We start from the raw sequence: 115,343 nt of genomic DNA, 5'->3' as shown, positions 1-115,343 counted from the left end.
ACGGCCAATCAAAGATTGGCCGTTTTTATTGATAAAGCTTGCGGGTTAATGCAACAGGCTTATTGAGGTTGCATTTGCGCTTTCGCTGCTTCCACTTTAGAGAAGTCTAAACCGAGTTCCAAAACGGCTTCTTTAATCAACCCAGGGTTTTGCATAACCATTGCCATTAGCTGTTGTAGCTTTTCCGCTGGAATACCTAATTGACCAATAATGCTCATAGCCATCATTGGGTTTTGAGTTAATGCTTGGAACACTTCACTGATTTTTTCATCACTGACGCTATGTTCTTTTAATAGGGCAATAATTGGATTCATTGCAAGACCTTGTGTTAATGGATACGAATTATCTGACTATTTTACCATTGATATCGTTATTTTGCAGAGTGGAAAACTTGCTAAATGATTTCATTAACTTATGAATGAATTTCCCCCCATTATGGCTACAGGTGTAGAGCGTAGTAGTAAAAAGCCAGCATCAATTGCGCTGGCTTTTTGTTGACCAAGTTGGGTTCAGCCTTAATATTGCATTATTTATAAATGTAATCGGTTGCGATCTCACCATTTGGAGTATGGGCATCTCCCATATAAAGAATGTCAGGGCGCGACTTTTCTCGGTCAGTCAGTGCAAGTCCATCTTGAATGATATTTGCGTCGCAATAATCGACGCCATAAAAGCCTTCAAAAGCTGACTGATCGCCAATTTCAGTTGCTGATAGCTGAGAGAGCGCTAGGATCGGTGCTGCTGGAAAGGTGAAATACCAGCGTGATCCCGAGACATTACGCTCAATATCAGCACGAGAGATATCGGTGGTGCTTTTACCTGTTTGCAGGGCTAAATATTCACGGTTTGATTCACTTAAAAAGTAAGTCGCAACATTACCAACTTCAGCCACAGGCTCATCATAGATGGTTTGACGTAAAATAATGTCACCACTGACTGTTAAGTTGTTGATTCGGCCACGTGTTAAGTCACGACAACTACTTTTACAGGCAAATGAGCCTTTGCCGACAAGTAATGCTGAACCACTGTCGATAGCTTCGATGTTCTCTACACTAATGTCTTTCATTATCTTACTGTGTGGCTTTAACCACACTCCGGTAAACCCGTTAGTGACTTTAATATTTGAAATTTTGATTTTATTGGCTGAACTAAAGTAAGGGCCTGAGCGGTTAAAGTTGTCTTTGTTAGTGCCATTACCTGCCTCAACTCGAACACCAATACCATTAAAGGCTTCAATATTATCAATTTCAATCCAATCACCACCGTATACCTGCACTACGCCATAACCCGTATGAGCATTAACTGACTTAATATTTTTAATTGAGCCTTTAATCGGTGTGCGGGCATAAGTTGGGTTACGTTGAATCGCAAACATATCAGGGACGATATTGCCTTCATCATCAATAAAGTCGCCATTTTCATTAGTAGGAACTGGAATATTAACTGGGTTCATTGGTCTGTTTAAGCTGGGTGAACCTTCAGGATTTTTTACATAGCGATTTTGAAGATAAAGTGGCGCTGAGCCAAATCGATACGTGAATGAGCCATCTTTGTAGTCGGCATCGGCAAACATTTGCACAGATACTGATTCAGTATGATTATCTTCAATGGTGACATTCGACACTGAAAAGTTTTCGACATAAAATAATCCAAATGGAATAGCACGAGTTAAGTTGACTAGCCCACCTCCATTTCCGCCCTGCATTTCGCCATAGTTAAATGGCATATTGGTTTTAGCATCGACAGTAAAGTTTCGAGTCGGATCCGTTGATGTGACTTGAACGTTCACCGTGCGTTCAGCTGATAGCTTACTTGGACCAACACTGCGACCAAATGAGAATAAAAATTGGCGATTTGGTCGGTTATTTGGGTTGCCAGTAGGGTAGGTATCTTCTTTAATGCCACGCATTTCAAGTATGACTTCAGGCTCGACTTCAATACGGACATTCGATGGTACGACGATGTGCGCCAAGCTGTAGCGGTTATTCGTCCCTTTTTGAGACGCCCGTAGAATAACAACACCGCCATCGTCTTCTTTAGCCGCAAACCTAAGGGCTTTTTTTAGTCTACTGGTGTCATTGACTGTGTCATCAAAACTGTCTGATGCATAGAGGACTTCGGGTTCATCATCAAAGACTTTATTTTCGAAGAAGCCAATATCTTCTCCCGTATACCCCGTTAAGTCAGTATCTGTTGGAAGGTCGGCTTCAGCAACCTCAGGTATACCTTGGCAAAAGGCACGTTCGTATTTGCAATGTCGGTGACCATTATGTTCTTGGTGTTTATGGCCATGTGATTTATCTTTTCGCCATTTATGGGCGAACTGATCACTGTGGTGCTCAGTTCGCTGAGGGCGATGTCGCTCAGCGTATTTTGCGCTATTTTGCGTAAGTTTTGATGATGATTTTATCTCTGAATGGTTGTGCTCAGTGCCAGCAAAAGCCCCCAATGGCATGAGTGTGAGTAAACTTATTATGGTGAGCTTTTTATAGGTCTCGTTGACACTACTTTGGTTATTTTTCATTTTCATATCCCTATTATTTCGAATATATCAGCGGAGCTTCTCCCCATCATTCCGCTTGAAGGCACCTAATGTGCGTTAAAAAGTGTATATAAAAACAACAATAAATCAACAAACATAGTATGAATATATTTTTAATATGTTCGAGTAAGGGTGAAAAAAACCGGCATTGGGTTATGAATGCCGGCTTTTTAAGTTTCTAATATATTGAAAAAAATGATTATTATTGATTAAAGAATCGTTGGGTTAATTTGTACTAGATGAGTCATCGCGTCTAGAAGCCACTTGGATTAAGAGGAAGATAAACCCCATAGACACATGTGCGCCCCAGAATATGGCATCATTTAATTCGAGCTTAATGTACTCAGAGTGTTCTGCATTGGCTTCAGCCCATGTACTACTGAGACCACCAATAACCAAAACCAACACCAATAAGCTTAAAATGTTGCTGTTAGATCCCCAAAGCCACCATGAAACAAGTTCTAGCAATATGACTAGCGCGGTAGCGATTAAGGTAAATGGCTTTTTTTGTAAATATCTTTCTGGTAAAAACACGTTCGAAAATAATAAAAATAGCACCATGAATACGGCATATTTTATAAAATCTATTATGATTTCAGTGCTTAGTGATTGTAAGAAGTAACAGAGAAAAGCGCCTGAACCTAATAAAATGAGATTAAAACCTGTAAAAATGTAAATAGGTTGCCCTTTATCTAGCATGAGTACGCCACATATACTGGATACAAAAAAAAGGCCCAATATCGGCCAAAATCCAAGGGTGTCTATCCATAGCGAAGGGATATAACTGATTGCCATATATTGGGTTAATCCACCCCAAAATATCAGTAAACAGATAATTATATTGAATTGTAATTTGCTAATTTCAGGATCGAAGAGTAATAAACTTTTAACTGGATCAATTTTTTGCATGTTGCACCATTGTTATTTTTATTCTTAATTATCAATAATTAACTAAATTATGGTAGCTGTTTTCATTGATGGATATCAATGAAAGTAGGTTGAAAAGTCAGCGGTTAATGACGGTTAATGACGGTCGAGACGTTTTATTTTTATCTTCCTCAGGTTTAAGCTTTATTTAATTGTTAAGCATGACAATGGATTTATGCTGATGTAACAAGGGTGATGGTTGTCCCGTTCTCTCGGTGTTAATTCGATTAACATTTATTACTAGCTGTACTGACTGGCATGACGATAAAATGCGAGTAATGAAGAAAATAACAATAAATAAATCAAGGAGTCCTCTCGTGAAGAAAGTTGGGATAGTGCTTATGTGCTTGTTGATGCCTGCAGCGTCAATCGCCGCAGAGCCAACAAAATCAGCGCATTCAGTGCAAAATCAAGCAGAACAAAATACAAAGTTATCAGTTGATGTGCTTTGGCAATTAAGCCGAATTGGCAATCCAATTATTTCGCCTAATGGTGAGTACATTATTGCCCCTGTTACTCAATATGATGTGCCTGAAGACAAAGGCGCCACTCAGTTGTGGCTATTTGATAAAGACGGTAAAGGTCAACGCGCGCTGACTGCTGAAGGGCAACGTGCAAGTGAGGCGACGTTTTCTCCTGACGGTAAAACACTCGCGTTTATCAGTAAGCGTAATAAAGATGATGCTGGCCAAGTGTATTTACTCCCATTGGACAAAGCGGGCGAAGCACAGCGCTTAACTAATGTGCCAGGTGGCGTTAAAGGCCTTAAATGGGTTGGCGAAAATGTCTACTTCATTAGCCGTATCTTCCCTGGTAAAAATTGGGATGAAATGGCAACTCAGTTAAAAGCGAATAAAGACAATAAAGTTTCTGCGCATCAGTGGAATGCATTACCTTTTTCAAGCTTTGATCACTGGATTGAAGAAGACAGACAAGCGCATGTATTTCGTATTCCGGCAAAGGGTGGTGAAGTAGAAGCGATCACTCAACCACTGAATAAGCAACTGCCACGTTCATCACAAAGCAGTGGCAACTACGATATTTCGCCTGACGAACAGTTCATTGCGTTTAACAGTAATGGTTGGGACAATCAGGTTGATCCAAAAGTTGATATTTTCATGGCGAAAATTGGCAGCGGTAAAGTGGTTAACTTAACGCCTAAGAACGAAGCGCCAGATTCAAACCCTACCTTTAGCCCAGATGGTAAAACGTTAGCGTTTACCCGCCAGCTTATCCATGGTTTTTACGCTGATACAGCAAACCTTGTGTTATTGGATGTGAAAAAGCGTACTGAACGTGTGATCACAACTGACTGGGATCGCTCTGTTGCCCGCTTTAGCTGGACGGCTGATAACAAAGGTTTTTATGCGGCTATTGATGATGCTGCCACTCGCCGCATTTTCCACATCAATGTCAGTAATGGCAAGGTAAAACCGATTACCAAGCAAACCAACTTCGGTGCACCTGCTATTGCGAATGACGGCACGATAGTGGCTGCAAATGATAGCTTTTTATACCCAGCTCGCTTAGTTAAAATTAATCCTAGCAATGGCAAAACCACGCGTTTAGATAGTTTTAATGATGACATTCTAGCGAATGTAGATATGGGTACATATGAGTCAGTGACCTATAAAGGCTATAACGACGAAGATGTGCAAATGTGGGTACATTACCCGCCAGGGTTTGATAAAAGTAAAAAATACCCACTAATGATGTTGATTCATGGTGGTCCTCACAGCGCGATTTCTGATGGTTTTCATTATCGCTGGAATGCACAAACATTTGCCTCTTGGGGCTATGTCACAGCATGGCCTAACTTCCATGGCTCAAATAGTTTTGGCCAAGACTACACTGATAGCATTAACCCAGACTGGAAAAACAAGTCGCTGGAAGATGTATTTAAAGCAACGGATTGGTTTAAAGCAAAAGATTGGATTGATAACGAACGTTTAGTTGCTGGTGGCGCAAGCTACGGTGGCTACTTATCATCGATTATTTTAGGTCAAAAAGATCAGCCATTTAATGCATTGTTCATTCATGCTGCGGTTTACAACATGTACTCGCAAATGGCAGCCGATTTCTCGGTGCATAGTACACGCTTTGGTGACTACTGGGATAATCCTGAGATTTATAAATCAATCTCTCCGCATTACGGTGCTGAAAACTTTAATACTCCAACCTTAGTGGTTCATGGCCAATTAGATTACCGTGTACCAGTAGGTCAAGGTTTTGAGTTATTCCGTACGCTTCAAACCAAAGGTATTGAGTCGCGAATGATCTACTTCCCAGACGAAAACCACTGGATCATGAAGCCGAATAACTCAATTTACTGGTATAACGAAGTTGAAAAATGGATGAATCAGCATGCAGAGCCAGGTGCTAAGTAATGCTTAATTTATCGAGTTCATTCACTATTCAATAGCGTGGTGAGTGATATCTCAGTCAATCAAAAATGCCGCAATCAGTAGATTGCGGCATTTTTATAACTTGGAAATAGAATAACGACAACGCCTTATTTAAGGCGATAAAAGTGTCAGTAAAGATTATGCTCCGTCGAGATACTTATCGACAGTAAGCTGCACAGTATTAGGAAGAATAGGTTTAGTGAGGTATTCGTCTGCGCCAATTTTAAGCGCTAACTTTTGATCTGATTCTTCAGTAAGTGAGCTGATAACCACGACAGGGACATGCTGCGTCAGTTCATGCTCTTTCATGTATTTAATCACTTGATAGCCATTCACATCAGGCATGGTGATATCCACAAACACAAGATCTGGTTTCATTGAAGAGAGTACTTCAATCGCACCGTCACCAGAGTTGGCAGTTAATACCAGATAATCATCACCAAGAAGCGCCAGTATCATACTGGTACAGATTGGATCGTCGTCTATCACAAGTATTTTCGCTTTATCCATTGGTGCCTCTTTCTAGTATTATGATATCGCTGCCGATATATTCATCATTGTATGTAAAACAATATTAATTGCTAGGGCTAATTAAGCATAGAACATAAGCTAACTTGATGAAAGCACTACTATTCAGGCTGTTTATATTGACGATATTTTTCAATGACGCCATTTCTATCTAGGCCACGTTTTACATTTTTACACAGTTTAGCAAAGCGACTAATATCGCCAAGCAGTGGTGTGTTGCCATGTTCAATTGCCGCTTCCCAATAGCTGATTTCGCTATCAACCAATTCGAGTAACTTTTTCGGGCAACCTTGGCAATTCCCTTCAGGGCCACATACAAAGGTGTCGGGCTCAGTTAATGGAAACGTGGCTTTCACCTGAGTCATTATCTGTTGCATTGCAGTGATGCGATCAGGTTTCTTGTTCATTAGCCTTAATACTCAGTAGGAATAAAGCCTTACATGTCATGCTTAATACTATTATTAGTCCAATGGGAGCAGGATTTAGTTCAATTAAATCTATGCTGAATAAGGCGAATATAAGTGATACTCTTTGGCGATATCAGCGCGTTGCAATATTCAGTATAACAATAATAATCTTTCTGGAAGCCAGTCTACTATGCCTCAATTTACAATAGTCTCAACCATTTTAATCATCGTTTTATTGTGGCTGAGTCCCTCGCAATCATTTGCAGCTGACCGCTTTTACGCGAATCAAGCATTACAGCAACAAGCGCCGCAAGCTTTTGCACTTCAGCCTCAAAGTGATGCCTTCCTTGCACCAGCTTATGCGTTAACAATATCCCATGCGGACCGCTTAGTTGGGTTAATTAACCAAGATAAAAATGTGACTGAAGCAATAGCAAATTGGTCGGATTTAACCATAGATGAGCAAATACCTTGGCTTAAAAAGGTATTTGCTTTAGCGGTGCAAAGCTTTGGCACCCAAACTCCACTATTAATTATTGATAACCATAGCTATCCGAACAAAATGGTGTATTTTGATTTCGATGTGGAAAAAGGCGGTAGTGGCATTGTTTACCTCAACCCTGAGAAACTCGCAGAGGAAGACCCTTATGCCTCACTGGCATTTTTAGTTCATGAAACTCGTCATTCATATCAATTTCAGCAAGCTTTATCCGGTGAGAACGATCCCATTTCTCAGGGGTATCTAGCGGCATTCAACGCTCAAAAGCAATTAAAGGGCTTTGGGTTTAGTGATTTTTTAACGCTACTGAACGAATATGAAGCCTTTCAATTTGGTAATTATGTGATTGGTCAATTAACCGATTGGCAAGTTGATATGTTGAATATGGGGACATTTGCGAGTCAATTTAATCGCCAAGGCCTGCTAAAAATTGATTTACAAGCATTGTCACTCAATACGAGTGAGCAAACCTTGTTGGAGCAATATAACGCGTTGGCACAAAAGCAATTTAACCTGCGCCAACAGCAATAAAGCTTCTTTATAACGTTACGATATGCGGCTGAACTATGAATCTTAAACAGCTTGAAATCTTTTGTGCAATTGCCGACACCGGTTCTGTTACTGCGGCGGCAAAACAGCTAAACAGTAATCGTACTCAGCTGAGTATGGCGATGAAGGCATTAGAAACGAGCCTTTCAGCTAAATTATTTGTGCGTTCTGGTAACAGTTTAGTCTTGTCTGAGGTGGGCAAGTCAATTTACAAAGACTGCGAAAGTGTCGTCGCAACATGTGAGCGTATTCAGCAGACTTGCGAGCAAACGATCGATAAGTTTCGTTCAGAAATTTGGCTAGCAAGGGATGATTCTTTTCCTGATGAAGTATGGCAAACCTTTATTATAGAACTGAATAACCACTTCACAGCAACCACAGTGAATACAGTATTAGCATCAAGTGGTGATTTAGCTAATCTAGTCAATACTGGGCAAGTGGACTTTGCCTTTGGTGTTGATTTTGAACGAGTGGATGATGCCAATACTGACTATCTGCCCTTGGGGCGAATTCGAATGATGTCAGTGTGTGAGCATACACATCCACTTGCGAGCCTTAAGCGGGTGTCGGACAGCCAATTACGTGAATCACTACAAGCAGTAATGGTTTACTTAAATGACAAAGATAACCCTGAATTACAGCCTTTTTCATTGCGACATATTGGTTTTTCAAGTTTCGAATATATGTTGAATACAATTATGTCCGAAAAAGCATGGGGCGTGTTACCTGAGCCATTGATTAGACCTCATTTGAGAAATCAAAAACTGGCGGTGATAAAACATACCTATGGGTTAACCCACGAAGATTACTGCATGTTTTCAATGCCAGGCAGCGCACAACCTGAAAGTGTCGCTTGGCTGTGCGATCAGATCAGCGATTATCTGTTTAAGTTTTAATGCCTTTCAGCCTTCGAATGTATCACTAACTCACTGAGTGTCATGTTTTTTGACGCTTAATGTGTGCATTAACTTTATGATTTATATCAATTTATATACTTAGTCCTATCTTGGGGTTGTTATTACCAAGAATCACTGTTGAGAAAATAGTCACCAATGACAATAATTACCACAGGTTTTAATTGGTGATAATTCATGTGTGTAAGAGATAAAAATAAAGACAAACAATTACTTAAGTTTTCCGCTGCAGCAGCGTTAGCGTTTGCTGTGTTAGGTGTTGCAGTGGGTGGGTTAAGCGGCTCAGTTGTCATTTTATTTGACGGTGCTTATTCGCTGATGAGTTTATTTCTTACCATGCTTTCATTAGCCGCCTCGAGTTACATGCGTGCTCCCTCAAGATCTCAATTTGCGTTTGGCAAAGCGATCATCGAACCCCTCGTGGTGGCAATTAAAGGTACGGTGATTTTAATGTTGCTGTGCTTTAGCTTATCGTCAGCGATGACAACAATACTAAGTGGTGGTAAAGCCATTGATATGTCTATTGCGGCTGTCTTTGGTTTCATTGGTTTATTAGGGTGTGCTGGTGTTTGGTGGTTTTTAGCTCGCCAAAACGGGCCGCAGCGCTCGGGCTTATTTGCTGCTGAAATAAAACAGTGGAAGATGGATACCATTATCAGTGCAGCAGTTTGTGCAGGCTTTATTATTGCTGTGTTAATGGCATATACACCTTGGCATGCATATGCCGTCTACGCAGACTCTGTCATGATGCTGCTTATCGGTAGTTACTTTATATCGGTGCCATTAACCATGCTCACTGGTGCGTTAAGAGAGCTGCTGATGATGAAGCCGAGCCAAGAGATTTGCTCTCTAGTGCATGAAAGTGTCTCAGAGGCCAACGGTTCTAGCCTACAAGAGCTTGAGATTACAGGTATTGCTAAAGTAGGTCCCGAGTTGATGGTTAACATTAATGTAAACCCGAAGAAGTCGAATCAACTATTACCGGACTTGCAAAAGATCCGTGCATTGATGGATAAAAAATTAGCGACGTTATCATTAGATATTAAGCTCAACTTAGATATTGTGACAGAAGCGAAGTAGCGCGCCGCCATAATGTTGGTGCGACTAACCAATACCCAATTTACTGCAACATCGATGACTCATTTAACACATCACTTCGAATAAACCACTTGGTTAGCCTATGACTTGATTCACTGGTAATGTAAACTGAAACGCTAATTAAGCGATCGCTTATATTGCTAGTTTGATAAGAATCAATTACTAATGAGTGAGTTAAGTGAACAAAAGCCGAGTTTGGCGCTGCTTTTGTCATCTTCAGAACGCTATTTTTTCTAAGTAAGGCTAAAATCAGCTTAACAATGTTGCGCAATTGTTTTAGTTTAAGGTGTTGATAAATTTAATTTTGATGGCACTTTTTTAAAGTGTGTACGTTTTGGGGGATAATTATTTGCATAAAATGTACTACTTATTCTTGCTGAGTGCAGTTTTGCTGTTTCATGCAAAACTGCATGCCACCACTCTTAAATATAATGTCAATGGCTCAAGTAGTTGGGTGCCCTATTATATTACCGAAGACGCGAATAACTCAGGTATATTAGGTGAGTTAGTTCCGCAAATCCTTGCAACGGCTTCAATCGACATCGAGCGCCATGATTTTCCTCCCCAACGTACAAATCAAGCACTTGAAAAAGGGTTATTAGATTTTGATTTTGTGAGTCCAAGTTGGTTTGCTGATGGAGATATGGGAGCGCAATTTGTTCAGTCAGAGCCAGTGCTTCATATTCAAGAAAACATCATAACGCTTAAAGAGAATCAGGAGGCTTGGTCTAACATTGCTAAGATCAAAGGGCAGCCAATAGGCACTGTATTTGGCTATTTGTACCACGATGATGATATTTTTACTCGAGTGGACTTCAGTTCTGAAAAACAATTAATAAAAGCTCTGCATAAAAACAGAGTTGATGCTGCCATTTCGGGAGATTTACCTGCTTTGTATTGGGCGAAAAAGCTCAACCTCCCAATCGCATTAGCTGCTATTCATTCAAAAGGGGTGTTAGTCATGCGCTTAAGGAAAGAGCATCAAGCGTTAATGCCACAAATTAATGCCGCCATTTTAGAGTTAAAAAATGACGGCACCATTCAAGACTTAATTGACAAGTACACCAAAACAGAACTCTATTTGTAGCAGGTACTAATTTGCCAGTTTTACCTGTGAAAACTGCTTTTTCTTTCGTTCAAAATAATGATGTGTCTCTGTCATAATGACATGTCTTAAGCCAATAATTGCAATTAAATTTGGTATGGCCATTAAGCCGTTAACAGTATCGGCAAGCATCCAAATTAAATCTAATTGAATAAATGCACCGACAGCAATCAAGCCTAAGAAGGTTAATTGATACACCTTAATCCCTTGGTCTCCTAGGCGTTTGTGAGTTAGGTAGTACCAACAACGTTCACCGTAGTAATGCCAGCCAAGAATTGTCGTGAAGGCAAAGCACACTAGCGCTATTGTCACAATATATTGACCGACAATGGCTGAGCCTCCCGTTGAAAATGCGGCACTGGTCATTGCAGCACCCGCAGTATCACCATTCCAAACACCCGTAATAATCAGGACTAAACCTGTCATGGTACAAATCAAAATGGTATCAAAAAAGGTCCCCGTCATACTGACAAGACCTTGCTCTACAGGTTCTTTAGTTTTGGCAGCAGCAGCGGCAATTGGGGCACTACCTAAGCCAGATTCATTTGAAAAAACACCTCGGGCAATACCTATTTGTATCGCCTGAGCAACAGTCGCACCTAAAAATCCACCTGCAGCTGAAATGGGGGTAAAGGCTGAGTGAACTACTAATTCGAGCGCCGGTATAATTTGCTCTGAAAAGCTAAACAGAATCCAAATACACGCTAAAACATAGCCCAGCGCCATTGTAGGCACCAGCTTTTGAGCGACATTTGCAATACGTTTGACGCCGCCCAATGTGACTGCTGCCACCATTGTTGTCAGTACAATTGCTGTCACCCATGTAGGTACATTGAACGCAATCGTCATGGCATCGCTAATGGCATTCACTTGGGCAAAAGTACCAATGCCAAAAAACGCCACACCAACACCAAATACCGCAAAGATTTTGGCTAGCCATTTTAGGCCAAGCCCTTGTTCAATGTAATACATAGGGCCGCCAGCAATATTACCTTTGGCATCCGTGGTGCGATACTTAACCGCTAGCATGCATTCGGCGTACTTGGTTGCCATGCCAAAAAAGGCGGCTAACCACATCCAAAATAATGCACCTGGGCCACCAATTTTTATCGCAGTAGCTACCCCGACGATATTACCTGTACCTATGGTCGCCGATAGGGCAGTACACAAGGCTGCAAATGATGATAAGTCACCTTTGCCTGTTGCAGGTTTGAATAACAAACTTAAGGCAAAAGGGAGCTGAAATATTTGTAATAGTTTAAGCCGAATAGTGAGATAAAGACCGGTACCAACCAGTAAGCATAGGGTGATTGGGCCCCAAACAATGGCATTGATATCAGCTAATAGCGCGTGAAAGTTCATGGTGTTCCTCGAATATTAAACAACAAAATTAATATGGAGGAGGAAAAGATATGGCTGTTATGTGGTACTGAAGAGGGCAACTGACAGAGCATCCACCCACATAGGTAGATTTTAGGCGCAGCAACAAACGACAGTGACCATAAATGAATACAGTCATCCTCTCCTCTGTCCTTTTGCCTGAGCGTTTCGCGTGACTGATAAGTCAGCCTCACTTTCGCCTTCGGCGCTGTAATGACAATCGCTGACGAATAGCGTTTGTTTACAGTCTCTCCAGAGGCTCGTCCAGTAACAGTCCTCACCACAATGTGGCACCTGAAAGAGTGCTTTACTAGCGGATAATCCACTAACTAAAGTTGCCTCGTCGGTGTGGGGTTAGTCCCCACTCTCCTGCTACCTTCATCCGAACGGATCTTTTTGAAAATGCGTGTTAAATAACAAGCCATTAATCAAAAAGGGCAATTAGCATGCGGGATATCACTGATTGGCTCAAGAGATGCGGATCACAGTTTGATATTGAGGGTGTTTACCTGCAGTTAATTTGCACAGGGGATAGTGAAAGGGGGGTAATAAATAGGCAGGAACAAACTGGCAGTAATAAATAGGCAGTAACAAACAGGCAGTAATAAAAAAGGACAGTAAGTTAACTCACTGCCCATAGCGTTGAACCCGTGTGTTTCAAAGATTAGATTTCGACTTCGTTACCTTTAGGATTAGGACCAAAGCGATTGGTTTCCTCTTGGCTATCAGACACAAAGAAATACAATAATATCAATGCGCCGATAAGCGGTATAAGTGCAATGAGGATCCACCAACCCGATCGATCCGTGTCATGAAGGCGGCGCACAGATACCCCAAGGGCAGGTAAGAATACCGCTAGAGAATAAATGCCACTTAATAAACCATAACCCGTTTCTTGGTTAAGCGTGCCTGTGATGTTATCCACGATACCTAAAAGTATTCCAGCAATAACATTGAATAATACAAAGAACCAATATTCCTTTCTGCGTGCTCGGTCTTTAAAGTTAATGTAATTCTTCAGTACTTTAATATACCAATCCATGATCATTCCTTGTTAGTTAGCTCACTTTATAATCATATAGTTATATCAGTTATACCTTAGAAAATACACATGTGTGCAAGCTGGCTATAGGAGTTATGCAAAACGATTAACGTAAATGCTTTAGCGTATTGATGCTTGTTTTTTGAACTGTTTACGGTTGGCTTACGTATTGCACTTTATGAAGCAAGTTAACTATTGGGTGCAGTACATGGAAAATGTTAATCAATCAGGCAATATCGCGACGATAATTGGTGTGGCAGATGCGACTCATTATTTAGTGGGGCTGACAGATGCCGGAAATAACTTTGTTGGCTTAACGGGTCAAGGTGCTGGCGAATGTGTGCATTCAATTGTAGAAGCGAAAGCGCTGCTTAAAAGCCATGACTATTCTATTGCCAACCTTGAATACCAAACCGCCTATGATGAAATGTGTGGGCTAGAAAATGCAGGCAAATATCAGCAAGTGATTAACCTGTAGTGAGTTAGGCAAGATTGCGAGCTTTGGTATAGCCGTAGCTAAGCCCCTAGCTATAGATATAGCCAAGGTACTAAGCCCGCATCAATTGAGTTAACTAGCAGCAAGCATTAATGCGATTGCGGCCATCAGCTTTAGCGCGATATAGCGCGGTGTCAGCAGCGCACAATAATGCATTTGCCGTTCTAAATTGGCCGTTAATTTCACTAGCATGACCTTGGCTTACACTGACTGTAACTGAGATATCCAAACCGATATCTATATAGGTCAATGCATTAATGTTTTGCTGTATTAACTGTGCAGTTTGCTGCACTTCTTCGGTATTGCAGTTAGGCATCACTAAAGCAAACTCTTCACCGCCATAGCGCGCTGCGGTGCAATCTTCATTAGGTAAGGCGCTTTTAATTGCTTTGGCTATCTTTTGTAAACAACGATCGCCCATGACATGGCCATGGTTATCATTAAATGATTTAAAGTGATCAATATCGATGATTAATACACTGATCGGATCGCCTTGTTCAAGGCAGTTTTTCCAATGATGTTTTAAGTCTGCATCAAATACTCTTCTGTTCGCTAATTCAGTTAAACAATCAGTCGATGCCCATTTATAAAGCTGTTGATATTCGGCTCTAAACTGGCTTAAATCTCGTAAAATGATCCCGAACAATGGCGCTGTCATCGGAAAATGAGTCACTGACATTTCAACATCAATACTTTGTCCGTTAGATAGATTTAATGTGGTTTCAGTGGGCAAATGGTTTAATGGTCTTGGCGCAATTTGCGAGGCAATAATCATAGATTGATATAATGATTTTTGTGGCTCACACAAATAGGACTGCCAGCGTCGACCGAGCAATGAGTTTACTGAACTTTGAGTTGCGCTATTTTCGCCAAGGTGAGATTTAAAAGCTGAAGCGGTATTGTTTGCTGATGGGCTTAATAATAGTGCGGCAGCGTGAGTGTTAGCCATTTGAATATTGCCAAACTCATCGACTACTATCATCGCTTCCATCATATAGTCGACTAAAGTTGATAATGAACTGAGGGCATTTCCACCTAATGGAATGTGATCTGGTTGTTTGGCGAGAGGAATGGTTACAGGATTGACATTATGTTTTGGTGGCTGCTCAATAGCGCCAAAGTGGCCGCCAATGAGCGCATTCATATTCACATGAGAAAACTGATTCAGCTTATTCTCTGCTGTGGAAGTGAGTTGTAACATAACGAGTATCCTTACTAGATTGTTAACATCATCGCAGTAACTGCTTTTTCTAGTTAATACTCTATCGAACTCTGTTAGCTATAACCTTTCGCTAACCTTCTGCATTAAGGTTATGAATTAATTAAACCTTTATGTTTATTACCTGAGGGTCTTTACTGATTAGCATCAAGGTGTTGTCTGTATTTGATAAAATAAATTGAAATGTGGTTTTACCAACCACCTTATCGAGATCCATTAACTGGATAATCTTTCCATCAGAACTCACCGTCACTGCATCAACAATACCATCGAATGGCGTATTGAATGCAGCACTAGTAAATTTCAAGCCTTTATTCGTATTATCATCAAGAATATAAGTAATTGTACTTGCTCCAGACACTTCGACGTTGCCTGTTTCATTACTGTAATCAAAAATAGGTACTTCATTTTTATCTAATGTAACAGTAACTGTTATGAATGTGGCTTTGCCGGTAGTATTTAACATAAGGACTCCAATAGTTAGTGAATGTTCATAAAATTAATGCCAGCATTTTTGACGATGCTAGTAAGGTTCTCATCCTTAGGATCTAACCTAAGGCAATGTAAGGCTTTTAAATAAGGGATTAGTATTTCTGGGCTTTTATTATTTTCGATTAATGGAGCAAGTCTATTTATAGATTGCTCACATGGAGATGGGTCTAATTTGTCGTGTTTAATGATTCCAGCAGTTGTATGTACTAATAACTGGCTTGAAGATAGTAAAGCTTTATAACTGACATCTTTTTGATATGTGATAGAAATTTCATGAAATAAGTCAGTTGCGATTGATGCATATTGATAGCTATCTTCGAACCTTTGTAATAGGTAAAAATGTCTAGCTGATGAGAGATGGTAAATAGCCCATATGTATCTGTTATTATTAGAAAGTTTTAATTGATTGTTTGAACTGAGCATTTCTGCAAGTTCTTCAACATCATGTTTAATTTTGTGATGGGTTTCTTTATCAACTAACTCTAGTAATCGAAATAGGGAGTTAAATCTATATATTTGCCAGTGTTCATTATTTGGGTCTTGGCTTATAGCTTTATTGATAGCGTTTAAACTTAGCTGTATGACATCAAAAGCTTGTTGTTTATGGTTTTGCAATCGAAGTAATTCAGAGTGAATTTTATAGCTAGCGAATAATCTATCTAATGCATAAGGGGTTAATTCTAAATTACTATTTAATAGCTCTGACTGTAGCCGTTTATGTATTTCTATTGCCGTGTGTAAATCTCCTTGTGATATGACCGCATTAGCTTGCCAAGATTGAGTGTCTGCAATATCCGCAACAAGCTGAATATTTTCGGGGTCTTTAGCTAAAGCAAGCTTTTTTAATGCAAGAGAGCGATTAAAAAAATCTAAAGCTGAAATAAAGTTCTGCTCTTCTATGTGTATAGAGCCCAATGAATTATTTGCGTAAGAAAACTCCATAATTGCTTCATTATTATCTGGTGCAATTTCATACATGGTTTGACTGTAAACTAAGTATTGTTCAAACCACGCTTTAGCAGCTTGCCAATCACTTTGATCGTAATCCAATTGTCCTAACCAAAATGCATTAGCGCCTAAAGTTTTGAGTAACTCGAAATGCTCAGGTTGTTCAATCAGTAATGCGGTGAGCTTTTCTCTCGATGCTAAAAGCGCATTTTGGGCTTCGGTGTTTTTACCCCGTGAATAGGCTACTTCACCCATGGCTTCGAGTGTTTGACCGTGTTGAAAACGGGACTCAAAACTCAAGTTGGTATCGTTTGGGTTCGAAGCGTCACTGAAATACTCCAATGCTTTATTACTGATCCCATCAAGTAAGTCCATTCTGCCAATACCGCGCATTTTGTCGGCGAAATCACCGACCATGAACCCCAGCAAATTTTCGGCTGCTTGGCGTTTTTGTAAAGCCATTTGCTCAGCCTCAAAACTGCGAACACTGGCAAGTATTGAGGTGATAGTGAGTAAAAATAGTAATGAGATGGTGAAGGTTTTTTGCCAACGCCTTACTTTTTCATGTTTGCTTGAGGCGTTAATGAGCTCTATTTCTTGAGGCTCTAAATCAAACAGTGGATTATCTTTTAGCAATTGCGCTTCACGCAGCGGTTTACCATCAGCCAGTAAGTAAGCATGATTTTTATTTTCTTGTACCCAACGGCTTGATAAATGGTGCAGCCGGCTTTTAATACGAATGCTTTGATTATGTTCTGATATCCATGATGTGGCACGTGGCCATCGTCTTAGCAGTGCCTCGTGGGCAATGCTAAAGCTGGGTTCGCCATTTTGTAAATTGGATACGAATAAACGGCTGTTGATCATGGCTTGGGTGAGGGTTCGTTCCTCTTTAGTATGCAGCTGCGCCCAGCGGGCTGTTCGACTGGTGATCGAGGTCTCGTCTTCCCGTAAGGTGACAAGTAGCGAAAACACATGGGGTAAACTGGCTTTTTGCTGTGGGGTAAGTTCTGCTATGGCATCTTCGGCATTTTTACCGATAGCCCCCTCAATACCCCCTAGTTTTTGGTAAACGCTGAACAATAGCTGATTGTCTTGGCTACGTTGCAAGTACAGTGCTTGCAACATGTATTGCAACATGGGCAGCGCATCTGGGTTACTGGCAGCTTCGGCACATAAAATTTCATCTAATGGGGTGGCAGTGTCAGGGTCGCTGCTCCACGTTAAGTTGGCTGCTACGGCAGGTAAGCGGATCATTTGCAGTAATTCGCTACGGGTAGGCGGTGATAAGTCAAAATGCGCACCACGGCCTTTTCCGGTCATTAAGCTGGGGTAGCCAACCAGTAATGGGTAAAACTCATTTCGACAAGCACTGAGCACTAACACACAGCCTGAATTAGCAAGCTGCTCCAATATATTTACAAATGCATTGCGCTGCTCTTGGCTGAACAAAGGTGATGACAATAAGACTTCGAGCCTATCGATAAATAGCGCAAAGTGGGTGTGCAATTGTTGGTTCGATTTAATGGCTTGCTTGCATTGCTGAACGATGGCTTGTGGCTCAGTAATGAGTCTGTGGGATAAAGAGTCGGCGCTGTCACCATCAAATACAGGGATATCATTGATTTCCCAGTCGAGCATTATGCCTGCGAGTTCGATGAATAATTTCGATTTAGCCACATCAGCAAAATCGAGGCTACCGTAAGTCGCCACATGAACACCGTTGTAACCAGAACCGACCATTAAGTTGGGAATGATCCCTGCATTAATTAACGATGACTTACCACTGCCGCTAGGGCCCAGTAATAAACAAAAGCCGCGACCAAATTTTACTTGCTGGCTTATCCGCTCTAGTAACACACTGATTTGTTTACTGCGGCCGAAGAAGACTTGTGAATATTGTTCTGAGTAGGCTTGAAGCCCAGGAAATGGAGAACCTGATTGCCATTGTTGTTGCTCGGCTAGGGTTTCATGACCAATAGGAAAATTGACCTCTGCAATGGTGCGATAGCCACGTTTACGTATGGTTTCGATATAACGTGGCGAGGTGGCCTTGTCATCGAAAGCGCGGCGTAATTGGTTAATAATTTTATGAAGTGGATTGTCGCCAATGTCGGAGTCGGGCCAGCAATCGTTGACGATATCATCGCTACTGAGTACTTCGCCGCTGCGCTCGCATAACAAGATCAGCACGTCCATTGCTTTGGGTTCAAGCTGTTTGGTTTTTTTACCGAATTTTAGGCTATTACTGTTGGGGTCAACCTGCCACTCACCAAAGAAAAAAATCTCTTTCTTCATTGTTACATTCCATCGAAAAATCAGCGCGTTGCATCATGCATTCGGTACTAGCTAACCGCGAGTGCGTTTCATTAGCATTTAGTTATATCAATTAATGGGTAGAGATGTAACCACTTAAAGTGTGAATACTTGTGTAAATATCAACCTATAGTCGATGGGGTTAGGTGGTTTTATGTCGTTACTGGCAATAAAAAAGAGGCTAAACCGCTGTGGTAGTGCATTAGTGTTATAAGTGGATTTGCTGGGATGTTAATGACTCAGCGTTTTGTTTCAATGAAATTCAGTGCTTGAGCTGTGAGGGCTTCAGTATAGTGATTAATCTTTTGGTGAATAGGACTCCAGCCTTTAATAAACCGCTGAAAATCAGCCCACGCAATGGCGTATAATGGGCGCCAAGTTTGTATCACTTGATTGCTATCAAGTGTTGGGTGGTGTTTGGAAAGGCTTGTGGTTAATGAAGCAAAATACTCATCTAAATAGGCATTGATTTGGGCTGCGCTTTCTTTGAAGGACAGTACACTACTTAGAAACAACGCCACATCTTTCATGCCGCAACCTTTACCTATGTATTGGAAGTCTACCGCTGCAGCGTGTTGATGGTTTTCGCTAAAGCAGAAGTTTGCCAATTTGGCATCGCCATGAATTAACGTTTGATATTGGCACTCACTTAACGCTTTATCGAGCAAAGACGCTGCATTTTTTAAGCGTAGATCACTGAGTGCTGCAAGCTCGTCTGGGCGAGTACTTAGGTGCCAATAGCCGCCTTGTTGCCATAAATCTTGATATTGCTCATTTTCCCTTGGCAGACTTGAAACCTTGTTGATGAACATGTATCGCCCATGGAAATGACCTAACCATTTTAGGCAGGCTGATATAGCAGTGTTATTGGCGTGCTTTAATACCTGATTAAATCCAAGTGTGTGCAAATCTTCTAGAATAAGTAAGGTTTCGTTACTCGTCTGCTCGACATACAAACAGTGGGGCACTGGGCTGTTTGCATTATCACCGAGGGTGCTTAAATCGAGCTTGTCGGCATTATTATCACGAGATCCCAATGCGCTTAATTCATTGGCGTAGGCTTGGTACCAATTGACTTCAACTTGATAAGATTTGAGCTTACGTTGATGGGATAAGCTGGTATTCCAGCCTTTAGGGTGAACTGAATTTGGCAAACTATCATCAATGTGCGCCTCTTCAATAAGATTATCTTTATTGATACTACCTTCACTAACGCAAGCCTTCGCATATTGAGTTGGCAATTTTATGTGCTTTACAATAACCGATGGGGTATTTGAACCTGATAAATAAACTCTAAATAGCTCACCATAACCGCTCCAAAGTGATTGAATTAGTTCAAGCCTAATTACTTGCTCCGCATTCATTTGACGCTTTATGGTGTCAATGATTGATGGTGCGACTTGAAGGAGATTGGTGTTCATTTGTGTTATTGGCCTTAGCGTAATTGGGCATGCAGAGAAGTTGGCATACGCTAAGAATTGTATGTTTTAGTGCAGCACAATTGAATGAATAAATGCCAGTTTAAGTGAAATAGTTCTCAACTCTTAAGATTTAGCCATTGAGTTTTAAAGTAAATAGCGTAGTTTTAATGAATTGAAACCTGACTGGAGTTGAAGATGAAACCAGGCAAGAATGACAGCAAGTTATTGAAACTTGCGATGGAAATTGGTGAAGGATATGCCAAAAAAAGAGGTTTTAAAGATTTTGGAGTGGGGATTTCACCAAAGGATAAAGTGGAATGTATTTATCGTTTACTGGTACAAGACGGCCTGATCCAAGGATTAGCTGAAGATAAAGATGACGGCCCAAACAGAAAACACAAACTGGTGTTATGGATAAGCAAGCAACTACCGCCAGAGCACCCGTTACTGAATTAATATTGAGGCGATACTCTGCATTGCATCAATATTTAAAAAATCAAAAAGCCAAGCGACTGCTTGGCTTTTGTTGTTTAGCAAGGCCGTAGCATTAAGATTTAGCTTCGATTTCGTTTTCTACTTCTAATTCTTCTGGAGATTTGAGCACATCTTTTGGTTTTGTCACACTGCCAATAGGGGGATATGCCACACTGTCTTTAAATTTATCACGGGTGTCTTCGCTGTAATTAGGGAATGGTAGCTCTTCCTCCTCAATCAGTTGGCGAATCGTTTGTTCTGCCCGTTGCTGCACTTCTAAATCAGCAGGTACGGCATTATTTAACACCACGTTTTGACCTATTGGCGCAATGTGAATATCGAGCTCTTTCATAATATTCAGCAAATGAAAATTTAAGTCTTCGGCAATACCAAAGTATTCATTGATATCCCCAGTATCAATGTAGGCATTTACATTCACGACAAAGGCATCACGTTCGATAGCAAGAAAGCGTGCTCGCTGGGCAACCTCTAACACTCTTGGATGTGATAACAGTAGTTTACGTAGCTCCATCAATAACATTTGCAGCTGTTCTTTAGTGGTATCAAGGCTAATACGTAAATCATGCTTATAGCGACGGCGATCGATTACCGAGAAGTTCTCTAATTCTTGAGAAGAAAAGACCGAGTTTGGAATATGTACCACGGTGCGATCGAGTTTACGAATTCGGGTTGAACGTAAACCGATTTCTTCAACGACACCGAGAGTGGCGCCAAAACGGCAGAAATCTCCGGGTTTAATCGGTCTGGCGGCATATAAGGTTAATGCGCCAAATACGTTTTCTAATGGTTTTTGCGCGGCTAAGGCGATGGCTAAACTGCCGACACCTAAACCTGTTAAAATCGTCGCCATGTTGTAGCCTGAACTTTCAAACCACATCAATGCGATAATGACCACAATGACGATTTTTAAAATGGCTACCATAGGGCGGAGTAGGGCTACACTGTAGCTTTTATCTTGGTCATGTAGTTGTTTTGATTTATAGGCAGAGTAAAGCTCAACCAAGCCAAGAATTAATATGGTGTTGGCCAGATACAGCAAGGTACTGTTATCAAACCATACTCTTGCTCTGACGGATAATCCGAGTGCGAGCGCGGCATATTGCAACAAAGATAAATACAGGAACCAACGCAAACTACGCCCACAAAAGCGGCTTAATCCTGCGATTTTAGGTTCAAAGTGCTTTGCGATACTGATAGCCGCAAGACTGATTAACCCCGTACCAATCCAACCAAAAAGAATGCTTAAACTGAGAATAAGTAATTGCCAGTTTTCCATATGAAAAGCAGAGAATTCAGGTAGGAAGTTAGCAAGTGCTTCTATTTGGGGGCTATATCCGTATTCATCCCATAGTTCTGGTATTTTGGCGACGGTAGCATTAGATATTTTCCAAATCTTACCGCCTTTACCGTCGGGCACATGCTGCATATAAACGGGAACGGGGCCGGTATTCGTTTCTAATACGCCAAGCAAATCTCGGTAACTTGGGAGTTTGTCATTTAAGTGGCCAGTTGGTTGGTCGCTAATTTGTGACAAGTCGATGATGTTCTGTTTGTTCCATAAAATGACCAGTTTACGGAGTAATTCGGGGCCATCTTCTGGGTTAATCCCTTTTGGCAAGTATCGTAAATCAACAAACTCGGCAGCGGCTTGCCAGTCATTTTCTTCTATGGCTTGACCTATGGCGATTAAGGCGGTCAATGGCGTTTCGCCATCTCGAGCCATGATTAAGCCACCTTGGGCTTCGGTGATGGCTTCGCTGCGCTTTTCAGCTTCAGCGACTTTTTTTAGGTTGATATCATCTGCAGCAGTAACAGAAAAGACACTACATTGAATACTGAGCACAAATAAGATTGAGAAAATTTTACGCCAATGGTGTCGTCCCATGAATATGTCCCTAAAAGCCCAGTTACTGTATCAAATATATGCGTTTTAGCGGCAGACTGCTAGGGTGATTTATCATAAGTTTCACAAAGTTAGTTTAAATGGTTTACATTTGCGGTGATAAATTTGTCTGTTACTAAAATTGTTTCGACTTTTTACGTGACGTGAGGCAAAAACCGTATGTTTCTTGGTGAGTTTGTTTGGTTTATAGCAAGGTTTAATTGCTTATTTTTGAAGTATATTAAGATGACATTGATTATAAATCATTAATATGGCTGGTTAAGTTTGATGAGTGTCCTACACTGTTTTTAGTGAAAAATTTAATAAAGATGTGTTCGGCTTATTAAAAGCTTACTTATGTGGCTCGATGACACCTATGGCTCAACAAGGAGGTTGTATGATTAAACAGGGAAGAGATTGCTTAAAGCATGCTAAATCAGCTTATAGGCGTGTAGTAGGGGGAGGGATAATCATTGCCTCGCTTGTTATGCCTAATCTTGTTATAGCAAAAGGTGAAACGGGCCTGTGGAACAATAGTATTGAGCTGTATGGAATGGCGTTGAATATCCGCGGCGATACGACTCTTCTTGATCAAAACCTAGAGGTAAATGTCGACCCTAAGTTTATATTGGATACCCTGGAAATGACCGCCATGGTTCGCTTTGAGAGTATCTATGATAACCAATGGGGATATTACATTGATTATAGTTTCATGAAGCTCAATGGCGAAACGAATAACGTCTTGGATAATACTAATAACTTGGTATTAAAGGGGGATATTGATATTCGCCAAGGGGTACTAGAGGCTAAAGGATTTAAGCGTTATGACTATGGTGATAGCACGTTAGATTATATGGTTGGCTTACGCTGGTGGGATAACGACATCGATATGCAACTGTATCGTAAAGACAATAATGCCATATTCAGTGACATTAACTTTGAAGATGATTGGATTGACTTTGTGGTTGGTGTGCGCTGGATAAAACCGATAAATCAAGATTGGTTATTTTACATTAGTGCTGATGCAGGGATGGGCAGTGATACTGATTTTACTACCGCTATTCAATCTGGCGCACGGTATCAAATCAACTCATGGTCTGATTTGAATTTGGCTTATAAATCCACTTGGGTTGATTACGATAATGAAGATAACTTTGCTTATGATACGGCATCGCAAGGCTTTCTAATCGGTTGGGCAGCTTACTTTTAGCCTTAGCTGACGATTAAGAGTTGAATGTATAAAGGGCGCCCTAATAGAAGTCGTTGGCGCCTTTTTTGTGCCTTCATCCCATTAATTTGCTGGTAGTGGATTACCTTTTAACGAGATTGCGTATCTCAGTAAAGTAAAGCCTTCTTCTTCATATTGTCTGATAAAGGTCATACCTAACTTTTTAATGATGTTGACTGACCCAAGATTCACGTCCACCACTTCGCCGTAGACGATATCTAAATCCATGTGCTGCTTTGCAAACTCAATACAGGCTTGATTTGCCTCAGTGGCATAGCCCTTTCCCCAAAAATCTTGATGTAAACGGTAGCCGATATCGATAGCATTTATTCGCGAGTCATTTTTAAAGCCACAAAAACCAATGACTTGATTTGTGGCTTTATGGACTACAGCCCAACGGGCAAAGCCGAACTTTTTATATTCCGCTAACCATATCTCTTGGATAATATTTTCAGCATCTTTTAGCGTGTTACATAAGCCTGCGTCGCCAGTGTAGCGGGTGACTTCTTCTGAATTAAACTCAAGCACAGCTTTTGCATCGCCAAGATTAAATTCACGAATGATTAGGCGGTCTGTTTCAGTAATTATTGTCATTATGATCCTTATAAATTTTGCTATGCCATTTAATTACAGAATTGACGTTCACATGGCACACCGTCAAAGTCACCATCCATTTGAGTATCAGGACAATGATTAATATAGAAAATCGCTTCTTCACATGAACGCATGTGGCTGCAGTGAGTTTTACCCGCCTCGCAGCTAAACTGCGGTGAAGATTTTGTCGATTGAGTCGGACTGTTATCTATCGTGACAGGCTGAACTAGACTCGATTGACCGGGAGCATTCGTTACATCGTAGTAGGCTTGAATAGCAAATCTGCCAATGGCGATGACAATTAAAATGATAATAATCCGACTCATGGTGCCTGAAGCCGTGGTCGCCTTGTGCATTTTTATCGGGCCTCTCTTTTTAGCAGGTCTGTGTTGAGACGATTTTTGGTTGTTATTAGCTCGGTTGGTTTGTTTTGACTGAACTTTAGTATCCACGCCTATAATATTCACATTGATAGCTTTAACTTTTCCGTCAGCTTGCTGTTTTACAACATATTCAATTTGATCGCCAACAATGGGCTTTCTAGCCATATGTTTAAGGGTGGAAATATGGATAAACACGTCTTTGCCACCCTTATCAGGCTCGATAAACCCGAAGCCTTTACTGCCATTCCAGCGAACTAATCGACCTGTTTCCATCATCACTCGTATTATTTCCCTTTGAAAGGTTTATTGTTTTATACACATTATAAAATTCATTAAGCCTATGCTAGGTTATTAACAGAGCATAATAAATTGTTTTTATCTGCGGCTTAGACATCTAGCTGTTTACAAGGAAGATAACATGAAATTACCAGCACGCTTTGCTGCTATACCCGTATCATTGTCAGTCACACTGGTTTTAGCCACAGCATTAAGCAGCACCTCACTTTATGCTGAAAACTTTGATGCTTCAGTGATGAAGTCTATGCCCAAACTTGAAGCGCTCTATACTCATTTGCATCAATTTCCAGAGTTGTCTTATCAAGAAAAAAACACCAGTGCCAGAATGGCTAAAGAGCTATCAGAGCTTGGTTTTGACGTGACAGATAACTTTGGTGGCTACGGTGTGGTAGGCATTTATAAAAATGGTTCGGGGCCAACGGTTATGATCCGTGCAGATATTGATGGGCTACCAATTGTTGAGCAAACAGGTAAATCTTATGCTTCAAAAGTCACTACGCTTGATGAACATAATAATACCGTTGGGATCATGCATGGTTGCGGTCATGATATCCATATGACCAGCTTTATTGGTGCAGCAGAACAACTGATGAAACATAAATCAGACTGGAAAGGCACATTAATGATGGTAGCTCAGCCCGCAGAAGAAGTCGGTGGTGGAGCAAAAGCCATGCTAAAACAAGGCCTGTTTAGCAAATTTCCCACTCCAGATAGTGTGATTGGTTTACATGTGAGTGCAGGCATTCCCGCAGGTAAAGTAGGGGTAGTAAGCGGTTATGCGCTTGCCAATGTAGATTCTGTAGATATTACTATTAAAGGTAAAGGCGGCCATGGGGCGTATCCTCATCTTACGATCGATCCCGTGGTGATCGCAGCCAGAACAGTATTAGCACTGCAAACCATCCCAAGTCGTGAAGTCTCTCCCCTTGAGCCCAATGTGGTTACTGTTGGCTCAATTCATGGTGGTTCTAAGCACAATATTATCTCTAACGAAGTTAAACTGCAGTTAACACTGCGCTCGTACAATCCTGATGTAAGGGAGCAGCAAATAGCGGCAATTAAACGCATTACCAAAGGGATTGCGTTAAGTGCAGGCTTACCTGAAGAGCTGGCACCTGAAGTGTATGTGCATGACGATGAAACGATTCCATCAACCTATAATGAGCCGCAATTAGCTGCAAAAGTACAAGCCAGTATTGAAACTGAAATTGGTAAAGACAATGTGGTTATCGCGCCGCCGGTCATGGCTGGCGAAGATTTTGGATTGTACGGCCGCACTGAGCAAAATGTGCCGATTACCCTATTTTGGTTGGGGGGTGTAGAGCCCCAAAAGTATCAGGCGAGTCTAGATTCTGGTGAGCCATTACCTTCATTGCATTCGAGCCAATTTGCGCCAGATTATCCACTTACGATTAAAACTGGCGTGCGAGCGATGACCCGCACCGCAATGGATTTATTCAATGGTAAATAGCATTTAAAACAGCGAGCAGATAACTCACGCTGATGATGTCACGCTATAATAGCCGTTATCAAAGGGGTGACGTCACTCCTTATTTAACTTAGGTATGAGCAATATGATTACGTTTACGACTAACTTGGGTGATATTTGCATTGAGCTTGATATGGAAAAAGCGCCAGTCAGTTCTAAGAACTTCTTACAGTATTGTAAAGATGGCTTTTATGAGCACACGATTTTTCATCGCGTGATTAAAGGCTTTATGATCCAAGGTGGCGGATTTACTGCCAAAATGAAAGAAAAGCCAACTCGCGATCCGATCGTTAATGAAGCTAACCGTGGTTTAAGTAATGTATTAGGCACCATTGCAATGGCGAGAACCGATGCGCCGCATTCAGCTACTGGGCAGTTTTTTATTAACGTCGGTGACAATACCTTTTTAGATCATACCGCTACGACCAATAATGGTTGGGGTTATGCAGTGTTTGGCAAAGTGATTGCTGGTATTGAAGTGGTAAAAGAAATTGAAAAGGCAAAGACAGCCACTATTGCAGGGCACGATGATGTTCCTAAAACGCCTATTATCATTGAAAAAGTCACGATTGAAGAGTAAGGCTTGTTTGGCTGAGTGAGCATTGCCTTAGCTTTTTGAACACATGTATCGAAAGCATACGCCCTAGATACATTTTTATTTCAATGTCATTGTGCTAGCGCCGAACGAACAAATATAAAAGGAAGCTCATTTGAGCCTTACACCACAAGATAAGCTGCAGCTTGCTCAAGCAAAACAGTTACTCGATAATCCAGGACTTGCGGCTAAGATGACCGACTTTATTGGTACGCCAATCGAGAAAGGTTTTGCTATGCTGCCGAAAACCGTGAGTGAAGGGATTGGCAAGGTGACACAAGCGGCGTTGATGAAAGCATCAAGTGCAGCGTTATTTACCATGAAAGATGTACCGGGCGAGCAATCATCTGATCGATGGCACAAATTAGGTGTGGCAGTGAGTGGGGGCGTTGGCGGCTTTTTTGGCTTATCAGCATTGGCACTGGAGCTGCCTATTTCAACGACGATTATGCTGCGATCCATTGCTGATGTTGCTCGCAGTGAAGGCGAACAGCTCACCGATGTGCAAACTCAATTAGCTTGTCTTGAAGTTTTTGCACTGGGTGGTGAGTCTAACGACGATGATCAAGCTGAAAAAGGCTACTTTGCGGTGCGAACCGTTATTGCAAATTCACTGGCTGAAGCTGCTGAGTACGTTGCCACAAAAGGAATTAGTAAAGAGGCTGGCCCTGCCATGGTGAAATTAGTGGCAGTGATTGCTGAACGATTTGGGGTACAAGTCACTCAAAAAATGGCAGCGCAGGCAGTACCTGCAATTGGCGCAGCTGGTGGAGCAATCATTAATACTTTGTTTATTGATCATTTCCAAGACATGGCAAGAGGCCATTTTATTGTGCGCCGCCTTGAGCGATCGTATGGTGAGGAGCAAGTGAGATTAGCTTATGACAGTTTACTGATCGAAGGTTAAAACACGTTAAATAGCACTTCAGCATTAACTTCTGTAATGACCAACAGCTTGGAACTCACTCCTTTCTTAAGTCCATAATTAATCGTAACAATTAAACTGTGTGAACTTTCATCAAGACTCGTTATCTTAATAACATAAGCAATCATTAATGTTGACGTTATTACAAAATCAAAGGATACGATTTCAGGATGAATTTATTTAATCGAACCAGTTTGAATACGCTACTGGCAAGTTGCACAGGTCTATTGTTAGCTGCTCACTGTCAATCTATCGCTGCTGAAACCTCGTTTACTCCTCAATTTACCGCTCATCATATTGATGCTGATTTTGAGCTAACTCAAGGCATAGTGAGTGCCAACATTCTTGAGCATCAAGGCAATGAATTAATTGCTGTAGGTGTTGATGATAATCACGAACGTTGGTTAGCTATTTATGGTTTTGAGAATGAGGCATTAGTGCAGCTTGATAAATTAATGCTCTCAAAAGATATATATAGCTTTGATATTAATGAGCTAGAACCAGCTAAGGTCTCAGGTTCTAATCAAGCTGAAGTACTTACTCAACAGCTCTTTTTCGTTACCGATAATGCCTTACTGCAATATTCACCAGCGCAAAACACGCTGTTGGTATCAACGGCTGAATATGATGAGGCATTAGACTCCGTTGATGCTATGCCCACCCAAGGTTCGCTTAAAAAAGTGGCAGATATTCAGTCTATTTCTGTGACGACGCAAGCTGACTATATTTCTCGCGGCAATTTCGTGATTGATATTAACAATGATGATATTGCCGATATTCTTATCAGTGACTTTAGAGAAACAGCTGTGCTATTAGGCCAAGCTGATGGTGGATTTATCCAACAATCTTTACCCCTCCTTCCTGTGGTTGAGCTTAAAAATAATGGGGCAGAATATAGTCATGCCAAGCTGTATCACAGTGATATGAACTTTGATCAGCGCGATGACATCATTAAAGTTGGTGAAGGCTCACTTGAAGTCTATTACCAACAAGAAGATGGGCAGTTTTCTGAAATCGCAGAGTTTATCTCAGTCAGCCAGCCTATTAGTGGTGTTGATTGGTGGAATAAACGTGATGCCTATGGTGAGAATTTAGATCAAAGTGATTTGCTCTACCGCAAAGTTGAGCGCATCGGTGATGTGAATGGCGATGGCATCAGCGATCTGGTGGTGAGATACACTAAAAGCTCAGGCGTACTCGATAGAGTTAATGATTATGAAATTTACTTAGGCATTAACAACAATGGCAAGTTAACCTTCCCTCGAGAAGCAAACACCACCATTAAAGCGGATGGTACGCTAACAGGCTTACGTTTTGAAGATCTTGATAATGATGAAGTTGATGAAGTGATTGTCGCAGGTTTTGATATTGGTTTGTCGCAGATCGTCAGTGCGTTATTGTCTGGCAGTATCGATCAAGATGTACACGTTTTTAAAATGAATGATGCCAGTATGTTTGCAGACAAAGCCAATGTCAGTAAAGAAGTTGAGCTGAGTTTTAGTTTAACCTCGGGCCAAAGTGGTGAGCCTGTTGTTGCTTTAGCGGATATTAATGGTGACGGTTTTAAAGAGTTATTATTGTCAGATGATAATGAAGAACTCGATATTTACTATGGTCAAGCGGGTAGAGAGCCTTTTAAAAAGCGCGCCGAAGAATGGCCGGTAACGATTCCTGTTGAAGGAGCCATGTTATCGGCGGTGGATATTAATGCTGACGGTAAAGATGATTTATTGCTTAAATTTGGCAGGCAAGATCCTGAAAACCTACAGCGCCGCTTTAGTGTGTTAATTGCCAATTAATGGCAATTAATGCCGATTTTTCATTCTAGTTTATAAACTAAATAGCCAGCAGTAATGCTGGCTATTTTTATTGGTCGTTGTTCAAATCTTTATCGATGTAGTGGTGCTTGTTTAAGCTAATGATAAGCCTACTCTTTGCCTGAAACTGGCGTTATATTAGGTTTTGCTGAAAGTGATCAACCTCAAATAAACAGATAAAGATCGTAAAAATCGGTTTTGCTTTTCGATGATGAGCGTAAACTAATCTTAAACATGTAAATTAAATGCATGATTAGGTAATCATCAGGAGAAAGGCAATGTTCTGTATTCAATGTGAGCAAACAGTGAGAACCCCAGCTGGGAATGGTTGTAGTTATTCGCAAGGTATGTGCGGCAAGCTAGCATCGACGTCAGATCTACAAGATCTGCTTATCTATATGTTGCAGGGCGTATCGGCATATGCTGTAAAAGCGCGTGAATTTAATATTATCAATGCTGAAATTGATACCTTTGTGCCTAAAGCATTCTTTGCCACGTTAACTAACGTGAACTTTGATGATGAACGTTTAATGGATTACGCCTATCAGGCACAAGATTACCGTAACGAATTAAAAGCAGCTTACGAGCAAGCGAGCGCCGACAAAGGCGTAGAGCCTGAAGCTGTTATTGCACAAGGTTCACTAAACCTTGCTGCTTCAAAACCTGAAATGTTAGATCAAGCGCCATTAGCACTGCCAAACCGTGGTGACGTCCACGAAGATATCCTTGGTCTTCGTTTATTGTGTTTATACGGTCTTAAAGGGGCAGCTGCTTATATGGAGCATGCGCGCGTATTAGAACAAACCGATGCTGATGTTGCTGGTGAGTTCCATCAAATCATGTCTTTCCTTGGTGAAGATTCAGTTGATGGCGACAAATTATTTGGCACGGCAATGCAAATTGGCCAACTAAACTACCGCGTGATGGCGATGCTTGATGCAGGTGAAACTAGTGCATTTGGTCACCCTGAGCCGACTGAAGTGAACACCAAGTCAGTTAAAGGTAAAGCGATTTTAGTGTCTGGTCATGACATGAAAGATCTTGAGCTTATCTTGCAACAAACTGAAGGCAAGGGCATTAACGTGTTTACTCACGGCGAAATGCTACCGGCTTTAGCTTATCCAGAATTTAAAAAGTATCCGCACCTTGTGGGTAACTACGGTAGTGCATGGCAGAATCAGCAGCGTGAATTCGGCACTTTCCCTGGCGCTGTTGTGATGACATCTAACTGTATTATCGACCCGAACGTGGGTGAGTATTCAGATCGTATTTTCACTCGTAGTATCGTTGGTTGGCCTGGTGTGACTCACGTTGAAGGTGAAGATTTTAGCGAAGTGATTGATAAAGCATTAGAGCTTGAAGGATTCACTTATGATGAAATCCCTCACAAGATCACCATTGGTTTTGCTCGTAATGCCCTAATGGAAGCGGCACCTACAGTGGTTGAGAATGTGAAAAATGGTTCTATTAAGCATTTCTTCTTAATCGGTGGTTGTGACGGTGATAAATCAGAGCGTAGTTACTTTACTGACCTTGCTAAATCAGTGCCTGACGACACCATTATCCTGACACTTGGTTGCGGTAAGTACAAATTCAATAAACTTGAGTTTGGCGACATTAATGGGATTCCTCGCTTATTAGATGTGGGTCAGTGTAACGATGCTTACTCTGCTATTCAGTTAGCATTAGCGCTTAAAGATATCTTTGAATGTGACATCAACGAGCTACCATTAAGCCTTGTTCTATCTTGGTTTGAGCAAAAAGCGATTGTGGTGTTATTAACCCTATTATCGCTTGGTGTTAAAAACATCCGTACCGGTCCGACGCCGCCAGCTTTCTTAACTGAAAACTTAGCTAAAGTGCTAGAAGATCAGTTTGGTTTACGTAATACCACTGATGTTGAATCAGATCTTAAAGCAATGATTAAGGCCGCTTAATCAGCTGTATACGGTGATATAGGCTATCAGCTTGTATCACCGATTTACATCTCTAGTTATTTATCATTGACCTAGTGAAAGGTGCCCTATGAGTTCATCAGGATTTTCATTTTCTGCAGCACTATCTGCGGTGCAATCAACAAAAGACGAGAGCAAAGGCTCAGCTGAAAAAACCAAAACGATATCGGGTTTTTCAATGTCGAATGCACTCGCAAGCACTGCTAAGAAATCGGCTGAATCGCTTAATTCTGATGCAGAATTTTTAGCTGCAGATAATTGGCAACGCGGCGATATAAAGCTTCGCTGTGTAGAAAAGTGGAATGAAACTCATGATGTCGTTAGTTTTCGCTTTCAAGGCTTAACGCCGGTTAAGTTTAATTACAAACCGGGTCAATTTATTACCTTAAAACTCGAAATTGATGGCGAGATGGTTTATCGCAGTTACACCATGTCATCGTCACCTTCACGTCCCTATTCTATAGTGGTCACCATTAAGCGTATTCCAGATGGCAAAGTATCAAACTTTGCCGCTGAGAATATTAATGAAGGTGATGTTATCTCTGCATTAGGGCCTGATGGAGTCTTTAACCTTGTCGATGTGAAGGCAGATAAATATCTATTTTTAAGTGCTGGCAGCGGCATAACACCTATGTACTCAATGTCTCGTTGGTTACTCGATACCAAAGTCGGTAGTGATATTGGCTTTGTGCATAGTGCAAGAAGCGAACAAGACATTATTTTCGCTGATACGTTAAGTACGATGGCGCATAGAAGCTCGAAGTTTAATCTGAATTACCTTTTAGAGTCGGCACCTGAGCTTGTGGATGGGGTTAATCACACTGCTAATGACTGCAGAATGTCAGGCCGCTTCGATATGGCAAAGCTTGCTCAGCTGGTACCAGACTTTATGGAGCGGACTATTTTTGTCTGTGGGCCAGAGCCTTATATGGTGGCGGTAAAGTCACTGGTTGAAGCAAGCGGCTTTAATATGCTCAACTTTCATCAAGAAAGTTTCGGTGGCCCAGCAAAACCTGCAGTTAAGGTAAGTCATGCCAATAGTGACAGTGGGTTTATGTTGAGCATTGCTGATAAATCGATTTCCTTATCGGCTGATGACACCTTACTTGATGGGCTTGAATCTGAAGGGTTACCGATTATTGCAGCTTGCAGAAGTGGTGTTTGCGGGGCATGTAAATGCCAAGTGACATCAGGGACGACCGAGTCGAGCAGTACAATGACGCTGACTCAAGATGAAATAGCAGCGGGTTATGTATTGGCGTGCTCAACTAAAATTACTTCAGATGTGACATTAAAAATGTAGCTCATGATTCACTCGCAATTAAAACAAAAAAGTCAGCAAATGCTGACTTTTTATTTTTTGAGAGTGAGTTTAAATGTTTAAGTTGCCATTTAATAAGGCATAGATTAAAAATCCCACCCAGCTCGCTGCCAGTAATATCCAAGGGAACTTAGGCGATGAGGTCGGCGCTTCAGCGATAAACTCAATTTCACTCGTTTCTTGGCGTGACTTGGCTTTTAAGTCTTGCTTACGTTGTTTATCTCGGCCGCGGGCTTTTGCCTTTTGCTGCTTTTTATATTCCGCAATGCCTTTTTCGATACCTTGAGCAATTAACTTAGTTTGCTCTTTGGTTTGCGATGGTTTTTGCGTGGCTTTGGCCACTTTCATTGCTTCGTTTTGGGTTTCTTGAGAAATCTGCTTCGCCATTATGCCTACAAATACAGTGTTGAATTCTTAAAGACACTATACCGAATCTTGAGTGGGAACTTAAATTGTAGATTAATTATTGTTAAACCATGAGCTATCGCACGAGTGGGCACGCCGCTTTATCGTAAAATGGATTTTTCAATATAAGGAATCGTTAAATGTCTGACTCTATTCACGGTCGTAATGTTATTAAGTTGATGAAAGCGCAAAACACGCCACAACCACATCAGCAATGGCTTGCTCTTATGGCGCAAGAGTTTGGCGAAAATGCTGAGTTTCATACCTGTAGAGCCAGTGATATGAATGCGGCTCAATTAGTTGATTTATTTATCAGTAATGGCCGATTAACTGAAACAGAAGCGGGTTTTGTTATTAACCAATGTGGACATTGTGCTGGTAAAGAGCACGGTGAAGAAGGTCATTCGCACGATTAATTGATGACTGATGAGGCAATGGAGAGCTATTTGGCTTGATGTTTTAGCTTATTGCCTTGACAAATTTACCATAAAAAACGCCACTATTGAGTGGCGTTTTTTTACAGGTGAAGGCTTAGCCAATCACGCTTAGATAGCCTTGCAAAATAATCGCATTAACAATATCTATAAAGAATGCGCCTACAATTGGCACGACCATAAAGGCTTGTGGTGAAGGGCCTGTTCTTGATACTAATGCACCCATATTCATAACCGCAGTTGGGGTTGCGCCCATACCAAAGCCGCAGTGACCGCCAGCCATGACAGCAGCATCGTAATTACTGCCCATTAATCTAAAGGTGACGAAGTAGGCAAATAAAGCCAGGATTATGCCTTGGGTCAGCAAGATAATTAACAGTGGAATCGCTAAATCAAAAATCTCCCATAGCTTTAAATTCATTAATGCCATTGATAAAAATAGCGCTAATGACACGGTGCCGAGGATATCAACACACTCACTATTTATTTTAAACCCACGGGTTAACTCAGTGGCATTGGTGATAACAACACCAAAGAATAGTGCATAAACAAATTCAGGCATTTTCAGCCAAGTAATGTCGTATGCAGTAACAAATTTACCGAACCATTTAGCGCCAGCAACACATAACAGCAGAACAAATAAAACTTCTAAAATCCGTTTAGCAGTTACTCTGTCTTCTTCAAGCTGGTCGTAGGTCACTAAATCTGGGTGATCTTCATGATGATTACCTCCTACACCGTAGGATGAAACCAGCTTGTTTTTATTAATCAATCGCTGGGCAACAGGGCCGCCAATAATACCGCCCATTACCAAGCCAAACGTCGCTGCAGCCATAGCAAACTCAAGGGTGTTCATCCCGTAGTTCTCTTGGAAGGTTTGTGCCCAAGCAGCGCCAGTGCCATGACCTCCTGAAAGGGTGATAGAGCCGGCAATTAAGCCCATTATAGGTTCCAAACCTAATGCTGTAGCCATGGTTACGCCAACACCATTTTGGATAATGATATATAAGGAGGCGATACCTAAAAACAAAAAGACTTTACTACCGCCCTTCATAAGCAATTTGTAACTTGCCGCTAAGCCAACGGTGCTGAAAAACATTAGCATCAAGGTGTTTTGCATCGATAGCGTAAATTGAAGACTGATGTTATTGAAGTGCAGCAAAGTAATAAAGCTGGCAACGATCAATCCGCCCACGATGGGTTCTGGGATATTATATTTTCTAAAAGCGGGTAAATGACGGTTGACCGAATGGCCAATGAATAGGACTAAAATCGCTACAAGAAACGATTCAAGCTCTCCAATAGAATAGACTGTATTCATGAAACTCCTTTGGATAGCAATGAAAAAAGTAACACACTGCTTTAACGCATCACCACATGGTATGCCTTTATATATGACTTAAATTAATTAGTTATGCTGATTATAGATTATGACGGAGCTAAAGATAATGCTATCAAGCTAAATTGATGGGTTATTGCGCTAAAACAGACACAAATTAACATGTAATTAATCTCACGAATGCAGTTGTTAAGTTCAAAGATACAGATGTAGGTGACTTGCTTGTCACTTGTTAACTTTTAAGGACTGGATTTTGCGTTAATTTAAACCCTTGTCATTGATAAAAGGTGATTTGATGAGAGTGACTATTGAGTTTGCTGATGAGCATTAATCTGAGCTGCGGTAACTATCATTGATTTTATTTTGGTGTCAAAGGAGGGGATTAGGATGAAATTCAATGCTAAAAAAATGGAGTAATGACTTTCATCATTACTCCATTTTTATCACTATTATAATGCTTTAGAACGCAATTAAAGCTGCACTCCAAAAATTAAAATAGAAAATTAATCTACTGCAACCATAACATTGCTAGCTTTGATAATGGCATAAGCATTGCCACCAACCACTAAACCTAGTTGCTCACAAGATTTTTTAGTGACAACAGAAGTGATTTCAACACCTGCAGCTAATTCGATAACGATTTCGTTATTAACTGAACCTTCTTCAATAGAAAGAATTTTTCCAACAAGTGAATTACGTGCGCTGATTTTCATATTTTTGAAATCTCTATGTAGTAAGTGAATGTATATCAATGATATATATAATCAATTTATCTTATAAAAAATTGTTTGCAATAAGATAATGCGGCTAATGTTATAAGTTTAGTTAGTATTTTGTGGTTTTGGGGGCTATATCGCAGTTTAGTTTATGAAATTGCACTTTATCTTGCTTATTGTATGTCATTCATTAGTTGTAATTTTCAATGTTTGTTATGCCATTATCTTGTGAGCCTATATAACATTCATTAATTATCAGTGAGTTATAATAATGTAAATAGTCAATAATTTGACTTGTTAACTGCTTGGTGCTGGTGTTAAAATTCGCGTGTTTTTTTAAACTGTAGATACTCTAATGGCAAACTCATTGCAAAATGAGGACGCAAAGTGACAGCACAGTCGGGTCTGTGGGCTGCATTACTGAGTGTTAAAAGATGACAGATAATTTTGTGCAACTTATAACACTAGGATTTTAAATGAAATTGACAACTAAATTAGGGATGCTGTTAGCACTGTCTTGTTCCACGGCCTCTGTAGCTCAAGCTGATGAACTTGAACTGGTATCAGGACAATACTTCTACGGCTATGAAGAGCAGTTTAATCATGGCTCTTGGGGGATCATTGATGATTTAGATTTTTCTGAGTTACAAGAAGAAAACCCTAATTCGTTAAAGAGAGAACTGAAGGCATTGTACTCTGAAGATGAGAAAATGTACTTTGATGTTCAATGGACCCGTAAAACGTTAAAGAAAATGTTCCCTGAGCAATGGGCACAAGTTAAAAACCTAGAAGGTGATGAGCGCCGCGACGCCATTAAGAATATACGTAACCAAGCATGCGATGCCAAAATGGAAGTGGGTTATGCCACAACATATGGTATTGACGGTGAAGGTTATGCTGCTGAATTAGATACGCATGCCTGTGGCGGTGAAACTCAACTTGGAACCGTTAGAATGCGCACTTATGTGCCAACAGTTCCAGGTGCAAAGTATGCCATTTCTGTTAAATATCAAAAGCGTGACTATGATTATGAAGCTCATGGCGCACGAAATGAAGCAAATGCATATCGTGATTTAATTGTACGAGTAGGCTCGGAAAAACATAACTTATCACTTGACGCTGTCGAAGGTGAGTCACTGGATCAAGGCTTTAAAAAAGCTTGGATAACGTTTACAGCTGATCGTTTTTATACGCCTGTGATTTTACGTGACAGTGGTTTTCCAGATAGTTACGGTGTCTTGATCCGTGGTGTGCAAGCATTTAAGACTGAAGACAATGATCGTGAATTAGAATGTGCGGCTTATTATCCTGAATTTAGTCGTGATCTAAAGCGTTGTTTAGTGGGAGACGTTGATCCTAATTTAATGGGCTGTGACTTAACACAAGCAACACTAAATTGGACGAAAGGCGATAAGCTTATTGATGACGAAAGTCGTTCTATTGAAGAAAATATCTTTAGTACTGCTAAAAATACCTTCTTATCTTTGGGTCAAGCAGGAAAGCTTAAGCTGATTTTAAAAGAAAATGGTATTAATGCTAGCTGCCCTATTTCAGGTAAAACCTTACACCTTAACGAGTACACAGGTAATAATGGTACTTATGAAGAGTATGCTGAAAAAGGAGTGATTGCGGTTAAATTATTAGGTTGTATGGACGATAGTTTAAACGGTGTGTCTTTATTGGCAAATCAACATTTCTCTGCTGATCCAGAGAAACCTTTTGAATTACAAACTAACGATAAATTCGAATATAACTTCGCTCCAGAGGTTTATGCTGAATGTCGATTATCAAGAATTACCATTAAAGATAAAACGCATAAAATCCCAGAAACACAACAGGGATATGTAGAGAATAGTGATGGTATCGATTTAAATAAGATGACGCTTTCTAACGAAGATTAATTCGCACGTTGCTTCATTTAATGAACTAAAAGGCTGCCAATTGGCAGCCTTTTTATTAGTTGATTTTTCCATAAGACTCTATTTAAAAGGAGGATTTTTGTTTGTTTGAAATTATTTTTCATCACTTACTATTGGAGGTGTGTATAAAAAGTGTGCTAGGTTAGAATTTGTAAGCATGAGCTTAATGTCAATATCAATGGCTCATTACGCTTATGAAGCAGTGAATATTGCAGAATGAATAATATTAAGGATGATAAGAGGTGTTTATGCTCAGGATGTTGCGATTAACGATAAAAGGAACCGCAGTTGAACCGTTTCGCAAAAATATAGTTGGTTACTTAACGCCATTGTTCTTTGGCGGCATGTTATCTTTTTTATTAGCAGGTTGTAGCACCACCTCGCATTCTTCAGCCAAATTAAATGTAATGCCTCTTCCTGAAAATGGCGCTTATTTTGTTAACGCAATAGATTTGGATATAGCAAAAAATAACTTAGTTCCATCGGTAGAGAGTTTGTCAGCATTACTACCAGATCAAGTCGAAGAGCTTGAAGCCTTTATTGCAAGGCCTGAGATTGCTGAGCTTTCGAAGCGATATCAAGTGGTTCGTTTTATTAACAATAAAATGGTTAATTTTAATTACGAAGGTTTAAATTATAATACGGCTCAAGCTTGGCAAAATAAGTCTGGTAATTGCATGGCTTTAGCTATGCTGACGTATGGTGTGGCAAAGCATTTAAACGTGAGAGCTGTTTTTCAAGTGGTCCACTCGGCGCCTTTATTAACGCATATTTCAAATGACTTAGTCGTGACCTCAGATCATGTCCGTACCTTTTTATATGAAACGGATGCTGGCGGTGTATATATTAATGGTAGTGAATTCACCGTCATAGATTATTTCCCTGATAGAAACGATCGCACGGGAGCGGTGGTCAGTGAAGATGAGTTTCTTGCTATGTTTTATCGTAACCTCGCTGCAGATGCCCTTCTCGCCAATGACTTAACCTTGACCTACTCTCTATTAGAAAAAGGTTTACAACTTGCCCCTAAGTATATTCCATTGATTAATATGATGGCTGTGGTGCATCGACGAGTGGGAGATTATCACGTTGCTGATGCTTACTATCAATATGGCCTACAGTTTGAATCTAACTCACTGACATTATTAAGTAACTATAACTATTCATTATATTCACAAGGTAAAGTACTAGAAGCTGATGCCATTTATCAGCAACTCATTCAGCTAGAGAATGAGACACCGTACGGTTGGTACTCAATGGCACAAGAAGCGACGAGACAGCAAGACTATTTTGCTGCAGAAGCATTCTTAAAAAAGTTTATCAATAATAGCCCTTATTATCATCAAGCCTATTATGAACTCGCCAAAGTGCAGAATGCACAAGGCAAAGTGTTAAGTGCGAAAAAAACGCTCGAAAAAGCATTGGAGTTAACATCTATGGGCAAGAGTCAGCAAAAGTACTTAGCAAAATTATCTTGGCTTAAGCAAAGTAACAGCCCTAGTCATCGTTAGTAGAACAGCTAATCAGTAATAATAAAGCCGCATATTGCGGCTTTTTAATTTATGAGTTTAAGCGAGGCTGCTGCGTTCTAGTCAATACTCAGCTCTCAGCTTTGGATGCGCTTTGGTATTAGTCAATGCTTAGCGCGACCATTTTTAACGGATGATTGCCATCAAATGATGGGAAGTCTTCATGGCAGTGGATCCATTGTTGATGAGTCACACGCCGACCTTGTTTTTCAACACAGCGAATTAAGCTCTTCAGCCAAGTATCACGCTCCACTTTAGCGACATTATTACAACACACAATCGTGCCGCCAGATTTTGTAGCTAGCATGGCAGGTTTAAATAAGCCTTGGTAATCATTGATTAAATCGACAGTACCAAATGGACTTTTAGCAAAGCGAGGGGGATCGAGAAAGACTAAATCAAATTGTGTTGCTGGCAGCTTTGGGTATTTAGGTAATTTTTGCCCGCGGCGTCCGCCGACCTTAAGGCCTGCAAGCTGACGTAAAGCTGGAAAAGCATCACTTTGTATAAACTCACACACTTCTGTCACGCCATTAAGTTCGGCATTTTTCTTTCCAGCCGCTAATGCAAAAGAAGAAAAGTCTACGTTTGTGACCTTAGTTGCCCCGCCCATTGCTGCCGCAGTGCCGATGCCGCAGGTGTATGAAAATAAATTCAGCACCGTTTTATGTTCACTATGCTCTCTAACAAATTCACGGCCAATTCTCATGTCTAGAAACAGCAGAGGGTCTTGTCCTTCATGGCGTAATTTAGACGTAAATTGAATGCCATTCTCTTTAATGACTTGTTCAGAGCAAGCAAATTCGTGATGGTCACTCTGTAGTGCATTTTCGACACGGGAATTGCGTTTTGAGCGATCATTATAAATGACAGGTAATGCCGTTAATTCTGTGAGGACTTGAGTCAATGCTTCCAGCTGCGTTTCAGTTAGGGTCTGGTGAAATGTTTGAATTAACCATGCATTGCCATAGCGATCAATATTCAGTCCATTTTCACCTTCAACAGTGCCATGGTAAATACGAAAGCAATCTGTTTGACTGGCTTCTGCTTGAGCGAGAAATGTTGCTCTACGATCGATGGCATGGGTTAATGATGTTTGCAAAGACATAAATAAGTGCTCAGTGGCGAATAGAGATATAAACGGTGATTATATCAAGCTTTACTAGATTAAGGGGAAATCCCTAGCCTGAAAGGCTGGTAATTGTGGCAATAGCGCCTAGGCTAAAAGAAGATTATCCATAAATTTAGTGATGGAGGCTCAGTTTTCAGATGTTAATAGTATTTCAGCTATTGAATAGGGCATATATTATTGAGCCCGTAGGTTGATTGGTTAGGATTTAGAGGTTTATTTGAAGCAGCTATTTTGTATTTCCGCTAAAAAAATGTTGTTTTGTATCCTGGGCCTATGTGGTTTTAGCTTGACTTTATCTGCCAATGAACTGGTTTTTGACCCTTTGCTCACGATTAATGATAGTCAGCAAGGGCGAGAGCTGGTTGAGCTTTATTTTCAAGCAGAAAATTCACCAGATAACACATTTAATACCATAACAAGCATGAACACGTCAGGCGTGTTTGATAATAATGTGTTTTACACCGCTGTTTATTATCGCATTCTCCATAATATTGCTGTTGCAAAATCGGATCTAGATGCTGCGTCCCAGTCTGCTGAGAAATTATTTGAGTATGGTCAATCGCAACAGCTGGATTGGATCCTTGCAGAAGGCTTGACCTTAAAAGGGATCCTCGCTGCCCGCCAAGGTGAAAGCAAACAGGCTTTTGACTATATTGAGCAAGCGATTGTAATCTGTGAATCGATACATTATGAGCGACTATTAGCAAGAGCACTCAATACTCGAGGTATATTACACTCACGCAATTTAGACTACGAAGCATCTTTAAGTGATTATCAAAAAGCCATTTCATTGTTAGATGATAGTAACCAACATCATTTTCTAGGTCGAATATATTCAAATATTTCAGTGGTTTATTCGAGATTGAAAGATTGGCGAAATGCCATTGAATACAATCAGAAAGCCGCCGAATTGTTGTTGAAGGACGACAATATCAGTTATGAACTACTGGTTGTTTTATATAGTAATGCCAGTAATTTGATGTTGCAGGTTAACGATATCGCCGCCGCGACAGATTTTAGCCATAAGAGTACAGTTGCAGCACGTCAGTCAGACAATGTGCAGTTAATTGTAAATGCATTATGGACTGAAGCAGAATTATTGTTGCAGCAACAACAAATGAGCCAAGCAGAGCCGATTATATTGGAATGTCTATCCCTTGCTCACGAAGCCTTAGATCCCCTAGCATCAAAGCAATGTTTATATGGTTTAAGTGAGGTAAGATTTAGTCAAAAAAACTATGAGCAAGCCACAGAGTATGCAAACCAATTATTGCTAGATTTTGAAGATATTAATAATCAAGATTGGCTCTTAAAAACACATCAATTACTTGCCCAAATTTACCAAGAAACGGCTCAGTACCCTGAAGCACTCGCACATTTGACCACTTATTATGAAGGCACTCAACGGCAACTGTTCGATACACGTGAAAAACAAATCTATGAGTTACAAGTGAAATTCGATGCGCAATTACAAGATGAAAAAATTGCGTTATTGACTGCGGAGAATAACTTAAAAGCTGCCACCTTAGAGAAAAAAGAGCTCCAAGAAAAGTTGTGGATCTTAGTGTTTAGTGGATTAACTATCGGAATCGCGCTTCTCATTCATCGCTATACGTCTAATAAAAAACGCATCTCAACATTACGTTCAACCAACAAAAATCTCTATATGCAATCGAATAAAGACCCATTGACGGGTTTATACAATCGCCGATTTGTAAATAACTTTGTTGAGCATAAAATCACTAAAACAGGGGTAGAGTATTACAGTGTGCTCATTTTGGATTGTGATTTGTTCAAGAAAATCAATGATACCCATGGTCATGACGCTGGCGATGAAGTGTTAATGGCATGTGCCACTCGTTTGCAAAACAGAATCAGAGCAAACGATGTGCTCGCTCGCTGGGGCGGTGAAGAGTTCCTGATATTATTAGCGCTTGAGTCTGATGAATTGCAACAGCATATCTTGGAACGATTTAATCAGGTGATAGCAGATACCCCGGTAGAATATTCTGGACATTCACTCAAGGTGACGATTTCTATTGGGGCAACTAAGCCTATTTTATCGTCTGAACTTGTGCAACATTGGCAGCATTATCTCACTTTAGCCGATAGTGCGTTGTATCAGGCTAAATCACATGGACGAAACTGTGCTTTTATCGATGGGGCAATTATTGAAGCTTCATAGTTTACAAAGCTCGTACATTGCCAAGGTTTGCTTAGGAATTTGAAGGTACAGAATGAACCTTAAAGGTTTTATCGGCAATCAGTTTACCATTGAGTTCTAGTGTCATGCGCCAGTTTCCCACTTTGTTACTCACAGGTGCCCAAATACAATCGCCTAAATAAAACTTCCAATCATTTTCTTTTATATACACTTCGCCATCGTAAGGTGCTTCAATATTACCTTCTGCATCAGGGATATTTGGATGATAGATACAATATTTAAGCACTTGGTTTTTCGCTTTTTTAATGCGAGTGACAAAGCCGAACTCCATGTCTATTACGGCTGGCACATGGACTGTCGCTTCTAAAAAGCGGGGGAGCTCATCACTTTCAGAGTCCCACTTACTGAAGATGCCTGATTGGATTATCTTGATATCTGCTTTTAATTTACTCATAAACGTCTAAATTCAATTGACTTGGGCAGCGATTATTTCGCCTTAATGTGCTTAATCGCTGCTTGCATTGCAAATTCATAACCCTGAATGCCTAACCCGCAAATAACCCCTTGTGCTTTATCTGAAAAATAAGAATGACTTCTAAAGGGCTCTCTGGCGTGCACATTTGAAATGTGAACCTCAATAAAGGGAATGTTAACGCCTAAGATCGCATCTCTTAGTGCGACACTGGTATGAGTAAACGCTGCAGGGTTAATGACAATAAACTGCGCATCAGTGGCATGAATTGCATCGATAAGCTGATACTCGGCATTAGATTGAATATGATCAAACGCTAAGCCAGACTGCTGAGCTAATTGGCGAGCATTTTCAACCACTGTGTCTAAGTTATCACTACCGTATAATCCAGGCTCTCGGCGGCCCAATAAGTTAAGGTTCGGGCCGTTAACCAATAAAACTTTTGCTTGCGTTGACATGTTCATTCCTTGCTAAAAGTGTTGCAGCTCGCTGCGTTAAGTCAATTGCGATGTTACTGATCAAATGATTGGACTTAAGTGAGTGTAATTTATCATGATAATGATAGCCAAATCGGGAATTATTTTCATGATAACCCGCGGTAATGGCTAGGGCCTGTTGATCTTTGCTGGTTAAGTTTTGTTCGAAATAAAAGCGTTTTAATTGAGGCGGATGGATTGATGCCTAGTCATCTAAGCAAAATTCATCCAACAAAGAGTAAAACGCTTTTACTCGAACCCTTTGGGCAGCGTTTTTGGCCATTTTTACTGCGTTATTAACTTTTTATGTAGAATAACTACACCACAAAGTCTCTTCCTTGTAAAAATGGTCAACAATTCGCTGCAAAAACAACCTTGAAAGATCAACAGACCCTAATAATCAGATTTGCTTCTTCGTAGCGCTTTAGTCGCTCCGCGCTGTTTTTTTGCGTCAACACGGCGACGCTGACTAGCCTTAGTTGCCTTAGTGGCAATTCGGGCTTTTTGAACAATCCCGACGCTTTTCACTAATTCAATAAACTGCTCTAGTGCCAGTTGCCGATTAAAATCTTGGCTACGACTTTGTTGACACTTAATAATAATTTTACCACTTTTAGTAATGCGATGATCGGCTTTGGTTAGTAACTTTTGCTGATAAAACTCAGGGAGTGAAGACTGCCTAATATCAAAAATGATCTGCGCCGCAGTTGACACTTTATTGATATGTTGGCCACCTGCACCACTTGAACGGATAAATTGCCATTCAATTTCATTATCTTCAATGCTGACACGGTTGGTAATATTGATCATTGTGCTAAAACGCTTCACTTTTTTAAATCATAACTGTGGTTAGCTTAACAAACTTTTGTTTAGTACAGCGGATAAGATTTGCTACTATCAACAATAATATAGGCTGAAACAGATGTTGATACATCGTTATGCAGCCGCATAGACAGTTTGGAGTTGCGTTATGTTGTGCCAAATCCCTGATATTTCCCCAGGTGTCATTAGCTTGTTTGTTAGTGGACGTTTATCGACCCATGATTACCAAACGCACTTGCAACCATTGATTACTCAATATCGTGACAATAGTGGCCAAGTAAAATTATACATCGAAGCTGATGTGTTGCTAGAAGGGTGGGATGTCAGTTCATTAATGGGCGGAGATAAAGTTCAATTACCGCCATTTGATGCTTTGGTGTTTGTAGGAGGCCCTGACTGGGTAGGTAACTCGGTTAATTTACTTGCGCCATTTATGCAAGGTGAAGTAGCGTGGTTTCCGTTAGAGCAAAAACAACAAGCCATAGCATGGCTTAAGCAGTGATGTCAGTGTCGTGTTGCGACATAAAACCAGTTTAGATATTTTTTTGTTATAAATTCAAGGAAGTAAAATTAAATGTTCAATAATAAAACCAACCGTTTAGCGGCTAAACTAACGATTATTTTTGCTGCAGCAGCATTGGTCCTAGGGTTGAGTGCTTGCTCGCCTGAAGTAGGAAGTGAAGCTTGGTGTAAACAAATGAAAGATAAGCCTAGTGGTGATTGGACTGCTAATGAAGCGGCTGATTATGCCAAGCATTGTGTATTCTAAATGATCATAAACCGTGATCGCGTTATTTATTATGACATTCAAGGCTAGCGGGTTTAGCACTTTTAGGTAAACTCACAGTCTTATGACTAGCCAGTACTTTCATTAAGCTATTTAACTTGCTTGTTAAGTGCTTGGCTAGGAGTTATTTATCAGAGGTCATTTGTGTCATTGTCAGCCATTAAAACATGTGCAAAATTAATGGTCGCCGTTATGTTGCTGCAATTTATCAGCACTAACTTAGGTGAGCATCAATTGCATCTTGGTGATGGCGAAAACGAACAAGTGAATCATTCCCACATCGTATTTTCAGCACCAGCTGATGTTTGCGATAAAGCTGATGATTTTGCTCACTTATTTAATGCAACCTCGACAGCATCTGAAATCCATAACCATACATTATTGGCTGACAACCAAGATTATGAACTGTGTTTAGATTGTCAGTGTCACGGTGGTCATAGCGCAACAATTGATTTTGTCGCTCAGCTTATGCCTGTGGCAATAATTTCTGAAGCGCCAAAAACTGTTATTCAAACTTACATTCCCCCAGAAGCACGCTTAAGTTACCGCCCTCCTATTTTATTAATCAGTTAATGACTTAACTGATTAATTTTGCATAGTTATCGTTTTAACCGACTGGTTCTGTCTCATCCTATTGGGTTTGAGGCAGCCTGTATTGAGGCTAGTTATAAGTCGCCAAAAGGTTAACTCGCTTAGAAAACTATTTTTGCATCCAGATAATTTCAGGGTGATAACAGCTTTGCACGATTAATCATCAATTAATTTTAGATTTTGACTTAGGTCGAAACGAGAATAAATGATGAATAAATCTATTATTTCTTCAGCGCTTATTGTGCATTTAAGCATGATGGGGGCGAGTATTGCGTCTATACACACTGTGCATGCCGAAGGGGCGTTAGCGAGCACCTTTAATCGGCCAATGCATAACACTGCTCACTCAGCATTTGAGCGCACTAATGTTACTACAAGTACTCAATCGTGGTTTGACACCTTGATGCTCAGCTTTGAACAGTTGCCACAAATACAGGCCCAAATGTCGTTAAAACGCCAAGCTTTATTGAAGTTATCAGCCGCAGATAATGCGATTTATAACCCAGATCTTGGTGTGGATTATCAACATGCACCGGAGGACGACACCTTCACTATCGCCTTAAGTCAAACTATTGATTGGAGTGATAAGCGAGGCGCAGCAATTCGATTAGCGCAATTGGAGTCAGAAATCACCTTGTCGGAAGTGGCAGTTGAGCGCAGTCAGATACTGTCAAAACAATTGTTGGCAATAGTGGCGCTGCAACAAAATCAAACCTTGTTCGCTTTTAATCAACAGCAGTTTGATTTAGCAAGGGCGCAACTTGCATTGGCTGAGCAGCGTGTCGAAGTAGGCGATATTGCTATGGTTGAACTGCAACTCATGCGTCTTGATGTCGCCAACAATGCAGCCGCTTTGGCTTTAGCAGAGCAAGCATTACTTGTTGCAGAAACAGAAGTCTACACCTTATTAGGCCATGAGAGTGTACCTAATATAACGCTAAACAGTTTAATAGAGCTGACATTAAGCCAACGAGTCACTCCAGAGTTACCCGCATTAAAAACGGCCTATCAACAAGTCATGCTAGCCAAATTGCAGGTGAATCAGTTAAAGGCTGACTTATCTGCAGATCCCAGTATTAGCCTCAGCGCAGAGCGTGAAGGTAGTGATAATAAATGGGGGCTAGGTGTGTCGATTCCATTAACCGTCCGCAACAACTACCACGACTCCTTTGCTGCAGCGAACGAAAGCATTGCCATTGCTGAACAATCTTATCTAGCGACAGAAAAGGCACTGCATCAACAGTGGCAGCTATTTACTCGTGCAATCCCAAGATTATTAACACGCTATCAAGACTGGCAGCAATTAGTTGAGCAATCAGGTCAAGAGGCGACAGCTTTGATTTCAGGCCAATGGCAAACAGGTGATATTAGCACCAGTGATTATCTGCAAAGTCAGCGGCAAATGAGCACTAGCTTTGTTGCTGGCGTCAACTTAGAGGCCAATTTGTATCAACACTGGCTAACGTGGATGGGCGACAGCGGGCAGCTTGAACAAGTGCTACAGCAGCATTTTATGACCAATAAGGCAGCAACTACCGACGCTTTAGCTGATTAACTAACAACAATATTAAGTGGTTATTTGTTGAGTTTATAAAGCGAATAACGGCTTAAAAGGAACATTATGAATATTCAACATCTTGATAAAAAACTGAGCAAACGCTCGCTAACTGTTATCGCGATACTGGTGTCAATTTGCTATATCCCCCAAGTATTAGCGGGGCCCGGGCATAACCATGCCGAGAAACCACAACAAAACGATCGCATTACTCTGCAGAATGAAATCACTGATGAGCATAGCAATGCGTTAGTGCTTACTGACCGTCAGCAGCAAATGGCTGGTATCGAAGTGATGAGCTTATCAAGTAGCACATTTAACTTAGATGATGTGGCTACAGCAACCCTCATTGTCGATCGAGATCATACCGTCACCCTAGCGCCACAGTTGGATGTCAGAGTGCTAAAACGTCATGTGGTGCCAGGCCAGTTAGTCAATAAAAATCAAGTTTTACTGACCTTGGGCGGCGCGGCAGTGGCTCAAGCGCAAGCGGATTATATTACCGCAGCAGCTGAGTGGAATAGAGTGAAACAGATGAGTAAAAACACCGTCAGTGAAAGTCGACGATTAGTGGCAAAAGTACAAGCTGAGCTGACTCGTGCCAACCTCGAAGCGCTCAGTATGACGGCATTGCAAATCAATCAATTGATTACCAAGCCTGAGTCCATTGGTCGTTATCAATTATTGGCACCGATCAATGGCCGGGTGCAGCAAGATGTGGCCTTGATAGGTCAGGTTTCTGCTGGTGGAAGCCCGTTAATGCAGTTAACGGACGAGTCACACTTATGGGTCGAAGCTCAGCTTTCTGCTCATCAGGCTGCGGGGATAAATAATGGCGATAAAGCATTAGTCAGAGTCAATGAGATATCCATTGAGGGGACGATTATTGGCCGTTCCCATGAATTGGACTTGGTGACGCGCACAGAACAAGTATTAGTGAGCATCGATAATAGTGAATACGGTTTACATGCTGGACAATTTGCGGAGTTGTATCTACCAAATAGTCTCGATGGTGGTGTCGTGTTACCTGATGCCGCTTTGACCCGCAGTCGCGATGGTGATTGGCAAGTGTTTATCCAAGATGAAGATGGGTTTGAAGCGGTCGAGGTTGAAGTGATTGAAAGCCAACGCGGAATGAATATGGTTAGGGGTATTGAGCCTCGCGTTCATGTGGTGATCAGTGGTGCGTTTTTGTTGGCGTCTGAACTTGCAAAAGCAGGTTTTGATATTCACAACCACTAGGAGCTGAGCATGTTATATAAGTTAATCGAAACAGCGGTTAAACACCGATTTGTAGTGGGTTTGGCGTTGCTCACTATTGTTATTGCTAGTGTATTCATGTTGCCAAAGCTGAATCTGGACGCCTTTCCTGATGTCACCAATGTACAAGTTACGGTGAATACCGAGGCCGAAGGATTAGCTGCCGAAGAGGTAGAAAAACTCATTAGTTACCCTGTTGAATCTGCCATGTATGCCCTGCCTGAGGTGACTGAAGTTCGATCGCTGTCACGCACCGGTTTGTCGATAGTGACCGTGGTTTTTGCTGAAGGGACGGATATTTATTTTGCCCGTCAGCAAGTTTTTGAACAGTTACAAGCAGCAAAAGAAATGATCCCTGAGGGTGTCGGCGTGCCTGAGATTGGGCCGAATACCTCAGGGCTAGGACAGATTTATCAATATATCTTGCGGGCAACACCTGAATCAGGCGTTGATGCCGCAGAGCTACGTAGTCTCAATGATTACTTAGTGAAGTTGATTTTAATGCCTGTTGGCGGTGTTACCGAGGTGTTGTCATTTGGCGGTGATGTACGTCAATACCAAGTGAACATCGACCCCAACAAGCTACTCAGTTACCGCCTAACAATGGCACAAGTGACAGAGGCTCTGGAGAGTAATAATCGTAATGCTGGTGGCTGGTTTATGCCCCAAGGACAGGAGCAGCTTGTTGTTCGTGGTTATGGGTTACTGCCTTCAGGTGATGCGGGATTAAGGGCAATAGCACAAATTCCATTAACAGAGGTGGCAGGCACCCCAGTTAGAGTTGCTGATATTGCACAAGTTGAATATGGCCGTGAAATTCGTGTGGGTGCAGTAACCTTTACCCGTAAAGAGCTAAACCCTGTGAATGGCAAAACTGAAGTTAATGCCATGGGTGAGGTTGTTGCTGGCGTTGTACTAAAACGCATGGGGGCGAACACTAAGGCCACGATTGATGACATTAACGAGCGGGTGAGTTTGATTGAGCAGTCACTGCCCAAAGGCGTCTCGTTTGAGGTGTTTTACGATCAATCAGACCTGGTTAAGCAAGCTGTCACTACCGTTGTTAATGCTTTACTAATGGCATTTGTGTTCATCGTGATTATTTTAGTCTTATTTCTGGTTAATCTGCGGGCGACGTTATTAGTGCTGTTATCAATTCCTATCTCGATTGGTTTAGCGTTGATGGTCATGTCTTATTACGGCATGTCAGCGAACCTAATGTCACTGGGTGGTTTGGCGGTGGCTATAGGCATGTTAGTTGATGGCTCGGTGGTGATGGTTGAAAACATTTTTAAGCACCTGACTTTGCAGCAAGCGGATTCAGATTTAAACCAAGTCGGTGATAAAACATTCGCAGCGCAACAGCTTGAGCGTCATCGTTTGGATCACAAACTAACCGCGCTTACCGTGAGTAAGGTGATGTTAGCGGCTAAAGAAGTGTGTAGCCCCATCTTCTTTGCGACCGCAATTATCATCGTGGTGTTTGCGCCGTTGTTTGCACTAGAAGGCGTTGAGGGGAAAATGTTTCAGCCGATGGCGGTGAGCATTATTCTGGCGATGGTTTCAGCATTACTCGTCGCACTGATTGCTGTGCCAGCCATGGCAGTGTTTTTATTTAATCGTGGGGTCAGCGTCAAGCAAAGCCCGATACTTGCCCCTATTGAACGAGTTTATCGTCAGCTATTGGCAATCATCATGAAGCAACCTAGGATAGTCATGGTAACGGCGGTGGCGATGTTCGCTGTGAGTATGATGCTAGTACCCAAGCTAGGCACCGAGTTTGTGCCTGAACTTGAAGAGGGCACCATTAACCTTCGGGTGACTTTAGCGCCGACAGCAAGCTTACAAACATCACTCGATATCGCACCAAAAATCGAGGCGATATTGATGGATTTCCCTGAGGTGGAATATGCATTAAGTCGTATTGGTGCGCCAGAGCTTGGCGGCGATCCAGAGCCTGTGAGTAATATTGAAATCTACATTGGTTTAAAGCCTGTTGATGAATGGCAAAATGCTGAAAGTCGTTTTGAACTGCAGCACTTAATGGAAGATGAACTGAATATCTTTCCTGGCTTGTTGTTCACCTTTTCACAACCGATAGCCACCCGTGTAGATGAATTGCTTTCTGGGGTGAAAGCGCAATTAGCCATTAAAATCTTCGGCCCAGACTTAGCGATATTGTCTGAAAAAGGTCAGCGACTAAAGGAACTGGTTAGCGAGGTTGAAGGAGCTGTTGATGTGTCGCTTGAACAAGTCAGCGGCGAAGCACAATTGGTTATTCGGCCGTTACGTGATCAACTGGCTCGATATGGCTTAAGTGTCGATCAAGTGATGAGTTTGGTAAGCCAAGGTATTGGTGGCGTCAGTGCAGGACAAGTGATTGATGGTAATGCCCGCTATGATATCAACGTGCGATTAGCTGAGCAGTTCCGCAGTTCGCCAGATGTACTGCGTGATTTGATTTTGCGCGGCGCTAATGGTGCCCAAGTTCGTTTAGGTGATGTGGCCAAAGTGGCTGTAGAAATGGCGCCGCCGAATATTCGTCGCGATGATGTACAGCGCCGCGTTGTGGTGCAAGCTAATGTATCGGGCCGTGATATGGGCTCAGTGGTTGAGGATATTTATGCCATCGTGCCAGATGCTGAGTTACCTGCGGGTTATACCGTGGTTGTCGGTGGTCAGTATGAGAATCAGCAGCGTGCGCAACAAAAGCTGATGTTAGTGGTGCCGGTATCTATCGGATTAATCGCCTTATTATTGTTTTTTTCATTCGGTACGCTTAAACAAGTGGGGCTGATTATGGCCAATGTGCCGTTAGCGTTAATCGGCGGAGTAGTCGCGCTTTACGTTACTGGGACATACTTGTCAGTGCCAAGCGCTATTGGCTTTATCACCTTATTTGGCGTGGCGGTGCTTAACGGTGTGGTGCTGGTGGATGCCATTAATCAGCGGCGAGAAGAACACAATCAATCTGAATCACTGCAAACCAGCGTGTTTGAAGGCACTATCGGCCGATTGCGCCCTGTGTTGATGACGGCATTAACTTCAGCATTAGGAGTCATCCCAATATTACTGTCAACGGGTGTCGGCAGTGAAATCCAGCAACCGTTAGCGATAGTGATTATTGGCGGTTTATTTAGCTCGACGGCATTAACGTTGTTGGTATTGCCGACTATGTATTTGTGGTTATATCAAGGTAAATAACTTAATGAGATAAAACCCAATAAAATTAGGTTTTATCTCTATTTATTTAAACCATTTATTAAATAAGGGTATTAAAATATTTAAAACATTTAATTTACATTTGTATTTTTTTGTGTATTTTATATAAAAAATTTTACATGGATGTGTTTAAATAATATGCAGCTACGATGGATCGTTGGGTTTTTCCTATTCTTTATTTCTAGTTTTTCATTCGCAAACTCTAATTCAGACTATCAAGGTTTTGAAGTCTATAATGATAGTGATGGAAATATCATTCTTAGAGTCCCTTCAAAATTTGTTTTGATTGCATCTGAAATAAATATTCCATTAAATATCACACCCAAAAATGGTGTGTTTAAGCTAGTTCAGTCTGGCAATAATTGGGTATTAGAACCAATAACTCAGCAACAGTTTAAAGTATTAACATTAACGGATGCCTCTCATTTAAATATTGAATATCATGATATTGATGGTGATGGAATTAATGACTTGATCATTAGAGATGTCAGCGGTACCCGTGATAGTTTTATTGTTTCAAACTTAACTGGTACTGCAAATGTAGATGCGTACAGTTTGAGTAGAAATGAAATTGACTTATCTCAAGGGGAACCCTTAACTTTTATCGATATCAATAATGATGGTATTAAAGATATCGTTTTAGATTACAATTTAGCGAGTCAAGTTACTTATTTAGGTTCTAGGTCTGGGAAGCTCGTTAATACCTCTGGCAGCGAATCATTTACCAATCCTGGTAATGTTATTGGCTTAAGTGCGGGGCAATTTAAGGTAACTGAATCTGGCGCTGCGACATATAGCATTCCTCTATCCTTACCTCCAGCAACGGCAGGCGTCGCACCTCAAGTCGCTTTATCATATAGCAGCCAAGGTGGTGAGGGTATATTGGGAATGGGCTGGAATATTTCTGGGCTATCAGCAATATCACGTTGTCCTAAGAATATTGCCATTGATACAAAAATTGACGGTTTAAAATATAATTCAAGTGATGCACTTTGTTTTAATGGGCAGCGATTAATATTAAATAATAATAGCTCTGATGAATATCATACAGAGATCGATAATTTCTCTGTTATTAAGGCGTTCAGCAATAGCAAAGGGCCACAATATTTTACCGTCACAACAAAAGCGAATGAAACACATTACTACGGTAAAGCACCGCTAATAACGTCTTCTACCGATGCTTATGTAGAAAGAGGCGGTTTTGCAGCTAACTCTGAAGCAAAGTTATGGGCACTTAAAGCTATAGTTGATAATAAAGGTAATTACATACGCTATGACTATGAAAAAGATATCAATAAAGGCAGTCATTTATTAAAAAATATTGCTTATGGTGGCAATGTTACTTTAGGAAAATCGAACTATAACAAAGTTGAATTTATATACACAGATGTAGCGCGTTCAGTAGAAGGGTATGCAAATGGTGGCATACTGACTAATAATAAAAGATTAACTCAAATCAAAGTTAAGCAAGATTCAGACATTTTTCGATCTTATGATTTTACTTGGTTATTAACTGATATCCCAGAAGAGCGCAATTATGTAACTGGAATTCAAGAGTGTTTCGACGAATCCAATACCGATTGTTTACCTGCAACCAAATTTGAGTACGAGCAACCAATAAGAAAAAATTCGGCGCCATCCTATGCACTTTGTGAAAGTGAGCCTGGAGACACAATTTGCCGAGCCGTTTCTTATTGCGACTCTACGGATAATCAGTATCAAACTTGGTGTCGAATAACCAATAACACAGCTAATTTTACACCTTTTGAAAGCGTTACACATAATGCCGCTGTGACCAATGGCGACAGATTCTATGCTCAAGTTTTAGATTTCAACGGTGACGGCTATGCCGACATGTTGTTTCAAAAAGATAGTAGATGGCATTTTTATACCACAGATTGGAAAGTCACGCCCACTGAATCAACTGCTTCAATTCCGACAAAATATCGCAATAATTATCTAAGTGATGAGAACATTGCACGAACGATTAAAACCAGTGCGATTACCAATAGAACACAAAAGATATCCAATGCCAGTATAGGCGAAAAAGGCTATGCAAAAGTTATTGATTATAATGGCGATGGTAAACAAGACTTGCTCATTCCGCACAAATCTGGCAATTGGCACGTCATTAGTTCAGAGCCTAGTACAGAGGAGGAAGAACATTGTGAACCAGAACCTAATAACAGATTGTTATGTGAAACATTCAATGTAAGTTACGATTTTACCTACAAATCATTGGGTCGATCTTCTGCTGAATATGAAAATACTGTCGTTGCTGACGTAGATGGCGATGGTCTACAAGATATTGTATTTAAATTAAGTGGTACCTTGAAGTATTACCAGAATCTAGGTGGCGCATTTTCCGCAGCGAAAAATATTACGCTAGTGTTACCTTCAAGCTTTAGTGGTGCGACTGCATCACAAACTTACGGTCATAACATAGTGTCTACTTCCGCCAATCTCAAAAACTCAGCCATGATCGATATTAATGGTGATGGATTGACTGATATTGTGATGCGTGTACTTAAAGTTTCAGAGCCTGAATTTGACCCTGGTTGTGGGATGAACCCGCTATCAATAGCTTCAAGTTCACAACCAAGTGTTGATACTCAAGCTATAGATTGTGACAAAACAGTTACAAGAACCTATAGAACATATGCATTTATAGCGTCAGTTGATAATGGTCAAGTAAAATATGATGCGACCAATAGCCCTGTCCTAGGTAGTACATTAAAAGCATTAAGAGCTGCAGATTTTAATGGTGATGGCTTAACCGATATAGCCTATATCAGTAGCGATACTTGGCATTACAGATTGTCTAAAGGCAATGGCAGCTTCACTGCTCCCAAAGTACTGACGGGGATTGAGGCTAAAACAGAAAGTGTCTATAACCGTCATCAGTTTGTTGATCTTGATGCCGATGGTCGTACCGACATTCTTGCTGCCACCAAAACAAAGTCGTATAACATCTTTTTATCTGCGCCAAGTGCAACCTCTGAAAGTGCCAACTTTATTCGACGTGGCGCTATCAATGTGGGCACCAGTAATACACCAACCAATACCGCCATACGTCTTGCAGATGTTGATGGTGATGCAAAAATGGACTTATTGACTTCGTCATCTAGTTCGGGATATTGGAAGGTCCAAAAAGCCTATCGCCCTTATATTAAAGAACATGTATTAAAGAAAATTACCAATGGATTTGGCGTTGAAACTAATATTGCGTATGCGCCATTAAACAGCGGTATACCGTTAATTAATATCAACTCATCTCAAAACACTAATGCCCAAGATTATATAACGCCAGTAGCAGGCATGTATGTGGTAACAGAAGCCGCAACTCAGTCAACCAATACTGATTCCGTATTAGTGCAATATGCCTATGGTGGGCCGCTTGCTCATAAAAAAGGCCGTGGCTTTTTAGGGTTTGAAACAGTGCAAACAACAGATCCTCAATCTGGTGTTATCACTACGACTCAGTTCCATCAGAAGTTCCCATTAACTGGCATGCCAATATCAACAACTCGTAAATATAAGGATAATCTGTTAAGCACTGCTGAAAACACTTACACGCAGACGACGAGTAGTAATGGTGGTATACAGGTTTACCTTAAAACGTCGACAGAAGAAAGCTATAGTCTAGATTTATCTACAGACGGTAAAACAGTAAGAAACCCCAAAAAGGTCAGTGAAACGTTAACCACCAATACGCACGATTCATGGAATAACTTAACAGAAAGTGTTGTTGACATAAAAACCGCTTCTGGTGCACTGGTCCATAAAACGAAGACAACCAATTCTTACACATCAAGTGCCTACAATCAGATTAGTGCAGCCGCATTAGTATTATCTCGTAGTCATAATCAAAAGGCAGTGCAATCAGGTAACCAACCAGATGCTAAACGCTTTGGTCGACTGTATACAACAGCGGTGACGAAAACACGTTATCAAAATACTGATGGTGCTAATGGTAAAACGCAAACTCGCAACACTAAGTTTAGCTACTATCCAAACGGTATGTTAAGAGAGTCAAATGTAAATGGGCTTACCACAGCATTTTTCTACGATAAATACGGTAATAAAGTCGCCGAGCAAACCTACGGTAAACATAATGCCACTAGCTACCAAAAACGTGGCCAATACTGGTTTTATGATAATCGTGGTCAATACCTTGCCAGTCAGATGAACCAAAACGGTCAGTCAGAAACGTACCTATATAATGGCAAGTCGGGCAGTACAGCAACCCTTGGCCGTATTTACAGTAAAACAACCACTGGGCCGAACAAATTAGCCTCGACCAGTTATTTTGACATTCAAGGACAAGTAGCACGACAAGTCTTAGCTGACGGTAATTACACTGAGATTACTCGCAGTCAGTGCACCAGTTGTGACAAAAACTACTTAACTGAAACCACCAAAGGTAGTAATAAACCTCAATCGATAAAGTACTTTGATAAGTTTGGTCGCCAGCGCGAACAGCGGGCGATGGGCTTTGATGGTAGCTGGATTGTTACAGCATCAACTTACGATAAATTGGGCAGAGTGACTCATCAAACTGTACCTAAATATGACAGTGCCTCAAGCATTAAGTCACAGCAGTTTTATGATGCTTTAGGACGAGTATACAAACAAACTAAGTTAACAGAGTCAGGTACTGCGACAGTATCCAATACCATTAATGGCTTAGTCACGACATCTTATGATGAAAAAAGTCAGCCATATAAAGAAACACGCAGCGCCGATGGGTTATTGATTGCGCGAACTGACCCAAATAACCAAGTCATTTATTACTATTATGATGCTTTTGGTAATACCCGTAAGGTTACGACTAAAGCAAAAGATAAAAATAATGCTTGGAAAACCCAATCAATCACCACTGACTTCGATGCCTATGGTAGAAAAGCGGCAACAAACGACCCCGACAAAGGCAATTGGACCTATACCTATAATGCGTTTGGCGAGTTATTAACGCAAACAGATGCAAAGCAACAGGTTACGACCACTGAATACGATGCCATGGGACGCATGTTGTGGCGTAAAGATGATACCAACTTATCCTGTTGGGGTTACGGTAGCAGTACAAGTCAACATAATGTAGGTAAGCCTGCATGGGCTAAAACTTGGGCGAATCAAACTAATTGCGCGACTTCTGCTGCGGTTCTCAGTAGTGAATACTATTTTTACGACCACTATGGACGCCCAAATCAAACAGACTTTAATCTTGATGGCAGCAGTTATAGCACTAAAACAGAATATAATGCCAAAGGTCAGGTAAGCCGCCAGCATTACCCTTCAAACAACGGAACCTTTTACGTTAATTTTTATTATAACACTAACAACTACCTTTATTTACAAAAAGACAGCAGTAATCGAAATTTACGTCGCATTACGGAAATGGATGTATTTGGTAATATTACCAAGCAAACTTTTGCAAACGGAACATCTGAAGAAAAAGGCTTTAATAGTCGAACAGGCCGCATCAGCCATATTGATGTAGCCAAAGGCACACGCGATATCCACACCTTAAGTTATGGTGAGTTTGACGCTAAAGGTAATGTTGAGTTTAGGGCACATAGCTATTTTAATAGCGCGGGTGGGCAAACATTATCTTTTAATGAAACCTTTACTTACGACAAACTCAATCGTATTGAAACCCGCGACTTAAGTGTTGGAGGTGGTAGCTTAACCGGCTATAGCTATGATGAGCAATATAGCTACGATGGATTTGGTAATATTAAAAGCCGTAAAGGTTATTCTGGTGGCAGTTACTCTAAAAACTTAGCCAGTTACGATTATTTACAATCAGTAAGTGTAAATAGATTAAATAGCGCAACTGTTGACGGTAAAACCTACAATAAGTTTATATATGATGATAACGGCAATATCACCTCAGATGGCCGCCGTAACTTTACTTACAATGCTTTCGATAAAGCCAGCCGTATAAAATCGGGTAGCCAATATACGGATTATCAATATAACCATAATCGCGCAGTATTAAGTCGAACGGATTATCGCCAAGAAGGCAGTGATTGGAAAACATTCCATACTGATTATGTGGGCTCGATTTATCAACAGGAAAAACGTTATAAAGGTAGTCAGCTAGAAAACACCCGTCATAAATATTTAATCGGCAATATTATGGTGGTAAGAAATCACAATACTACCTTAGGCAAGAGTGAAGAGGTGCAGTATCAGCATACTGATCATCAAGGCTCTATTCTTTCAATAACCAATCAGTCAGGCGCTGTACTGGAACAGTATTTTTACACAGCTTTTGGCAAGCCGATGAAGCTCGCAGGCTCGAGCCTTATTCAAGCGATTACCCCAATGGCGCGGGGTTATACTGGCCATGAAATGCTGCCGAATTTGGATATCATCCAAATGGGAGGACGTATTTACGACCCAACCCTAGCGCGCTTTATGCAAGCAGACCCTTTTATACAAGCACCGTCTAATCTGCAAAACTATAACCGCTACAGTTATGTGCTTAATAACCCGCTGACTTATACCGACCCAAGTGGTTACATTATCAGCACTCTTTGGGGGGCTGGTAAAGCCATTTTTAATAAAGTTGCTAAGCCAATACTAAAAGGACTTTCTTCAGTACCTATTTTAAATTCGGCAGTGAAAATTGTTGGTTGTTATTTCACCGGACCTGGCTGTCCAATGTTTTTAGCTATTTACAATGGTGCTCAAACTCAGGCAGTTACTGGGAGTATAGGAGCTGCACTTAAAGCATCAGCTATTACTTATGCGACGAGTTATGCCACTGCGGGTATTGATGCGAATGCAGGCTTTGTAAGTGGAATGATTGCAAAGGGAGTTGTAGGGGGGGTTAGTGCTCACCTTCAGGGAGGTGACTTTGGTAGTGCATTTATTTCTGCGGGCGTTGGGGCAATTGGAGCCTTCGCTGCAGGGGCTATGAATATACAGAGTTTTGCTGGTGAAGTAGCTGTAGCAGGCGTTTTAGGTGGCACAGTCTCAGAATTAAGTGGAGGCAAGTTTGCCAATGGTGCAATTTCAGCTGCATTTAGCGTTATTATACGAGGGATAGCAAAACGCAATAGGAGTACTTCTTTAAGCTCTAACTCGTATAAGTCTTCTGGTGGCAAAGTTCATGTCGATTTATCCCAGCTTGAAACTCAGGCTGAAAGAGATGAAGTGGCAATATATTTAGAACAATTTAAAGGTGACATGTCAGTAGACCAAGGTAGTTTAGTCGTTGCGCAATTAGAATTAACGTTTGTAAAGGATATGTTGGTCTCACTGGATGTGGGAGCTGCTAGAATGAATATTAAATTTCAACAAGGTCAGAGTCAGGTGAGTAAAATAGCAGGGGCATTAACATTACCTTTAATTGCACCGTCAGCAGTGAGTGCTATTGGGGTAAATAATTTAATTAATGTTTATGGCGGATACACAGTATTAGATTCTGGTGGGAATATAGTTACTGGAGAAGGTCAATGGGGAGATTATTTAAGTATTTTATTAACTGGCTATGGTTCAGGAATGCATCGAATGATAAATATACCTGGTGCTAATATATTTAATACAACAAAAACAGAAGCTGTGAGTTGTGCTGCGAGGCAAGGGTATATATGCGGGGAATAAACTCAAAAAATATGGAGTATAATGATCAAGTTTTCAATCAAGCGATTATGGTAATGATAACTTGGTTTTGTGTTTATATAGTTGTTTATTTGGTAGGCTTTTCTGATTGGTATATTGAATTTTTAGTTTATTCAGTATTATTTAGTTTAGTGCATTTTAATAGCTTCTATTCAAAATTGTGTAGCTCTATATATAAAAGAAAGAAAACGAAGTTACTTACTGGTTTTATGGGTTATGGTGCTTTTATGGTTTTTACTGACTTAATTTATAAGTTCCAATTTGTTCCAGACAAAAAAGTTACTATTTTTATATATATTATAATTTATCTAGTTTTATTGTCTTTGTTAGATTTTTATATAAGGGTGTCAAAGGTGATGGAAAAATAAGTGGACCAGATAGAATAAGTGGGGTCAGAGTAAACTTAATATTAGTGTCTCTCTCCACTTGCAGTTTTAATAAAAAGTGAGTTTACCGCTTTGTAATAAATTATGGAATAAGCCTAAATAATCGTTTTGGCTGTGGAATCCATACAATCTCTTTCAAGGAATGAACTGTTAATAATGAACAAGACAATACTGATATTTTCGATATTATTTTCACCATTAATTATGGCGAATGGTCATGTGGATAAATCGACTGTTGAATATGTTCGTGTAGATTTTTCTGGTAAAGGGATTATTAAGTTCACTAGAAAGTTAACTAATCTCCCCAGCAGGGTGTGGTAATGGCCATCCACAGCATTTGTCATTTAATACGAATACTGCTGCTGTTAGAGCAATAATGAGTATGGCGTTAACAGCGCATGCCTCCGGAAAAACCATTTCAGCAAGGGGCACTGGCGGTTGTGGTCATTATGGAACCGTCGAAACTAGGAGTTGGGGTTTGGTGAATAAATAAATTGACCTATTTACCATTGTTTAAGGTTAGGTATAGCTATTAAGTACAATAAAAAATGGATTTACAAATGTTTAAGGTAATAAGTTCATGCGTGTTGTTAGCAATTTTTTTTGTAAGCGATGCTTTTGCAAAACGATATGACATAACCGCTGATATTGGCCAAATTAGATATCATGATGCTGACAATACTTTGGCAAGTAGTTGGCGTGGTGATATGTGGTTTTCGTTATCAAACCCTAATCAGCAACCAAATTGTAAAACATATTCGGGTAAGTACGCGATTTCTGTGTCAAAAGGTAATGAAACTGCTATTTCAATGATATTGGCTGCCAAAATGTCAAGTAGCAAAGTGATAGTTACAATTGATGATGAAGTAAAACGCGCAGGATCAGTATATTGCCAGTTGCAATATATTACGATTAAGTAAGTTTGATTAAGTCAGTGGCTCCTTTTTTATAAAACATGGATGTATTTAAAAATATGTTACGTATAACGATAACTATCACTTTTTTGCTCTGCTTTTTATCCGTTTCGGCTGAGGCAAATACCACAGCAAAAATCACTAAAATTCTGATGTACGAACAAGGTGACATTATTTATGTATACCCTGAAGGTGGGGTGCAGAATCCACCTAGTTGCCATGGCTCAAATGGGGATTATCTCAGTTATAAAATGAGTAGGCCTATGGCGAAAGAGTACTTCAGCATGTTGATGCTTGCCTTTGCAGCCCAAAAAACGGTTGCATTTAGAACAGAAGGGCAATGTTTAGATCAGTCTGTGTCAGAAACAATTCGTTATTTTACTGTTTATAGATAATTAAGCTATTAAATACGCCTCCAAGGATGATTGAAATGCGTTTAAAACAGCTAACCGTAATGGTCGCTCTATTTGCAATTGCTGGCACTGCCAATGCCACTAAATACACTTGCTCAGGTTTAGTGAAAGGCTTATCTGTGTCACCGCAAAATGGTTTAGTGCTCGCAGAGAGAATAGGAGAGCTGCAATGGCCACGACTATGTTCTATTTCAGAAGATGTGGCTGGTATACCTGCCGATAATTGTAAATTGATTTATTCCACATTACTTGCTGCGCAATTATCTAATAAAACAGTGACCATTTGGTTTAACGACAGCAAAGACTGCAGCCCAGCCAGCCATCCTGCTTGGGAAGAATTAACTGGTTGGTATTTTGGCCCCCGAGTTAATGATTAGTTTTTAATATGAGTAATAAAAAAATAAACAATACTAAAGGATTAGTTATGAAATCATGGGCGCTAAAGTTAATTGTTTTTTCTTTTGTGAGTTTGTCATTTTCAACCTCAGCAGCATTTAATTGCTCGGTCGATGTATCACGTGTACTTATTTACGGAAACGGCTCAGTTAATATACTCCATACAGGTAGAGGTGATTATACCTACATTTGTAATTTAAATAATGATTGGAAAGGTGTGAGTGTTACCACCTGTGCAATGTGGACTGGCATGCTGCAAAGTATCAAGCAAAATAATGGTAAAGCAATATTTTATTATGGCGGTGAAGGCAGTTGTTCAACTTTGCCGACTTATAGCGGCACGCCTGCACCTGTTTATATTGGTGATATGTAATAAATAATATGCAGATTAACAATGTAATGGATACTTTTATAAAAGGGATTTTATATGAAACATAAATTGATATTGAGTGTGTTCTTTGCATCTTGTTCACTCCCTTTAAGTGGCGCAACATTAGTATGCAGTGGTAAGGTTGAGACATTATCTTACCATGCGCCAAACAAGTTAATGATCCAATTATCCGATATGAATCGACCTGTGTTCTTTTGTAATCCAGATGCTGAGTGGAAAGTGACTGGCACCAGTTATATAACAGGGCCTGATACATGCAAAACACTCTATGCCACATTTCTAGCCATAAAAATGTCAGATAAAGTTGTTGAGTCAATGTATTTTGATGGAGCTCAAGTACCTAGCGACTGTCAAAGTTGGGAAAGTTGGAATTATGCTAACATTCGCCATTTTAAAATAAAATAACCGATATTTTTGTTTGGAGTTTCAATAATAAATTAACTTTTAAGTTATCCATTTGATAAAGCTAGATTATATAGGTACGAGTATGAGTGCTAGATACTGATAGAAATTATGACAAAGCGTACAGTTTATTATTAACGGCTTTTATAGCGGGTAAAAAAGTAACTGGCTACTCTGACGAATGTGCCACTTTTGATGGTCAAACGTATAACAGGATAAGAGGTTTTAAATACTTAATTGTTGAATAATTCAGTATTAAATAAATGATGAAGATACTTATTACGATTTTTATTAGCTTGCTATGTTTTTTTCATTCAAATGTTTCATTTGCCATCAGTGATGCCGTAGATGCAAAGGTTGTGTCTGTGCGTGTTGATCGAGATGGAAAAGGAATAGTGATTTTCGATAGAGATTTAAAAGGCACACGTCCTAATTGTGTTTCTGGTGGATATTCGAGGCACTTATCATTTAATTCTTCCCAGGATGGTGGTAAGTCAATAATGAGCTTAGCACTAACCGCACAAGTTTCAGGGAAAAAGATTAGGGCGAGAGGAACTGGGAGTTGTCATGATTATGGTCCAGTTGAATCATGGTTATGGGGTTGGACAGTTAATTAGTACTTTAACTTTATATTTATTTAGGATTACACCGTGAAGTATTTGCTTTTGTTTTTAATTATTTTTACGCCTTTAGTTCAAGCTAATTGTGTGCCGCACGGTTGCTTTGGGGTTGAAGTTGAAAAACTATATATCAAAGCATCGGGGATGGTGTATATAGCAACTTCGGGTGATGAAACGCTAATGGATTGTTCCGCAGTATCTGGTGTATACAGCACTTTAAGTCCTACAGACCCAGGTATTAATCGGATCTATTCTACTTTATTAGCAGCTCAGATGGCTGGTAAAAAAGTTTCAGTGAGAACTGTAAATAGCTCTAATGTGTGCCAAATATCTTATGTGACAATTGACAAACAATAACAATGCTCTTTTAGCTAAAAACAAGGAACGTTAATGCGATATATAATTCTTTTGTGTCTCAGCCTTTTGGTGTTACCTAATGTGGCCATATCAAAAAGATATTGGCCTAGCACTACATTAACGGATTGGTCTTTAAGTTTAAATAATGGTGTTGCCTATATCTCATCTCCTCAATTCCCTGAACATTGCAGTTATAGCCGCGGGCAAATCAATATGAGTGGCACTGAATTTGATCGTGCGCAATATGCTTATGCGCTTGCCGCAAAAGCTAAAGGTAAGAGTTTGAGATATGTTATTGATGATACTCATTCTACTTGCGTTATTTCAGGTTTATCCGAAGTAAATTAGTCATGGACGATTGTACATTTGAAAAAGTTATTTTTTATTGGGTTAATGTTGATGAGTTCAAACGGTTTTGCTGCATCAGGATGGTCAGGTGCAGCAACGATTGAATCGATGTATTTAGTTAATGAAGACCAGATTGTCATTAAGCTATCAAGTTTTAATAATGTTACTGGTTGTTCTTTTAGCCCTGATGGACAAGTTATGGTTAGGCCATCTAGTCAAAAAGTTTCCTATTCTATGATTTTATCGGCGTTTATGGCTGGCAAGAAAGTTAATTTTTATTTGTTCGGTGAATGCCAGACAACTCATTGGGCTGATGTCAGTTTTGCCTCTTTTGGACATTTAAAAGTGCTCCATTAAATCAAACGGAAATTGTATGTGGAAAAGAAATGTTGTTATCACGTTTAGTTTGTTTATTTTATTTTGTTCAAACTCTTTTGCCGAATCTTTTTCGGGGAAGGTTACAAGAATTAATTTGTACGGCGGTGATTGGGGAAATAGTTGGAAAGGGGGCATGCTATATAAATTAGATAAAATGCCTGCAGGAGTAACCTACTTTACTGTCAGACAATCTGATGTGGCATTTGATAATTTTTACTCTGCCTTACTCGCTGCTCAACATGCTAAAAGTAAAATTGTTGTCACCTATGACCCCAAAGCGATTGATGCCTATGGTTATGTTACTACTCGAGCCATTACTAGTATTTCCGATTAATTGACTTATCAGGCCGTTACGTATTTGGTAAACAAATACAGAGCTTATCAAATATTAAATTCACACATAATACAGCGTGGTTTTATTCAATGTTAAAATTTTCAACTTTTATGATTTTATTGAGCTCTATTAATCTTGCTTATGCTGGTGGTTGGGCTACTCCCGCTGTGCCTACTCATATTGAAATCGAAAGGGGAGGTGGCTTCTTCGTTTTAGGTGCTTTTGGTAATGCTGGGAATTGCACTAAATCGAATAGTTTTTATGTGAAGGTCGATCACCCACAGTATGACAAAATATATTCAACTGTATTAGCCGCTTATATGGCAGGTAAAAAAGTGAAGCCTTATATTCATAGTTGTCTACCTGTTACTTGGCATTCAGTCTCTAGTGTTACTTATAACACTATGACAAAGTCAGGTGCTTTATATATTCACGATTAACACTTAATAATTTGTGTACCAATTTATTATTACGTTACGAGTAGGGAAGCATGACATCTATTGCGTTTAGAGCTTTATTTTTCACCATTATATTAACTGTATGCAAATTTGCGACTGCAGGAAGTACTTGGGCATCAGGAAAAATCACTTCATTACTTGCATCTGGTGCGGAACCAGCAATTAGATTAGCGGGTAATATATCACCCGAAGATTGTAGTGGAGGCAAGTATGGCTGGCTATATTTTGAAGGCTCAGCAGAGGAAAAGAATAGGGTTTATGCCACAGCGTTAGCTATGTCACTGTCGAATAAGACTGTTACTGTTTATACCAATGGAGACGGTCAAAGGTGCAGAATTAGTAATATTCAAATTACTTCAGGGCTAGGATGATGAAATACTTACTTTTTGCATTGGCTTTATTTCTCCCATATTGGACCGTTAATGCTGCTGATATTGCATTCGGTAAAGTGATAGGTGTTAAGCATTATGATTTTAATAACGTTAAAGTTATTAAAGTCTATTTTTCTAAAGAGTCTACTCATCAAACGACTGAAATGTGCAATGGTGTTGGTACCATAACTCAAACAAAACATTCAGAGCAGGTTGTCAGCCAAATGCAGAGTATTGCTATGGCGGGGTACCTTTCTGGGTCAAAAGTTAGAGCATACTCTGAAAGTAATGATAGCTGCGAAATCGATCTAATTAGTCTGCAAGAAAGCTACTTTTAGCCATTAATGGATAAGTATTCGCGCGGTAAGAAGCAAAGGAATGTCAAATGAGAAAATTTTTATTATTAATAGCATTAATGCTACTGAGTCATCATGTTCTAGCAAAAAGTCCCAGTTGTTATAGTAGCCATAATGGTTATTGCCAGTATGAGGGGCAAGTACGAACTATTTATGTAAATTCTAGTGGGTTAATTTTATTGTATTTTGATGTAGCAATAGACCCCAGCGATGCAAGTGTTGCCAATGTATCTATTTCCCATGGAAATGCTGGTGCGATTCGCATAAGTGATAACCCAGACTTTGCTAACTTTTTTTATTCAACAGCGTTAGCTGCTCAAGCGAGTAAGCGTCCTGTGACTTTGCAAATGCGAGGCTCGATTAGTGGTTATTTAAAAATGGACAGAATTTGGCTGAAGGAGTAGTAAAGTGCTAAATTTTTCAAAATATCTGGGTGTAATAATTATTCTTGTATTTGGTGTTTTTTATCAAGGTCAGGGAGTTGCTGGATACAACGATAATATGAATGGGATAGTTTCAGAAATCTTGACTTACCCTTCTGGTCGAATTCTTTTTAAGTTACATAATCAGCCTAGTTCTCATCCTAGCTGTAAATCAGGTTTTTTTGCCATTGCTACCGATGTATCAGATAAAGGTCGAGAGATAATGTATTCGAGATTATTAATCGCTTACACAACTAAACAACCTGTAAATATCGGTTTTGATAATTTAGGGGATTGTGGGAGCGGCTACATACGAGTACATCGTGTAGGTTGATGTAATAGCATGGTGTTTCAAAGTTTTAGTAGTAAGTTGTTGTAGTAAATCGAGGATTTATCCTCGTTTTGTATGAGAGGTTATGTTGAAAGTTTTTACTGTAATTATTCTATTGCTAGCCAGCTCTTCTAGTCATGCCATATGGTTAAATACAACTGGTAAAGTTGCCAGTATTGTTACATATGCGGGTAGGGATACTGTACTTGTCAATTTAGATAATCATGGAACTGCAGTCGCAGAGTGTGCTAATAACTCTACTTTTGCTATAAGTCTTCACAACTCTATAGAGCAAAGGGCTAGAATGTTTGCAATTTTATTAGCTGCAAAAGCATCAGATAAAAGTGTGATTATTTCTTATAGCGATACTGGTGGTTGTGAGGCTTGGGATAGCAACCCAAGTGCATATAGAAAAATAACGAGGTTATATGCAATTGATTAAGGGGATGATATGAAGAAATTTATTGCGCCATTCATAATTGTTTTTACTCAGTTGTGTTTGGGGTGTTCCTCAACAAACAACCAATCTGCAGCCTCATTAGTGTTCAGCTTTTCAGATCCTAATAGAATCCAATTTCAAGGTAAAGGTGCAGGTGCTGGAATCGCTTTAATGTCTGCAATGGGCCCAATGGGTATTGCTGTCGGCGTTGCGATTGATGAAGGCATTGCAAAGGATATTCGAGCAGCCACTTCTGAACAGGGATTTGATATGCGTAACTTACTTTCGCATACAGCGAAAAACGTTACAGTAAATCAGTTTACGATTCGTTTCGAAGAGGCGAGTCTAAGTGGAATAAGTTCCTCAGATAATGAATATATGATTAATGTTGAAAAATATGGTTATAAAATTGTCGATGGTAATAACGATCTCACTGCTGCTGAGTTAGTTATTAGTTGGACTGATAAGAAAGGGTTAGCCCAAAAAATTCGCTATCCTCAAGAGTTTGAAAATGTCCCCGCATTTCCACTAGAGGAGGTAAGAGACAAAGGTGTTAAAGCTAACTCATTATTAGCGGATGCTGTTGAAGCCGTTTTAAAAAAATATTGGATATTACAACAAATATAATTCAAGGATTGAAAATGATAAAAGTAGTGATGAAGATAAGTTTTGTTCTGATTATTTTAGGTTTCTCGCTAAGTGCGAAAGCGAGTTTTTGGTCTGAAAATACAAAAATCCTTCACTTATATCCATCAGCAAGTGGAATGGTATTTATGACTGATTATCGTAATAGTGATGTCAGTACATGCGATAACGGTGGGCGATATTTAATCCCTCTTTCTCATGTTAATTATGATGTTCTCGTCAGTACTCTATTAGCTTCATATTTTTCTGGAATAAAAATTAGAATGAATGTAGATAGCGTGACACCCGCATGCAGCCCAACAATAAACCGTTTTATTGTAATAGGTTGATGTATTTAACTATTATGTTCATTTTTTTATGAGTATTATTTCTATCTAAATGTATTCAGTTCAAATCAGACTTGCTCAATAGGTGATAGGTTTAAACTTGTTATTTTTTGAGCTGGTATTCTATTCATATCTTCTAGTGCCGTCACACTCTGATTTCTACGATCTTCCGATACCTTGACATTATCTACCCCTTTAGAGACTATCGAGTCGAAAAAAATGTATAAATATTTAAAGGCTTTGTTAAGTAAAGTCTAATAAAATTAATAAAAATGAAGGAGAAGGCTATGTTTTATCGTGCGTTGATACTGTCTTTGTTACTAGTATTGCCAACTGCGGTTAAAGCCGAGAACTATTCAATTGGTACTGGTGGTCAAAGCGGTATTTATTATCCATTTGGCGGTGCGTTAGCCAAAGTGTGGTCAGATGAAGTCCCACAAGTAAACGTTAAGGCTGAAGTGACAGCTGCATCAGTTGAGAACACAATTAAAGTGGTACGTGGCGATATGATTGCCGGTATCGCGATGGGCAATGTTGTCCTTGATGCTTATAAAGGCGAAGGTAAGTTCAGAAGTGCAATGCCAGTGAATACACTGTTTGCCTTATATCCAAACCTTGTGCATGCCATTAGTCTTGAAAAGTCAGGCATCACTTCGCTTGCCGATCTTAAAGGAAAACGTATTTCATTAGGCGCTCCTGCCAGTGGCACAGCGGTAACGTCTGCTGCATTACTTGAGTCTATTGGTATTGATGTGAAAAAAGACATCACTGCTGTGTACCTAAATTATTCAGAAACCACCAATGCATTAGCTAATGGTCAAATTGATGCTGGCTTTATTGTGGGTGGTCAAGGTGTTGGTGCGGTGACTCAAGTGGCATTAACCCATAAGGTTAATATTATTCCTGTTTCTGCTGAAGAAAGTGCAGCGTTTATTAAGCAAAACCCTGCTTATAGCAATTACACCATTCCTGCCGATGTATACAACAATGTGGGCGCTGTGCCGACATTAAGTGTATGGAATGTGATTGTGGTTAGCGCCAAAATGAGTGATGAGATGGCGTTTAACTTAACTAAAGCTGCTTTTGAGAATATGTCAGAAGTGCAAAAGGTCGTGAAGGTTGCTGAAGCCACAACACCTGAAAATGCTGACCGCCTGCAAGGTGTGCCATTGCACCCAGGTGCGCAAAAGTATTTAGATAGTATTAAGTAGAACGCTGGATTTTCTACACGACAAAACACCTGTAGGTGAATGCAAGAACACAAAGGCAACGTAAGGTTGCCTTTGTATATTTAGGTCACTGATTGTGCTTAGGTGCAATCTTTGGCATAGAGGAAAAAATATGACCCAAGAACAAGGCAAAAAAGCCGAGCAATATGTGAGTGGGGATAATGCGCATCAAACAGGCCATAATCCTGATGTTGCCAACACACTTCCTTATGAAAAAACCATTAAAGTTATAGGCTACACAACACTTATCGTCGCAGTGTTATTGTCTTCATTTCAAATTTGGCAAGGTATTACCTCCACCATATCGGCCACTTATTTTCGACCAGTGCATTTGTGCTGGGTATTAATTCTGATTTTTTTACATTATCCGCTGATTAAAAATCGCCGCAAAAAAGGCTATTTAGCGGGGCGTGTGTTCGATCTTGCATTGTGTGGTATCACCCTCTTTGCTGGCTATAGAATGTCCATTTTTGACTACAACGATATCGACCATATGCTTTATGGTTTAGGTACTGTGGATTTAGTAGCAGGCAGTGCATTGCTGGTTTTATTGTTGGAAGGCTGTCGGCGTACCGTGGGGTGGGTGATGGTGCTGATTGCAGGGATGTTTTTAGCCTATAGCGCATTTGGCGACTTACTCCCTGGCGCAATGGCCACCAAAGCTTATTCACTGCAAGAGTTGATTCAGTTCCAAATATATTCAGCCAATGGTGTATTTGGCTCTGCCTTGGGTATTGCGGCCACAACTGTGTTTATTTTTGTATTGTTTGGTGCTTTTTTAGAAGTCACTGGCGCAGGTAAATTCTTTATCGACTTAGCTTTTTCAATTGCGGGTAAGTATCGTGGCGGCCCAGCCAAAGCTGCAGTATTGGCATCAGCTGGGCTTGGCTCTATTTCAGGCTCAGCAATCGCAAACACAGTAACCACGGGCGCTGTGACGATTCCGATGATGAAGAAGTTAGGTTATACCCCAGAGCAGTCGGCAGGGATTGAAGCCTCTGCTTCAACCGGTGGGCAAATTATGCCACCGATTATGGGCGCAGGTGCCTTTGTTATGGCGCAATTTACGGGGGTGCCTTATAGCGACATCATGTTGGCCTCTATTGCGCCTGCAATTTTGTACTTCTTTTGCACCTTACTTTATGTGCACTTAATGGCATGTAAGTTAAACCTTCAAGCGGCGAGTCGTACAGAAGCGGTGATTGAAGTGATGAAACATGGTGCTCATCATCTTATTCCATTGGTGATTATCACCGTGTTATTGATGATGGCCTACTCACCATTACTGGTTGGCGTAGCGGGTTGTGCGGCGATTTTAGTGACTGCTGCACTGCGAAAACATAGCCGTATTGGGATTAAGAAGTTTATCGAAGGCATGAAAAACGGTGCGCTATTAGCGTTACCTATTTCTGTTGCTTGTGGCGCTGCAGGCATCATTGTTGGTGTGGTAGGGCAGACGGGGATTGGCTTGCAGTTTACCCAATTTGTGATGGATTTCTCTGGCGGTTATATGTTGGTCGCGCTGGGACTTATCAGTATTGTGGCACTGGTTTTAGGGATGGGCTTACCGGTTACCGCAGCTTATATTGTCCTCGCTGTCATGGCTGTGCCTATGTTAGGTGATTTTGGCTTACCACTGTTAACGGCTCACTTAATCGTGTTCTGGTTATCGCAAACCTCCAATGTGACTCCGCCGATTGCGCTGGCTGCGTTTGCAGGCGCTGGGGTTGCCAATGCTAATCCGATGAAGTCATCCGTTGAGGCATTTAAGTTGGCAGGCGGTTTGTTCATTATCCCAATTATGATGGCTTACACTGACTTACTTAACCCTGAAGCTAGTATGCTGGCCTTTACATTCGCTATTGTTCAAACGGCAAGTATCATAGTCGCGATAGCAATTTCGATTGAAGGTTATTTGTTACGTTCGCTTTCAACGGTTGAGCGCTTGGTTGCAATCACCACTGTCCCTTGGGTGTTATTTAATCCATTTGGAACAGGCGTTATTGGCGTGGTGGTTGTACTCGGGTTATTAGCTGTGCAGTGGAAAACACAAGATAAAGCTACGGTTTAATAGGGTGAGTTAACAAAAAATAGGTTTAGCTTGAACGGCTAAACCTATTTTTTATACCTAATAAGCACATTGATGGTTAACAGCCAGTGATATCGACCGTTAATGTGTAGGTGGTTGCTGAGCCACCAGTGCCAGTCGGTTCAATATAGCGTACATGACAGTTAATGGTTTCATCATCTAAATCATAGCCGTAGCGCACATTTGACGAGCCTACTTCTACGTTTGGTGTACAACTTCCACTACCAAAACAAAAGTCTATCTCAGAGCCGATTTCGAGCATTTGCGGTAACCCGCCGCCATCATTTTCGCCAAAGGCTTCTGGGTAGCCCAGTTTCATCTCTATTACTTCGCCGTTGTAATCAATCAAACTGCGGTCATCTTTTTCGACGCCATCAATAGCAGCGCGTGAATAGGCTAAATCAAGTGAAGACTGAATCGCGGCTTTTACCCCTTGTACGGTCGCGATTTTTGCATCACTTTGAAGGTTAATAAATTTAGGTGCAGCAATAACAGCGAGGATCCCTAAAATAATGATAACAATCACTAATTCAATTAACGTAAAGCCTTTAGTGCTTGTGAGTTTAATTGAGCCTGAGGTTGAGTTAATCGCCATCTTCTGTCCTTTAAAGTGAATTAACAGCTTGTTTATTAGGGTTTACTTATGTCTTGTATGTTAAAACACATTGACTAAGATGCATAAGAAAAACTTCAATTAACCTATTTAGGGTAGTAAATCCTCCCCTATTTTGATTGCTAATCTGTGACTTTTTATTGTCATATTGCTTCAATATTTCGTGTAAATAGAGTTAAAAAAGCGTGCTGTTTTTTGGTTTTTTGGTCCAATTATAGTTTGCTCACCCCCTCCTAAATAATTACTTTTGGTGACCTTAGTGAAATATTTGTTAAATATGTGACCAATTAATATCAAATGTTTCTCTGTGTAAGTTATTGTTTTTTAATAATTTTAATATTCCCTTCATTATTCTGAAATCTTGTTGTCACTTAGGCGAAGTCTTTTTGTCATTTTTGCAGGTTAATTTGTCGACCAGCCAAATTACTTAACACGCTTAATTCCGTCCTCGGAGATGACAATGGAACTGAAAAACATTTTTAAACTTAACGCTGTATCTGCTGCACTTTCTGCAACCTTATTACTTGCAGGTTGTGGTGGCGATATCAATATCGATACAGGTTCAGACACTGAAACGCCAACAACTCCAGATACGCCAACGACTCCTGACGTATCAGATCAAGAAGCGGCTTACGGTGGATTTGCTGAGAAGAGTGCAACAATTGCTGCAATCGACGGTAAAGAAGTTTGGGTATTATCTGGCACACTTGCTCCTTCAACAGGGGCGTCAACGGTTAACGTTGGTGGTCAAGACGGTGACAAGATTATCCTAGGCAATGATGTTGTTTGGATGCTTGATGGCGCAGTTATCGCTGGTGGTGATAAAGCAGATTCAGTTGAGCTATCTGTCATGGCGGGCACTAAAATTGTAGGTGGAAGCGAGTCTTACCTAGTGATTAGCCGTGACTCTAAAATTATGGCAGAAGGTACTGCTGAAGCGCCTATCGTGTTTACATCATTGGAATCTGCACTGGGTCAAGAAGGCCAAGCGGGTCAGTGGGGCGGTTTAGTATTACTTGGTAACGCACCGGTTAACTCTTGTCCTGATTTAACAAGTTGTGATGCCGCTTTTGAAGTTGGCAGCCACAGTTACGGTGGCGATGACACAGAAGATAACTCGGGTGTTATTCAGTATGTTCGTGTTGAGTTTGGTGGCTTTAAAATCAACGACACACAAGAAATGAATGGTATTAGCTTTGCCGCAGTCGGTGCGGGCACCACAGTTGACCATATTCAAATTCATAAAAATAACGATGATGGTGTTGAATTTTGGGGCGGTAACGTTTCGCTTTCACACGTAGTGTTAACTGAAAACTTTGATGATTCGTTAGATTGGACTAACGGTTGGCAAGGTAGTGCACAACACGTTTATATTCGCCAAGAAGATAATGGCTCTAACCGTGGTATTGAAGCTGACAGTAACAGCAGTGCAGAAGCTGAACCACAATCTCGTCCTGCGTTAGCTAACTTTACTATTCAAGTGGCTAACGGTACTAACAGTGGCGGTGACGATGCTGAAGGTATTTTATTCCGTAAAGGTACAGCAGTAGATGCTTACAACATGCTTGTAAAAGGTGATGTTGATTCTGGTGAATGTTTAGAAGTTAACGATGACAACACAGTAACCACTGCTGAAGCCGGTAACTTAAACATGCAACACAGCTTAATTGATTGTGTTGAGCCGTTTAAAGATGCCAAACCTGATGCGGATGAAGGTCGTGAGTTAGCACTTGATGTTGAGCAATGGTTCCTAGAGCAAGATGGTAACTTAGCTGGTGCATCTGATTTATCAGGTTATATGCCTAATTCATCATCAGTCGCACTGACTGGTGGCGCTGCAGATTTAGCTAATATGGATGACCGTTTAGTTGATGCGCAGTACATTGGTGCTTTCGATGGCACAACTGACTGGACTACAGGTTGGACGACAGCTATTCACGAAGATGCTGCGCCTGCACCGACTGAACTGCCAGTATTAACATCTTGTCCTGTTGGCACAACGTCAGAAGAAGTGGTAGCTGGGCTTTATAAAGATGCTAACGTCACTTTAGTGTGTTCAATTCAAGGCAATATCACTTCAAATACCACGCTACTTGCTGGTCAAAACGTGATGTACAAAGTGGATGGTGGCGCGGTCGTTGTAGGTGGTGATAACACTGATTCTGCAACGTTAGCCATTCAAGCTGGTACGCAAATATTTGCTACAGATAACAGCTATATTGCGATTAGCCGTGGCTCTAAAATCATGGCGCAAGGCAGTGCAGAACACCCAATCGTGATGACTTCACAGCAAGATGTGATTGCTGGTGCTGAAGGTGAGCGTGGTCAATGGGGGGGTTTAGTGTTACTGGGTAACGGCGAAACCAATACTTGTCCTGATAAAAATGCATGTGACGCTTCATTCGAAGTTGGCGATTTCCCATACGGCGGTAACGACAACACAGATAACAGTGGTCAAATTAGCTATGTGGTTGTTAAGTATGCTGGCTTTAAAGTAAATGATACCCAAGAAATGAACGGCATCTCGTTCGCAGCAGTGGGCAGTGGCACGCAAGTAGACCACATTCAAGTTCATGCGAATGGCGATGATGGTGTCGAGTTCTGGGGTGGTGCGGTCAATCTTAAATATGTCTACCTAACCGACAACTTCGATGACAGCTTAGATTGGACTAACGGCTGGCAGGGTAAAGCACAATACGTGTATATCACTCATGAAGATGGTCAAGCTAACCGTGGTTTTGAAGGTGATAGCCACAAAGGCGCTGACGATACGCCGGTTTCAAATCCTACTATTTCTAACGTAACGATTCTGCCTGGTACCGATATTGAAAATGCCAGTGGTGACAAGGGTGAAGGCATTATCCTTCGTGTTGCAACGGCAGCTTCAATTCACAACTTATTGATTCAAGGTCGTAAAGGGTCAACCTCTGATACTGAGTCGGGTGAGTGTCTAGAGCTAGACGGGACTTATGCAGGTCTTGTGGACAATGTTAACGATGGGTCATTAATGATTTCTCACTCAGTTATCGATTGTAACGAGCCATTCAAGTACAGCTCTGATAATGCAGCCACAACGGATGCTGTTGATACAGAAGCATGGTTCCTTGCTCAAACGGGTAACTCAGCACAAGCAGTAACATTAACAGATGGCATGCCAGCAGGTACTGACACAGTATTGCTAGGTACAGGTCTGGATATGAGTACTGAAGACAGCTTCTTCGAATCAACTGACTACATCGGTGCATTCGACGGTCAAACTGACTGGCGTGAAGGTTGGGCATTTATCAAGTAACTAAAGAGGTTACTTGCTAAGCCCTAAACATCAGGGAGCACCTCCCTGATGTTGCATAAGCGCTCAGTAAGACTCAATTGCTGAGCGCTTTTTAAAGTTTGACCAATGAATTAATAAGTTTCTTATCTGCCATTGATACCGTAGACATAAGAGTCAAAGCGATATCGAGATGGCGCTACCTGAACTGTGGACAGGATTGAAAAACGCTATGAAAACCAAGCCGAGTTTTATCGCTAACAAGCTAAGCCTAGCTGTTGTAACTGCTATTTCAGCAGCTTCACTTTTTACAACATTGCCTGCTTACTCGGAAGAAACACCTGAAGTTGATGCAGGTGAAGATTTCCCAATTGAAGTTATTGCTGTTACTGGTCGTTTACGTACCTCTGCGTCAGCTGCTGTTGAAGAACGCCGTGAACAGCCAACGGTTGTGGACATCATGGGATCTGAACAAATTTCCCGTACTGGTGACAGTGACGCCGCAGCGGCGCTTCGTCGTGTAACAGGATTAACCCTAAAAGATGGCAAGTTTATTTATGTACGTGGTTTAGGTGAACGCTATTCAAGTACTTCTTTAAATGGTGCGGTTGTACCATCACCAGACCCTACTCGTAACGTGGTTCCGCTGGATATGTTCCCAGCGTCGATTATTGAATCACTGTCGGTTCAAAAAGCGAGTACTGCAAGTACGCCAGCTGCTTTTGGTGGTGGACATGTTGATATTCGAACTAAATCTATCCCAGCTGATTTTTTCTTCAAAGCATCAATCGGTGGTCGTTACAACACTAATGATTCAGATGACACATATACCTATAACGGTGGCGGCGATGATTGGTTGGGTCAAGACGACGGCACACGCGCCATGCCAAGTAGCATTAATGATGTCACTAATATGTATGGCGGCATTAGCCCAATTGATATCGTGACCGGCTCAAATGGCACCGTTACCTTTCCTGAAGCGCAAGCGATTAACCGTGGTTTAGCCAGTGATATGTACCGTGATATGACGGTATACACCGAAGGTACAGATCCTGGGTTACGCGGAAATATCGCCATTGGCGATCGCTGGGATATCACTGACGATATTATTTTTGGTGCCATGACAGCTGTGTCTTATAAAGAACAAGCAGAAAACTACACCAAAACCGAAGTTGAACTAGCGGGTGATGCTGATAACGTTCAAATCGAAAACGCTAAAGATGTGATGGGAACTGACTCAATTGTGCAGATGTCAGGCATGTTGAATTTAGGTTTAGAAATTGGCTACGACCATAAAATTGAAACCTTCTCAACTTACTTACGTGATACCTCAGATGATGTGTCAGTGGCCATCGAAGAAACCATCGATACCATTTCAGAGCCTAACGCACTGCAGGTTTATGATGTGTCTTATGAAGAACGTAACCTTATCAGTAATCAAATTAAAGGGACGCACTTCTTTGAGTACCTGTGGGATTTAGAAGCCAATTGGATGTATTCCAATGCCAGCTCAAAGCGTTATGCACCTAACGAGCTGTCTTACACTTACAACGTTGTTTTTGACGATGCTAACAACATGACAAGTCGTAACTTGAATACACAAGATGCGCCAAAGTATGTCTATAGTCGTCTTGATGATAATACTGAAAATTACAAAATCGACTTAGCATTGCCGATTGAATTTGGTGATGCAAATATCCTTAAAATTAGCGGTGGTTACGAATACTTTGAACGTACTCGTGAAAGCTATGCGACCCGTTTAGGTTTCGATGTGGGCTTAAGCCCAACCGATCCTAATGGCGACATTTTATCGAGTGATTTTGACAAGATTTTCTCAGATGAAAACATCGCTAACGATACATTAGATTTAGAATTAAAAGACGCATCGACCGATACCGAAGACTATGTCGCAGCAGAAATGATTGATGCTGGTTTCGTTAACTTTGATTTTGATTTTGATGATGTATGGCGATTTGTTGCGGGTGTGCGTTATGAAGACTTCCGTCGTGTCACTCTACCATTAACTCCAGATGGTGAAATCTCTGATGAAAGCGGTCGTTATGGCATTGAAGATTATGCGATAGCAGAAGATGGATGGTTCCCGTCGATGTCGTTAACGTGGAAGTCATCAGATCAAAGCCAGTGGCGTCTCGGGGCGAGTAAAACATTGGTTCGTCCTGATTTACGTGAAGTGGCGCCAGTTCGATTCCAAGATCCAGTGACTGGATTCGATTTCTTTGGTAACCCAGAGCTAGAAAGTTCAGATATCTACAACTTAGATTTACGTTGGGAATACTACTCAGATGACGGTGCTAATTTAAGTGTTGGTGGTTTCTATAAAGACGTTGATGCGCCGATTGAAGCGATTCAACGCATTTCAGAAGCGGGTCGTCAGCTTAAGTTTTATAACGCAGAATCGGGTGTCATATACGGTATTGAAACAGAGTTCTTACATGACCTTGGCTTTATTGGTCGTGAAGGTGGATTCTGGGAAGACTTCTTTGTGGCTGGTAACGTGACCTTAAGTGATTCAGAAATTGAAATCCTAGGTAATGGTGAAATTGACCCAACCAACAATAAGCGCCGTATGACAGGCCATTCAGAGTGGGTTGCTAACATGCAATTAAGCTTTGATTCTCCTGATGAATCTCACAGTGCCACACTGGTTTATAACGTATTTGGAGAGCGTATTGCCTACGGTGGTCGTGGTGGATTAGATGATGTCTACGAGCAACCTTTCCACAGCTTAGATTTTACTTATAGCTTCTTACCTACAGAAAGTTTTGCAGTGAAATTTAAAGTGAAGAATATCCTTGGTGAAACAACAGAGTACGACCAGCAAGATGTGGTGGTATATGCAAAAGAGCCAGGAACAGAATTTACCTTACAGTTTAATTACGAGTATTAATGGGTAATTAGCAAGGTAAACCAAGTACAGGCTATTGGCATTTTTACTCATCCTTTAAATGCCAATAGCTGTGTACATAGTGTGAGGTGCAATATGACTTCTGGAACAAGTTAAATTGGTTATGCCGAACACGTTTATTTAAGACAAATGTAAGACCAGTGCAATTGTTAACGGTATTACTTCATCCTTTTACTTTTATCAATGCGCGAGGCCACTTTCTTCTGGAACAAGAAAGTGGCCATTTTTATTGTTAGCTTTGGTAAATTAACTGCGCTTTAGCAGCAGTTAAGCTTGGTTGCTGTCAATAAAGTTACTGATAGCCTTTGAGATTAAATCTTTTTTCATTTGAGTTTTTGCCACAGGTTGATCAAACCAAAAACTCATTGGCTGATCAAAACCAATACCATGCATGTAGTTGTAAATAGCCTTTCGTAAGCCTTCACCTAGCATTTCATGATCGGTATTGGTTGGGTCTGTAAACTCAACATCATTTTCGGCAAACAAAATTTCAGGCCGTTCGGCCAATGTAATTCCAAATTGGTCTGGGTTCATACCGATAGGGCTGTGGACTGTTGCGACAAAACGATGCCAGTACGCCGATTGAAAACAACCTTGGGCCATCATTTGACGAACCATTTCGAGCGAATCAACGGTTTCTTGTTCGGTTTGTGTAGGAAAGCCATACATGAGATAGGCGTGCACCATAATGCCTGCATCACTAAATGCTTTAGTGACTTGTGCTACTCGTTCAACACTGACACCTTTCTTCATGAGTTTTAGTAGTCTGTCTGATGCTACCTCTAAGCCGCCGCTCACAGCAATACAACCAGAGTCGGCAAGTAATTGGCAGCGAGCTTGGCTAAAGGTTCTTTCAAAACGAATATTACCCCACCAACTGATCACTACATTTCGCTCAATAAGGCGTTTGGCAAATGCAAATAAGGTTTTTGGTGGCAGGGCTTCATCAACAAAGTGAAATCCTGTTTGGCCTGTTTCTTCAATTAACTGTTCGATGCGATCCACTAAAATATCAGCGCCTGCAGTATCGTAGCGATCGATGTAGTCGAGACTAACATCGCAAAAACTACATTTTCGCCAGTAGCAACCGTGGGCAATGGTTAACTTGTTCCAACGTCCATCACTCCAAATTCGGTGCATCGGGTTAAGCATTTCGCACAATGACAAGTATTCATCTAAGGGGAGGCCATCATAAATTGGCGCGCCCACATCGACTTGTGGAATATCGTGCAAGGCAGTATTTTCGTTAAAATGCACATACGGATGACCATGCTCATTTTCTGCGAGAAAATACGTTCGGACTAAATCGTCGACTTCCCGCTGACCTTGAAAATATTCAAGTAAGGTCAGAAAAGGGCGCTCGCCATCATCAAGACAAATAAAATCTACAAATTCAAATACACGAGGATCTTTCAGAGCACGTAGCTCTGTATTAATAAAGCCGCCACCAAGTACGACTGGTAACTCAGGGTTAATGGCTTTACAGGTTTGCGCAATACGCAGTGCACCAAGCATATTGCCTGGAAAAGGCACCGTTAACGCAACCACACTTGGCTGAGTATCTTCAAGATAATGCTCAACCAGTTGTTCTAGAATCTCTGAGCTGAAAGTGGGCTCATCCATTAAGGTGTCGTAGAGGTTATCAAAGCTTGGATTCGCTGCAGCAAGTTGCTCGCCATAGCGGCTGACTTCAAAGTAAGGATCAACCCCTTGAGTAATGACATTGGAAAGATCATTTATAAATAACGTGGCTAAATACTTGGCTTTATCTTGTACGCCTAAGTTACCAAAGGCTGCTTGGAGAACATCGCCAGAAACGGCTTCCATCTGCGCAATGGCATCAAAAGCTGGGCCTTCAGGTAAAAATCGTCGTGAGTTGATCCGTAGCGCTAAACTAGGATCTTTGCCTTGTAAAAAACGGATCGCAGCTTCAACACACTGATGATAACGTTCAAATTCTGCTAAAAATGCATGTACTGCAGGTGGGAGTTCATCGTCTTCAAAATGCTCGAAATTTGCTTCTACATGTTGACGAATAATTTCCAGTGCAGGGGCGGTCATCATTTCTAAAAACAGCTCAATGGCAGGATCTCGTTGCACCGCTTCATAGCCCTGAGAGCGAAGGAACCCGGTTAAATAGGCCGTCGCTGGATAAGGCGTATTTAGCTGAGTCATGGGTGGGGTCATTAGAAGTACGGTCATAGCCTGCCTTTGAATAATAAAACTTTGCTGCTTTTCTAGCATAGTCATAACACAAGCCCTTAGTAAGCTTTTGAGTTATACATAGCCGCAAAGTCAGGCAGCCGATACAGTTGCCATCAATAATCGAGGGATTCTAGCAAATGCGCTAAAGGGGTTCTACTTCAAGATGAAAGTGGTGGCGAGTCAATGGGAGTTTACTGGTAAAAAAAATGGATTAGCTGATATAACCAATTGCTAGTGAGTATATTATTAATGGTGATTACAGCGACTTGAATTTTAAAGCTGAATGCTTTTATTTAATAACAAGGGGTAAAGTTAAGCCTTGTTGAATTTATATTTAAGGCGCTTGGTTTTAAGACAGTGAGATGTTATTTGGGGGACAAGTTTCTGAACGAGTTTTATATAAGAGAATGTAACGGCCAAATATAAATAATAGACCAACTTAGGATATATAAGCTGGCCTATTTTATATTGACGATTTAATTATTTTTTAAAGAATGCTTCGTTAGTGCCATATGGGCCTAAGTTAAGATCGCGCTTACGAATTTCATCAACACGATCAAATGCTTCTTCTGCAGCGTGAAGGTTTTTCACATCACGACGCCAGTAATATTTGAAACCATTAAAGTTAGCATTGTTTGGGTACCAGTAGAATACACCAAGCCCTTCATCATCAAGGATTGGAGTGTTATGGATGGCATTACCCGGAATATAGAAGTACTGTCCTTTCTTTAATGGTTGGAACGTATTTTGAGCTAATGTTTTACTGCCGCCGTTGACCACGTAGTAACATTCAGGTTGTCCGTGGAAGTGAGGCTCATGATCAGATTTACCACCATTAGTAATACCAATAACCATTGGCGAGTCTGCTAGATCTTTCCAGATGTAACCCACTGGAGAGTTCGCTACGTCGCAGTTTTTTGCTTCAAGTACGTTACCTTCATCATCTAATGTTTTACAAAAACGTTGATCTTTAGCGATGCTGTCATTTGCTTGAATAGTATTAAAGTCAATTTTACCCGCTTCCCAATCGGCAATGTATGCTTCAATTTCTGGGTTACTACATTGCACTGGCATCGTGTCTTGTGGTGCATGCACACTGCTGTCAAATGGGACTGGTGTCATTTGTTGGTAAGGGAGCTGTGCATGGTTACATTGAGGACCTTGTGCAACAGCAGCTGTTGATGCTAGCGCAGCAATACCAAAAATCATCTTTAATTTCATTGTTAATCCTATTTAGAACTGTGATATTTGAATGTTAAATTCGTTTTTTATTAATATGTTTTTACTATAAATACAAAAAGGTAAATTAAAGGTGAAATAGATCACGTACCTTTTTCAGTGACAATTTTATTCGTGACAGCTATCGCGATTTTTTATTAATTGAGAATATCTTCAAATAATCTATTTAATTGGGTTTTATGTTTACAAATAATAAAAACACACGTTTATTATTTTATTACTTTGTTAATTGCAGCAAGACTTAATCATTATTGAAAAGAAAACTGCATACTGAGCTGCAAGTATTGCGATTGACCGTTTTCAACAAGCTCAGTGCTTTCTAACCTAGCTTTGTCATTGATGGCATATTGGCCCACCTCGACACCGACACTGAGTTCGGGTGTTAGGTTAGTGAATAAATTCACCCCCACATGGGTCCGTCTGCTGCGTTGTACTTCGGTAGCGGTATGACCGATAAACAGGCTAGTGCGCCAGTTGTGATCCCAAAAGTGACGATAAGCTGCCATGGCTGACAAGGTGGTTTCTAATTCGCCTTCGATTATGTCTTTTGCAGCATCGGTACCCACATAGCGGCCTAAGTTGCCATAGTGCAATTGAATACGTAAATCGTCTTTGCCGAATGTACGCAGTTTGCCTGCAACTGACATTCCAGTGCTGACTTGCTGGGTCTGATCTGGGTCTAAGTAGCGAATAACACCAGAGGCTGAAACATTACCCCAATCGCCTTTCGTGTTATAACGCACAATAAAATCAGGTACATAATCATTGCGAGTGTCAATCCAGTCTGGCTGTTCATTAAGCGATGAACCTGGATTAGTGCCATAGGTATAAGGGTTTTCAAGTGCAAACTGCCAATGATTAAAGGTATAACGTACTAAAGCCTGGCGCACCATGGCTTGACCAACGAGTGGGCCACCAAGATCTGCGGTTTCTGCAAAAGCTGTCGTATTGACTAGTGTCGACCAAGTTTGTCCTGCAACGACATCTTGGTATTCAATAAAAGCATGCCTTAATCTCGGGCTGTATGAGTTAGAGATAATGGCATTACCTTGAGATGAGCCTACAAAGTCAATCTCAATAAAGCCACGAACATCATTAGACGACACGCCAAGGTTTAAGCGACTTTCTTGGGCGCTAAATTGTGTGCGTTGAGTTGATTCAGATACCGAGCCGCCTCCGGTCCAGCTGTCTTGGAACGCAATATCACCGTTAACATGGCGTGCATTCATTTTAAGAAAACCACCCAGTTCAACTTCCATTGCCTCTGAAAATGGTGCGCAAAAAGCTAAACAGGCACACAAAGGTGTGACAATAATCCGTTTATTCATAGTTAGCGTGTTGGAACGAAATGAGCCCAGTAAAAAGTGATGACAACAAGTGGTCACTCAAAACGGTTGGTTAATAGAAAGAGCACCAGCAAAACGTGGGAGTATGAAAGTGTTTTGCTGATACTCAGTATATTGTCGTTACGCTGGCGTTAATGGCCAGAAGTCATGACTTAGAAGTAATAACCAAAGTTAATGTTGATACGTTTGTCCCAGTCATCTCCGATTTCTGGTAAACCAACATGGTCATTATTTGCCGTTGAGAAGGTCATGTTTTTACCTAAGATGAAGTCAACCATTGTGTAGGTGGCTCCAGCTGCGATAGCACAACCTGTCACGTTTTGCATGCTGTTGTCATAGCTGTCGTCAGCAACGTCAGGGGTCATTAAACCGAAGTCGTTGTAACACTTCACGCTACCAAAGTCAGTGGCGAAAGTTTTAGCTATGTTAGCGCTGTATGCTTGGCCTTTTGAGGCAATTTCGTATTGCCAGCTAACCACTGCGATACCGATTTTATTGTCATCAGCCGAATCGGCAGCGTCATACTCGTATTGCATGGCTTGTAACTGTAGATTCCATCCTTTATAGGTGCTGTCTAAATGCAGTGCTACAGCATAACGGTCGCCCATGTTGCCTGTTTCACTGTTATAGATTTGACCATATTGAGCTGAACCGCCAAATGTTGTCGAACCACCTTCGTACTCTGCGGTATAGGTTTGTCTGAAGTTAAAACCGTTAGTTTCTTCGTTATGGTATTCAGTGCCATTAATTTCGCCACTGAATAACGAAGCTGAATAACGTTTGTTTTCAGTTGCGCTATAAACCGGGTTTTTGTAGAACGCGATATCAGTATTCCAGCCATTATTGTCGTAAGACGCTTTAATACCGACATCATGGTTGTCTTCAAAACCTAGGTAGTATGGTAGGCCAAACCACCAGCTGTTAGAGATAAACTCTGGGTTACCAAAAGGCACTTTGTTGATACCAAACTGCAGTTGCCAATTTGGGTCAATATCATAAAAGCCGTAACCGTATTTGATGTAGTTGCTACCTGATGTAAAACGGTATTCAGCGGCTAAGCCCCAATCCCCTTTTTTACCATCAAACTTAATTGCAGCCATATCAAAATCAAGTTCACCTAACTTGTCTTTATTTGATTCATCGTAGTCTCTGTAAGCGTAATTAACGCGCACAGCACCTCCGATGTTAATACCGTCTTCTTGCTCTTCAGCCATGACATTTACAGAAGACATTGCTACTGCTGTGGCCACCATCGACAACATAAACTTGGCGGTTTTTTTCATTCTCATTTCCCTTTATATACGTAAATTTTTTATATTTTTTATTTACATTTCTTCAAACCAAGTGCGATGACAATCAGCACAAATCGGTGCTTTTTTAGTGTGCTCGCTATGGCAGGCTAAACAGCTTGCCCCTTCGTTGTAATGTAAAGATTTATGCGGATGTGCTTCAGGTACTGCCAAAATTGACTCATCAATTTCAATTGTTTCAACAGTGCCGTGGCAATCCACACAGGCCGCATCTGTGGTATTCGCTTTTGGTGAACCTTGATGACAGGTATTACAGCCATCTTGGTACAACATTTCATGGTTCACTCTGCCTTGGGTTTTCCCTTTGACGGTAAAAAGCTCTCCCGCGTGGGCGGTGGCTAAAAACGCTGACGATACAAAAGCGAGTAATAATAATTTTTTCATGGTGATTCAGCCTACAGATCAGATTTAATGGTTTCAGAAACGATGATGCCCATCGCTAAGCACTCAAGACATGACGTTGAGCTCAAGCGGGCTTCACCATGAATACCGCCGGTTGCTTCACCGATGGCATACATTTTTCTGATAGGTTCCATAGTGCGGCCATCTATCACGCGGCCACCTAAATCTGTTTTTAATCCGCCCATGCAGTAATGCACTTTTGGCCAAATTCGTGAGACAACAAATGGACCTGTCAGTACTTCAGCGGTATCCATTTTGCGGTTAAACAAAGGATCTTTTCTGTCAGTAACATGCTGGTTGTATTCTTTTATTGTCTTTTTCAATTCCGCTGCAGGAATAGTAAATTGCTTAGCAACGTCATCAAGTGTGTCGAGTTTCCACGCCATTTTGTCGCGTAGTGAACGCACTACACGGTCATCTTCGGCGTAGTTTTCGTAGTTAAACAATACAATCGGGTAGGCTGGACTGTTGTCTGCATAACGATTTTTCATAATGGCTTCTGAACACGTTTTACGGTCAGCACGCTCGTCCATAAAGCGTTTACCATTTAGCACACTGATTGCTGCGCCTTGATGCCAACCAATCGACAACAGGGCATTTGACCAGCCGAAACCACCCTCATCAGGAGAACCCCAATGACCTGTTTGAATCAAATTCATATGCACGGGTAGCGCACCATTGGCCATAGCGGTTAACGTGACTTCGCCTGTCGCGCCATGGGCATTAGTACAATCGAGTGTTGGATCAAGTGAAGGATCGACTGCTTCACGCAGTTTCATGTTTTGGGCAAATCCACCGTGCGCGAGAATAACGGCTTTGTTGGCTTTGATATAGATTGTTGTTCCAGTATTGAGATCTGGGAAGCGATAATTTTTTCTTACCTTAACGCCTACAATTTCTTGACCATCCATAATGAAGTCTTCGATGTAGTGTTGTAAGCGGTATTCAACGCCTTCTTTTTTACCTGCTTCAAACAACTTAGTGGTGATATCACCGCCTGTACCATGTTGGGTTCTAATCGCACGGGCTTTGTTATGTCCGCCCACTTGGATATTAAATCCTTCACGGAATTTAACGCCCGTTTCGATACATAAATCGTAAGAATCAAGAGCACGATCGGCGATCACCTTTAGCATTTCAACGTTTTGCATGCCGCGACCTGAGATGATTTGGTCGTTGACTAACTCTTCTGGTGAGTCATCGTTAATGCCTTGTGCTAATTGGATTGGGTTTTTAGGAATTGCTAACCAGCCACCATTAATGGCTGAGTTACCACCAATAACCTGCATTTTTTCGAGTACAAGTACGCTGCCGACTTGTTGTCTTTTTGCATTAATCGCTGCTGATAGACCAGCAAAACCAGAGCCGACGACGAGTACATCTACTGACTCATCCCAGTTAATTTCATTGCATTGGCGTTGCTGTGCACTTGCTGGCATCGCTGCTGTCAGGCCGCCGATTGCTGCGCCTGCGCTTAATTTCAAAAAGTTACGTCTGTTGTGCATTTATCTTTCCTCGCATTTAGATGCGATTAAGATAAACAAATTGAACTAGGCCAAATTTGAATGGCATCACGCTTTTTTTGGGGGGGCAATATTATTCGTGAACTGGCTCAAGAACATTGTTCATGAGCTGCTGGCTTATCAGCCCTATTTAGCGGGCGAACTTTAGAGGGAGATATCAAAAGTCAGTTAAGTTATGAACTGAATCACAAAGCCTAATAAAACCGGCCCATCAGCGTGAAGTGAATCCCGATTATCTACTGAGTTTATACCTATAAAGTGCAGTAAAGATGATAATTGCGATATTCAAATATTAGGTATTTATTATGAAATGTCCTTCAGAAACCTTGACTCAATTACGATGTGATCAAATTTTAGATGTCGCAGAATTATTGATCGAATCTCAAGGTATAGTGTCATTTAAGTTTTCACAAATTGCTAAGGACGTGGGCTGCTCAACAGGGACACTGTATAAGTTATTTGAGCGCAAAGAAGATGTATTAGTGTGCTTGTTTTTGCGCAGTGCAACATCCAATTATATGCCATTATTTGTACAGAAGAACCCAGAACTGACGGCGCAAGAAAGATTGCTCATGCCGATATTATTTACCTTCGAGACCATTAAAAGAAGCCGCAGCTTTTTTACCTTACGCTCTGTGTCGGTCAATGCGATGATTTGGAAACTGGCCAGTGATGAAAAGGTTAAATTGTTTAAACAACGGATTAATTCATTTTGGCAATGGATGGCTGATGCGGTTCAACTGGCGATTGATAATGACGAGTTAGTTGCTACTCCTTTGCAAGCCAAAGAGTTGGTTCAAGGCATTGCATTTTATTTGACGGGGTCATTGACACAATTTGAAAGTAAACTGATTTCACCTGAGTTTCTGTCCGATCAATCCACAACCTGTTATCGACATTTATCGAGATTAATGGCGCAATATCAATGGAAAACACCACTGAATCATGAGCTATTTACTTGTCTTGAAACTCGCACGGCAGATTTTTTTGAAGCAAATTTTAAAAAGCATCTTAGTTGCAGTTCATGTAAAGCATTATCGATGTCATTGAATGCAAAACAAAGTGGCTGTAACGGCTGTTAATACTACATCTAGCCACTTTGTGTTCGAGTACGGGTTATTGTGGGCTGTACTTGTGTTTTACATCTTCAATCAGTTGTTGCCACTGAGGGTATTTGACAAAGCTTTGTTGTAAGTCTCCCCAAGGAGATAGGGTGTCGTCTAACATTTGCCCTGATACATCGATACCTTGTGTGGCAAGATACAAGTAATAGAATGCTGATGCGCGATAATTTGCCGCACAGTGCACTAAAATAGATTTATCGTTATGGCTGTCCATCACCATAAAGAATTGCTCAACATCCTCGATGGTGGGCTGTTGCCAGTCGACTTCAATATTTTCGTACTTCATTCCTAGATCTGTGACCAATTGAGATTCTTGCGCTAAATAATTGGGATTATTCTTAGGGATCAAATTGATGACAACTTCCACTCCCGCTTGTTGCAAGGTTTTAAATTCCTCAGCCTTAGGTAATCCGGCAGTGATAACTTGCGTATTATTAATTTTAATCGCTTTAATATCATCCAGCTGGCTTGGATCTATCTCAGCCGCAACGGGATTAATTAATGCCAGCGAAACCATAGCTATTAGTGTTGTCATTTTTAAGGCATTAACTCCTAATTTGTTGAGTGTCGCTTGCGATATAAACTGATACATAGTGATTCCTATTCCTTTAGGATGTGGTTGATGGTGGTGATTTCTTGTGGGGTAAAATGGAGGTTGTTGAGTGCATTTACCGAGTCAACAATTTGCGCTGAACGACTTGCGCCAATAAGACAGCTTGTTATCGCATCATTATGTAAGGTCCAAGCTATGGCCATTTGTGCTAACGATTGTTGACGATTTTCTGCCAATGTATTTAATGCCGATACTTTGGATAATTTAGCCGGTGTAAGGTCTTTATCTGCTAAGTAAACTTGATGCTCAAGTGCTGCTCTTGAGTTCTTAGGGATCCCATTTAAATACTTATTGGTTAATACGCCCTGAGCTAATGGTGAGAATACGATTGAACCGACGCCTTCATTTTTAAGTACGTCAGTCAGACCATTTTCAATCCAACGATCAAACAGGTTATATCGAGGCTGGTGGATTAATAATGGCGTGCCAAGTTGCCTTAATATCTCAATTGCTTGTTGAGTTTGTTGGGGTTGGTAGTTAGATATCCCCACATACAAAGCACGTCCTGAACGGACGATATAGTCAAGCGCTTGCATTGTTTCTTCTAAGGGGGTGTCAGGATCCATACAGTGGTGATAAAAGATGTCAAAGTAATCTAATCCTGTGCGTTTAAGGCTTTGATCACAGCTGGAAATTAAATACTTACGAGATCCTCCTACACCATATGGCCCAGGCCACATGTCATATCCTGCTTTACTCGATATTAATAATTCATCACGATAATGCTTAAAATCTTGTTGGTAAATGCTGCCAAAACATGACTCGGCAGCACCATAATGAGGGCCATAGTTATTGGCAAGATCAAAGTGAGTTATACCATGATCAAATGCAGTATTGAGCATATGACGGGCGTTACTTTGTGAGTCATTAGCGCCGAAGTTTTGCCATAACCCTAACGACAATTGTGGCAAGCGGATACCGCTACGACCACAAGCTGAGTATGTCATCTTGCTATAGCGCTCTGGCGCAGCAACGTAGAGTGGGTTAGGTTCGTGAGTAATCATTTCTCTTCCTACAAATGAAATGGAGCAGCAGTATTATTTTTAAGCTAATACATTATTACAGTTAGTCTAAAACGTCACCTTAAACAAAAATGTTTATATTGATAAAAACTAATATTGTCATATTTCATTGATTTTATGGTCACACTTCGTCTTTAGCTTAAGCGATTGTTGATTCAGTCATCGACTGAGTTTTTCATTCATATCGATATTAAGTTGTCAGAAGATGGAGCTAAAAATGATTAAGGAAGGGATGCACTTGCATGTGCTAACAAGTTTGTTGATAAGCCTGCTACTTATAACAGGTTGTAATGATGATAATGATACGAATACGTCTGCTACAGACGAACAGCAAGTCATAGCGGAACCCATTGTCGTCAGCGTTGGCCCTAGGCCGTCATATCTAGTTGGACAAATGCAAGACAGCGATTTAAAAACACAGCTTGCTCAATGCACGAATAAAACCATGTATCGTCATGATTTTTCTATCGGTCATCGCGGCGCTGCGATGCAATTTCCTGAACATACTAAAGAGTCATATCAAGCGGCAATTGATTCTGGCGCTGGTATCGTAGAATGCGATGTCACTTTTACCCAAGATAAAGAGCTCGTCTGTCGTCATTCGCAATGCGATTTAGCCACTACAACTAATATCTTAGCGATTCCAGAACTGGCCGCAAAATGCTCCGTTCCTTTTAGTCCTGCCGATCTGGTAAATGGTGTGATGGCAACAGCCCAATGTTGTACCAGTGATATTACCTTGGCGGAGTTTAAAACCTTAAAAGGGAAAATGGATGGTGCCAATCCAGCAGCGACAACAGCAGAAGAATTTATGGATGGCACTGCGAATTGGCGAACAGACTTATACTCGTACCATGGCACATTAATGACTCATGCAGAAAGCATTGAGCTATTTAAAACAGCAGGCGTACAGATGACTCCTGAACTTAAATCTGCAAGTGTAACCATGCCGTTTGATGGATTTAGCCAGCAAGATTATGCTCAAAAAATGCTAGATGAGTACGTTGCCGCTGGAGTTAGCCCTGCATTAGTGTATCCGCAATCATTTAACCTTGAAGATGTGAAATATTGGATTGCGAATACGCCAGATTTTGCCGATCAAGCAGTATATCTTGATGATCGCTATGACCTTGCTGATTTTGACCCGCAAAATAACATGACTTGGTCACCAACAATGGACGAGCTTGCTAATGATGGAGTGAAAATCATTGCGCCGCCATTATGGGTACTCGTCACTGTCGATGCGGACAATCAAATTGTGCCATCTGCCTATGCATTAGCTGCTAAAGCTGCTGGATTAGATATCATCACTTGGACACTTGAGCGTTCAGGCGTGTTATCTGACGGTGCTGGTGGTTGGTATTATCAGTCAATCACGGATGCGATTGATAATGAAGGCGATGCATTTGAGTTGCTGGACGTGTTAGCCAAAGACGTTGGTGTGATTGGTGTGTTCTCTGATTGGCCTGCGACAGTGACTTACTATGCTAACTGCATGGCGCTGTAAATATGACGCTTAACCATAGCGGCTAAATTAGGGCTTAGTAAGGTCTGTATTTGTTAACGAAAACTAATTAGGACAGTCATAAGCATTTGCTACAAAAGTCACTGATGTGGCAAATGCTTTTGGCTTATATAGATAAACAGTATTCGCACCGAGTGTGATGGCTTCATTTCGTAACTGATTAAGCGCACCTTGAGTGAGGTCCTTATTTGAAATAAATAAGTAATCGTACCAATGGCCTTGGGATCCCACTAAGGTTCCTTTTAATTCGCAAACGTCCATATCCCCTTGTTCAGACCATAAAATCGCAATAGCTTCAGTTTGAGGGTTTGGGGTCGTTATACAGCCTGTTAGTCCGATAATCATTATCAGAAATAGCGATTTTGTATAGCTCAACGACGGGATATATTTCATTATTTTCTCATTCAATGGCTGTTCAGCAGGAGGAAGCTATACTTATAACGTTAACGCACTGATTAAATTATTCAAGTTGGTTTAGTGGTGATAATTGCTAAATAATATGGAGTGGCAAATGAGCACGCTAGATTTTGGTAATGAAACTATTATTAAATCCACCTTTGCGACAGTGCAAAGTGGTGCTTTTAGCGGTGATGGTCAGCTATCACTGACAGCAACACGTTTGTGTTTCGAAGCGTCGAATAAGATTTTTGAAATGGGCCCTTACGAAATCGACTTAGCTGACATTCATAAAGTTGAAAAGTGCTGGGGCACTGGTGGCGGTGTATTACCCGTGACTGCTGATGCCATTAAAATAGAGCTTAACAATGATAAACATTACAAATTCATGGTGGCTGACTCAGAAGCCTGGATAAACTTGTTATTGCCTAAGTAGAAAAGTGGACAGTATTGTTTGCGATTGAATTCATTGCGAAATAGGCAATAAAAAAGCTGAATCTAGGATTCAGCTTTTTTGGTTTTACCTGCTTAAGGCATCATATCAATTAAGCAAATGCATCTTGTAACGGCGGTACAACTTGCTTTTTACGGCTTAGTACGCCATCTAACCAAACTTTGTTGTCTGCTAAAGTTTTACCGTAAGCCTTTTCAACAATGCTAGTGTCATCTGACACGACTAACATTTCAGAGCCTTCTTTCATGATATCGGTTAGCAGTAGTAATACGCTATGACGGTTGCCTTCAGCTTTAAGAGCAGCAATATCGGCTTCTAACTCGGCTTTGATATCATCAAATACTGATAAATCGATGACTTCTAATTGGCCAATACCAACAAGATTACCGTTCATGTTGAAGTCTTTAAAGTCACGCATAACAAGGTCGCGCGCTGGAGTACCATCGACCGCCGATTTCACTTTGAACATTTCCATGCCCACAGCTTTGTAATCTTCAATGCCCGCGATTTCAGCTAATGCTTCAACACAGCGGATGTCTGCCGTGGTGCAAGTTGGTGATTTAAAGATAACAGTGTCGCTTAAAATTGCGCACATCATGATACCAGCGATATTGGCTGGAATCTCAACTTGATAGAAGTCATACATCATCTTGATGACCGTGTTTGAACAGCCCACTGGGCGGATCCAACATTCAAGCGGTGTTGATGTGGTTAAGTCACCTAATTTGTGATGATCAACAATACCGACAATGGTCGCTTCGGCGATATCATCTGGTGCTTGGGTAAGCTCAGAGTGATCAACGATGTAAACTTCTTCACCTGCATAGCTTTCTTTGAATTCTGGCGCTTCAAAGCCAAATCTATCAAGGATGTAAGCCGTTTCAGGTGAAAGCTCACCAAGACGGGCTGCAATTGCAGGCTCATCGATTTGATTTTTTAAGTAAGCTAGTGCGATTGCACCGCAGATTGAATCTGAATCTGGGATCTTGTGACCCACTACATACATTGCCATTTGAAACGCTCCTATAAATTTGCAGCGATTTTAACAAGAAATAACCAAGTGACCAATAACTAAAAAGCTGGAAGTATACACCTTGGGAGATATTTGAAGGTGAACACGGTATTTGGGCTGATATTAAGCGGAATTCCATTGACTGATGAGTTAGTAATTAGGCCCTTGAGATTGGCCAACAACGAAGACCTTTTGCAAAAGAGGGTGGTATCACTGCTTGATGTTGAGTGATATTGAACATGACGTTAATAGGTGTTCAAGCTTGAAAAGGGTTAAACGGTAACTACGCTGAGTGAATATACATTAAGGGAAAGCAGGTTTCCCTTAATATCTAGGTTTTAAACTAAAGCTATCAACTGCTTAATGCATAACCCCCTTTTAAATGAGCGACATTATCAAATCCTAAGCGTTTCATTGCCTGTGCCGCGATAAATGAGCGACTGCCACTGCGGCATACCAATACCCATTTATGTTGTTTTTGATCTTGCTGCTGTTGAATAAATTGCACTAAGCGAGTGAGCGGGACGTTTTCGTTAGAGTCGTCAGTATGTTGTAGAGCATATTCATGGGGTTCACGAATATCGATTAAGGTGACGTTTTCTTGCTGTAATGCAGCGTTCAAACTCTGATGGTTGTATTCAATAATTGATTGCCCATTTAATTGATCGTCAGTTAGTGCTCCGCACATGATTTCGCTGCCGTTTTGATCGCATAGGTGGCTATCTAATTCGGCTTTAAGGCGCTCAAACTCAGTGACATGTAACTGGCCATTTAAAGTGTTTCTTAATAGTGGGTTACGCCCACATTCTGCAGATAGGTGAGTGGTGAATTCATTGTTGTAGTCATGACTTGCGCAAATTAAGTTATTACTGCCAATCAAGCTGTGTAGTCGTTTTAAGCTTGAAAACATGTCGCTTGCACTGCTCGAGGCAAAGTTAGTTCGCCCTAAACTGCCCATTAAAATCGTGTCGCCGCAAAATGCGAACTGGCATTGGTGCTTTATTTGATTAATGTCGGTAAATGGCTGACACAGTAGTAATGACATACTGTCAGCGGTATGGCCTGGCGTTGGCACATTTACCAGCCATTGCTGACCAATTTTTATGTATTGTAATTGGACATCATCAACTGAATTCGTGTCTTTTGGGCTATGTTTTGGGCTATGTTTTGGACTATTTGGGGAGCTATGTGTCTGGCAATCTTGTGGCCAGCCTAGTAGGTTTGTTTGCTGAGTGGGTAAGTGTTTGTCAGCAAGAAAAGTACGCCCTGATTGGTGATCTGCGTGACCGTGGGTGTCGATGATGGCGACCAATTCTAACTGTTGGCATTGCAATAGGGTATCTAAACGATCGTTAAGCTCTGGCAGAGGATCGATGATAAAGGCTTGTTTACTTTGCTGATCGGCATAAAGCCAAGTGCAATTTGAGCCTGAACGAAGCTGAACTAAGCCGTTAACTGGCTGCTTTTCATCAATCTCACCAGTGTCTAATATCATGCAGCTGTGGGTGAGTGCTTTTGCTGCTGATTGGATACGTGAGCAAGCAGCATTCACTTGCTCTTGTGTCATTGCAGGGCCAAATGACATTCGAATAGCCGACTCACTTTGCCAAGCTGGTAACCCCATCGCATCAAGAACAAAGCTGCGAGTGACTTTAGATGAGCAAGCTGAGCCAGAGCTTACGCGGATATTGGCGGCGTCAAATAAGTCCATGATCTCTTTGCTGCTAAATCCAGCAATAGCAAAATTAATTGTGGTTGGGACACTGTTTTCAATACTATGATTAAACACAACGTCAGGGAAGGCGCTTTTAAGCGTATCCATTAATTGTGTTTGGTACCCTCTTAACGTATTGATATCGGCAAATTCACTGTGCTGCTGATTCAATAGCATCTCAAAGATGACATTAATAGCAGCCATGCCTGGTAGGTTCTCGGTACCTGAACGAAGGCCGCTTTCTTGGCCACCTCCGGCAATAATCGATGTAAAGGGTGCCGATTGACGAATATAAACAAAACCAATGCCTTTAGGTGCATAGAGTTTATGACCACTAAATGGGGCGTAATCGATTGTCGTTTGGGCAAGCTTTAATGGGGTCTTACCTAAGGCTTGTACGCAATCCACCATCCAGAAAATATCGTTATTTGCAGTGCGTATGATCTGCTCAAGTTTGCCTAAGTCCTGATAGACTCCGGTTTCATTATTGACTGCCATCGTGCATATCATGAGTGCATTGGGCGCTTCAGCTGCAATAAATTGGCAGTCCAAATGACCTAAACGATCAACTGGAATAGCTTTTAATTCTGCATTAATACCTAATATTTCATTCCAGTGTTTTAAGGATTCTGGCACGGCTTTATGCTCGGTTGCGCCATACAATAAACTGTATTTTTTGCTTGGCTCATTCTGCTTATCAATATTGAGTCGTTTTTTGGCTTCCACTAACGCTGAAATAATTGCTGTTTGAATCCCTTCTGTTGCACCACTAGTAAAGATGACTTTGCCATCGTCTGCACCGATAACTTTTTTAGCGTTGTTGCGCGTTGTTTCCATGACATCTTTGGCTTTTAAGCCAGTGATATGGCTACTGCTTGGATTACCAAATAACACTCTCATGCTATTTAAAGCGGCTTCAGCAGCTTGGGGTAATACAGGGGTAGTTGCATTGGCATCAAGGTAGATCTGGCTTAGCGGCGAATGATTTTTCATGGATAGCGGCTCATCTGTTGATTAGTTGTTATATAGCTTTTAGTTATAACTAATTTCATGGGGTTATATTAGCAGTTTGTGATTATTGATCAAGATCACATTTTATTTTGCTGAAAAATCCACGCTAATATTGTCTGCTGGTACAAAAAGACATTCTTATTTCTAAATGTTACCGATAACAGTGTTTTCTAGTAAGGTGATAAAAATCAGAAAGACATGGCGTTATTCGAGAGGGAGAAAGTCATTGAAAACAGCAGAACAACAAGAAGAAAATACCCTGTTTGTGATTCTAGTCAGTTGTGTGGCTACCATAGGTGGTTTCCTGTTTGGATTTGATAGTGGCGTGATTAATGGCACTGTTGATGGGTTAAGGTCGGCGTTTGACTCAGACAGTATGGGAACAGGCTTTAATGTGGCGTCAATGCTATTGGGCTGCGCGGTAGGGGCATTTTTTGCCGCGCGTTTAGCGGATAAATATGGACGACGAGCCACACTGATTACAGCTGCAATCTTATTTATTGTGAGTGCTTGGGGATCAGGTATTGCTGACAGCTCTATGGCATTTATTGTCTACCGTATCTTGGGTGGTTTAGCTGTTGGCGCAGCCTCGGTTATGACACCTGCATATATTGCTGAAGTTGCCCCTGCACGTTATCGTGGGGCACTGGCGACTGTGCAACAAATTGCCATCATCACAGGGTTATTTGCTGCGTTTGTTAGTAATTATTTTTTAGCACAAACCGCTGGTTCGTCGACGGACAGTTTTTGGCTGGGATATGATGCGTGGCGATGGATGTTTTGGATAGAGTTGGTGCCAGCAGGTGTGTTTTTTGTGGCATTATTTTTTATTCCTGAAAGCCCACGTTTTTTAGTGACAGTTGGACGTAAAGAGCAAGCGATGACGGTCTTAACTAAGCTATACGGTAGCACTGTCGCTAAAACCAAATTCATGGAGATTCAACAATCTTTAGACTCTGATCATCAACCTAAACTGGCAGACCTCATTGATAAGCATTCTGGCAAAGTGCGAAGTATTGTTTGGGTAGGGATTGGATTAGCCACTTTTCAACAATTAGTGGGCATTAATGTGGTGTTTTATTATGGCGCCGTGTTGTGGCAAGCGGTTGGTTTTTCGGAATCTGATGCGCTGTTGATTAATATTATTAGCGGTGCGGTCAGTATTGCAGCCTGTGTGATAACGATAAGTTTGATCGATAAAGTGGGTCGTAAACCATTTTTAATGATTGGTTCTATTGGAATGGCTGTGACTTTAGCCTTGATGGTCTTTGCTTTCGCATCGGCACAGGTCGATATCAATGGCGATTTGGACCTCGGTAAATTAGGCACATTGGCGTTAATTGCCGCAAATGGTTACGTGTTCTTTTTCAACTTGTCTTGGGGCCCTGTAATGTGGGTGATGTTAGGGGAAATGTTCCCAAATCAAATTCGAGGCTCGGGTCTTGCGGTTGCTGGGCTTGCGCAGTGGGGCACTAACTTTGCTATTACCATGACCTTCCCGATTATGTTGGCATCAGTGGGCTTAGTGGGCGCTTATGGTTTCTACTGTATTTGTGCTGTGCTATCGATTGTGTTTGTTGCGAAGTATGTATATGAAACAAAAGGTCGAGAATTAGAGCAAATGCAGGGATAAAAGGTAAGCACGCATAGTGAAGGGCGTGAGTGTCGTAATCAGAATGATTTACCCTTAAACATATAAGGCCACGATGATGTGGCCTTTTTGTTTGAGAAAGTCCGTTTATATTTTAACTTTAATGACGACTTTTCTTACTGATACTTCTGTATCCAAAGTGCCTGGCATATGCATATCACCAGGAAAGAATAAGGCAAACATGCCAGCTTTTAAGGGAATGAAAGCGGCGTCTTCTTTATTTGATTCATAATCAAACTCAGTAAAGTCATGCTCTTGATGGTAAGGCGCCAACGGTGTTTGATTGGCAAGGGGCAAATAGCCAAACTCTTCTTCACCACTCACAACAAACTGCACATCAATATATTGTTGATGAACTTCAAAAGGTTCTGTTTCTTTCGGTTGAGTAAGGTAGTCGTTAATAATCACAAAAATATCTTTTCCATCAAGCGGGTAGGTGCCGACTTCAACTTGAGTAAAGTCTGTTTCTGCTAAATGGGTTAAGGCTTTTGCTAATCTTGGGCTTAAGCCGTGATATAGCGAGTGATGAGCAAGGCTGTCGACAACCATAGTAAACTCTCTGAAAATGAATGAGTCATGATTATCGCTCATTCATTTTGTCGGCGCTATGATTTATCTACAACCAGTAGGGTTACGGAAATAAATTCAACCATGAGGTGGTTTAACCTGCTGACAAACTTAGTTAAGATGCAATGGAGCGTGAAACTCTGCATGGGTTTCATCCTTAAAAACCGATGGAAAATGGATTGATTCATAGGACGCTACGTGACTGCATTACGATTACTCGCCGGTAAAACTGCTTACCAAAAAATTGAACAAAATGGTTTGTCTGCATCTATGTTTAGCCAGCTATTTGCTGCATCAGGTGGCCCCAAATGGATTGGGGTTGCTGGGCTCGATAAATATTTATTCGGTGAGTTTTTTGCTAATAGACAAGCGCCACTTTATACCATGGGAGCTTCCTCTGGGGCTTGGCGACTGGCTTGTTTAGCACAGCAAGATCCATTAGCAGCCTATTCACGCCTCGAAGAGCATTACATTGGTCAGCGATATGATCATGTTCCTAGCCGACAAGAAGTGACCGAGCAAGTTGAACGTATTATTGGTGGTATTTTGGGGGAACATGGTGCCCTTGATATTGTTAATAATAGAGTGATTCAAAGTCACTTTGTGGTGTGTAAAGCCAAGCACTTAAATGCGAGCCGTTCAAAGGGGAAGTTAGCATTAGGTTTGGCGGCGACAGCGCTAAGTAATGCAGTGAGCCGTCGCAGTTTAGGTTGGCATTTTGAACGAGTGGTTTTCAGCCATCAGCAGGTAAAGTCGCCTTTTTCTCAGTTGTCTGATCTCCCTACCGAGCATGCGCAGCTGACACGCAATAATATTAATCAAGTACTGTTAGCAACAGGCTCTATACCTATGCTATTAGCACCAGTGAATAAAATTAATGGTGTGTCAGATGGAGCATATTATGATGGTGGCATTACCGATTATCATTTTGATATGCCAACCAATGAGCCGGAAGGATTAAGTTTATACCCACATTTTTATCCTCATATGAGTCCTGGGTGGTTTGATAAATCCTTTAAATGGCGAAGAGCACGCCAGCATTATCACAATGCGTTGGTATTAACGCCTTCTCAGGAGTTTATCTCGTCGCTACCTTATTCAAAGATCCCAGACCGTGAAGATTTTAAGCAGCTAAGCAGTGATAGTCGAATTGCCTATTGGCGTGAAGCATTGAAACGCAGTGAGCAGCTGGGAGAGATCTTTGCCTCAATTGTAGATAAGCAATCAATAATGGATGTGATTGAGCCGCTTTAGTGCGTGTTAACTGGTTAAACTTTCCATTACGATCCCGATCATTAAATTGTGATCATCTAATGAAACTATTTCGTAAAATCTCCTGTCTAATTATTAACCAGGTTGTGAATCTTGTGATGAGTTTTGCGATTGCCTTGATGGTGGTATTTAAACAGTAACCTCAAGCAATACAAGGCGGTATTACAACTAATCATAAAGTGTGATAACCACTTAGCTGGCTGGAAAACTCCATTTTGCCTGCTACACTTGATTATCACGATATGAATGACAACTTGTTGATTTTTATTGGTCCTTGATAGCAGAAAGCTATCGAATCTGCAGCATTCTGTGGCTTACACAGCCTTATAGGGAATTGGTGAAACGCTGTAGTTTGGAGGTTGCAATGCAAACGATAGAAATGGCGTTACTCATCCAAGATACTGTGCTTCTGCCAGGTGGTCGTCAAGAGCTACGGATGGTCACACCTAATCAATTATTGATGGTGGCCAATGTGCTCAAAGGCCATTATCGATTAGCGCTAGCTGCGTCAAAAAGCAACAGTTTTCCTCCATGCTACGAAACAGCAACCGAATGTGAAATCATCGATTTTCATCAACTTGAAGACAATTCTCTCAGTATTGTTGTCGAGGGACGTCAACGAGTAAAAGTGCTTTCGGGCGCGCAATTACGCGATCAAAGTTGGATCGCCAGAACCTTACCTTGTCAAAATTGGCAGCATGAACCCATTGCTGAAGAGTTCGAAATCATCAGTGCTGCACTTGAGCAATTTTATGAAGTGAATCCTGATTTACTGGAGCTATACAGTCAAACTCATCTTGAAGATGCTGCATGGGTCAGTCAGCGTTGGTTAGAAGTCTTACCTATGTACAATAAAGATAAGCTGCTGTTAGTTGAGCAGCCAGATTGTCATAAGACCATGGATTTTGTACTGCAATTATTAAAATCTCATGTGGATGTGTAATGCGGATAAGCCAAAACATGTTTTTTCTTTAGCTGATAAGGCTTTGTTGGGTATACTGTATCAAAATGTAGCTATATAGTATTTTACATGTCTGCTGAACATGCTGCCAAAGCCGCACAACCGTCATATATTGTTTTACCGCAATCTCAAACAACGCCGGAAACTGTGCTGGCGTTTTTAGTTTCTCATTTTAAGCAAATTCCAGAATCAGTGTGGATAAAACGTGTTGTTGATGGAAAGGTTCACTGGGCAGATGGTGAACCTGTAACGCAAACAACAAAGTACCGCCCAGCGACTCGAGTGTATTACTACCGCGAGGTTGAGAGCGAAACAAAAATACCGTTTCAGCAGCAGATATTGCATCAAGATGAGCACTGTATTTTAGTTTTTAAGCCTCATTTTTTGCCTGTCACACCCAGCGGTAATTTTGTCAATGAGTGTCTAATCCATCGCTTAAGAATTGCAACAGGTATTGATACGATTTCTCCTGCGCATCGGCTTGATAGGCCAACAGCTGGGGTAATGTTAATGACTGTCAATCCAGAATCTCGACATGCTTACCATGCTCTGTTTACTGATGGAAAAATTAATAAACAGTACCAAGCAATTGCAAAGCTCACCCCCGAGCTTTTAACGCGACATGAGCAAGGGAAGTTAAGTTTACCCCTTAAATGGACTGTGAAAAATCGTATGGTGCGATCAACGCCGAGCTTTTTGATGAAAATCACCGAAGGGGAAGCAAATACGCATTCTGAGATCAGATTAATCGCTGTTAATGGCTCAAGAGGCTTGTTCGAGCTGAGTCCAATAACGGGAAAAATGCATCAACTTAGAGTGCACATGATGTCATTGGGAATGCCGTTAGAAAACGATACCAATTACCCAAGGCTACAGCCCAAAGCCGCTGATGATTTTACTAAGCCGCTGCGCTTAATCGCCAAGTCACTGACATTTGAAGATCCATTCAGTCAACAAATGATGTCTGTCAATTGTGAAGGCTATGATGCTGAATTCGGCTTAGGTAAAAATTGATAAATGGTTTGTTGATGAATTGACAAGCGTGGCTCATTTACAAAGGACTAATTGCACATGGAAAGAGTGAAATGTTGCGCAATATTTATAGTGAGTTTTTTCGTTTTAATTTTTGGTTTTAAAGCGTTAGATGAGCTAGTTGCTGAAATGCTTATTAAGCGTGACGCTCAAATACTGTCTGAAAAATTGACCATGTATATTGAAGATACTGCAATAGAACTCAAAAGTTTACCAGCGATTAATGATACCTATGTTTGTGACAGCCAAAATGAAGACTTGCTGACTAAGTCGGTATTTAACTCCACGTTTATTCGTTGGCTAGCTGTGATGGATCAATTAAAAGTGATTTGTCGTTCGCAGATTATTCCCCGCCACGTAGAGAAGTTAGTCAGACACCGAATTGGCCCTGATGTAAAACTGGCTGTACTGAATCAGCCAGACTCAGATGTGCACGAGTTATTCTTATCATACGAATCAGGTCAAAAGCAGTATGTGGCGAGCATTGTGCCAATGAATCCTCGTTATTTTATCCCTGTAAATTGTGAAGATTGCCTAGAGTACACCATCACTATTGATGGCATTTATGACTCGTTAGCAGCAGTGCCTGTAATGGAGTTTGGCTTTGAACAGTTTGAAGGTGACCATGTCATTTTAGAAGAAGTGGTTCATAAAAATGAATATTACATTGCCAAGTTTAGCCTGTCTGGCAATGACGACTTTTTTGCTCAGTATAAATCGTTAAATTGGCTGTATAGTGCGTTGGTTAGTTTTGTAGTGGCGTTGGCGTTATCAATTGGCTATTGGTCTTGGAAACAGTCTTATGGTTCAACTCGAGCTCACATAAAAAGTGCTATCAAACATAAAGAGTTTATCCCTTTTTATCAGCCTGTTATTGATACGCAAACAAATGAAATCGTTGGTGTTGAAGTATTAATGCGCTGGCGTCAATCAAGTGGAGAGTTGATCCCACCAAACCAATTTATTCCCTTTGCAGAATCTGATGGGTTAATTGTAGATATGACCTATTCGATGCTTGATGTTATGGCTGAAGATATTGAACAAGCTGGCGAACAAGTTAAGCCGTTATTTATCAGTATTAATATTGTTCCTGAGCATTTAGAAAGTGATCAACTTTACTTGTATATTAAGGCGTTTAAAGAGTCTGGAAAGCTAGGTAAGCATCGGATTTCGCTAGAAATCACTGAGCGGCAACCCATTACAGATTTAGCTAAAGCCCGCGCTATGCTAGATAAATTTTATGCCATTGACGTTGATTTAAAGCTTGATGATGCCGGAATGGGGTACGGCGGTTTTAGTTATGTGCAAAACCTAGGTATCAGTACCCTTAAAATTGATAAAGCTTTTATCGATACCATTGGTGTAAAAGATAACTTTAATGAGAAAACCTTAGATGCAATTATCTCTTTTGCCAAAAAGTCGGGCTTGAGCGTCATTGCTGAAGGGGTGGAAACTGAGTCTCAAATTAGCTATTTGAAAGTGCAGGGCGTGGATTTAGTCCAAGGTTATTTTTTCTCTAAACCACTAGAAGCAAAAGACTTTTTTAATGCCTATCAGAATGTATGATGATTGGGTTTTATTTTAGTTAGATGGTTTTTGATAAAAACGATAATTGATGTATTCCCAGCGTTAGTGATTAATGTTGGGATACATTTTAAGAGGTTTGCTAGTGTTCAGTTACTGGTGTCGAATGAGATAAGCAAAAGTGCCTAATTGTAATTTGCTGGTAGCGAGTAAGTAATGACTATTATTTGAATTAAGTCTTTATTTCAAAGGACGTTGTGTGATGCTGATGTTCGGTTAAACTGAATTATCTGGTGCTTTTCACATACTGAACTGAAAGAGGTTAATTTGAGTCAACATCACTTAAAGGGATTACCTGTTCCACTATCAGTATTGGCTGTCATGTCATTAATCTGCGTAGCCTCGCAAGCCTCAGCTGAGCAGATTTATTTTAGTTTTGATAATGATGTGATTATTGGTTCAGATGGTGATTACTCTAGTGGTATTTTACTGGGGTGGCATGCAACACCTGAGCAAGATTTCTCCTCTGCTTCTACAGCTTTTCAGTGGCAATCAGCTTTATTATTTCCGCAACAAAGCCAGCAAGTTCACCGTGGGGCAAAGCTTTATAGCCGAATGTGGACGCCTACTGAAATCGCTTATGACTTTCCTCAACCTGCAGAAAGGCCTTATGCTGGCTTTTTAGAGTTAGAAAGTTATACCGGTGTGTTTAGTTCAAGCCTTGCACAAAAAAACTGGCTGAGTTTGGGCGTTGTTGGCCCAGCTTCTGGCGCAGAGTACATGCAATCTTTTGTGCATAAAATTACCTCATCGACGACGCCTGAAGGTTGGGATTACCAGATTGAAAATCAGTTGACGTTGCAAGTCGCTTACGAGGTGGAGGCATTGTTGTTTCGTCAGCAAGCATTCGAAAATAGCCAATGGGATGTGAGTGTATTTAACCATACCATGGCAGGTAACTTTCGTTCTCAATCTAGCCTTGGGTTAACTGTCCGTTGGGGCGATGATCTAAGCCAAACATTTGGTCAGTTATCTAGCCAAGCAGGACACTTTGGCGATTTTACTTCTTCAGCTAATCAATATGGAAGCTGGATGGCCTATGCCAGAATGCAGGCTGGATACCGCTTTAATGACTTAACGATTGAAGGTGATCTTCCCTATGAATCGCCGCTTGAAATTAACAACCAGCAAGCTCAAGCAAGCTTAGGTGTCATTTGGGCTTTTCCCACTTGGTCAGTGCGCTGGAGCTTTGACTTTTACAGCAAAGAATACCAGTCAGATGTGGATGACTGGCATGGCTATGGCGTGATTAGTTATAGCAAGGTGTTGTAAAGAAAATACAATTATAAATGCCCTTAACACAATGCACAGGAATACAAGGTGTTAAAGGCTTTTATACATTAAAGTCACGTCCATGTTTACCGTATTAGATGTTTTGCCACACCTAAAACTGATTATGCATATCGTTTAGCGCTTGGTGTAGCATGTCATCATCGTTATCTTGATTAATGTCACTTTGCTCTGTTGGCGCATCAATTACGCTGTCAGCATCATGAGCTGCATGTTGCGGGTGTTCTTTATGCTCGTCATCTAATGGGTTTTCAAATGCATCGACTTCAACAATATCAAGCATGTCTGCTTGTGGATCAGCAGTGTTAAGCTCATGCATTGTTGGCAACTCCGCTAGCTCTGGAATGCCAGTATCAGGTTTAAGCTCATCATGGCTTAATCCAACCATCTGTAAGTAATGATCGATAGGTGCTGGTGCGGCTAGACTATCGGTACTGTCAATGACTAAACTAACGTCGATATCATCACTTTGATTTAACGTATCTGGTTCATCGCTTTGTGATACTGGTGCTGGAGTAGATATCGGTGCAGGGATAACTTCCACTGCAATCACTTGGCTTGCAGAGTTGCTTGAGCTGCCATCATGGGACGTGGCGCTAATCGTCAAATCAAAATGACCATGAAAGTCAGCTTCAGGAATAACTTTGAGGTTAGTTAATTCGCTTTGTTGTAGTGTCCAAATACCGTTCTTTTCAGTTCCCGCAGATAGCGAAGCCCCTGGTGGAACGCCTGTGATTTCAACTGTGAGTGTTTCATTTATATCAGGACTGGATACGTTAATATTAAGCGCTAAATCAGTATTTTCATTACCCGAAATCGCCATAGTATCGAGTGGCGAAGCTAAATCTCCGACATGCTTAGTAAATATCATGGTAGGAGTATCGGCATCAGGCGACACATGAATTGCCATACTGTTATCTATCGCGACATGACCATCGGTCACCGTATAATTTAAGCGTAATTCCCCATTATAATTTACCCCTGGATTAATAACCCAATGGTCACCTTGTTGGGTAATAGTACCACCACCGACTATTGATAAATGGCTTACATCAAGCACATCTTTAGCGTCTGTATCGTGAACGTTAGCAAGTAAATCAGCTTTACTCAGAGTGAGCAGATGATCTTCAACAACCGTACCCGAAAGCGCGTGGCCAACAACAGGTACATCATTGGTACCGATGATCACTAACTTCATTGCCTGGTCTACACTGTGACCAAGAGAGTCGGTAGCGGTCACCATGACAGTTTCTTCAAGTCGCTCACCCTGAGCCAAGGCCTGCACACGAGCCGAATCGTTGTGGGCCTGATATTGCCAACTGCCATCGCTACTTAAGGTTAGGTCACCGTATTGCGGACGTGTTCCGGCTTGCAATGCCCAGGTGACACCGCTGGCGACTTTGACATCACCAACTAATAAATCGAGTAAACCGTGCGAGCGTGTGACTTTATCTTCGGTGACGACAGACTCAGAAGCGCCGAAAATTTGAGGTCCGGTTTTACCGTCACCAATATGCACGGTCAGATGTTCTTCCCGGCTCTCACCGCTGCTATCGGTAACTTTGATGGTGACGGTTTCGGTATGAATTTTACCTGCAGCCACCTCCTGATTGAGTTTGTCTCGTTCTGGACCACTGTGGCTAAAGGTAAAATCCCAGCGACCGTCAGCATCAATATTAAAGTGACCAATGCCCTGCACATCAATTTTATTGCGGTTGCCTGGCGTGAAATCCAATTGATGGTGACCACCTTGACTATCTATGTACTCGACGTTGAGGTTGTCAGCGTTATCAATGTCATCAATATTGATATAGCCGTAAGAGTGAGTGTGGGTCATTGAGCCCGTGGTAATTGAACGGGATATCTCAAAGGTGCCTGTTAATAGAGGGGCGTCGTTGGTGCCATGAATACCAATATTGACCACGGCATGCTTGGTGTCGCCATGGTTATTGGTGTAACTGATGAAAAAGTTATCTGCATGGCTATCGGTTTGCCCCATTTGCTGAATCGCAGCTGTGTTATTGTCCAATGTGTAGTGATAGCTACCATCGGCGTTCATGTGTAAGGTGCCATAGTTGCCTTGTAATACGCCTGTAGTGGTAACAGTTTCACTGGCGCCAACAGTAAATAACGTTCCCGTCGCAGTCGTCTTACTGTCTTCCTCGACGGCTTGAGTTTGTACCAGAGTGCTTAAATCGGCAGATACCACTAGCTGGCGTTGAACTTGAGCTGTGTCGCCAGTTGCTGTCGCGATAACCTCAGCATGAACTTGATAGGCGTTGTCGCCAATATTGGCAACTTGGTTGGCAGGAATGGCCAATTGCCAATGGTTATTATTAACGCTGGCGCTATAGTGCGTACCTGCGACAATCACATTAACCGAATTGCCATCTGCCACATGGGTTGTGGCGCCTGTAATGGTTAAATCCTGCTGGTGGTCATGATGGTTGATCCAATCGTCATTAGATATAGGGTTGATAGACAGCGTGGGTTTAGCAGTATCTATAGTGATTTGATGATGGGCCTGGGCATAGCTGCCGTCAGCTTTTACTTCAATTACGGTTAGCGTATAAGTGCCATCGGCGCGATCTGTTGCGCTAACATCTAATTTCCAATAACCATTTGCATCGACAGTTGCTTTCGAGTGGCTGAGAAGCCCACTTCCCATGATAGTGCTACCGGGCTCGCCAGTACCATATAAGATAATGTGACCGTCACTGGTAACAAAGTCACTATCACTGACACCGGTATCATATTCTAACCGGGTAATTGCCAGAGGCGGCGTGACATCAATTATGGCGTTGGCATCAATCGTGTTATGACCATCGCTGACTTTGAAACTAATGGCTAAATCGTTACCAACAAAGCCTGGGTTTGCAGTAAAGCTATAGCTGCCGTCAGGATTGGTTACTACCGTTCCATGGGGAGAGAGCAGTGAACCTGCCACAATCGATAATCCCGCGGTGCTGGTATCAACATCGGTAACATTAGCAAGTAAATCAGTTGCTTGAAAGTCGTGTGTGTGGCCAGATTCAACCTTGCCTAAATCGGTGGTGACGGTGGTTGGGGCTGTGTCGCTACCAGTGAGGTCGACGCTGATTTGATGTTGGGTGCCATCGGCAGTCTTAACTGTAACGATATCGGTGGCACTTTGGCCCTGTGACAGTGCTTGTGCGGCTTTGTTAGGCGTATATTGCCAATGACCACTGGTATCGATACTGAATTCCCCGTGGCTGCTAGGCAGCACTTGAGCGATGAAGTGATCTTGGTTGGTATCGGGGTCGGTCACCGTAAGTTGACCCGAAACGGCATGGGTTTCGTCGGTAGTTAGCTTGCTATCACCGGTGATGCTGGCATTCCCCACTTGAACTGTTAGGTGCGCTGGTAGTGTTTCTTGCCCATCGGTCACGTCGACTTCGATTTTCAATTCACCGCGATAGTTGGATTGAGGGGTAACGGTCCAAGTGCCATCACCATTATTGTGAATCGTGCCGTGATTCCCAGCAATGGATACGTGGGATACCGATAAGGTATCGCCATCAATATCAGTGGCTTGGTTTAAAATATCATCTTGATTGATGGTAAAGCTTTGATTGACGTTAACTGTTGCGTGAAATTGGTCGTGGTCTATTTGATCGTACTTATGTAGCAGATCATTCAAGTTACTTGCTGAAGCAAGTGCTTTAATTTGTGCAGGAGAAATGACCTGATCAAACACCGCAAAGTTATCAAAAGCACCATGCAGGTTACCATCTTGTGACCAGTGGCTCTTGCCAATGAAATTTTGACTTCTAGCGGTAGCGGGAAGCTCTGCACCGCTATCGGTTTCCCCTAATAGCTGGCCATTATTATACAGTGCCATATGACCATCATGACTAATGGTCGCGGTCAGTTTCATCCATTGGCCCGGGGTGACCCCATGAGGCACCATTAGGTCATGCTTTTGACCCGCAGCGTCGATGAATTCGAGCTGCAGTGTATCGGTGGTGCCACTATGGGTGAGCAAAATGTTGTCTTTGGCTTGGCCATTACCAAAATCAAACACTCTGGAATAACTGTCAGTTATTGAGTCAAATTTTACCGTGGCGGATACCGTAATACCTTGGCCATATTGTAAATCCGGGACTTCGATTTTTGCGCCGCTATCACCATGAAATTGCACTGCTGAATCTGGCGTGCCATCAGCACCTGTGGTGGCAGTGATGGTGCCACTTAGCACGGCATGATTATTTCGGCCTGATAGATCGGTGCCTTGATTACCCGAAAATTCGTAAGCCGCTGAGATGGGCAGTGATGCAAATTGCCCACCTGCTAAGAAAGTTGGCGCATCGTTATCTGCTGAAATGTGGATTGCGCCAGTGTACTCTTTCGAGTCTAGGCTGCCATCGCTTACTGAGTACTTAAACGCAGACTCGCCATTAAAATCTGTTACCGGCGTAAAGACCAATTTATCGATGTTATCAGCATCAATTTGCTGGCCAGCAACCACTGCTCGACCATCTAATAACAAACTACCGTGTGCAGGGTTGGGCAGGTGAGTAATGGTAATGTGCTGCAATGTATCGCCCGTATCAACATCAGCAAAACTGAACTCATTTTTACTGAAAGTATGGCTATGGTCTTCAACATCCCTAACACTTAGATGAACTGAGGTCGGTGCATCATTTCTTGCTGCAATATCAATTTCAGCCGTTGCTACCGATGAGTTGTCATGGCCATCATTAACTGAGTACTTAAAGTTAACTCTACCGTTAACGTCCTGTTCAGGGGCAAATATCAGGTTAGCAATATCCGTTTGGCTAATAACTTGGTTAACTGTGACGGCAGCACCATTTAGATGCAGTACACCTAAACTGGCAGCGGGTAATTCAGTAATGGTGATACTGCTTAAACTGCCGCCATCGCTGTCAGTAAAACCAAAGTCAACATTAGTAAAGTGATAATTAACATCTTCAATAGCATGGATGACTTGTGTCGCAATCGTTGGTGCTTCATTGCTACCTTGTACGTCAAAGTGCATAGTGTGAGTTGTTTGACCACCTTCATTATCGGTAACGACTACATTAAATGTTTCGGTAACGTGTTGCCCTTCGATTAAGGCTTGAGTAGCAGCTAAAGCATTATCAAGTTCGTAATGCCAGCCGCCATTGGCTGCAATTGTAAAGTGTCCATATGTACCCAGTACATCGGTTTGTTCGGTAATGCTATGGGTGTCTCCAGTATCTGGATCGCTGATACTTAGCATGCCTGAAGTGCGAACGTGGTCGTGTCCGCCGTCTTCAATAACGGTTTTAGGTGCTGCGAGTTCAGTAACGATTGGGTTATCGTCACGGCCATCAATGTTGATGGTGATTTGGTGTTGGGTACCATCAATACTAGAAACGGTATAGGTTTCGTGTACCTGATCATTTTTCGTTAACGCATTAGCGGTGGCATTCGGTGTGAAAGTCCAATGACCATTGCTTGACATGTCGAGGTGGCCATAGGTGCCATCTAGAGCAGCAACATTGAAATGCATTTGCGCGGTATCAGTGTCTTGCACACTTAGCACGCCAGAGACGCTGGTATCTTCATCAGTATTGGCAAGATCATCACCACTAATTTGGGCATTGGGAACTGGTTTGGTTGGATCCAGAACTAATGCCTGAAAATGGCTGTCTATCGCTTGAGTATTGTCTGGTCCTTGGGTGGTGACAATGAGTCCTATATTCATATTGTGACTATTGCCACCAGGCAATTGTGCAGTTAAATCGGCTAACGACCAATCTTTAACATCGACTTTATCTGTCATTCCATTAATAGTGTGACTATGCCCATGTCCATCACTGATAACAGTACCTTTTAGTAATCCAGTAATCTCTGTTTTGACAATTTTGTCGTCAGTATCGGTAGGGGGAGTGATGACCGGATTTAAGCGAATGAGCGCATCAGGATTTGGTGGGACCAAGGTGCTGTCGACTTGCACGACTTCTGATATCACTCCAGCAGTTGTTGTGATTTGATGATGGCCAGTAAGATCACTCGCGACCCCATTTGCCATCCTAATATCAATTACCAAGCCATTATTTTTATCCACAACGCTATTTAACGGGGCTTGTGATAATAAGCTGGCATCAACGGGATGATTAGTGACCATTGCAGCACTGAATATTTGCCCATGGAATGCATCTTTGGGCTGAAAACCATGATTTTGATGGTGGCCATCCTCATGGACTAAGCTGCCATCTTGATCCTGCGCCAGCGACAGCATCCCCTTACCTGGCATCGTATCGCCTTGATGTACGTTATCTTGGGTGAATTTTACTTTACCGTCTTGCAATACTTGTAAGATGCCAGAGTGGGAGTCCCACAATAGTGTGTAACGGTGGGTTAAATTGTCAGCTGTAGTGTCAATACCTGTTGCATACTCAGTGCCACAAATCGATACGGTTAGATTTGATGGTTTCCAAGCATAAAGTTCGTTGGTGGAATGGCTGTTACCATAACTAATAAACGTTGCCCCATGTATACCTTGTGTGGCAACCTGGTTGCCACCGATGACGTTGAACTCCAAGGCAATATTGGAGATAGTGTCACCTGTTTGTAGTTCGCCATTGTTCATTACTGAACCTTGACCACTACTATCAAACCTCATTACCTGTTGTTCAGTGGTAAAGCTTAGTGTTGCATGAGCACTATCGGTCACAGAGGCAATGTCTATACTTGCGTGCGCCGTGCTATGGCTGGTGCCATCAGTAACTTGGTAAATAATATCGACATTGTCGCCATGAAAGTTGGCAGTAGGCGTATACGTGTAGCCGTGAATTGCGTCGCCACTAAAGGTTCCGTGGGGTGAAGTTGGGGTACCAACAATCTGCAGTGACCCGTCAGGGTCCGACAAATGTTCAAGTAGCTGCGCTTGTGTAATATGAATTGAATGGTCTTCATCCGTTGTGCCTAAATTGCGGGCGCCACTGTCAGTTAAGGGGTCATTCACTGCTGCGACATTTATGGTTGCCTGAGCGGGAGCGGAATCGGCATGGCCATCATTCACGGTATAACTGAAATGAACATCACCATTAAAGTCTTTCGCTGGAACAAATTGCAGCTTACTGATATCTCCGGCATCGATAATCTGATTTACAGACACATCATGTCCATCAAGTACAAATTTACCTTCCGCTAAACTCGGCAGATTGGTTAAGCTTATAGAATGAAGTGTGTCGCCTGAATCAACATCGCTAAAACCAAAATGGCTTGCCTGCATTTGGTAACTGACATCTTCAGTACCATTGGTTAAATGCACTTGGTTTACAGTGGGTGCATCATTAGTCCCCGTGACATTAATATGAAGATCGTAGGGTGTACCATCTTTACTATGTACGCGATATATAACAACTTCAGTTTGACCTTCAGCTAGGTATTGTAGCTTTGCGTTATCAACATGATAAGTCCAAGTACCAGCGCTATCGATACGTAATAACCCATCATAAGGGTCATGAATTTTTGTTTCACCAAACTGGCTAAACTGGAATGAGTTTTCACCAGTGTCAGGGTCAACGACAGTAAGAGAGCCCGTTGCCAACTCCGTAACTGTTCCTCCATTACTGCTTCTATGAGACCCATCTTCAGTAATGCTCCCTGTGCTGACTTCAGTAATGATTGCGCTATCTTGAACCGCCGTTAATGTTGTCGTTGCACCCGTATGTGTGACACCTCCATGTGCATCTTTAACGTCATAACTAAAATGAACTTGGCCGTTATAGTTTTTTTCTGGTGTGAATGAAAAGCTACCGTCAGGATTAATGGCTATTGAGCCGTGATCTGCATGTAAGTTTTCAATGGTAAGCAAACCAGTATCATTAGTATCAACATCAACTGTATTGGTAAGTAACTGTGCTACGGTAATCGTCTGGCGAGTATCTTCAGTGCCAGCATTGAGAGTCACCTCTGATGAACAGTAAGGACGGTCATTACTACCATGAATAGTGATAACAATGTCGTGTGGAGTGCCATCTTTAGAGTACACAGTAATGGTATCAGTTAACGTTTGATGCTCACCTAATTTATCAATGACAGTGCCGATCGTTGTCTTACGATTTCCGACCCAATCAACACTCCCTACGGTAACATCGTAATGCCATGTTCCATCTGGGTTTAATAGTAAGTGTCCATATTGTCCATGGTAAGAGTTATTCCAGGCACCGCCTCTAGGGTCAAACTGAGATTCTCCTGTGTCGGGGTCAACAATATCTAACTTACCATCAGCTGTTAATGCTGCTTGACCTAGCTTAGCCATGCCTGGCTGAGCATAGTCTGGCGACATATCTTGTCCAGCAGTTCCCTCGGTGACATCGCCAGTATCAACGCCACCAATAATGGCTTTATCATCACTGCCATTAATAGTAACTGTTATGGATTTTTCTGTGCCATCTACAGTTCGGACGATGATGGTATCTTTGAGCGTATCTTTGCTGGTGAGGGCCTGAATATTAGGGCTATTATTATCAACAACGTATTGCCAATGTCCGTCATTATTTATTGAAAATTGACCGTAAGCTGCGTGATTAACATCCACAATAAATTGGGATTCACCGTGATCGATATCAGTGGCGACGAGCTGGCCTTGTGCGACTAGATTTCCTTGGTGGTTATGAGTGTCTTCTTGAAGCACTGCAGAGGTATCGCCGGTGATCTTAGCGATGTCATTGTTGCCATGTATATTGACTTCAACTTTGTGGGCGGTGCCATCAATTGAGTGGACTACAAATACTTCTTTAAGCGCTTCAGTTTGAGATAGTTGCTGTATCTGAGGTTGATTGTTGTTAGCAATGTACTGCCATTGGCCATTATTACTGATAACAAGTTGACCGTAATGCCCTTGTTGTAGTCCTGAAGGGAATAAATCTTGGCCGCTATCTATATCGGTAATGGTCAATTGACCTTTGGTTATCAGTAGGCCTGAACTCAGTTTGTCCTCAACGACAACACCCGCATCTACCCCATTTATATTGGCTAAGTCATTGGTCCCAAGTATTTGTATTTGAATACCATGTGGAGTGCCATCGTGACCTTTAATAAAGAACAAGTCATCAACGGTTTCGCCACTTTTAAGACTTTGAACTGCTACACCTTGATTATTGAGCGCGTAATGCCATAGCCCTTTGTCGTCGATGTGTAATTCGCCATATTTGCCTTGTAGCGTTTCAGGCTTGAAATGCTCATCGCCAGTATTAGGGTCGAGAATGTTCAATTGTCCTGTCGCTGTTTGTTTAGTGCCGTCTTCTTTAAATAGTGCGACATCAGTACCTGTGATGATCGCTGGCGTGTTATCACCGACAATGGTGGTTGAGATAGTATGCTCGGTACCGTCAATGGATTTTACGGTAAAGCTTTCGGTTAGCTGCTGCCCATGGGGTAACTTGATCACATTAGCATTGTAATGATCGACTGCATATTGCCATTCACCATTTGGCTTAATCGTTAAAAAGCTACCATAAGCACCAGCGACTACTTGTGGTTGAAAATGCGCTTCTCCTGTATCAACATCAGTGATGTGAAGTTGACCATTAGCGTACAAAATATTGGGCGCGCCAGAAGCATTTGAAATCACTCCAGTATTTGTGCCTGAAATAACTGCACTATCATTGGTGCCATGAATATGAACACAAAGAGTTTGTTCAGTGCCATCAGCAGTTTTGATTATCACCGTATCGGTAATTTCATGCCCTGCATTAAGAGATTGTATTGCCGTTTGTTTGTTGTCTGAGGTGTATGTCCAAGCGCCAGAAGGGTCGATAGTAAAATGGCCATACTGGCCAGCGAGAGTTCCAGCGATAAATTGGGCTTCACCTAAGTCGGGATCTGAAACAATGAGCTGACCATCCGCTCTCAACTGTCCTTGGAAAAGGTTTTTATCTTCAGTGACATCTAATGTGGAAGAACCTGAGATAACTGCTTTATCATCTTGGCCATTGATGATGATTTTTATTTGATGTTCGCTGCCATCGATAGATTTAACAACTATCGTATCAATTAACGACTCACCTGTTTTGAGTTGATTAATTGCAGGTTGATTATTATCAGCGGTATAAGTCCAGTGACCATTATTATTGATGGTTAATTCGCCAAATAAACCTTGTGAAGCATTGGCCTGAAACTGATTATCTCCAATATCAGCATCTTTTACTGCCAACATACCGTCTGCATGTAAAAAGCCAGCGTGTAGGTTTTTATCTTCAACTAGCGAAACGATTGATATACCGCTGATGATGGCTTTATCTTCGGTTCCATTAATATTTATCTTGAGAACTTTCTCTGTGCCATCAATCGCATGCACATATAGTGTTTCAGTTAGCGTGGCTCCAGCTTTTAAGCCTTGAATGGCGGCGCTGTTATTATTAGCAGTGTAGACCCAATGGCCAAGCTGATTAATCGATAAGTAGCCGTAATTACCTTGATAGCTATCGGCAACAAATTGGTTTTGGCCGTTATCGATATCAGTAATGGTTAACGCACCATCGACCCTTAATAAACCTGAGTGAACGTCTTTATCTTCAGTGAGTGTTGCAGTTGAAGTGCCTGCAATCACCGCTTTATCGTCAGTACCGTTAATGGTGACGGTGACTTGTTGTGATGTACCATCAATGCTGTGAACGATTAAGGTATCGGTGAGTGACTCACCAGAATTAAGACTTTGAACAGCCAGTTGGGAGTTATCAGCAGTATAAATCCAATGACCCAACTCATTGATACTCAGTTGACCAAACTGGCCTTGCAGTGATGCCGCTTGGAATTGATTTTGACCACTATCAACATCGGTCACAGTCAATGCACCATCGACCCTTAATAATCCCGAGTGAACGTTTTTATCTTCAGTGAGTGTTGCTGTTGAAGTGCCCGCAATCACGGCTTTATCGTCAGTACCGTTAATGGTGACGGTGACTTGTTGTTCTGTGCCATCAACCGAATGAATTAGAACCGTATCAGTTAACGACTCACCCGTTTTTAGACCTTGAATGGTCGCTTGTGAGTTATCAGCGGTGTAAACCCAATGGCCTAAATTGTTAATCGATAACGTTCCAAATTGACCTTGCAGGATTTCTGCATTGAATTGCGCCTGACCGCTATCTGCATCGGTAACTGTTAACGCACCATCGACTTGAAGCTCTTGTGATGAGATGCCTGAGTGGAGGTTTTTATCTTCAGTAATACTTCCTGTCGTTACACCGCCAATTTGCGCTGACTCATTACTGCCAGTCACTTGAATTGTTACCTGCTGAGTAACAGGCTGTCCTGAGCTATCTGTGGCTATGACTGTAAAGGTTTCTGTTGCTATCTGACCTTGATTCAGCGCTTGTGTTGCGGAGTTTTGATTGTTGAGATGATATTGCCAAGTACCTGTATCTGGATCAATAGTTAACTCACCCAGTTGGCCGCGTCCATTGGCAATTGACCAATTGATATTATCACCAGTATCGGGATCTGTGGCGATCAAATTACCAGATGCGCTATCTATAGCCCCGTCAGCATTAAGTGCTGCGTGATGGACTCCTGATATACTAGGAAGATCGTTGCTACCTTCAACTTCAACAGAAATGCTTGTTTGTAATTGGTTACCCTCAATATCAGTTGCTGTAACGGTAAATTGCTCTGTGTGGTGCTCATTTTCACCTAGTGCATTAGTGGCTTGGGAAGCGTTGTTGAGTTGGTAGTGCCACTCGCCAGTTATTGGATCGATATTTATCGCTCCAAATTGCCCCTGTGGTTGACTGATACTCCAATTAATTAGATCAGAATGCTGACCTTGAGCGTGTAATGTACCAGTCACCACATCGGTGTTTGAATCTTCTTTAACTTGTTGAATTTTAAATTGACTGTCGATAGTTAGTGGCTTTTCATTCGTGCCAGTGCCAGTGCCAGTGCCAGTGCCAGTGCCAGTGCCAGTGCCAGTGCCAGTGCCAGTGCCAGTGCCA

At 41.3% G+C, this 115,343-nt stretch carries 92 protein-coding genes and 2 riboswitches; of the genes, 57 read left to right on the top strand and 35 right to left on the bottom strand.

The genetic code is table 11. The features are described from left to right. Positions 1-59: 59 nt before the first annotated feature. The 3 genes from J8L86_RS12830 to J8L86_RS12820 all read right to left on the bottom strand — a co-directional run bounded on the left by J8L86_RS12830 (position 60) and on the right by J8L86_RS12820 (position 3,451). A complete protein-coding gene (locus J8L86_RS12830; RefSeq protein WP_055022838.1) occupies positions 60-314 on the bottom strand; it encodes a DUF2999 family protein in 255 nt (84 codons plus the stop codon). A 212-nt stretch (positions 315-526) separates the two neighbouring features. Further along, positions 527-2,524 carry a hypothetical protein gene (locus J8L86_RS12825; protein WP_211030667.1) on the bottom strand — a complete coding sequence of 666 codons (1,998 nt, stop codon included), beginning with the start codon at positions 2,522-2,524 and terminating at the stop codon, positions 527-529. Between the two features lie 243 nt (positions 2,525-2,767). Beyond that, the gene (locus J8L86_RS12820; protein ID WP_065109702.1) at positions 2,768-3,451 is read right to left on the bottom strand and encodes a hypothetical protein; all 684 of its coding nucleotides are present in this window, start codon (positions 3,449-3,451) and stop codon (positions 2,768-2,770) included. Between the two features lie 335 nt (positions 3,452-3,786). On the opposite strand from J8L86_RS12820, the gene J8L86_RS12815 reads away from it, so the two are divergent. Next, on the top strand, positions 3,787-5,856 hold the full coding sequence (locus tag J8L86_RS12815; RefSeq protein ID WP_211030665.1) for a S9 family peptidase: 2,070 nt from the start codon (positions 3,787-3,789) through the stop codon (positions 5,854-5,856). Positions 5,857-6,012: 156 nt separating this feature from the next. On the opposite strand, the gene J8L86_RS12810 is transcribed toward J8L86_RS12815, so the two are convergent. Both J8L86_RS12810 and J8L86_RS12805 read right to left on the bottom strand, forming a co-directional pair. Continuing rightward, a complete protein-coding gene (locus J8L86_RS12810; RefSeq protein WP_055022834.1) occupies positions 6,013-6,384 on the bottom strand; it encodes a response regulator in 372 nt (123 codons plus the stop codon). Between the two features lie 119 nt (positions 6,385-6,503). Further along, a complete protein-coding gene (locus J8L86_RS12805; protein WP_211030662.1) occupies positions 6,504-6,809 on the bottom strand; it encodes a hypothetical protein in 306 nt (101 codons plus the stop codon). A gap of 190 nt (positions 6,810-6,999) precedes the next feature. On the opposite strand from J8L86_RS12805, the gene J8L86_RS12800 reads away from it, so the two are divergent. From J8L86_RS12800 to J8L86_RS12785, 4 genes are all read left to right on the top strand, one after another. After that, on the top strand, positions 7,000-7,839 hold the full coding sequence (locus J8L86_RS12800; protein ID WP_211030660.1) for a hypothetical protein: 840 nt from the start codon (positions 7,000-7,002) through the stop codon (positions 7,837-7,839). Positions 7,840-7,874: 35 nt separating this feature from the next. Then, entirely contained in the window at positions 7,875-8,753 is an 879-nt protein-coding gene (locus tag J8L86_RS12795) for a LysR family transcriptional regulator (RefSeq protein WP_055022831.1), read from the top strand. A 195-nt stretch (positions 8,754-8,948) separates the two neighbouring features. Beyond that, positions 8,949-9,851 carry a cation transporter gene (locus J8L86_RS12790; protein WP_065109706.1) on the top strand — a complete coding sequence of 301 codons (903 nt, stop codon included), beginning with the start codon at positions 8,949-8,951 and terminating at the stop codon, positions 9,849-9,851. Between the two features lie 376 nt (positions 9,852-10,227). Continuing rightward, positions 10,228-10,956 carry a transporter substrate-binding domain-containing protein gene (locus tag J8L86_RS12785; RefSeq protein WP_065109708.1) on the top strand — a complete coding sequence of 243 codons (729 nt, stop codon included), beginning with the start codon at positions 10,228-10,230 and terminating at the stop codon, positions 10,954-10,956. A 6-nt stretch (positions 10,957-10,962) separates the two neighbouring features. On the opposite strand, the gene J8L86_RS12780 is transcribed toward J8L86_RS12785, so the two are convergent. Continuing rightward, complete coding sequence (locus tag J8L86_RS12780; RefSeq protein WP_065109709.1) at positions 10,963-12,336, bottom strand: sodium:alanine symporter family protein; 1,374 nt, start codon at positions 12,334-12,336, stop codon at positions 10,963-10,965. 155 nt (positions 12,337-12,491) lie between these two features. Then, a riboswitch (glycine riboswitch) is annotated at positions 12,492-12,620 on the bottom strand. A gap of 398 nt (positions 12,621-13,018) precedes the next feature. After that, positions 13,019-13,396, bottom strand: a complete 378-nt coding sequence (locus J8L86_RS12775; protein ID WP_211030658.1) for a DUF805 domain-containing protein — start codon at positions 13,394-13,396, stop codon at positions 13,019-13,021. Between the two features lie 208 nt (positions 13,397-13,604). Here J8L86_RS12775 and J8L86_RS12770 point away from each other — a divergent pair, with 208 nt between their 5' ends. Then, a complete protein-coding gene (locus tag J8L86_RS12770) occupies positions 13,605-13,874 on the top strand; it encodes a DUF6482 family protein (protein ID WP_211030656.1) in 270 nt (89 codons plus the stop codon). Positions 13,875-13,968: 94 nt separating this feature from the next. Here the strand turns inward: J8L86_RS12770 and J8L86_RS12765 are convergent, their stop codons facing one another. The 4 genes from J8L86_RS12765 to J8L86_RS12750 all read right to left on the bottom strand — a co-directional run bounded on the left by J8L86_RS12765 (position 13,969) and on the right by J8L86_RS12750 (position 20,288). Then, positions 13,969-15,093, bottom strand: a complete 1,125-nt coding sequence (locus J8L86_RS12765) for a GGDEF domain-containing protein (RefSeq protein ID WP_082972401.1) — start codon at positions 15,091-15,093, stop codon at positions 13,969-13,971. 121 nt (positions 15,094-15,214) lie between these two features. Continuing rightward, positions 15,215-15,577, bottom strand: coding sequence for a DP-EP family protein (locus tag J8L86_RS12760; RefSeq protein WP_211030653.1), 363 nt, complete (start codon positions 15,575-15,577; stop codon positions 15,215-15,217). Positions 15,578-15,591: 14 nt separating this feature from the next. Beyond that, entirely contained in the window at positions 15,592-18,849 is a 3,258-nt protein-coding gene (locus tag J8L86_RS12755; protein ID WP_211030650.1) for a winged helix-turn-helix domain-containing protein, read from the bottom strand. A 257-nt stretch (positions 18,850-19,106) separates the two neighbouring features. Then, on the bottom strand, positions 19,107-20,288 hold the full coding sequence (locus J8L86_RS12750; protein WP_211030647.1) for a phosphotransferase: 1,182 nt from the start codon (positions 20,286-20,288) through the stop codon (positions 19,107-19,109). A 195-nt stretch (positions 20,289-20,483) separates the two neighbouring features. On the opposite strand from J8L86_RS12750, the gene J8L86_RS12745 reads away from it, so the two are divergent. Continuing rightward, a complete protein-coding gene (locus J8L86_RS12745) occupies positions 20,484-20,744 on the top strand; it encodes a DUF5062 family protein (RefSeq protein WP_211030644.1) in 261 nt (86 codons plus the stop codon). 91 nt (positions 20,745-20,835) lie between these two features. Here the strand turns inward: J8L86_RS12745 and J8L86_RS12740 are convergent, their stop codons facing one another. After that, entirely contained in the window at positions 20,836-22,668 is a 1,833-nt protein-coding gene (locus J8L86_RS12740; RefSeq protein WP_065109716.1) for a mechanosensitive ion channel domain-containing protein, read from the bottom strand. Positions 22,669-23,062: 394 nt separating this feature from the next. On the opposite strand from J8L86_RS12740, the gene J8L86_RS12735 reads away from it, so the two are divergent. Beyond that, positions 23,063-23,875 carry a hypothetical protein gene (locus tag J8L86_RS12735; RefSeq protein ID WP_211030642.1) on the top strand — a complete coding sequence of 271 codons (813 nt, stop codon included), beginning with the start codon at positions 23,063-23,065 and terminating at the stop codon, positions 23,873-23,875. An 81-nt stretch (positions 23,876-23,956) separates the two neighbouring features. Here the strand turns inward: J8L86_RS12735 and J8L86_RS12730 are convergent, their stop codons facing one another. Continuing rightward, positions 23,957-24,487 carry a GNAT family N-acetyltransferase gene (locus tag J8L86_RS12730; protein WP_055022818.1) on the bottom strand — a complete coding sequence of 177 codons (531 nt, stop codon included), beginning with the start codon at positions 24,485-24,487 and terminating at the stop codon, positions 23,957-23,959. A 29-nt stretch (positions 24,488-24,516) separates the two neighbouring features. Further along, positions 24,517-25,146: a cold shock domain-containing protein gene (locus J8L86_RS12725; protein ID WP_348772658.1), complete on the bottom strand. Its 630-nt coding sequence runs from the start codon at positions 25,144-25,146 to the stop codon at positions 24,517-24,519. Positions 25,147-25,288: 142 nt separating this feature from the next. Here J8L86_RS12725 and J8L86_RS12720 point away from each other — a divergent pair, with 142 nt between their 5' ends. The 6 genes from J8L86_RS12720 (at position 25,289) to J8L86_RS12695 (ending at position 33,251) form a co-directional block, all read left to right on the top strand. Further along, positions 25,289-26,638 carry an amidohydrolase gene (locus J8L86_RS12720; protein ID WP_211030640.1) on the top strand — a complete coding sequence of 450 codons (1,350 nt, stop codon included), beginning with the start codon at positions 25,289-25,291 and terminating at the stop codon, positions 26,636-26,638. A gap of 103 nt (positions 26,639-26,741) precedes the next feature. Then, a complete protein-coding gene (locus J8L86_RS12715) occupies positions 26,742-27,236 on the top strand; it encodes a peptidylprolyl isomerase (protein ID WP_211030638.1) in 495 nt (164 codons plus the stop codon). Positions 27,237-27,366: 130 nt separating this feature from the next. After that, on the top strand, positions 27,367-28,158 hold the full coding sequence (locus J8L86_RS12710; protein WP_065109722.1) for an EcsC family protein: 792 nt from the start codon (positions 27,367-27,369) through the stop codon (positions 28,156-28,158). A gap of 188 nt (positions 28,159-28,346) precedes the next feature. Then, positions 28,347-29,975, top strand: a complete 1,629-nt coding sequence (locus J8L86_RS12705; RefSeq protein WP_065109723.1) for a VCBS repeat-containing protein — start codon at positions 28,347-28,349, stop codon at positions 29,973-29,975. Between the two features lie 296 nt (positions 29,976-30,271). Further along, positions 30,272-31,930, top strand: coding sequence for a hydroxylamine reductase (gene hcp / locus J8L86_RS12700; RefSeq protein ID WP_211030636.1), 1,659 nt, complete (start codon positions 30,272-30,274; stop codon positions 31,928-31,930). Positions 31,931-32,018: 88 nt separating this feature from the next. Then, positions 32,019-33,251 (top strand): hybrid-cluster NAD(P)-dependent oxidoreductase, encoded by a 1,233-nt coding sequence (locus J8L86_RS12695; RefSeq protein WP_211030634.1) that lies wholly within the window; start codon positions 32,019-32,021, stop codon positions 33,249-33,251. Positions 33,252-33,320: 69 nt separating this feature from the next. Here J8L86_RS12695 and J8L86_RS12690 read toward each other — a convergent pair whose 3' ends face one another. Continuing rightward, entirely contained in the window at positions 33,321-33,656 is a 336-nt protein-coding gene (locus J8L86_RS12690; RefSeq protein WP_055022812.1) for a DUF2956 domain-containing protein, read from the bottom strand. 158 nt (positions 33,657-33,814) lie between these two features. On the opposite strand from J8L86_RS12690, the gene J8L86_RS12685 reads away from it, so the two are divergent. Next, positions 33,815-34,090: a YecH family protein gene (locus tag J8L86_RS12685; protein WP_211030632.1), complete on the top strand. Its 276-nt coding sequence runs from the start codon at positions 33,815-33,817 to the stop codon at positions 34,088-34,090. A 115-nt stretch (positions 34,091-34,205) separates the two neighbouring features. Here the strand turns inward: J8L86_RS12685 and gltS are convergent, their stop codons facing one another. Next, positions 34,206-35,429, bottom strand: a complete 1,224-nt coding sequence (gltS, locus tag J8L86_RS12680) for a sodium/glutamate symporter (RefSeq protein WP_055022810.1) — start codon at positions 35,427-35,429, stop codon at positions 34,206-34,208. Positions 35,430-35,950: 521 nt separating this feature from the next. Further along, entirely contained in the window at positions 35,951-36,160 is a 210-nt protein-coding gene (locus J8L86_RS12675; protein WP_055022809.1) for a molybdopterin-binding protein, read from the bottom strand. Between the two features lie 350 nt (positions 36,161-36,510). Then, a riboswitch (cyclic di-GMP riboswitch) is annotated at positions 36,511-36,588 on the top strand. A 51-nt stretch (positions 36,589-36,639) separates the two neighbouring features. On the opposite strand from J8L86_RS12675, the gene J8L86_RS12670 reads away from it, so the two are divergent. Continuing rightward, a complete protein-coding gene (locus J8L86_RS12670; protein WP_065109726.1) occupies positions 36,640-38,064 on the top strand; it encodes a hypothetical protein in 1,425 nt (474 codons plus the stop codon). 266 nt (positions 38,065-38,330) lie between these two features. Beyond that, on the top strand, positions 38,331-39,593 hold the full coding sequence (locus tag J8L86_RS12665) for a hypothetical protein (RefSeq protein WP_065109727.1): 1,263 nt from the start codon (positions 38,331-38,333) through the stop codon (positions 39,591-39,593). A gap of 118 nt (positions 39,594-39,711) precedes the next feature. Here the strand turns inward: J8L86_RS12665 and J8L86_RS12660 are convergent, their stop codons facing one another. Then, on the bottom strand, positions 39,712-40,719 hold the full coding sequence (locus tag J8L86_RS12660) for a class I SAM-dependent methyltransferase (protein ID WP_211030630.1): 1,008 nt from the start codon (positions 40,717-40,719) through the stop codon (positions 39,712-39,714). Positions 40,720-41,029: 310 nt separating this feature from the next. Here J8L86_RS12660 and J8L86_RS12655 point away from each other — a divergent pair, with 310 nt between their 5' ends. Beyond that, positions 41,030-42,928 (top strand): tetratricopeptide repeat-containing diguanylate cyclase, encoded by a 1,899-nt coding sequence (locus tag J8L86_RS12655; RefSeq protein WP_211030627.1) that lies wholly within the window; start codon positions 41,030-41,032, stop codon positions 42,926-42,928. Positions 42,929-42,959: 31 nt separating this feature from the next. Here J8L86_RS12655 and J8L86_RS12650 read toward each other — a convergent pair whose 3' ends face one another. The 3 genes from J8L86_RS12650 to arfB all read right to left on the bottom strand — a co-directional run bounded on the left by J8L86_RS12650 (position 42,960) and on the right by arfB (position 44,665). Further along, positions 42,960-43,361 carry a DUF3859 domain-containing protein gene (locus tag J8L86_RS12650; RefSeq protein WP_065109730.1) on the bottom strand — a complete coding sequence of 134 codons (402 nt, stop codon included), beginning with the start codon at positions 43,359-43,361 and terminating at the stop codon, positions 42,960-42,962. Positions 43,362-43,393: 32 nt separating this feature from the next. Then, positions 43,394-43,837 carry a type II 3-dehydroquinate dehydratase gene (gene aroQ / locus J8L86_RS12645; RefSeq protein WP_211030626.1) on the bottom strand — a complete coding sequence of 148 codons (444 nt, stop codon included), beginning with the start codon at positions 43,835-43,837 and terminating at the stop codon, positions 43,394-43,396. 411 nt (positions 43,838-44,248) lie between these two features. Then, complete coding sequence (gene arfB, locus J8L86_RS12640; RefSeq protein WP_211030624.1) at positions 44,249-44,665, bottom strand: alternative ribosome rescue aminoacyl-tRNA hydrolase ArfB; 417 nt, start codon at positions 44,663-44,665, stop codon at positions 44,249-44,251. Positions 44,666-44,825: 160 nt separating this feature from the next. On the opposite strand from arfB, the gene J8L86_RS12635 reads away from it, so the two are divergent. From J8L86_RS12635 to J8L86_RS12500, 28 genes are all read left to right on the top strand, one after another. Further along, entirely contained in the window at positions 44,826-45,179 is a 354-nt protein-coding gene (locus J8L86_RS12635) for an STAS/SEC14 domain-containing protein (protein WP_055022801.1), read from the top strand. A gap of 72 nt (positions 45,180-45,251) precedes the next feature. Continuing rightward, positions 45,252-45,446 carry a DUF3012 domain-containing protein gene (locus tag J8L86_RS12630; protein WP_055022800.1) on the top strand — a complete coding sequence of 65 codons (195 nt, stop codon included), beginning with the start codon at positions 45,252-45,254 and terminating at the stop codon, positions 45,444-45,446. A gap of 162 nt (positions 45,447-45,608) precedes the next feature. Further along, positions 45,609-46,037, top strand: a complete 429-nt coding sequence (locus J8L86_RS12625) for a hypothetical protein (protein ID WP_065109732.1) — start codon at positions 45,609-45,611, stop codon at positions 46,035-46,037. 223 nt (positions 46,038-46,260) lie between these two features. Then, positions 46,261-47,610, top strand: coding sequence for a TolC family protein (locus tag J8L86_RS12620; RefSeq protein WP_247663384.1), 1,350 nt, complete (start codon positions 46,261-46,263; stop codon positions 47,608-47,610). A 66-nt stretch (positions 47,611-47,676) separates the two neighbouring features. After that, positions 47,677-48,852 (top strand): efflux RND transporter periplasmic adaptor subunit, encoded by a 1,176-nt coding sequence (locus tag J8L86_RS12615; protein ID WP_065109733.1) that lies wholly within the window; start codon positions 47,677-47,679, stop codon positions 48,850-48,852. Positions 48,853-48,861: 9 nt separating this feature from the next. Continuing rightward, positions 48,862-52,074, top strand: coding sequence for a CusA/CzcA family heavy metal efflux RND transporter (locus J8L86_RS12610; RefSeq protein WP_211030622.1), 3,213 nt, complete (start codon positions 48,862-48,864; stop codon positions 52,072-52,074). Positions 52,075-52,230: 156 nt separating this feature from the next. Then, a complete protein-coding gene (locus tag J8L86_RS12605) occupies positions 52,231-59,706 on the top strand; it encodes a toxin TcdB middle/N-terminal domain-containing protein (protein WP_211030620.1) in 7,476 nt (2,491 codons plus the stop codon). A 560-nt stretch (positions 59,707-60,266) separates the two neighbouring features. Beyond that, a complete protein-coding gene (locus tag J8L86_RS12600) occupies positions 60,267-60,431 on the top strand; it encodes a hypothetical protein (protein ID WP_211030618.1) in 165 nt (54 codons plus the stop codon). Between the two features lie 227 nt (positions 60,432-60,658). Continuing rightward, positions 60,659-61,030 (top strand): hypothetical protein, encoded by a 372-nt coding sequence (locus J8L86_RS12595; RefSeq protein ID WP_211030617.1) that lies wholly within the window; start codon positions 60,659-60,661, stop codon positions 61,028-61,030. A gap of 53 nt (positions 61,031-61,083) precedes the next feature. Continuing rightward, on the top strand, positions 61,084-61,419 hold the full coding sequence (locus J8L86_RS12590; RefSeq protein WP_247663383.1) for a hypothetical protein: 336 nt from the start codon (positions 61,084-61,086) through the stop codon (positions 61,417-61,419). Positions 61,420-61,454: 35 nt separating this feature from the next. Next, positions 61,455-61,814 (top strand): hypothetical protein, encoded by a 360-nt coding sequence (locus tag J8L86_RS12585; RefSeq protein ID WP_211030614.1) that lies wholly within the window; start codon positions 61,455-61,457, stop codon positions 61,812-61,814. A 47-nt stretch (positions 61,815-61,861) separates the two neighbouring features. Continuing rightward, positions 61,862-62,206 (top strand): hypothetical protein, encoded by a 345-nt coding sequence (locus tag J8L86_RS12580; protein WP_211030613.1) that lies wholly within the window; start codon positions 61,862-61,864, stop codon positions 62,204-62,206. A 54-nt stretch (positions 62,207-62,260) separates the two neighbouring features. Continuing rightward, the gene (locus J8L86_RS12575) at positions 62,261-62,629 is read left to right on the top strand and encodes a hypothetical protein (protein WP_211030611.1); all 369 of its coding nucleotides are present in this window, start codon (positions 62,261-62,263) and stop codon (positions 62,627-62,629) included. Between the two features lie 260 nt (positions 62,630-62,889). After that, a complete protein-coding gene (locus J8L86_RS12570) occupies positions 62,890-63,243 on the top strand; it encodes a hypothetical protein (protein ID WP_211030609.1) in 354 nt (117 codons plus the stop codon). A gap of 33 nt (positions 63,244-63,276) precedes the next feature. Next, positions 63,277-63,603: a hypothetical protein gene (locus tag J8L86_RS12565; RefSeq protein WP_055022787.1), complete on the top strand. Its 327-nt coding sequence runs from the start codon at positions 63,277-63,279 to the stop codon at positions 63,601-63,603. 33 nt (positions 63,604-63,636) lie between these two features. Continuing rightward, the gene (locus J8L86_RS12560; RefSeq protein ID WP_211030607.1) at positions 63,637-63,951 is read left to right on the top strand and encodes a hypothetical protein; all 315 of its coding nucleotides are present in this window, start codon (positions 63,637-63,639) and stop codon (positions 63,949-63,951) included. Between the two features lie 18 nt (positions 63,952-63,969). After that, on the top strand, positions 63,970-64,308 hold the full coding sequence (locus J8L86_RS12555) for a hypothetical protein (RefSeq protein WP_211030605.1): 339 nt from the start codon (positions 63,970-63,972) through the stop codon (positions 64,306-64,308). Positions 64,309-64,324: 16 nt separating this feature from the next. Further along, the gene (locus J8L86_RS12550) at positions 64,325-64,663 is read left to right on the top strand and encodes a hypothetical protein (RefSeq protein ID WP_211030603.1); all 339 of its coding nucleotides are present in this window, start codon (positions 64,325-64,327) and stop codon (positions 64,661-64,663) included. An 89-nt stretch (positions 64,664-64,752) separates the two neighbouring features. Continuing rightward, positions 64,753-65,103, top strand: a complete 351-nt coding sequence (locus J8L86_RS12545; protein WP_055022963.1) for a hypothetical protein — start codon at positions 64,753-64,755, stop codon at positions 65,101-65,103. A 50-nt stretch (positions 65,104-65,153) separates the two neighbouring features. After that, positions 65,154-65,492 carry a hypothetical protein gene (locus J8L86_RS12540; protein ID WP_211030601.1) on the top strand — a complete coding sequence of 113 codons (339 nt, stop codon included), beginning with the start codon at positions 65,154-65,156 and terminating at the stop codon, positions 65,490-65,492. Further along, positions 65,492-65,830, top strand: a complete 339-nt coding sequence (locus tag J8L86_RS12535) for a hypothetical protein (protein WP_211030599.1) — start codon at positions 65,492-65,494, stop codon at positions 65,828-65,830. Before J8L86_RS12540 ends, J8L86_RS12535 begins: the two co-directional genes overlap by 1 nt. A gap of 47 nt (positions 65,831-65,877) precedes the next feature. Further along, positions 65,878-66,252 (top strand): hypothetical protein, encoded by a 375-nt coding sequence (locus tag J8L86_RS12530; protein ID WP_055022781.1) that lies wholly within the window; start codon positions 65,878-65,880, stop codon positions 66,250-66,252. A 4-nt stretch (positions 66,253-66,256) separates the two neighbouring features. Then, positions 66,257-66,604: a hypothetical protein gene (locus tag J8L86_RS12525; RefSeq protein ID WP_200913355.1), complete on the top strand. Its 348-nt coding sequence runs from the start codon at positions 66,257-66,259 to the stop codon at positions 66,602-66,604. An 82-nt stretch (positions 66,605-66,686) separates the two neighbouring features. Next, a complete protein-coding gene (locus tag J8L86_RS12520; RefSeq protein ID WP_235530825.1) occupies positions 66,687-67,043 on the top strand; it encodes a hypothetical protein in 357 nt (118 codons plus the stop codon). Between the two features lie 9 nt (positions 67,044-67,052). Then, positions 67,053-67,667, top strand: coding sequence for a hypothetical protein (locus J8L86_RS12515; protein WP_211030597.1), 615 nt, complete (start codon positions 67,053-67,055; stop codon positions 67,665-67,667). A 14-nt stretch (positions 67,668-67,681) separates the two neighbouring features. Beyond that, the gene (locus J8L86_RS12510) at positions 67,682-68,014 is read left to right on the top strand and encodes a hypothetical protein (protein ID WP_055022779.1); all 333 of its coding nucleotides are present in this window, start codon (positions 67,682-67,684) and stop codon (positions 68,012-68,014) included. 269 nt (positions 68,015-68,283) lie between these two features. Continuing rightward, the gene (locus tag J8L86_RS12505) at positions 68,284-69,222 is read left to right on the top strand and encodes a TAXI family TRAP transporter solute-binding subunit (protein WP_259651253.1); all 939 of its coding nucleotides are present in this window, start codon (positions 68,284-68,286) and stop codon (positions 69,220-69,222) included. A gap of 130 nt (positions 69,223-69,352) precedes the next feature. Next, complete coding sequence (locus J8L86_RS12500; protein WP_211030595.1) at positions 69,353-71,311, top strand: TRAP transporter fused permease subunit; 1,959 nt, start codon at positions 69,353-69,355, stop codon at positions 71,309-71,311. A 76-nt stretch (positions 71,312-71,387) separates the two neighbouring features. On the opposite strand, the gene J8L86_RS21280 is transcribed toward J8L86_RS12500, so the two are convergent. Further along, positions 71,388-71,924 (bottom strand): prepilin-type N-terminal cleavage/methylation domain-containing protein, encoded by a 537-nt coding sequence (locus J8L86_RS21280; protein WP_055022777.1) that lies wholly within the window; start codon positions 71,922-71,924, stop codon positions 71,388-71,390. A 478-nt stretch (positions 71,925-72,402) separates the two neighbouring features. Between J8L86_RS21280 and J8L86_RS12490 the strand changes: the two genes are divergently transcribed. Then, positions 72,403-75,234 carry a hypothetical protein gene (locus tag J8L86_RS12490; RefSeq protein ID WP_211030593.1) on the top strand — a complete coding sequence of 944 codons (2,832 nt, stop codon included), beginning with the start codon at positions 72,403-72,405 and terminating at the stop codon, positions 75,232-75,234. Between the two features lie 208 nt (positions 75,235-75,442). Then, entirely contained in the window at positions 75,443-78,118 is a 2,676-nt protein-coding gene (locus tag J8L86_RS12485) for a TonB-dependent receptor (protein WP_211030591.1), read from the top strand. A gap of 285 nt (positions 78,119-78,403) precedes the next feature. On the opposite strand, the gene J8L86_RS12480 is transcribed toward J8L86_RS12485, so the two are convergent. The 6 genes from J8L86_RS12480 to J8L86_RS12455 all read right to left on the bottom strand — a co-directional run bounded on the left by J8L86_RS12480 (position 78,404) and on the right by J8L86_RS12455 (position 86,143). Beyond that, positions 78,404-80,338 carry a B12-binding domain-containing radical SAM protein gene (locus J8L86_RS12480; RefSeq protein ID WP_211030789.1) on the bottom strand — a complete coding sequence of 645 codons (1,935 nt, stop codon included), beginning with the start codon at positions 80,336-80,338 and terminating at the stop codon, positions 78,404-78,406. 483 nt (positions 80,339-80,821) lie between these two features. Further along, the gene (locus J8L86_RS12475; RefSeq protein WP_065109738.1) at positions 80,822-81,562 is read right to left on the bottom strand and encodes a cupin domain-containing protein; all 741 of its coding nucleotides are present in this window, start codon (positions 81,560-81,562) and stop codon (positions 80,822-80,824) included. 266 nt (positions 81,563-81,828) lie between these two features. Continuing rightward, a complete protein-coding gene (locus J8L86_RS12470) occupies positions 81,829-82,908 on the bottom strand; it encodes a hypothetical protein (RefSeq protein WP_211030589.1) in 1,080 nt (359 codons plus the stop codon). Between the two features lie 170 nt (positions 82,909-83,078). After that, positions 83,079-84,209: a hypothetical protein gene (locus J8L86_RS12465; RefSeq protein WP_119967721.1), complete on the bottom strand. Its 1,131-nt coding sequence runs from the start codon at positions 84,207-84,209 to the stop codon at positions 83,079-83,081. Positions 84,210-84,251: 42 nt separating this feature from the next. After that, positions 84,252-84,620 (bottom strand): cytochrome c3 family protein, encoded by a 369-nt coding sequence (locus J8L86_RS12460; protein WP_211030587.1) that lies wholly within the window; start codon positions 84,618-84,620, stop codon positions 84,252-84,254. Between the two features lie 11 nt (positions 84,621-84,631). Next, the gene (locus J8L86_RS12455) at positions 84,632-86,143 is read right to left on the bottom strand and encodes a flavocytochrome c (protein ID WP_065109739.1); all 1,512 of its coding nucleotides are present in this window, start codon (positions 86,141-86,143) and stop codon (positions 84,632-84,634) included. A 323-nt stretch (positions 86,144-86,466) separates the two neighbouring features. On the opposite strand from J8L86_RS12455, the gene J8L86_RS12450 reads away from it, so the two are divergent. Then, complete coding sequence (locus tag J8L86_RS12450) at positions 86,467-87,243, top strand: TetR/AcrR family transcriptional regulator (RefSeq protein WP_065109740.1); 777 nt, start codon at positions 86,467-86,469, stop codon at positions 87,241-87,243. A 34-nt stretch (positions 87,244-87,277) separates the two neighbouring features. On the opposite strand, the gene J8L86_RS12445 is transcribed toward J8L86_RS12450, so the two are convergent. Both J8L86_RS12445 and J8L86_RS12440 read right to left on the bottom strand, forming a co-directional pair. Then, positions 87,278-87,877: a protein tyrosine phosphatase family protein gene (locus J8L86_RS12445; protein WP_240433733.1), complete on the bottom strand. Its 600-nt coding sequence runs from the start codon at positions 87,875-87,877 to the stop codon at positions 87,278-87,280. A gap of 8 nt (positions 87,878-87,885) precedes the next feature. Further along, complete coding sequence (locus J8L86_RS12440) at positions 87,886-88,902, bottom strand: aldo/keto reductase (RefSeq protein ID WP_211030585.1); 1,017 nt, start codon at positions 88,900-88,902, stop codon at positions 87,886-87,888. 250 nt (positions 88,903-89,152) lie between these two features. On the opposite strand from J8L86_RS12440, the gene J8L86_RS12435 reads away from it, so the two are divergent. Next, positions 89,153-90,427 carry a glycerophosphodiester phosphodiesterase family protein gene (locus J8L86_RS12435; RefSeq protein WP_211030788.1) on the top strand — a complete coding sequence of 425 codons (1,275 nt, stop codon included), beginning with the start codon at positions 89,153-89,155 and terminating at the stop codon, positions 90,425-90,427. Between the two features lie 63 nt (positions 90,428-90,490). On the opposite strand, the gene J8L86_RS12430 is transcribed toward J8L86_RS12435, so the two are convergent. Beyond that, complete coding sequence (locus tag J8L86_RS12430; protein ID WP_065109742.1) at positions 90,491-90,838, bottom strand: DUF4156 domain-containing protein; 348 nt, start codon at positions 90,836-90,838, stop codon at positions 90,491-90,493. Between the two features lie 118 nt (positions 90,839-90,956). Here J8L86_RS12430 and J8L86_RS12425 point away from each other — a divergent pair, with 118 nt between their 5' ends. After that, positions 90,957-91,277 (top strand): GRAM domain-containing protein, encoded by a 321-nt coding sequence (locus tag J8L86_RS12425; protein ID WP_065109743.1) that lies wholly within the window; start codon positions 90,957-90,959, stop codon positions 91,275-91,277. Positions 91,278-91,386: 109 nt separating this feature from the next. On the opposite strand, the gene J8L86_RS12420 is transcribed toward J8L86_RS12425, so the two are convergent. Next, a complete protein-coding gene (locus J8L86_RS12420) occupies positions 91,387-92,307 on the bottom strand; it encodes a manganese-dependent inorganic pyrophosphatase (RefSeq protein WP_055022767.1) in 921 nt (306 codons plus the stop codon). 352 nt (positions 92,308-92,659) lie between these two features. Continuing rightward, the gene (locus tag J8L86_RS12415; protein ID WP_211030583.1) at positions 92,660-95,014 is read right to left on the bottom strand and encodes an aminotransferase class V-fold PLP-dependent enzyme; all 2,355 of its coding nucleotides are present in this window, start codon (positions 95,012-95,014) and stop codon (positions 92,660-92,662) included. 244 nt (positions 95,015-95,258) lie between these two features. Between J8L86_RS12415 and J8L86_RS12410 the strand changes: the two genes are divergently transcribed. Further along, positions 95,259-96,665, top strand: a complete 1,407-nt coding sequence (locus J8L86_RS12410) for a sugar porter family MFS transporter (protein WP_247663382.1) — start codon at positions 95,259-95,261, stop codon at positions 96,663-96,665. Positions 96,666-96,770: 105 nt separating this feature from the next. Here the strand turns inward: J8L86_RS12410 and J8L86_RS12405 are convergent, their stop codons facing one another. After that, positions 96,771-97,232, bottom strand: a complete 462-nt coding sequence (locus J8L86_RS12405; protein WP_211030787.1) for a YhcH/YjgK/YiaL family protein — start codon at positions 97,230-97,232, stop codon at positions 96,771-96,773. Positions 97,233-97,448: 216 nt separating this feature from the next. Between J8L86_RS12405 and J8L86_RS12400 the strand changes: the two genes are divergently transcribed. The 5 genes from J8L86_RS12400 (at position 97,449) to J8L86_RS12380 (ending at position 103,371) form a co-directional block, all read left to right on the top strand. Further along, complete coding sequence (locus J8L86_RS12400; RefSeq protein ID WP_211030579.1) at positions 97,449-98,504, top strand: alpha/beta hydrolase; 1,056 nt, start codon at positions 97,449-97,451, stop codon at positions 98,502-98,504. Between the two features lie 382 nt (positions 98,505-98,886). Next, positions 98,887-99,465, top strand: a complete 579-nt coding sequence (locus tag J8L86_RS12395; RefSeq protein WP_055022760.1) for an LON peptidase substrate-binding domain-containing protein — start codon at positions 98,887-98,889, stop codon at positions 99,463-99,465. Between the two features lie 87 nt (positions 99,466-99,552). Further along, positions 99,553-100,497 carry a pseudouridine synthase gene (locus tag J8L86_RS12390; RefSeq protein WP_211030577.1) on the top strand — a complete coding sequence of 315 codons (945 nt, stop codon included), beginning with the start codon at positions 99,553-99,555 and terminating at the stop codon, positions 100,495-100,497. Between the two features lie 57 nt (positions 100,498-100,554). Continuing rightward, positions 100,555-102,081, top strand: coding sequence for an EAL domain-containing protein (locus J8L86_RS12385; RefSeq protein ID WP_211030575.1), 1,527 nt, complete (start codon positions 100,555-100,557; stop codon positions 102,079-102,081). A 285-nt stretch (positions 102,082-102,366) separates the two neighbouring features. Then, on the top strand, positions 102,367-103,371 hold the full coding sequence (locus tag J8L86_RS12380; protein ID WP_247663380.1) for a lipid A deacylase LpxR family protein: 1,005 nt from the start codon (positions 102,367-102,369) through the stop codon (positions 103,369-103,371). A 112-nt stretch (positions 103,372-103,483) separates the two neighbouring features. Here the strand turns inward: J8L86_RS12380 and J8L86_RS12375 are convergent. Further along, positions 103,484-115,343, bottom strand: an 11,860-nt coding sequence (locus J8L86_RS12375; RefSeq protein WP_211030573.1) for a VCBS domain-containing protein, incomplete at its 5' end; no start/stop codon positions are given.

The sequence above is a fragment of the Shewanella sp. MMG014 genome (assembly GCF_018100775.1).
GTDB lineage: Bacteria > Pseudomonadota > Gammaproteobacteria > Enterobacterales > Shewanellaceae > Shewanella > Shewanella japonica.
This window is presented reverse-complemented; position numbering and strand designations above follow the sequence as displayed.

Coding starts and splice junctions, on each gene's coding strand:
- J8L86_RS12830 (WP_055022838.1), bottom strand. CDS start 314: ATGAATCCAATTATTGCCCTATTAAAAGAACATAGCGTCAGTGATGAA.
- J8L86_RS12825 (WP_211030667.1), bottom strand. CDS start 2,524: ATGAAAAATAACCAAAGTAGTGTCAACGAGACCTATAAAAAGCTCACC.
- J8L86_RS12820 (WP_065109702.1), bottom strand. CDS start 3,451: ATGCAAAAAATTGATCCAGTTAAAAGTTTATTACTCTTCGATCCTGAA.
- J8L86_RS12810 (WP_055022834.1), bottom strand. CDS start 6,384: ATGGATAAAGCGAAAATACTTGTGATAGACGACGATCCAATCTGTACC.
- J8L86_RS12805 (WP_211030662.1), bottom strand. CDS start 6,809: ATGAACAAGAAACCTGATCGCATCACTGCAATGCAACAGATAATGACT.
- J8L86_RS12800 (WP_211030660.1), top strand. CDS start 7,000: ATGCCTCAATTTACAATAGTCTCAACCATTTTAATCATCGTTTTATTG.
- J8L86_RS12795 (WP_055022831.1), top strand. CDS start 7,875: ATGAATCTTAAACAGCTTGAAATCTTTTGTGCAATTGCCGACACCGGT.
- J8L86_RS12790 (WP_065109706.1), top strand. CDS start 8,949: ATGTGTGTAAGAGATAAAAATAAAGACAAACAATTACTTAAGTTTTCC.
- J8L86_RS12785 (WP_065109708.1), top strand. CDS start 10,228: ATGTACTACTTATTCTTGCTGAGTGCAGTTTTGCTGTTTCATGCAAAA.
- J8L86_RS12780 (WP_065109709.1), bottom strand. CDS start 12,336: ATGAACTTTCACGCGCTATTAGCTGATATCAATGCCATTGTTTGGGGC.
- J8L86_RS12775 (WP_211030658.1), bottom strand. CDS start 13,396: ATGGATTGGTATATTAAAGTACTGAAGAATTACATTAACTTTAAAGAC.
- J8L86_RS12770 (WP_211030656.1), top strand. CDS start 13,605: ATGGAAAATGTTAATCAATCAGGCAATATCGCGACGATAATTGGTGTG.
- J8L86_RS12765 (WP_082972401.1), bottom strand. CDS start 15,093: ATGTTACAACTCACTTCCACAGCAGAGAATAAGCTGAATCAGTTTTCT.
- J8L86_RS12760 (WP_211030653.1), bottom strand. CDS start 15,577: ATGTTAAATACTACCGGCAAAGCCACATTCATAACAGTTACTGTTACA.
- J8L86_RS12755 (WP_211030650.1), bottom strand. CDS start 18,849: ATGAAGAAAGAGATTTTTTTCTTTGGTGAGTGGCAGGTTGACCCCAAC.
- J8L86_RS12750 (WP_211030647.1), bottom strand. CDS start 20,288: ATGAACACCAATCTCCTTCAAGTCGCACCATCAATCATTGACACCATA.
- J8L86_RS12745 (WP_211030644.1), top strand. CDS start 20,484: ATGAAACCAGGCAAGAATGACAGCAAGTTATTGAAACTTGCGATGGAA.
- J8L86_RS12740 (WP_065109716.1), bottom strand. CDS start 22,668: ATGGGACGACACCATTGGCGTAAAATTTTCTCAATCTTATTTGTGCTC.
- J8L86_RS12735 (WP_211030642.1), top strand. CDS start 23,063: ATGATTAAACAGGGAAGAGATTGCTTAAAGCATGCTAAATCAGCTTAT.
- J8L86_RS12730 (WP_055022818.1), bottom strand. CDS start 24,487: ATGACAATAATTACTGAAACAGACCGCCTAATCATTCGTGAATTTAAT.
- J8L86_RS12725 (WP_348772658.1), bottom strand. CDS start 25,146: ATGATGGAAACAGGTCGATTAGTTCGCTGGAATGGCAGTAAAGGCTTC.
- J8L86_RS12720 (WP_211030640.1), top strand. CDS start 25,289: ATGAAATTACCAGCACGCTTTGCTGCTATACCCGTATCATTGTCAGTC.
- J8L86_RS12715 (WP_211030638.1), top strand. CDS start 26,742: ATGATTACGTTTACGACTAACTTGGGTGATATTTGCATTGAGCTTGAT.
- J8L86_RS12705 (WP_065109723.1), top strand. CDS start 28,347: ATGAATTTATTTAATCGAACCAGTTTGAATACGCTACTGGCAAGTTGC.
- hcp (WP_211030636.1), top strand. CDS start 30,272: ATGTTCTGTATTCAATGTGAGCAAACAGTGAGAACCCCAGCTGGGAAT.
- J8L86_RS12695 (WP_211030634.1), top strand. CDS start 32,019: ATGAGTTCATCAGGATTTTCATTTTCTGCAGCACTATCTGCGGTGCAA.
- J8L86_RS12690 (WP_055022812.1), bottom strand. CDS start 33,656: ATGGCGAAGCAGATTTCTCAAGAAACCCAAAACGAAGCAATGAAAGTG.
- J8L86_RS12685 (WP_211030632.1), top strand. CDS start 33,815: ATGTCTGACTCTATTCACGGTCGTAATGTTATTAAGTTGATGAAAGCG.
- gltS (WP_055022810.1), bottom strand. CDS start 35,429: ATGAATACAGTCTATTCTATTGGAGAGCTTGAATCGTTTCTTGTAGCG.
- J8L86_RS12675 (WP_055022809.1), bottom strand. CDS start 36,160: ATGAAAATCAGCGCACGTAATTCACTTGTTGGAAAAATTCTTTCTATT.
- J8L86_RS12670 (WP_065109726.1), top strand. CDS start 36,640: ATGAAATTGACAACTAAATTAGGGATGCTGTTAGCACTGTCTTGTTCC.
- J8L86_RS12665 (WP_065109727.1), top strand. CDS start 38,331: ATGCTCAGGATGTTGCGATTAACGATAAAAGGAACCGCAGTTGAACCG.
- J8L86_RS12660 (WP_211030630.1), bottom strand. CDS start 40,719: ATGTCTTTGCAAACATCATTAACCCATGCCATCGATCGTAGAGCAACA.
- J8L86_RS12650 (WP_065109730.1), bottom strand. CDS start 43,361: ATGAGTAAATTAAAAGCAGATATCAAGATAATCCAATCAGGCATCTTC.
- aroQ (WP_211030626.1), bottom strand. CDS start 43,837: ATGTCAACGCAAGCAAAAGTTTTATTGGTTAACGGCCCGAACCTTAAC.
- arfB (WP_211030624.1), bottom strand. CDS start 44,665: ATGATCAATATTACCAACCGTGTCAGCATTGAAGATAATGAAATTGAA.
- J8L86_RS12635 (WP_055022801.1), top strand. CDS start 44,826: ATGTTGTGCCAAATCCCTGATATTTCCCCAGGTGTCATTAGCTTGTTT.
- J8L86_RS12630 (WP_055022800.1), top strand. CDS start 45,252: ATGTTCAATAATAAAACCAACCGTTTAGCGGCTAAACTAACGATTATT.
- J8L86_RS12620 (WP_247663384.1), top strand. CDS start 46,261: ATGATGAATAAATCTATTATTTCTTCAGCGCTTATTGTGCATTTAAGC.
- J8L86_RS12615 (WP_065109733.1), top strand. CDS start 47,677: ATGAATATTCAACATCTTGATAAAAAACTGAGCAAACGCTCGCTAACT.
- J8L86_RS12610 (WP_211030622.1), top strand. CDS start 48,862: ATGTTATATAAGTTAATCGAAACAGCGGTTAAACACCGATTTGTAGTG.
- J8L86_RS12605 (WP_211030620.1), top strand. CDS start 52,231: ATGCAGCTACGATGGATCGTTGGGTTTTTCCTATTCTTTATTTCTAGT.
- J8L86_RS12600 (WP_211030618.1), top strand. CDS start 60,267: ATGAACAAGACAATACTGATATTTTCGATATTATTTTCACCATTAATT.
- J8L86_RS12595 (WP_211030617.1), top strand. CDS start 60,659: ATGGATTTACAAATGTTTAAGGTAATAAGTTCATGCGTGTTGTTAGCA.
- J8L86_RS12590 (WP_247663383.1), top strand. CDS start 61,084: ATGTTACGTATAACGATAACTATCACTTTTTTGCTCTGCTTTTTATCC.
- J8L86_RS12585 (WP_211030614.1), top strand. CDS start 61,455: ATGCGTTTAAAACAGCTAACCGTAATGGTCGCTCTATTTGCAATTGCT.
- J8L86_RS12580 (WP_211030613.1), top strand. CDS start 61,862: ATGAAATCATGGGCGCTAAAGTTAATTGTTTTTTCTTTTGTGAGTTTG.
- J8L86_RS12575 (WP_211030611.1), top strand. CDS start 62,261: ATGAAACATAAATTGATATTGAGTGTGTTCTTTGCATCTTGTTCACTC.
- J8L86_RS12570 (WP_211030609.1), top strand. CDS start 62,890: ATGATGAAGATACTTATTACGATTTTTATTAGCTTGCTATGTTTTTTT.
- J8L86_RS12560 (WP_211030607.1), top strand. CDS start 63,637: ATGCGATATATAATTCTTTTGTGTCTCAGCCTTTTGGTGTTACCTAAT.
- J8L86_RS12550 (WP_211030603.1), top strand. CDS start 64,325: ATGTGGAAAAGAAATGTTGTTATCACGTTTAGTTTGTTTATTTTATTT.
- J8L86_RS12545 (WP_055022963.1), top strand. CDS start 64,753: ATGTTAAAATTTTCAACTTTTATGATTTTATTGAGCTCTATTAATCTT.
- J8L86_RS12540 (WP_211030601.1), top strand. CDS start 65,154: ATGACATCTATTGCGTTTAGAGCTTTATTTTTCACCATTATATTAACT.
- J8L86_RS12535 (WP_211030599.1), top strand. CDS start 65,492: ATGAAATACTTACTTTTTGCATTGGCTTTATTTCTCCCATATTGGACC.
- J8L86_RS12530 (WP_055022781.1), top strand. CDS start 65,878: ATGAGAAAATTTTTATTATTAATAGCATTAATGCTACTGAGTCATCAT.
- J8L86_RS12520 (WP_235530825.1), top strand. CDS start 66,687: ATGTTGAAAGTTTTTACTGTAATTATTCTATTGCTAGCCAGCTCTTCT.
- J8L86_RS12515 (WP_211030597.1), top strand. CDS start 67,053: ATGAAGAAATTTATTGCGCCATTCATAATTGTTTTTACTCAGTTGTGT.
- J8L86_RS12510 (WP_055022779.1), top strand. CDS start 67,682: ATGATAAAAGTAGTGATGAAGATAAGTTTTGTTCTGATTATTTTAGGT.
- J8L86_RS12505 (WP_259651253.1), top strand. CDS start 68,284: ATGAAGGAGAAGGCTATGTTTTATCGTGCGTTGATACTGTCTTTGTTA.
- J8L86_RS12500 (WP_211030595.1), top strand. CDS start 69,353: ATGACCCAAGAACAAGGCAAAAAAGCCGAGCAATATGTGAGTGGGGAT.
- J8L86_RS21280 (WP_055022777.1), bottom strand. CDS start 71,924: ATGGCGATTAACTCAACCTCAGGCTCAATTAAACTCACAAGCACTAAA.
- J8L86_RS12490 (WP_211030593.1), top strand. CDS start 72,403: ATGGAACTGAAAAACATTTTTAAACTTAACGCTGTATCTGCTGCACTT.
- J8L86_RS12485 (WP_211030591.1), top strand. CDS start 75,443: ATGAAAACCAAGCCGAGTTTTATCGCTAACAAGCTAAGCCTAGCTGTT.
- J8L86_RS12480 (WP_211030789.1), bottom strand. CDS start 80,338: ATGACCGTACTTCTAATGACCCCACCCATGACTCAGCTAAATACGCCT.
- J8L86_RS12475 (WP_065109738.1), bottom strand. CDS start 81,562: ATGAAATTAAAGATGATTTTTGGTATTGCTGCGCTAGCATCAACAGCT.
- J8L86_RS12470 (WP_211030589.1), bottom strand. CDS start 82,908: ATGAATAAACGGATTATTGTCACACCTTTGTGTGCCTGTTTAGCTTTT.
- J8L86_RS12465 (WP_119967721.1), bottom strand. CDS start 84,209: ATGAAAAAAACCGCCAAGTTTATGTTGTCGATGGTGGCCACAGCAGTA.
- J8L86_RS12460 (WP_211030587.1), bottom strand. CDS start 84,620: ATGAAAAAATTATTATTACTCGCTTTTGTATCGTCAGCGTTTTTAGCC.
- J8L86_RS12455 (WP_065109739.1), bottom strand. CDS start 86,143: ATGCACAACAGACGTAACTTTTTGAAATTAAGCGCAGGCGCAGCAATC.
- J8L86_RS12450 (WP_065109740.1), top strand. CDS start 86,467: ATGAAATGTCCTTCAGAAACCTTGACTCAATTACGATGTGATCAAATT.
- J8L86_RS12445 (WP_240433733.1), bottom strand. CDS start 87,877: ATGTATCAGTTTATATCGCAAGCGACACTCAACAAATTAGGAGTTAAT.
- J8L86_RS12440 (WP_211030585.1), bottom strand. CDS start 88,902: ATGATTACTCACGAACCTAACCCACTCTACGTTGCTGCGCCAGAGCGC.
- J8L86_RS12435 (WP_211030788.1), top strand. CDS start 89,153: ATGCACTTGCATGTGCTAACAAGTTTGTTGATAAGCCTGCTACTTATA.
- J8L86_RS12430 (WP_065109742.1), bottom strand. CDS start 90,838: ATGAAATATATCCCGTCGTTGAGCTATACAAAATCGCTATTTCTGATA.
- J8L86_RS12425 (WP_065109743.1), top strand. CDS start 90,957: ATGAGCACGCTAGATTTTGGTAATGAAACTATTATTAAATCCACCTTT.
- J8L86_RS12420 (WP_055022767.1), bottom strand. CDS start 92,307: ATGGCAATGTATGTAGTGGGTCACAAGATCCCAGATTCAGATTCAATC.
- J8L86_RS12415 (WP_211030583.1), bottom strand. CDS start 95,014: ATGAAAAATCATTCGCCGCTAAGCCAGATCTACCTTGATGCCAATGCA.
- J8L86_RS12405 (WP_211030787.1), bottom strand. CDS start 97,232: ATGGTTGTCGACAGCCTTGCTCATCACTCGCTATATCACGGCTTAAGC.
- J8L86_RS12395 (WP_055022760.1), top strand. CDS start 98,887: ATGCAAACGATAGAAATGGCGTTACTCATCCAAGATACTGTGCTTCTG.
- J8L86_RS12390 (WP_211030577.1), top strand. CDS start 99,553: ATGTCTGCTGAACATGCTGCCAAAGCCGCACAACCGTCATATATTGTT.
- J8L86_RS12385 (WP_211030575.1), top strand. CDS start 100,555: ATGGAAAGAGTGAAATGTTGCGCAATATTTATAGTGAGTTTTTTCGTT.